Raw genomic sequence first — 115,343 nt, 5'->3', positions numbered from 1 at the left:
AGTTTTGCTCTTTCCACCATTTCTTTCTGGATGACAGGAACCATGGCATAGCCCCCCCCAAAGGTAAAGGCTCCTACACGGAAAAAAGTATAAAATAATTTCAAGCGTTCTTTAGACATAGAAATCCTCCTGATCCTCTTGATAATGAATATGTACCTTCCTATTCGATTTCCATTATAACATATTCGGGAAGGGAACTAAGGGGGAAATCCGATTTTCCCTATGAAGGAGGGGCAGTTTTTATGAATTCCATGAAATGAGCAGCTTTGTATCCATATCAAGGGAAGGATTATTTGCAAAAGTGTGAGGTTACTGTTAATCTATAGAAGAAAAGGGTATGCATCTTGAAAAAGAAAGTTTGAAAAGATATAATAGAAAGCGATATTCAGTCTATAATTTTAGGCTACAGAGACGAGGAGGATTCAAATGAAACATAAAACCATGGAACTACCACTGATTCCCTTACGAGGAATGTCTATTTTTCCATATATGGTACTGCATTTCGATGTGGGACGGGAGCAGTCGATTAAAGCCTTAGAGGAAGCCATGATCCACGATCAAATGATTTTCTTGGTTTCTCAGATCGAGGCGGAGATCAGCATGCCCTCCACCGATGATTTTTACCATGTGGGGACCATAGCGAAAATCAAGCAAATGTTAAAACTTCCCGGAGACACTATTCGGGTTCTGGTCGAAGGAATCTCCCGGGGGGGAATCAAGGAATTTATGCAAGAGGATCCCTACTTCGTTGTGGAAGTGGAGGAAAGTATGGAGGAGGGAGAGATCACCCCTCAAGGAAAAGCCTTGATGAAAAGCGTGATGAACGCCTTTGAAGATTATGTGGAGAACAATAGCAAAATTTCCCCGGAAATACTGGTGACCTTAGCGGAGATCGAAGAACCCGGTCGACTGGCGGATACCGTTGCAGCGAATATTACTTTAAGTCCGAAGGAAAATCAGGAACTCCTTAGTGCTTTTGATCCCGATGAACGGCTGGAGATTCTTTACAAACTGTTATTGGAACACATTCAGGTCCTGGAGATAGAAAACACCATTAACAGCCGGGTAAAGGATCAGGTAAACAAAGTACAGAAAGATTATTATTTACGAGAACAGTTAAAGGCCATACAAAAAGAATTAGGGGAAGATGAAGGCGTCGTAGAGGAAGTGGAGGAGTATAAGGAAAAGCTTGAAAAACTTAAATTATCCGAGGAAACCAAGGAGAAGGTTTTACGAGAGATCGATCGACTGTTAAAGCTATCTCCGGGATCCCAGGAAACCGGAGTAATTCGAAACTATGTGGATTGGATATTGAATTTGCCCTGGCAAAAAGAGACCAAGGATAAGCTGGATATCACCAAATCCGCAGAGATATTGGATGAGGACCATTACGGCCTGGAGAAAGTAAAGGAACGAATTTTAGAATACTTAGCCATACGGCAGCTTTCTCAAACCATTAAAGGACCCATTCTTTGCTTGGTTGGACCGCCCGGTGTAGGAAAAACTTCCATTGCAAAATCCATCGCCCGTTCCCTGAACCGACACTTTGTCAGAATGTCCTTAGGAGGCATACGGGATGAAGCGGAGATAAGAGGGCACCGAAGAACTTATGTGGGGGCCATTCCGGGAAGAATCATTTCTTCCATGCGGGAGGCGAAGAGCAAAAATCCCGTATTTTTATTTGATGAAATCGATAAAATTGCCAATGATTTTAGAGGAGACCCGGCTTCCGCTTTACTGGAAGTCCTGGACCCGGAACAGAATAAAGACTTTACGGATAATTATTTGGAAGTGCCCTTTGACCTTTCCAATGTGATGTTTGTCACCACGGCAAATACCACCCACAGTATACCCCGAGCTCTTTTGGACCGGATGGAAGTTATTCGTATTGCCGGTTATACCGAGGAGGAAAAGGTAAATATCGGAGAAAAATACTTGATTCCGAAACAGGTCAAAGAACACGGGCTGAAAAAGAGTAATCTGCGAATTGAGGAGAAAGGCCTCCGGGATCTGATCAACTATTACACCCGGGAAGCGGGAGTTCGGAACTTAGAGCGCCAAATTGCCAATGTCTGCCGGAAGGTTGCGAAACGCATCGTAGAGGAAAATATCAAAAGCGTCCGATTGACCTCGAAAAACATCGAGAAATATTTGGGGAAACCCTTGTACCGATATGATCTGATCAATCAAAAAGATGAAGTGGGAATTGTTCGAGGCCTTGCCTGGACGAGCGTAGGGGGAGATACCCTCTCCATTGAAGTGACCCTGATGAAAGGCAACGGAAAACTGGTTTTAACGGGACAATTAGGAGACGTAATGAAGGAGTCGGCGAAGGCAGGAATCAGCTACATCCGTTCTGTGGCGGAAAGTCACGGTATTGATCCCGAGTTCCATTCCAAAAAAGATATTCATATTCATATCCCGGAAGGAGCCACTCCGAAGGATGGTCCGTCCGCAGGCCTGGCCATGGCCACCGCGGTGATTTCCGCCTTGACGGATATTCCGGTGTATAAAAATGTAGCTATGACCGGAGAGATCACCCTGCGGGGACGGGCCCTACCCGTCGGAGGTGTTAAGGAAAAAGTATTAGCGGCAAAAAGAGCAGGGATCGACAAGGTACTGCTTCCCTTGGAGAACAAACGGGACCTGGAGGACATTCCGAAAAATGTTCGGGACAGTTTAGAGTTTGTATTGGTGGAAGACATGGACACGGTTATCAAACATGCCTTGGCAAAGGATGATCCCCATGAAGATTAAAACTGCAGAAATCGTCATGAGTGCCGTAAAGCCGGAGCAGTATCCGGAAGGGGATTTACCGGAAATTGCCATGGTGGGACGATCCAATGTGGGAAAGTCCTCGGCGATCAATACCCTGCTGGGCAGGAAAAAATTAGCCCGGGTCAGTTCCAGTCCCGGGAAAACACGAACCATCAATTTCTACCTGATCAACAATGCCTTTTACCTGGTGGATCTTCCCGGATACGGCTATGCGAAGACGTCGAAGCCGGAACGGGCGGCATGGGGGAAGATGATCGAAACCTATCTTTCCACCCGGGAAAATCTGCAGGAAGTCATCCAGCTGGTGGATATTCGACACAATCCCTCCCAGGATGATCAATTAATGTATAACTGGTTAAAGCACTTCGGTTACGGATCCTTAGTGCTGGCCACAAAGCTTGATAAAATCAAACGAAGCCAGTATCAAAAACATATTAAAAACATTCGAGAAATCTTGGAAATGCCCCCGGAAAGCAAGGTGATGGCCCTTTCAGCCCTTAAAAAAACCGGGGTGGAAGATGCCTGGGAAAAGATGGGTTCCTTAGTGGAAAGACCGGAACCTAAAGAGGAGACCCAACAGGAAGTCACCGACGGGACTCAATGATCCCGATGAAAATTGAATTGTTAAGGTAAAAAAAGAACTTAGACTGGAATCGGTCTAAGTTCTTTTCTTGACAAAAAAGATCAAAAGCTATACAATTATTTATACTTAAGTATAGAAATGAGTATAGAAATGAGTATAGAAATGATCATAGAAATCACCAGTGAAGGGGCGTTAAGATATGAAAAATAACAAGTTACTGACCCAGCGGGAATATAAATTTGCCAAAACCCGAGATAAAACCCTGCAGGTATTTTTGCAATACATCCAAGAGGAGCGGGAAGAGGATCTTACCGTGGATGTTATTTGTGAGGAAGTGGAAATATCCCGGGGAACCTTCTTCAACTATTTTCCCTCGAAGGAACACTTATTTACTTATTATGGTTACGATTTTTGCGGGAAGCTCTGGTTGCAGCTGGAGGAAAAAAAACAAAGAGGTGTTTCCGTAAAAGAAAGAATTGAACATATCTTTCGCTTCACCGCGGAGGAAGATGAAAAGTACGCCAATAGTTTTACGAAATTTGTTCAGCATATCCTCCGACGGGGGGAGAAAATGATTGAGGAACTTCCCTATACCCGGGCGGATTTGTTGCTTGTCTTCCCTGAGGATTACGAAAGGATTTTACAGGATCCCCAATTGCACCATCAGGTCTCCGAAAAAGGGCGCTTGGCATCTCAGGATTTCATTCATATTCCCACGGTGGGGGAGATGCTCCATTTATTAATCGTAGAAGGGGTACAGGAAAAAGCTTTCACCAAGGAAATCCCCATGGATAAGATGTTGATTCATTTGTTGAATTTGTATTTTGCCCCGGCGATTACACCAAAATTTTTAGGGGATAAACAGAACCTGAAAAGTTTTTATGGATATCTATTACCGGATTTGTTGGAAGAAATGGCAGTTCCCCGACATAAGAGGGAATAAGCAAATCAGTATAAGAAGGGAAGGGGAAGATGATGAGAAAGATAAACATAACGTTGTTAATGGGGACAGTGATCGCCGCTTTCTTGGTAATGATGGCCTTTTTCCCCCAGTGGTTTACGGATCAGGATCCCAATACTCAGCAGCCTCGAATCCAAGTGGAGGAACAGGAGGTGGACGGGGAAATGGTCAAGGTGTATAACCAACCGCCTCATGCCCCGAATCCGGAAGCCTGGATGGGCACCGACGGCGTGGGAAGAGACCTGTGGACACGACTGGTTTATGGAACCCATACAACCCTGAAGGCGGTTATTTTGGCGGTGTTTTTTCGATTTTTGGTGGCCATCCCCGTCGGCGTGTCCGCCGGCATGAAACTTCCCTTGTTTTCTAAGGGGCTAAAGGTATTTAATACACTGTTCACCGCAATTCCTGGTCTTATCTTCAGTTTTATTGTTCTGAATATTGAGTACATCCGAAACCTGCCCTTAAATCAAGCGATGCCCATCTTTGTAACGGTGCTTACTATTGTGGGATGGCCCAAATTGGCAAGGCAAATTGAAGAACGAACGGAAATAATAATGGAGGAAGACTTTATTGAAGGCGAGATTGCCCTGGGAAAGCATCAGGGACAAATCCTTAAAGAAAATGTTCTTCCTCATTTAACCCCCTCTCTGATTAGCTGGAGCTTTCTGGAAATGGGATTGGTACTGTTTTTACTGGCCCAGTTAAGTATTTTGGGAATTTTTATCGGACCCAGTCAGGGGGCGATGGTTATAGATGGAAATCCTCAGTGGTTCACCGCGGTCAATGCAGAGTGGTCCAATCTATTGGCAAGAGCTCCGGTGGATATCCGGGCAGGACATTATTGGTTGGTTTTATTTCCCGGGCTGTTTTTCTTCCTGGGGATCACCGGCTTTAACCTTATTGGAGAGGGCTTGAAGGAGGAGTTTCAAAAAAGAGAATCCCGGATCGTATCCTGGATTCAACAGGGGATTCATCAGCTGTCCCCGGCACTTTATCTAAAGCAGATTACCCGGTTTAAGAAATATCGGTTCCCGATTGTGATAAAGACCACGGCGGTCTTATTGCTTTTAGGCTTTATTATCTATCCCGGAGCCCAGAGTCTGTATTCCTTTGACGGGGAACAGTCCCGGCAGCATTTGGAAAATCTATTAGACAGAAAAGAGGGACAACAAGGGGTACAGGACTATATTACTGAAAAAATGGAGGAGGCGGGGTTGGTAAAATCGGGAGAGGACTCCTATGTTTTTTCTTCGGAGGATGGAAATCACGGGGAGACCCTGATCGGTATTTTGCCCGGAGAGAACTGGGAAAAAATCAAGGATCCCGATGGCTGGAGAGAAAAGCAGAACCTCGTGATTATCGGAACCCGTTATGACGGGATTTACCAGGGAGAGGAACGGATCTCTCCTACACGGGCCACCGGGGCTGCCAATGCCATAACCTTAGCAGAAATCATGGCAGGAGCCTCGGAAGGGTTGGAGCAAACCCTGATGTTTGTTTTTTGGGATGGACAAGGTTCCCAGGTGAACATTGAAGAGCCCAACCGGTATATGCGAAATCCTGTAATTCCTACGAATCGAGTGAATTATCGGTATTTGGATCTGGGCTATATTCCCCAGGATTCTCAACGCAGTTTACAAGTCAGCCTGTACACCTCCAAGGCTCAGCAAATTCAATTTCAACAATTGATGTTTGATGTACAAAATACCCTGGACCGCAATCAACTGCAATACCATTTAACCATGAACTTAAGAGGCAGTGGAGCCATTGCGGGACTGTCCTTGAGTTCCCTGTTCTCCATTGGCGTCGGGGAAGAATACTACTCCTTTATGGAAAAGGAAACTCCGGATCCCGGGGATAGCCATGAAACCTTCCTGGAGCAACAGGGCCAGTTTATTTTGGATATGCTTACCATGACGGAGCATTTTGACTAATGAGAATCCGGAAGTGAAAGGAGGCTCTTTCCATGGAAAGAGAGCTGCGACGGGAAGTTTTTAAAAAAGCTTTGAAAAAACTGTTGTTTTTGTTGTTGCTGGTCACGGCACTAGTGCTGATTACCAGTATTCCTGTGAATTTTAATTTGGACTATTATGACGGGGACTTTCAGATTAATACTACCTGGCAGGAAATCCGGGGGCATATGAGAGAAAATCTAACCCTGCTGTTCAGCGGAAGGATTTTTCAGGTTCCTCTGGACAATCAGAGCCTGGGAAATTTGCTTAGGGTCAGCGGCCTGAGAAGTTTTACGGTTTTTTTCTTCGGTATGCTCTTAGGACTCCTTTGGGGGGTGCCCAAGGGAATCCTGGACCGGAAAAAGGCCCATAAAAAAGGGACCTTTAAAACCCTTCAAAAAATTCTGCCCTTCTCCCTGCCGGAGATCCTGGTGGTGCTGGGGATTCAAGTACTGGGATCCTATCTGTATCGAAACCAGTTGTCTCCGATTCCCCATGCAGGTTACAGCGGCTGGTTAAATATGATCTATCCTATACTGGCGATTTCCGTTCTTCCCGGAGCCTATATGGCCAAGATCACAGCGGAGGCTATCCAGGAAATGGCAAAGGAGCCCTACATCCGTGTGGCAAAGGGAAAGGGATGCAGTCCCTATCGTCTTTTTCGGGTGCATTACTCCCGGGGAATTCTGTTGGAGATTTTAGGGGCTTTTCCCGCTATTTTGGTAATGATGTTTTCCAGTCTGGTGATTATTGAGCGGATGTTTTATTTTCCCGGTCTAACCTATTATTTAGTGGAGTTTTATGCCAATTCCACGGGGAATGTTCATCAGGCGGGGATTGGTTTTACTTTGTTTATTGTAACCCTGGGTGTGTTCTATTATATTCTTTTTCAAGGAGCGGAATTTCTCAAGTCCTGGGCCCTACCCGCCGGGGATAGAAATTAAGTCAACCCTAAAAAAACCTTCTAAGAAGCCAAGGCTCTCAGAAGGTTTTCTTTTGAATGGTTGGATAATCTTTTTTATTATTCCTCGGGCTCAAACATACTTTTGTCTACGCCGCAAACGGGACATACCCAATCCTCCGGTAAATCATCAAAGGATGTTCCCGGATCAATTCCGGAATCTGGGTCTCCGACCTCCGGATCATAAACGTAACCACATGGTACACATACATATTTCTGCATATTTCATTTCCCCTTTCAGTATAGTAAATGCTAACAATAGTAGGTATACCCAGGTGAACATCGGACTAAACAAAAAAAGATTAAATTATTATAAACTAATCCGGTGAAACCTTTTTATTCCTCGGGTTCAAACATGCTTTTGTCCACGCCGCAAACGGGGCATACCCAATCCTCCGGTAAATCAGCGAAGGACGTTCCCGGATCAATTCCCGAATCCGGATCGCCAACCGCCGGGTCGTAAACATAAGAACAGGCCATGCATTGATATCGTTGCATATTTCATTTCCCTCCTTTCATCAATAAAGTACAATTGATACTACGTATACCCCGGAAGTCCCTTCCTAAACAAAGATAAGGAGAGCTTTTATCGGAATTTTCCCATTAGAATGATTATCGGAGAGAACTTGAATTCCTAAGGAAACGTGATATAATGGGAGTAGATATTTCGGTGCTCTAAAGAAAAAGGGGCACTTTTGAAAAAGAACAGATTAAAACAAAAACAAGCAGGAATAAGGAGAAAGAAGGGAAGAAAATGACAAAAGCCGGAAAAATCACGATGAAAGAGATCCTAATCAAAAGTCCCAACCTGTTTTTAGGGTTTATATTTTTTGCTGTGGGAATTCTGCTTACCCGGGATGCAGGCTTAGGCATGGCGCCCTGGGGAGTTTTTCATGTGGGGCTGTCGAACTATTTTCCCATAACCATGGGACAGGCCACGCAGCTGATGGGTCTTTTGATCTTAACCGTGGCCTTTTTCCTGGGACAGATTCCGGGACTGGCCAGTATTATGAATATGGTTTTTATCGGTATGTTTATTGATATTTTAGACGCCTTGGTGAACATCCCCACGCCGGAGAATCCCTTGGTGGCGGTTGCAATGATTTTAATCGGCGTATTTTTTATCGGCTGGGGAACCTATTTTTATCTCAGGGTGGAACTGGGGGCCGGTCCCCGGGACGGACTTATGGAAGGGCTGGTGCGAAAAACCCGGCGGCCGGTCTGGATGATCCGGGGCGTGATCGAAGGATCCGCGCTGTTTCTCGGCTTCCTGATGGGGGGGCCTGTAGGCTTCGGGACCCTGCTGATCGCCTTGACCCTCGGATTTTCCGTGGAATTTGCCTTCAAAGTCGGAGGTTATCACTCCAACACCGCCCGTCACTTGAATTTAAAGGAGTTATGGGGTAGGTTTCAAGGATTGGATAACTCTGTGCAGTATCAGCGAAACCCGTAGTGAAACCCGAAGCGAAGTCCCTGGCGAAAATCCTTGGCAAACGACAGCCAAGCTTCAAATGCACAGCCAAGCTTCAAATGCACAGCCAAGCTTCAAATGCACAGCAAAAACTCAAATAAACAGTAAAATTTCAAATTCAACGTACAAAAAAGCCTGAGCATTACTTCTCAGGCTTTCTTGTATGTCTTTTTTTTGCCCTTTAAGGTTCTTCTTTAAGGTTCTTCTTTAGGGTTTTCAGGGCCTTTACTACAGCTTATATTCCGTCAGTTCTTCGCAGTAATGGCAGCGATACTGAATTTTACCGTTTTCCACCCGGGTAAACTTCGGTACTGCATAGTCGTCCACGGTGGTAACGCAGCGGGGATTTTTACACTGAAAAAGTCCGGTGACTTCTTTCGGGATTTCCAGACTTTTTTTCGAGATGATCTTTTCATCTTCGATGATGTTCACCGTAGCCTTGGGGTCAATCAGTCCGAGCATGGTAAAATCGATATCCACATTATCCTGGATTTTAATGATGTCCTTTTGGCCCAGTTTGTTACTGGAAACATTGATTAACAGCACCACGGGATAATTTACCTTTGCAAGATTCAGCTTTTCAAAAATCTTGATTCCGTTTCCTTTAGAAATATGATCTATTACAATGCCCTTTTGAATTCCCGTTACCTTAAGCATGATCCGCCACCTCCAATAAGAATGATATTAACGCCATTCGAACATAAACGCCGAAGGCCGCCTGTTCAAAATATTTTGCCCGGGGATCCTCATCCACATCATAGTGGATTTCATTGTTTCGAGGCAGAGGATGGAGCACCATCAAATTCGTCTTTGCCTCGGAGAGCTTATCCCGGGTAAGAATGTAGCTGTCCCTGAGACGGATGTATTCCTCTTCATTTAAAAAACGCTCTTTTTGAATTCGGGTCATATACAAAATATCCGCATCTTCAATGCAGTCTTCCAAATCCGTAAATTCGGAAATGGAAATATTATAGGAGTCCAGTAAATAATCCTTCAGGTGTCTGGGGATTTTCAGCTCCGGTGGAGAGATCAGATAAAAGGAAATGTTTTCAAAACGACTGAGGGTTTTCAATAAAGAGTGGACGGTACGACCGAATAACAGGTCTCCGCAAATGGCAATTTTCAGATTGCTGATTTGGCCTTTGTACTTTTTGATGGTGATCAAATCCGTTAAGGTCTGGGTAGGGTGTTGGTGTCCTCCGTCGCCGCCGTTGATTACCGGCACCGTAGCGTATTCCGAAGCCAATTTCGGGGCTCCTTCCATGGGATGGCGCATCACTAAAGCGTCGCAGTAATCATCCAATACACGGACGGTATCGGCAAGACTTTCTCCTTTTTTAACGGCAGAGGTATTGGCATCGGAAAAACCGAGAACTTTACCTCCAAGGCGTAACATGGCGGATTCAAAACTAAGACGGGTACGGGTACTGGGTTCATAAAAGAGGGTGCCAAGGATTTTTCCTTCGCAAAGACGGGCGTACTGTGAGGGGTTTTGCTGGATGTTCAGACCGAGGTCGATGACCCGGTTGATTTCCTCTAGGGTAAAATCATTGGGGTCTACTAAATGTTTGACAGTGTTATTCATTTTTATTCCTCCCTTGAAGTTGTTAGGGAGCTTGAACTCCCTTTTTAGTCTCACAGGACTAAATTAAAGGCTTACGTTTCTAAAAATATAACAGATCCTTAAAGATCTGTCAACGAAAGAATTCCCTGAAGAATAAAAATATGATAGTATAGCAGTAGATAAAAAATTCGAACTTTTTAATGGTCGCGACTATTAATACGTCATGGGAGAGAACGCTATGAACTTTCAAGAATTGGAAAGAAAATTTCTGAAAATCACCCGAATTCTTAATCGACAGCAGGATAAAGACCGGGGGATCGATCTGTTGGGGAGATTCATTAAGTCCCGCTTCGGCGGGGAGGTTTTGTTTTATGATTTCACCGCGGACAAAAGTCAGGCGGTGGTTAATAAAGTCTCCGAGGAACATCAAGGATCCGGAACGCCTCTTCCCATAGACCGGCCCATAGAGGACTACAATAAACCATTGTGGTTGAAGGGGAAAGAGGAAATCGATCCGTATTTCGGGGACAGCCGAAGAATTTTTTTCATGAACCGGGTGTTTGCCATGCCCATCATCACCCGGGGAGAATTTAACAATTTATTGGTGGTGTATGTAACCGGGGAAGAGGAGATTTCCCTGGAAACCCAAGCTTTTGTCAGGTTTGCGGTAAAGGAACTGGTAGCCTTTTTATCCCGGATAAAAAATAGCAACCGGTTTTTTGAAAAAATGCTTTTTCGGATGAATTATCTGGAAAATATTCTTCTCTTTCAAAATCAGGAGTCGGACCTAGAGAAGATTATGAAAGAAATCGTGGAAAATATTCCAAAAGCCATCGGCATGAAAAAATGTACCATCGCTTTGCTGGATAAAAAGAAGGAGTATTTACTTCCTTACTATTCCAACTTCATAGACGCTTCTAAGGCGGAAAAGTATCCCATGGATAAAGAATTGATACAGGACCATACGGGAATTCTCGCTTTGGAGAAAAAAGAGCCGATTATTGTCTACGATGCCCAAAAGGATTCAAGATGCGATCCGGAATTGGCAAGAAAACTTAAGGTCTACTCCAATGTGACGGTGCCTATTATAAGTCTCCGGGGGGAAGCTCTGGGGGTGATGTACGTGGATAACGGACAGTACGAAATTTTCACCGCGGAACAGATCCGGTTTTTGAAAATTATCGGGGGACACATCGGTTTGATCCTGTCCAATCTGAATTACATCGATCGACTTCAGTCCAAGGTTCGAACCGATGGACTTACGGGGCTGTATAACAAAGAAAGCTTTCAAATCCTTTATCAGGAATATGTCCGAAGCCGACAAAAGACCAAAGGCCGTTTTGCCTTATTGATGATGGATATCGATAATTTCAAGAGGATTAATGATACCCATGGTCATCCCCTGGGAGACCGGTTTCTGAAAAAAATCGCTAAAACCATGGAGGAAAGTGTGCGGGATGGGGATGTGGTAGGACGCTACGGCGGAGAGGAATTTATTATTCTACTGAAGGACACCGGCCGGGCGGGGGCCTGTCGCATCGCAGAACGGATACGAAAGAAGATCGAAGAAATCCGGATCCGGGAAATCTCCACAACCATTTCCGCAGGGCTGGCGGTTTTTCCCGAGGACAGCAAATACAGCGGGGAGCTTATAGAAGTTGCGGATCGGAATCTCTACCGGGCAAAAAAAGCGGGTAAAAATCAAATTTTCGCCGAGTATATTGACAAACTGTAATTTTCATAATACTATAAGAGTACCCCCTGAGGGTGGGGACAAGAAAGGATTGTGATGGCTATGTCAGAGCAGGAAACCAAAAGAGCGGTGATTAATCGTCTCAGAACCATAAAGGGTCATATTCAAGGGATCGAAAAAATGGTGGAAGAGGATAAGAATTGCAAAGATATCTTACTTCAGGTGGCAGCGGTAAAATCCTCCCTTCAAAAAACAGGAATTGTCATTATGGAGAACCATACGAAAAGCTGCTTAATGGATGAAGAATTAGACCGGGAAGAGTTGGAAAAAACCATCAAAATTATTGTGGACTTTATGAAATAAAGTGTTATAGTATCGAAACTACGGGTAAGTATTCCATAGGGAATAGTGTTTTCCTAATATGGAGTTATGAAATAAATAAAGGAGGATGGTTATGGCTAAAAAAGTGGTAATTTACACGAGTAACACTTGTCCCCACTGTCATACGGCAAAGGACTATTTAATTGAAAATAATGTGGAGTTTGAGGAACGGAATGTACAGAAAAGCCCCGATGCAAGAAAAGAACTAATGGATAAAGGTATTATGGCGGTTCCGGTTATACAAATCGAGGAAGAACTGATCACCGGATTTGATAAGGACCGGGTAGATGAGTTATTAGGACTGTAAAAAGCAATAGGATCTTTACTATTTCAACATAGGAAAAACAAAAGACCGGGAAGGGTATTCTTCCCGGTCTTTTGTTCTGAAATAAAACCCTGCAAAGTATAAAACCTTGTAAAAAACAGAACCCTCTATATTTTGAATTATATTTGATATTTCTTAAGCTCTTCTCTAAAGTTCCCCGTGAGCTTTTGAAGCATTTCAATATTAGAAGAAAGATCCTTAACCTTTTCCGCGTACTGGGTGACCCCGGAGCTCATTTCCTGGGAGGCGGCGGAGTTTTCCTCGGCAATGGCGGCCAAAGAGTGAATGTTTTCCACTACCCCGGTGAGTTTTTCCGTCTCATCGGATAACTGAGTAACCAGGGAAACAATACTTTGGGATACACCGGAGATTTTTTCGGTGTAGCTTTCATTATCTACGGTAACCCGCTCTAAGGTTTGGTTGGAAGCCTCCAGGTTCTCGAACTGGGTTTCAATCCGCTCCACAAAGGTAGAGATTTTGGAAATAAAGGAGTCCAGCTTGCTATTAATTTCCCCCACGGCCTCCTTGGAGTTTTCCGCCAGGGAACGAACTTCTTCCGCCACTACAGTAAAGCCCCGGCCATGTTCTCCGGCACTGGCGGCTTCGATGGCAGCGTTGAGGGCCAGGAGATTGGTCTGGTCCGCAATGCCCTCTACGGTACTGGAGATGTTCATGATTTCCCGGGCCTCGGAGGCCAGTTCCTTTCCTTCCCGGTTGACATGGGCAAAATTATTTTTCACCCCGTTGATTCGCTGATTGACCTCTTGGATCTCTCCGAAGGAAAGCTTCAAGCTTTTCACCGCATCCTCCAGCTCATTTTTCATCTTGGTCTCGTCTTTGACAATGTTATTGACGGTGGAAATATTGGTATCCAGGATACCCACCGCATGTTCCGTTTCCTCCGCCTGGCTGGAGGCGCTTTCCGCCACATCATTGACAATGCCGTCAATGGAGGTGGATAACTCCTTCATGTTTTGGGCTATTTCCGAGAAGCGTTCCACAAAATTATTCATATCATCGGTACCGCCTTTTAAAAACAGGAAATCCTTTTGCAGGCGGCCTTTGACTTCGATCAGATCCCGATTGATCTCCTCCACCAGATCATTGGTTTTAAGGTGGGTTTTGCTTCCGAAATCCAGGCCTTTCATTTTCTCCAACTCTTTTTTAAAGAGTTTGGTCGGTTCGGTTATGAAGTAGGCACTGAGGTATCCTGCAACAAAAGTGATCCCAGTGACCAGTAGTCCGTGGCTGTAGTGGAAACCTTCTATCTGATTTTGGAGGACCAGGGTACTGACAAGAACCAGCCCCGTGGGAAGCAAAGAAATTTTTAAGGGCAGGTCCCGAATAAAGCCCAGTCCAAAGGCTTTAGAAGTATTGCGATGGATTGTCTGATCCGGACTTTTTTCAAAACGAAGATGAACCCGCATAAAGTGCTTGCCCTCGTTATCCACTCCCGAATCCAACACATGGTACTGTAAGTTTTCTTTAAAAAACGAGGCGCTTCCCTCCAGCAGACCTAAAAAATAACTGCTGAGATTACGCTTGGAGCGGTAGTGAATTTCCACTTCCTTGTCGCTAAGCTCCTTCGCCACCAGGCGAGGAGGGTTGGAACCCTTAACAATCTTCGTAAGCTGACTATGTACATCATCCATCATGGTCAAAAAACCCTTCAGACTGTAACGTTCGAAATAGGAAGGGAACCACCGGTGAAAGGTTGAAATGTTTTGGCGCCCCACCTGCTTCCATAGGTCCTCGGAACTTGTTCCCGTCTTCTCGGATAAGTGATGGAAGACCCTGAAGATTTTTTCATCCTCAATATCATCCAGCGGTGATATGATCTGTTCCCGGTCCCACTGAAGGGCCTCCAGGGTATTGTGAAGGGTTTCCCTGTCGAAAATTTTCTCCAAGCTGTCAAGCCATGTGTTTACGATGGTGCCTTTCAAAATAACAACCTCCTTTAAGTATGAAACAAAATTCTGCATTGTTCAAATTATAGCATATAATTAAGAAAAACGAAGGGTTTATCGGTTTTTTATTTAAGAAAATATGGTATAATGATGAATAATTCATTCTTCGAAAATCATCAGTAAAGGAGCCCTGCAATGCCTACGTCGACGTTTCAATTCCTTAGTATTTTATTAGTCCTCTTTATGCTGATCACTCCGGTGATTGTGGTATACCTGGTACTAAATTATTTCGGGAAAAAAAAGGGAATCAAAAATGATTCCGTGGAAGAAGAATACTTAATCAACAAAGTTCTGGAGTTGGAAGAGCGAATCCAATACTTAGAAGAGTTGCAAACGCCTAAAAGCTTTGAAGAAACCTTTGAGGAGTATGAATCATAGAAAAATATCATAAGGCAGGTGGAAAAAATGAACAAGCAGAAACAAAAAGTGATCTTTAGCGGAGCCCAGCCCACGGGAAGTTTAACCTTGGGAAATTATATCGGAGCCGTGAGCAATTGGAAAAAGCTGCAGGAGGAATATGATTCTTTTTTTTCCATAGTGGACTTACATTCCTTAACGGTTCGTCAGGATCCCAAGGAATTTTACAAAACCTCCTTATCCTTTTTTGCTCAGTACCTAGCAGCGGGATTGGATCCGGAAAAAAACACCATATTTTTTCAATCCCAGGTGAAAGAACACTCGGAACTGGCCTGGATTTTAAGCTGCAACACCTATTTAGGTGAACTGAATCGAATGACCCAGTTTAAGGAAAAATCGGAAAAACATAAAAACAATATCAATGCCGGTTTGTTTACCTACCCCGTATTACAGGCGGCGGATATTTTATTATACGATACCCATCTGGTTCCCGTAGGGGAAGATCAAAAGCAGCATCTGGAACTGTCCCGGGATATTGCTCTGCGCTTTAACAATCACTACGGAGAGACCTTTGAAGTCCCCGAGGTATTTATTCCCAAGGCCGGGGCTAGAATTATGAGCTTGCAGGAACCGGAGAAAAAAATGTCCAAATCCGATGAAAATCAACAGGGAACCATCTTTTTAATGGATGAGGACAAGGTGATTGAGAAGAAAATTAAACGGGCAGTTACCGACAGTGAAAATGAAATCAACTACCGGGAGGAACAGCCCGGGGTGAAGAATCTGATCAACATCTATGCTACTATGGAAGGGATTTCCATCGAGGCCGCCATGGCTCACTTTGAGGGGGAAGGCTACGGCAAGCTGAAAAAGGATGTGGCGGAGGTTACCGTAGCCCATCTGCAGCCTTTTAAAGAAGAATACCGAAGATATATGGAAAACCCTGACCATTTGTTAAAGGTATCCAAACGGGGGGCAGAGAAGGCCCGGGAGCGTTCGGAGAAGACCATGGAGCGGGTAAAGGACCGTTTAGGATTGATTCGATAGCCGTTGATTCGGGAGAGTGAAAAGGAGGAGTGAGTACTGTGAAAGAATATAAATGGATTGTTATGATCATTTTTACCTTGACGGGACTTTCCATCGGCTTACTATTCTCCATTGAAGATCCCTCGGCTGCAGAAGTAACCCCGGAGGAAGTAGTTTATGAGCAGGAGATCGAAGAATTGGCATCGATTAATGAAAACCTTCGTCAGCGGATCCATAAGGTCCAGGAAGACGTGGAAACCCTGGAGGTGGATCTGCCGGCGGAGAACCCGGCCCTCACCACTTTAAGACAGGAAATCAAAACCTTTGAAATGCTGGCGGGAAGGCCGGACGTCAGAGGGCCGGGGGTTGAAATCATCCTCAGCAGCAGTAATGACGAAAATATCGCCATGATTGTGGATCACAAAAAATATTTGGTCAACCTGGTCAATGAGCTTCGGGTTTTCGGCGGAGAAGCCTTTGAAATTAACGGGCATCGCATTGTGGACCGGACAGAGATAACCCTGGCTGGAAATCACATCAATGTAAACAGCACTCCCATCGCCCCTCCCTATGAGGTGCAAAGCATAGGGAACCCGGGAGAATTAAAGCAGTATGTGGAGTACGGCACCTTTATTTTTGAGATGATGGAAGAAGACGGAGTAGTTGCGGAAATCAATTTTCATGATGAAATGGTTATTGAAGGATTCCGAGGAGAAAAGACCTTCCGATATTTTGAAGTGGTGGAGTAAGTTCCGGAGGTTTAATGCTTCAGAAATTTGTGGAAAATCAACTTGATGGGTAAATAGGAAATCACCACAACCAAAGACCAGAGAACAAAGGAGAAAAAACTTAAGGATCGGGCCCGGGCAACCAGTAAAAAGGCGGCAACCACCAGGGATAATAAATAGGTATCATGGGTTTTCAGGCTTTCTGTAAACTTTCGCTTAACCAGGATTCGGTCCATAAGGGAAAATATCAAAAATGTACGAACCCATTCAAATATTAAATATAGACCGGTGGTTAATAGGTCCATTATTGTCACCTCATTTAGAGAAATTTTGATATTACTAATGTACTACAGGGGAAAGGAGAAATCAAGATATGGAATCAGGCTGTCATTAATGTAAAAGAACTCCTCGGGATCTCTTATCCTCAGGAGTTTTTTTGTTGATATTTTCAGTTGATCTATTGTTTACTGTTGCTGTTACTATTAATAAAGATAGCAAAAGCCGATGGCTTTCGGACCCAAATGGGCCCCGATTACCGGGCCGATGATTTCAATCCCCACGGTTAGTTCCGGATGTTTTTCCTGAAGCTTTTGCCTAAGGCCCTCCGCCTCATCCTCCGCATTGATATGACAGATCGACAAATGAGTGGGTTGTTCAATGATCATAGAAACCATTTTATTCAAGGCCTTTTTCTTTCCCCGAACCTTATCAATGGAATACAGGATGCCATTTTCCAAGGTGATAATCGGTTTGATGTTTAAAACCGATCCCAGGGCGGCTTGAGAACCGGATAGGCGGCCGCCTTTTTTTAGGAAACTCAAGGAGCCTACGGTGACATAAACTTTCGCCCGTTTTTTTTGCGCTTCGATGGTTTTTACAATATCCTCCCGAGTATGCTCTTCCTCAATCAACTGTTTCGTAATTTTCACGAGATGATGAAGATTTGCCACGGCGGAGAGGGAATCAACCACGGAAATTTTGCCCGGCGCCACCATTTCCGCCGCGGAACAGGCACTGTTATAGGTGCCGCTAAGCTTTGAAGAAAGAGTCAGCACAATGATTTCTCTCTCGGGATTTTTCTCGAAGATCTTCTCAAAGATTTTGATAAAATCCCCGGTGGAGGGTTGGGAGGTGGAAGGGAAACTTTTGGAGTTTTCCAGCCGATTGTAAAAGTCATCAAATTCTCCTGGCAGGCCCTCAGGGTTCGTTTCCCCCTCGAAATTTATGTATAAGGGGACCCGGTGAATTTTCTCGTTTTCCAGGTAGGAAGAGGGGATATAGGCGGTACTGTCGGTCACTATCGTAATATTGCTCATCATCAACACTCCGTTCCTTAGGTTTATCCTTTACGTTAAGGTATAAGTATATCATAGCAGGAAATCCCTAAAAAGCAAAGAAATATTGATATATACGGTATAAAACCCTGGAGATTCCATTGCCAAACCCTGATAAAGAATGTTATAATTTTCTTAGAAATTGAATATCCTTGTTAGGTGAGGCTACTATATGAACACAGTCTACTGCTCAGAAATGTGGAGACACGCCAATGAGTATAACAGGCACTACCGGATTAAGGTTTTGCTTAATGTAGATGAGGGAGAACCTCTACGTTATATAGTGTCAAAGCTCAATGAATGCAGGAAGGCCATTTAAATGGATATTTAAAGACCTTCTTCTTCTGATGAAAGAAAAGAGGTCTTTTTTTAATATTGCCGAGGAAAACACCCAAAGGTACCCTTTTTAATACAGGGTAGAATAAGGAGGGAGAAGAATGAGCGCAGATAAATACCAAGACCTGCTGGAGGAGCTGATCGAGGCCCTGGATCGACAGGATAAGCCGAAGGTCAAAGAATTATTCGATGAGCTTCATACCTATGACAAAGCCCAGTTTTTAATGGATCTAACACCGGAGCAGCGGGAGATGTTTCGTCATTTTTCCGATGAAAATCTGGCAGAGATCCTGGAAGAACTGGAGTATGACGAACAAAGAATTTTAATTGAAGAGTTGGGACTTAAAAGAACCGCAGAGATTCTAGAGGAAATGTCCAGCGATGATGCGGCGGACTTACTGGGAGAATTAGAGGAAAAAGAAAGCGCGGAAATCTTTGCTCTAATGGATGACCAGGAGGAAGTGGACATCCGTAAACTGATGCAATATGAAGAGGACAGTGCCGGAGGCTTGATGACCGATGAGTTTATTACGATTCCGGATACCTACACCGCCGGGGATATATTGAATAAACTTCGCAATTTGGCACCAAAGGCGGAAACCGCCTATTACTTATACGTCACCGATGTACATTTAAATCTTCGAGGGGTGCTTTCCCTTCGGGAACTGATCGTGGCGGAGCCGGATACCAAAGTAGAGGATATTATGTCGGAGCGGGTGGTTTCCGTACCGGCGGAAATGGACCAGGAGGAAGTGGCGGAGATTATGGAAAAGTATGACTTTCTTGCTCTTCCTGTGGTCAAGGAAGAAAAGATCGTTGGAATTATCACCATTGACGATGTGGTGGATGTCCTGCAGGAAGAAACTTCAGAAGATATATACCGACTGGGTGGACTCTCCGGTAGTGAGGCGGAGCTTCGGGAAAGCAGCAGCAGCGCTTTTCAATCCGCCAAAAAACGTATTCCCTGGCTGGCAGGATTGTTATTTGTGGGCATTATGGCAGGAACGATCATTGAACAGTTTGAGGCAACCTTAGAAGCGGTAGCCGTGCTGGCGGTATTTATTCCCATGATGACCGGTATGGCTGGAAACACCGGAACTCAGTCCTTAACCGTAGTGGTTCGGGGACTGACTTTAGGAGAGTTTGAAGGAAAAGGAATTTTCCAAGTGATTCGCCGGGAAGCCGGTGTAGGGATTTTTATCGGTATTGCCAATGGAATCGTGATCACCATTATTGCTATGGTTTGGCAGGGAAATCCCATGCTTGGCGCTGTTATCGGAATGTCTTTGATGATTACCTTATTCGTTGCAACCTTAGCGGGAACGGTGATTCCCCTGATTATGGATAAGTTTAAGATCGATCCCGCCGTGGCATCGGGACCGTTTATTACCACGGTCAATGACTTGATCGGACTGACGATTTACTTTTCCATTGCCACCTACTTTATGGAACAACTAATGTAAAAACTTCCCCTCAATCATTGAGGAGACAAGGAGGGAGCAACATGACCGTAGAGCGATACGACAGTTTGTTGGAAGAACTGATCGAAGCCTTGGATGCCAAGGATAAAAATAAATTGAAGGAACTCTTTGATGAGCTGCACTCCTATGACAAGGCGCAGTTTTTAATGGATCTGACCCCGAAACAACGGGAGATGTTTCGTCATTTTTCCGATGAAGAACTGGCGGAAATACTAGAGGAACTGGATTATGAAGATCAAAAAGTGCTGATTGAGGAGTTGGGCTTTCAACGAACCGCCGGAATTTTGGAAGAAATGTCCTCCGATGATGCGGTGGATTTACTGGGGGAATTAGAGGAAGAGGAAAAACTGGAAATATTCCAGTTAATGGATGACAAAGAAGAGATTGATATCAAGAAGCTGATGCAGTATCCGGAGGATACCGCCGGGGGACTGATGACCAATGAGTTTATTACCATTCCTGATACCTTCACTACGGAGGATACCCTGAAAAGAATCCGTAAAATTGCACCCGATGCGGAGACGGCCTACTATATTTACGTGGTAGATGAAAAGAAAAATCTTCGAGGGGTACTGTCCCTTCGAGAACTGATCATTTCCCCACCGGATACTAAAGTGGAGGAGATCATGTTTGAACGGGTGGTTTCCGTGCCGGCGGAGATGGATCAGGAGGAAGTGGCGAGTATTATGGAAAAATACGACTTTCTCGCCCTTCCGGTGGTACAGGAAAACAAAGTGATGGGAATTATCACCATCGATGATGTGGTGGATGTACTCCAGGATGAAGCCTCGGAGGATATCTACAGGCTCGGTGGTTTCTCCGGTAGCGATCAGGATTTTAAAGAGGCCAGCACCAGTATTTTCAAATCCGCCCAACGACGGATTCCTTGGCTGGTATTACTGTTGTTTCTTGGATTGTTGGCGGGAAATATCATCGATCAGTTTGAGGATACCCTAGAGAGTGTTGCCATACTCGCGGTGTTCATTCCAATGATCGCCGATATGGCAGGGAATACGGGAACCCAGTCCCTAGCCGTCGTGGTACGGGGGCTGACCCTGGGAGAGTATGAAGAGGAAGGGGTATTCCCGGTAATACGAAGAGAAGCCGGAGCCGGGATCATCATCGGCATCGTAAACGGACTGTTAATCAGTGTCATCGCTACATTCTGGCAAGGCAACCCCATGTTAGGGGTGGTAATCGGACTGTCTTTGTTGATCACTTTATTTGTGGCTACCTTATCCGGTACCATTATCCCGTTGATTATGAACAAACTGAACATTGACCCTGCTGTAGCTTCGGGACCCTTTATCACCACCATCAATGATATGATCGGCCTGACAATTTACTTTAGCATCGCTACTTATTTTATGGAACATTTAGTATGATCTTACGAAACCTTTAACTTAGCAGGAAAGGGAGAAATACCTTGATGGACGTGAAAAATAGGACCCCCGAGATTTTTAGGGAGATTGAGGCGCCCAACGGAAAAGCCCCCGAAAAAAAGCTCATTTCCTAGGAAAGTCGGAAATGAGCTTTAATAAATTGTTGAAACTCCCGATCCAGGGGAGAAGAGGTGCGGTTTTTATGATATACAAAATAAAAGTGACGGAAGAGATTCACCTCTTTAATACGAATGGCTTTCAACAAACCATAGCGGAGTTCATCGGTGATGGCGTATTTTGATAAAAAGGATAGGCCCAGGCCCCGGCGAACGCATTGTTTAATCGCTTCCGTATTTTCGATGTAGGCAACGGTGTGCAGGGAAGTGAGTTGAATATCCTGTTTTTGCAACGCTTCCTCCACCAATTTCCGGCTACCGGAGCCTTCCTCCCGGAAAATATAGGGGTGTTCCAGGGCGGTTTCCAGGTTTATTTCCTCCGGCCAGGAGGTGAAGGGCTCGGTGTTGGGGGTTACCAGTAAAATTTCATCCTCCACAAGCTGCAGGTATTCCAACTGTTTATGAAAGCTCTTGGCTCCCACAAAACCAAAGTCGATGGATCCTTTCAGGATCCCTTCCACCACTTCCTTGGAATCGAAATGGGCCAGGTTATAGGTAATCTCCGGATATTCCCGGTGAAAGCCGTAGAGAATTTCCGGTAGCAGGTACTGCTCGGGGATGGTACTGCTGGCAATTTCAATATGGCCGATCATTTTCCCCTGGAACTTTGAGAGCTCCAGGGAGGCATCCTTTTTCAGGCTGATGATGGACCGGGCATAATCATAGAGGATTTCCCCCGAGGGGGTCAGGGAAATTTTTCGATTGGACCGATTGATTAAATTGGTATCCAGTTCCTTTTCCAAATTGGCAATATGATTGCTGACCGTGGGCTGGGTAAGGAATAGGGATTCCGCCGCCTTGGAAAAGCTTTTGTGTTTGGCAATGGCAATAAAGGTTTCAAGCTGTTTAATATCCATTAATAATCCTCCTAACGGGATAGTTCTTATCCTTTCAAGTATAATCAAAAATTTATCAGGTTGCAAATTGATGAAACTTATTTATTTTCATTTTATTATTTGAAATCGTGATTGATAACCCCTTGGAAATATGATACAAGTGAATTAGAGGAAAGAAGGTGAGGTTTTAATGAAAGAGTCAAAAAATGAAAACATTAAAGAAATGAATAAGGAAAAAGAGGAAATCCGTTTAACCCAATTAACCAAGAGTTCCGGGTGAGCGGGGAAAATCGGGCCGGATGTTCTGGCCGAGGTATTAAAGCATCTGCCGAAGGTGGAGGATCCCAGACTCCTGGTGGGACTGGACACCTCCGATGACGCGGCGGTGTATCAGTTAAACGACGAGCTGGCATTGATCCAAACCCTGGATTTTTTCACCCCCGTAGTGGACGATCCCTACACCTACGGACAAATCGCTGCAGCCAATGCGCTCAGTGATGTTTACGCCATGGGGGGAACGCCCACGGTGGCCATGAATATTGTTTGTTTCCCCAACTGCCTGGACCCTTCGGTGTTGAAGGATATTCTGTTGGGAGGAGCGGATAAAGTAAAGGAATCGGGAGCTCTGTTAGTCGGAGGACATTCCGTGGAGGATGAGGAGCCGAAGTACGGACTTTCCGTCAGCGGTATGGTTCATCCTACAAAAGTTTTGGCTAACAACACCGCAAAGCCCGGAGATATTCTGATTCTTACCAAACCCTTGGGGCTGGGGATTCTCAATACCGCCATCAAAGCGGAAATGACAACGAAGACCCAGTACCGGGACGCGGTTCATACCATGACCACGTTAAACAAATATGCGGTGGAAGCCCTGAAAGCCGTGGAAATTCATGCCTGCACCGATATCACGGGATTCGGCATCATCGGTCATGGAAAAGAATTAGCCGAGGGCAGCGGAGTATCCGTAGAGTTTTACAGTGACCAAATGCCGGTGATTGAAGGGGCAGAGGACTTGGCGAAAATGGGAATTATTCCCGGTGGTATGTATACCAATCGAAAATACATGGAAAATGCTGTGGAGAACCACAGTGAAAACGAGGCCATGCTGGATATTATGTACGACCCTCAAACCAGCGGCGGACTGTTAATTGCCATTTCCGAAGAAGATCGGGAAAAAGCTCTAAAAGCCCTGGCTACCATGGGAAAAACCGCCTTTTCGGAAGTGGGAAGGGTTGTGGAGAAAAAAGAAAAAGCGATCTATATTTATTAGTAAAGAAGAGAAAGGATTTCAGTCAATAAAATGAACGCCGGGAAGGACCTAGGTCCTTCCCGGCGTTCATTTTATTTTTTGATGGCAAGGGCTGAATGCTTTGGGGAATCACTTACTCCTCCGACGCCGTGTAAATCATACGGCTGTAGCAGTTTTCAAAGCCCATTTTCTCGTAGAGTTTGATGGCCCGCTTGTTGTAATTCTCCACATGGAGGGAAAGGTTCCCTTCGGTTAATTGAATCGCCTTATGAAGGATTTCCGTGGCGATGCCCCGGCCTTTGGTGTTTTTCCGGGTGGCAATGTAGGCCAGGTGGTATTTCGTCGCAAACTTATCAAATCCGAAATTGACGATGATGGAGATTCCTGCCACTTGTTTGTTATGGAAGGCGACTATCACAAAACCTTTGTCATAGGCATTATCCAGGGCGTTTTGTATCTCATCGGCGGGATCTCCGAACTCCATTAACCATTCCCCCACCAGGGATACGATTTTTTCATCGGATAATAATTTTTCCGATCGATTAATTTCCCGAACTTCTAAGTTCGCCCGGCCGTCGTTGAGAAGGATAACATGATTCCCTTCCTTGACGTTTCCGGCTTCCGCTTCCTTCATAAAGCCTGCCACGGCGTAGCCGTTGGCAACATCCAGCTTAATGTTTTCCAGTTTTCGGAATTTCTCCGTATAATGTAAGAGTTCTTCATCAGTGATGCCCGTGATCTTGCCTCCGGTATCATATACCGCATCTAAGGCTTCCTGGGCGGTAGAGCTTTGGAAGCCGATTAAGTGCTTATTGTACTTGGTGATTTTAAAGCCCTCTCTGCTTAAGGGAAGAATTTTGGAACTGTTTTTCTTGTAGGATTCATAAATCTGGTTTCCTTGATTGGTGGTGCAGCTGTAAAGCATGGGAAGTTTTTCAATCTGTTCCTTTACCCACAGTTGTCGAAAGCCTAAATGGATACCGGTCAGAAGGTATCCGTAACTCATTTGGGTAAAAATACTGGTAAGCTCTCCCTTAACCTGGGCGTCCAGTTCATCGGAAATATAGGAAAGGGCGGTCATATTCAGTACGTTGTTCTCCAGTCCCGGGTTTACGTTGTACCAATGGTTTTCTTTGGAAAGCTCCTCGCTTTTTTGAATGGATTCGTAGTGGTTTTTTCCATGGCGGATCACTTCGATATTGGGGTATTTTAACAGCTTACTTTCCTTGGTTTTGCTTCGCTGGGGAAGAACAAAAACACAGTTAACATCATAGTATTGGGATAAATAGGCCAGGGATTTTGCCAATACCCCGAAGACTCCCAGGCAAAGGGTGGTTTTTCCTACGGCCAGGGCATCCCGAATCAAAAGGTAGGCCAGGCGGTCCTCCCGATGTCCCGAAGGGTTGTTTCCTTCCAGCTTTAAGTATATTTTTGATAGGCCAAGTTCCTGTTCCAAGCGTTCCGCTCGAACCAAGGGGGTTTTCCCTACACGGCTTTTAATTAAATATTCCTCCATAAATACTCCTCCTTTTTTATATAGGTTGCAATTATTATACTATTATTACATAGAAAAATATAGTATAAAAAAGCCCGTATTTTATTATAATTAATCAAATACCCTAATTTACAGTTCTTACACAGTCTTACTTTATTTATTTTCTGTTCGGATTTTTTTAATTTCACTTCGAAAAGTAAGGGTTAGCCAGATCACCATAAAAACAAAGGCGATTCCCTCGGACAGGGGAAAGGCATACCAGACATTGTTTACTTCCCCGGTTAAAGACAGAAAGTAGGCGAAGGGCAACAACAGCAGAATTTGCCGCATGAAGGACAAGGTCAAACTGGGGAGTCCTTTTCCCAGGGCCTGAAAGGTAGTAGATCCGATGATGGCGGGACCGATTACCGGAAAGCCGATACTGATGGTGCGAAGGGCGGAAACCCCGATTTCCATCAGTTCGGGATCCGTGACGAAAACCCCCATTAACTGACGGGGAAAGAATTGAAACAGTAAAAATCCGCCGCCGGTGATAAAAAAGGTAATCAATACCCCGTATTTCAGGGTTTCGATCATCCGGGAAGGGTTCCGGTGTCCATAGTTATACCCCATAATGGGAATATAACCCTGGGTCACCCCAAAGACCGGCATAAAGACGAAGGACTGAAGGCGAAAGTACACCCCGTTTACCGCCAGGGCCAGCTCATTAATATTGGCGACGATCAGGTTCATGCCCGAAAGCATAACGGATGCCAGCATTTGCATGGTCATGGCGGGAAGTCCCACCTGGTAGATTTTTTTCAAAATATAGGGGTCAAAGGAGAAATTTTCGAATCGAGGCTGAACCTCATTGTTTCCCTTAAACATAATCCAAAGAATAAACAGTGCGCTGAGGGTTTTGGAAAAAACTGTGGCAAGGGCAGCCCCTAACACTTCCAGTCTGGGAAAAAAGCCGATGCCGAAGATCAAGAAGGGATCCAATAGAATATTGACCACAGCCCCCAGCAGCATGGCCATCATGGGAGCAAAGGTGTTTCCCTGTCCCCGAAGAATGTCACTGGTGATTAAGGAAAAAAACAGAGCCACGGAACCGATCAGAATCACTTGGACATACTCCGTGGCATAGGCCACGATTTCCGGATTGTCGGAGAAATTCCCTACTAAGGGGCCCGCAAGGAAAAACCCTGCCAAAGCCATGATGACGCCGTAAATACCGGAGATCACCAGTACATGTTCTGCGGTAAGAACCGCCCGCTTATGATCCCCGGAGCCTAAGAGTCTGGAAATCAACGAATTGGTACCAATACCCGTTCCCACAGCAATAGCGATCAGTATAATATGAAAGGGAAAAGCGATGGAAAGAGCAGCCAGGGCTTCTTCGCTGACTCTTGCCACGAAAAAGGAATCCACCACGTTGTAAAAGGCTTGTACGGACATAGAGATAATTCCCGGTATGGATAATTTAAAAATCAAAGGTAAAATGGGATCCGATCCCAGGTTATAGTTTCCGGTAAGGGCTTTTTTCATGATGATCCTCCTTTAAAATCCCTAAGGAATAATGAGATTCCTTAAAAAACCGTATTTCATTCAGTCAATCTTATGTTATAATAGAACAGAAATCTTTTCAATAGAGGTTTATTTAAATTAAGTAGAGAAGGGGAGAAATTATGGGTGAAAAACAACTGGTATACAAGCCGAAATTTGTAGGGATCCTGCGGGATGTTTTCCTGAGGGGGTTATTATTGGCCATCGCAATTATAATACTTAATTTTTTAAATACCTACCGGGAAGGAATTTATGAACGGCATGGGGTGGACTTTTTCGGATCCTTTACCTTGGAAATCGATTTTCTGGATTTGGGAATCCTGGCATTGATCTACATAGCCACTTTGGTGGTGTTATTTTTCATTGTTCGATTCTTTTTTCGATTTGTGGCGGTATGGTACCGCTTAGGAGGAGAGACCGTAATCGATTTGGAGCAGGGAAAAATTATGGCTACAAAAATGAAGTTTCCCTTAACCCGGGTAACCACGGAAAGCAAATGCCACGATATTATTGAAGTGGAAATCTATCAAAATATCTTTGATCAGGCTTTTAACACCGGTGCCTTGACGATTGAATACTTGGTACTGAGTGATGTGGATTCTCAAATGAAGGATATTCAGTTACTTCATTTGAAAAATCCGGAGCGAAAAAAACAGCAATTGCTGGAATAAATGGGATGGGATAATATGGAAAAAAGCGAAAAGCCTCAGGTCTTTCCGCTTTTTCTTTTTTTTGTCTTTTTTCGCCCTTTTTCTCATTGGATTTTGGTTGCTGTAAATTTGCTTGTTGTAATATATAAAATGATCATGTATAATATACCCTATAGGGGTATACAAAAAGAAAGTAAATGATCAAATTATAAACCTAAGGAGGTTTAACGATGGGAGAAAAAGTAAAAATGGATATCGGGGGCATGTCCTGTGCCACCTGTGCTGCGAATATTGAAAAATCCTTAAATAAAGAAAAAGGGGTTGTGGATGCAAATATTAATTTTGCTACGGAAAAAGCCCATGTGGAATACAATCCTAAAGAAATTTCCATGGAAAGGATCGAAGAAATTATCGAAAAAACCGGCTATGAGGTATTGGATAAGCCGGAGGAAAAAAAAGAACAGAAAAAAACCTTAAAAGTGGAGGGTATGAGCTGCACCGCCTGCGCCAAAAGAATTGAAACCGTTCTTGGGAAACAGGCGGGGGTTGAAAGCATCAATGTCAACTTTGCAGCGGAAAAGGTGAACATTGAATACCGGGAGGACCAGGTCAGTTTTAAAACCCTACAGGAAAAGGTTCAAAAAATGGGTTTTGATTTCCTAGTGGAAGAAGAGCAGGCCGAGGAAGAAATGGACCGGGACGAACAAAAAGTTCAGAAAGCTCAAAAGAAGATGATGTACTCGGCTCTGATCAGTGGTACCGTCATGCTGATGATGGTGATTCATATGTTTATCACAGCCATCCCCGGATATTTTTACATTACGGCGGTACTGGCCTTTCCGAATATTTTCATTTTAGGAAAACCGGTGCATAAAGGAAGCTTAAATGCCCTGAGAAATAAAAGCCCCAACATGGACGTATTAGTCTCGCTGGGTTCCGTCCCCCCCTATATTGTGGGATTGGCGGCGATTGTGCTTCCGATTCAAACCTTTATCGAGATGGCAACCAGTATTATGACTTTTCACTTAATCGGAAAATACCTGGAAGTTCGTGCCAAGGGCCGGGCTTCCCAAGCCATTAAAAAGCTCCTGCAAATGGGAGCCAAAACCGCCAAGGTACTAAAGGACGGAGAAGAAATCGAAGTTCCTGTTAAAGAACTGCAGGAAGGGGACGTGATGATCATTCGCCCCGGAGATAAAATTCCCACCGACGGGCTGGTTATTGAAGGGAAAAGTACCGTGGATGAGTCCATGGCCACGGGAGAGTCCATGCCGGTAAATCGGGAAAAAGGGGACGAGGTCATCGGAGCCACCATTAATAAACAGGGGATGTTAAAGGCGAAGGTGACCAAAGTTGGAAAGGATACCTTCCTGTCCCAGGTGATTAAAATGGTGGAAGAAGCCCAGGGTTCCAAGGTGCCGATTCAGGAATTCGCCGACCGGATCACCAGCTACTTTGTTCCGGTAATTATTGTGGTGGCCATCGGAACCTTTATCTCCTACAATGTGTTTCCCGAGTTTCATGTATCCATTGTGGAGTGGGGAGCCCAGTATTTACCTTGGGTGAATCCCGATTTAACGCCCCTGACCTTGTCTTTTATTACAGCGACAGCCGTATTTGTTATTGCCTGCCCTTGTGCCTTGGGTCTGGGAACACCCACGGCGCTTATGGTTGGCAGCGGCATGGGTGCGGAAAAAGGAATTCTGATCCGTAACGGTGAAGCGGTACAGACCTTTAAGGATGTGGATCTGATTGCTTTTGATAAAACCGGAACCATAACCAAAGGGAAGCCTGAAGTAACCGATATCATTGCTTCCAAAGGATTTGAAGATAAAGAAGTTATTTATTATGCGGCCACGATAGAGAAGGCCTCGGAACATTCATTGGCCCATGCGATTATTGAACGGGCAAAAGATAACAGTATTTCTCTTGGAGAGGTACAGGAATTTGAAGCCATTACCGGACGGGGAGTGGAAGGAACCGTTGATGGGGCCTGGATTTATGTCGGTAACCGGAAATTCATGGAGGAAAAAGGAATTACTTTTGAAGAGGTGGAAGAAAAACTGATCACCTTGGAGGAAGAAGCGAAAACCGCTATGTTGATCGCTAAAGATAAAGAACTCCTTGGTGTAATCGCCGTAGCGGACCCGATTAAGGAGGATTCCCAAAAAGCCATTCAAAAACTGGAGTCCATGGGGATTAAAACCGCCATGATAACCGGAGATAACCAGCGGACCGCCAAGGCCATCGGTAAAAAAGTGGGCATCTCCCACGTGATTTCTGAAGTGCTTCCCGACGGAAAAGTAGATGAAGTCAAGCGCCTGCAGAAAGAATACAACATTGTGGCCATGGTGGGAGACGGAATCAATGACGCTCCCGCTCTTAAACAGGCGAATATCGGGATTGCCATTGGAACCGGAACCGATGTGGCCATTGAGGCCGCCGACGTTACTTTGGTTCGTGGAGAGCTCAGCAGTATTATTACTGCCGTAAACTTATCAAGACTGACCTTTAAAAAGATCAAGGAAAATTATTTCTGGGCCTGGTTTTATAACGGAGTAGCAATTCCAATTGCAATCATGGGACTGCTGCACCCCATGATCGGGGCTGCAGCCATGTCCGTCAGCTCTTTAAACGTAGTATACAACTCCCTTAGAATGAAGCGAAAAAACATTGAACCGGAGTTTTAGAAAAACGGATACCAGGTACAGGATATTAATTGCTGGCTGAAATCTGGAAATTGCAGTCCATCTGAAAATGTTGACTCTAAGAACCTTAAATCCTGATATATCAGGATTTAAGGTTCATTTAATTTTTATGAAAATAATAAAATATTCTTAAGCTATGTTTAGAAGTAAGAGTTATGTTATAATTGATTTTTAAATATATTGCATGAAGATAATTCTCAATTGAACAATATTCATAATACAGTTTGAAAGGTGGGGGAAATATGCCGAAATCTATGACCTATATAAAGGGATATATGGGAAAGTGGCTTTTTTTTGCAACAATTATTGGAATCGCAGGAGGTTTGTCCGCACTGGCGTTAAATACAGGGATTACATGGATTTCTGCCATCGGCGAAAAATTCCCGATATTTTTAGCGCCGGTAATGGGTGGAGTATTGGTTATGTTCATCTTTCAAATTGATGACCAAATCCTGGGGTCAGGAACCAACAAATATATCCTCAGCGTAAATTTATATCAAGGAAAACTAAAAAGCAGAACTTGGGTATCTAAGCTCTTGGCCTCTGCGGCTACCATCGGTTTTCGAGGCAGTGGTGGAGTGGAAGGGCCTATGCTTCTTATGGGAGGAAGTATCGCTAATACCCTTACAAAACTTCCCTATATGAATCGCTGGATCGATAAGGAAGATCATCGTATCCTGACGGTTTGCGGGGCAGCGGGGGCTATTGGCGCCATATTTCGATCCCCCTTGGGGGGAGGGGTCTTTGCGGCGGAACTCTTATACCGGACATCACTTCATTATCATGATGTGTTCCCCGCTATTCTATCTTCTACTATGGGATTTGTAATCTACAGTACTTTAGGGAATACAGAGCCGATTTTTTCCATCCCTGCCTATATACCGAATCCTTCTAATGTTTTATATTTTGTGTTGGCAGGGGTTTTGGCTGGATATGCATCGCTGCTTTTTAAAATACTGTTTCACCAGGTAGAAAAGATGGGCAATTATTTAGAACAGAAAGTTTCAAGAAAATACCTTCCGATTTTAGGGGGAGTCTTGACCGGGACTGTTTTGATGTTTTTTCCCGATGCAGGCGGTACAGGGTCCGGATTTATTCAGGCCTTGATCGACGGTTCCTTTGCAACACAATTTTTATTTTTTTTACTGACAGCTAAAATTTTAGCTACGGCTTTTACGGTAGGTCTTGGTGGCAGCGCCGGTCTTGTTATTCCCGCCCTGTTTATAGGAGCGGTAACCGGTGGAATTCTCGGGAATTTTTTTGCAGTGGAAGGCTCCGGACTGGCCTCCTCTTTGGTAATCTCCGGAATGGCTGCAAGTTTGGCGAGTATCGCTAACGTTCCCATAGCCGCATCGGTTATGCTGATTGAAATGGTGGGATTTCAAGTAGGGGTACCGGCTGTCATCGGCAGTGTGTTGGGATATATTGTAGGGCAAAGAAAAATCGTTTACGGAACCATGCGAAGTCAGGATCCGAATTTTCGAACAGGAAAGGATTTTCGTAAGGTCGATCGGTACTTTGAGGAATAATAAAGGTCTGAGGTCTATATTTTCTTAAAAAGATTGATAATATAAAAGAAATTTGGGTAATACGTAACAGACCCTAATATTCTTTTGAGATATAAGGCATAACTTAGGAGGAAGTAGATGACTCGAAATCGAATATTCCGACAAATGGTTTTTAGTGTTATTGTCCTGCTGAGTACATTAAAATGGTTCTTTTTAGCATCGATTGCCGGGATTTTGGTGGGCCTGGCTTCTGCATTTTTTTTACTAACCCTTGATGCGGGAATCACCCGTGTATCTCAGTGGAATTATTATTTTCTTTTAATTCCCTTGGCCTTTTTCTTAAGTGTGTTATTGGTAAGAAGGTTTGCTCCTGAAGCCAAGGGCCACGGTACGGAAAAGGTAATCGAGGCCATTCATAAAAATTCCGGTGACATGAATGCAAAGGTCGTGCCGGTAAAACTGTTAGCCACATTGATTACCTTGATTTCCGGAGGTTCTGCGGGAAAAGAAGGACCCTGTGCCCAAATTGGTGCCGGAGTGGCTTCTGTATTTGCAAAAATTACAAGGATGAATACGATCGATCGGAAGAGATTTGTTTTATGCGGTATCAGTGCAGGTTTTTCTGCGGTGTTCGGAACTCCCATTGCGGGAGCTATTTTGCGGGAGAAGTTATTTTTGTAGGGAAATTTTCTTATCGGGAGTTTCTTCCTTCCCTGATTGCTTCTTATTTCAGTTTTTTTGTTACTCGGTATTTAGGGGTAAAACACCTAATTTATGAAATCGATTTTGTTATTGAAAGTGAACTGGCCCTGACATTTCATATGCTGGCCCTGGGAATCTTTATCGGGATTGTGGCCATTGTTTTTATTACGATATTAAACCTCATTGAAGGGGGAATCGACAGGATCCCCCTAAGTCCCTACCTAAAGGGAATTCTTGGAGGACTGGTATTGGTTATTGTGGTCTTAGCCAGCGGGTCCTTGGATTATATTGGACTTGGTACCCATGTGATTGACGACGCCTTGGCAGGAAACATTATCCGCCCCGGTTCTTCATTTATCAAGATGATTACCACCTCCGTAACCCTGGGTTCCGGCGGGAGCGGAGGCATACTTACGCCGATCTTTTATATCGGCTCTACCGCAGGGAATTTATGGGGACAGATTGTGGGGAAAGATTTAGCGCTGTTTTCCGCTGTGGGCATGACAGGGTTTTTAGCGGCAACGACCAATACCCCCCTAGCGGCAATATTGTTAGGCATCGAACTCTTCGGAGTAAGAGCCGGTTCTTTCGGAGCCATTGCCTGTGCCGTAAGTTATTTGATTGTAGGACACATGAGTGTTTATCCTTCCCAGGTACTATCGGAAAACAAAACATTTTTTACCGAAACAGAAACGAATTTGGAGATGGGAAAGGTGGATCGCAGTGATTACGTAATTCACGATCCCTTTCTTCGGAAAATTATCAATCGCATAAAATATTATCTGGATAATAAAAAAAGATGAGTAAAAAGTATATAAAGCAAGGAGGAGGATGGAGTGATCTTTGGCGAAAACTTGGGTTTTTGGATTGCCTATTTTATCATATACAGTTTTTTAGGTTGGCTTTTGGAAGTCATCCATGCCTATATAGAAAGAAGAGAGTGGGTAAACCGAGGTTTTATCAAAGGGCCCTTCTGTCCGATTTACGGTTTCGGAGTTCTGCTCCTGTTGGCTATGCTGTCTCCGATTCAGGAGAACGGGTTCGTACTCTTTTTAGGAGCGGTGATTTTAATCACTCTGCTGGAGTTTGTTACGGGATTGGTTTTAGAAACTCTTTTCGGGGCAAAGTGGTGGGAGTACCAGGATGAAAAATATCACATCAAGGGATACGTCTGTCCGAAATATTCTCTTCTTTTCGGAGCGGGGGCCCTGTTCACCATAAAATGGGTTCATCCTCTAGTGGTATCCGGGGTTGAAGGAATCCCGCCGATTTACTTACAGGCCGGTACGTTAATGATCCTTACTTATTTAGTGGTGGACTTCATTCAGACCGTTTTGGAAATCATCGGACTGAATCGACTGCTTAGGGACCTTCAGCAAAAAATGGAGGAACTACAGCAACTGGAAATACGGGAAACCCTGTTGAAGGAGCGAAAAGAAAAGCTGGGGAAAATGGAAAAGCAGGTAGAGGAAATAGAAGTTCGGATGAATATGATCAAAGAACATTTCAAGGAGTTGAGAATCGAATACGAAGCCATGCTCAGAGCAGGGATGGGCCGTTATCGAAGAATCTTAAAAGCCTTTCCGAAGTTCCGGTCCAAACGGTTTCAAAAAGGATATAAAAAGTTGAAAGAGCGCTTTCGGAGTTTTAGAAACGGAGAGCAGAAAAGCGGGAACAATAAATAAAGTTGAGAAATTGCGGAAAGCCGGGAAAATGTCAAAAAAAGAAAATGAAAAAAGTGTAAGGAGATCCTCTCCCTGCACTTTTTCCATTTTAAGCTTCCATAGGCAGGACGTAAAAATACATCAGGAAAAAATGGAATAGACTGCCCAGCATGACGAAGATATGAAAGATTTCGTGGAATCCGAAATGCTTTGTGGTGATATTCGGTCGTTTCAAACCGTAGATGATGGCGCCCACACTGTAAAAAATTCCTCCCAGAAGCAGATAAAAGAAGCCGCCGAAGGACAGGGCCTGATAAATCGGGATGATGGCCACCACCACCAGCCAGCCCATAATTAAATAGATGCCCGTGGAGAACCACCGGGGGGCATTAATCCAAAAGGCCTTTAGAAAAACCCCTCCCAGGGCAAAGGTCCAGATGCCCAACAGCATTCCCGTGCGCCACCAACCCTCCAGGGCCAGCAGGCAAACCGGGGTATAGGTGCCGGCAATCAAGATAAAGATCATCATATGGTCAATTTTTTTCAGGGTACGGATCCCTTTTTCCGATAAAGGAAGCAAATGATACAGGGTACTGGCGGTGTAGAGTAAAATCAAACTCAGTCCGAAAATGGTAAAGGCCAGAATATGCATAGGTTCCCCCTGCCGGATCGAATGAACCAGTAAAAAAATCATTCCGATCAGTGAAAGTACAGCTCCTGCCATATGGGTAAAACCACTGACCGGCTCTCGAAACACTTTTCCCAAAAAAATCCCTCCTAATCATTTCTTATCTAATCTATCTTTTAGTATAACATAAACGATCTAAGGAAAATCCCAGGAAAAAAGAAATTAATAAAATGTGATTTTTGCCACAGTATTCCCGGAGGGGGTCCCGTATACTGAGGATAGAAAATGAAATCCGAAGAAAAACCGGTTGGACAAAAAGGGCAATCCCCAAGGGAAAGGACCAGGGTTTTAAGGATTGAAAATAAAAATCAGGAGGAATCATAATGATAACGAGAGATATTGTACAGATTGATGAGGCCAAGTGTGTAGGGTGCGGACTGTGTATCCCGAAGTGTCAGGAAGGGGCCTTAAAGATTATCGACGGAAAAGCAAGACTCAGCAGTGAAGCTATGTGTGACGGGCTGGGGAAATGTCTGGGAAGCTGTCCCATGGACGCCATTACCATTGTGGAACGGGAAGCCCAAAGCTTTAAAGAAGACCACGAAAACCATGAAAGCAAGGAAAACCATGAAAGTCATGGAGGACATCAAGGTCATCACGGGCACAGCCATGGTCATCACCACGGGCACCAACATCATGATCACCAGGGCCATAGTCATAAAAAAGCCCATCCCGCCAAGGAAGCCACAGGATGCGGATGTCCCGGCAGTGCCATGCAAAACTTTGAAGAAGAAGTCCACGAGGAAAATATCCAAGGGGTATCCAGTGAGGATATGGAAGTACGTATCAAGCCCCAGCTAAAGCAGTGGCCGGTGCAGCTCAGTCTGGTTCCCGTGGCAGCGTCCTACTTTAAAAACTCGGATCTGTTGGTTACCGCGGATTGTGTACCCTATGCCTATCCCAACTATCATTTAGAGCTGTTAAAGGGAAAAAGTGTGGTCATCGGCTGTCCGAAGCTGGACAACAATCAAAGCTACGTAGCAAAACTTACGGAAATTTTTAGAGAAAACGATTTGAACAGCATCACCGTAGCTCATATGGAAGTCCCTTGTTGCAACGGGATTGTTTGGGCCGTGGAAGAGGCCTTGGAAAAATCCGGTAAGAACATTCCCTTAAACAAAGTGGAAATCAGTGTTCGTGGACAACGGAAAAATTAGGATTGTGACATACTCCTTAAATAGGGTATACTATATATAGTACAAAAAGATCAGGGCTTAGGATAAGCCCTTTTTCTTTGAGCAAAACCGAAGAGATAAAGGTAGGTGACCCTATGGCTTCAGCAAAAGAATATCTAGAACGGATTCCCATGTTTTCAGGACTGAAAAAGGAAGAACTGGAGCTGTTATCCAGGTATGAAGTGGAAAAGACGTATCAAAAAGGAGACGTCATTTTCATGGAAGGGGATCCCGGTAAAGCGGTATACTATATTAAGTCGGGAAAAATCAAACTCTACAAAACCTCCCTGGAGGGGAAGGAAGTTACGTTGAATATTTTAGGCCCCGGCAGTATTTTTGCGGAGGTAACCATGTTCAGTGAACGGGACTATCCCGCCACGGCCATGGTGTTGGAGAATGCTTTAGTGGGGATGATTCGAAACGATGATCTGGAAAGAATCGTACGGGAAAACGGGAACATCGCCCTCAGTTTAATCAAAGAGCTGAACCAAAGGCTTTATTATGCCCAGATGAAAATTAAAGATATGGCCCTCCATGATGTCAACGGTCGGGTGGCCAAGGTGCTGTTGGACCTGGCCTATCGTTACGGTAAAAAAAACAGCCGGGGAATTCAAATCGACTTGAAAATGACCAAAACGGAAATTGCCAATATTGTGGGAACCTCTCGGGAAACCGTCAGTCGATCCCTCAGTCAGTTAAAAAATGACGAAGTTATTGATATGAAGGGAAAACTGGTGTACATCAAATCCTTAGAGGACTTGGAGGAGCTGAGTTTATAGGGGCAACGGCATTTCCGTTGTCAGGATAAAAAGGAGGATCACTATGGGTTTTTATGAAGAGTTCAGTAAGTATTACGACTTGATTTTTCAGGCGAAGAAGCCCCAATTGGATTTTATTAAAAAACGGACCCCGAAGAAGGGAAAGATCCTGGACGTGGCGGCGGGGACCGGGAATCATGCCCTTGCCCTGGGGGAAGAAGGGTATGATCTTCGGGCGGTGGAATACGATGAGACCATGCTTGAGGAATTGGAAGAAAAGCTGGAAAAGCGAAACATAGAGAAGCGAAACCTAGAAAAAGAAAATCTCGATGTTATAGCCCGCCGGGGGGATATGAAAGAGATTCGAAGCTATTACCCTGAAAATTTTTTTGATACCCTTTACTGTATCGGAAACTCCCTGGTGCATCTGACCACGGTGGAAGAAATTGAACAATTCCTGGAAGGGGCCTATGCAGTATTGAAAACTGAAGGGACATTGATTATTCAAATCATCAATTATGACCGGATTCTAGACCGGGCTATCAAAGAACTTCCCACCATCATCAATGACCGGAATCCCGAGCTGAAGGCGGAGTTTATCCGGAAGTATGAAAAAATGGAGGCATCCAATCTCCTGGATTTTCATACCCGGCTGACCATTGAACAAAGAGGGGAGAAAAAAGTCTTTGAAAATCATACGCCTCTGCTGCCGATACGCCATCAAGAATTAAAAGATTTGTTTGAACAAGCAGGGTTTCGTAACATTGAATCCTATAGCAATTTCATGGAGGAAGACTATGATCCTCAGGGGCAGCCCTTGATTATGACGGGGAAAAAATTATAAATTGACAAGATTTCCGGAGTATGCTATGCTACATTAGAATATAAAGAAATCCCTTGCGGAAGAAAGCGGGATTCCTGATACCTTTAAAAAGGTCCCGAGAGGCCTAAAGGAGCGATATTAATGATGAATCACACAAAAAAGCGACAAGGCTTTGCCAATTGTGTTACCGGAAAATCCTATAGGATAGACATTCAAGACAATACAGGTTTTTTATAAACCTGCTATTGTCTTTTTATTTTTGTCTGAAACCCTAAAGTACCGAAGAATTTCAGTGAGGAGGCTGCTTATGAAAACCATATTTAAGGAAGTACGGGTGCTGGACCCGGAAAGTGGAAGGGATGAAGTGCTGGATGTGCTCGTTGAAGGGGAAAGAATAAAAGAAATCGGAAAGAGTGTAGAGGCAGGGGAAGGTAAAATCATCGAAGGAAAAGGAAAGTGGCTGGTTCCCGGACTGATCGATGTCCACGTGCACCTTAGGGAACCGGGTTTCGAGTATAAGGAAACCTTTGTAACCGGCAGTCGGAGCGGCGCCATGGGAGGCTTTACAACCATGGCCTATATGCCCAATACCAATCCCGTAATCGATAATCCCGGAATCATAAGAGCGCTTGTGGAGAAAGGAAAAGGGGAAGGCATCATCAATCTTCATCCTGTGGGTTCCATGACCCTGGGCCAGCAAGGAGAAACCCTGGGGGACTACGGAGAAATGAAAAAAGCCGGGGCCCTTGCCCTCAGCGAAGACGGAAAAAGCGTGCTGGACAGCTACGTAATGAAACAGGGCCTGTTAAAGGCCCAAAACGAAGACCTGCCGGTGCTGGTCCACTGCGAGGACCCTTCCTTAGTTGCGGGGGGAGCCATGAACGAAGGGAAAAAAAGCAGAGCTCTGGGGATTCAAGGCATCCCCAACAGTGCTGAAGATGTGATTACCGCCCGGGATCTGATTCTCAGTGGAGAAACCGGAGCCAGGGTGCACTTATGCCATATGAGTACCAAGGGCAGTGTGGAACTTCTACGGGAGGCAAAGGCTAAGAATTCCCGAGTTTCCGGGGAAGTATCCCCCCATCACTTAACCTTCACGGAAGAGATCATTGACGGTATCGATACCAATACGAAAATGAATCCTCCCCTTCGCCGGGAAGAGGACCGACGGGAACTGATTCAGGGTCTTCAGGAAGGGGTCATCGATATTATTGCCACGGATCACGCTCCTCACAGTGAAGAGGATAAAAAGCAACCTTATGAAAAGGCTCCCTTCGGGATTGTAGGGTTGGAAACCGCCCTGAGCATTGGTCTGACGGAGCTGGTCCACACCGGGATTCTCTCACCGGTAAAATTCTTTGAAAAGCTTACCATCAATCCGGCGAAGCTTTTAGGCATCTCCCGGGGGAAACTGCAAGCAGGAGAGATTGCGGACCTTACCCTGATCGATCCCGAGGCCTCTTATGAGATCCGAGTGGAAAACTTTCAGTCCAAAAGCCAAAACACTCCCTTTAAGGGAAGGAAGGTAAAGGGACGGGCGGTCCTCACCATGGTTTCAGGAAACATTGTAATGGAAAACAGTAGGCTAAAGGAGGCAAATAAATGATTGATCAATTAATCGATTCCATTGAAAAACTGCAAAACCCCACGGTGGTGGGACTGGATCCGAGACTGGGATTTATTCCCGGTCATATTAAGGAAGAGGCCTTTGATCATCACGGAAAGACCTTAAAAGGAGCCTCAAAAGCTTTTTATCAGTTCAATAGAGAAATCATCGATGAAATTAAGGATATTGTACCGGCGGTAAAGCCCCAGGTGGCCATGTATGAGCAGTACGGTTATGAAGGGATCAAGGCCTACATGGATACCATAGAGTACGCCAAGGACCGGGGACTGATCGTAATCGGGGATGTGAAACGGGGAGACATTGCCTCCACGGCAAAGGCCTACTCCGACGGCCATATCGGACTGGCGGATGTTGAAGGAGAGAAAATTGAGGTGTTTAAAGAGGACTTTATTACCCTCAGCCCCTATCTGGGCTACGATTCCATCGAACCCTATGTTACGGATTTAAATCAGCGAAACAAAGGATTATTTATTCTGGTGAAGACGTCGAACCCCAACAGCAAAGAGATTCAAAACCTCACCGTTGAAGGAGAACTCCTCTACGAACGGGTAGCAAAGCTTTTAAAGACCTGGGGGGAAGCCGCTATGGGAGACCTGGGTTACAGCCGCATGGGAGCCGTGGTGGGGGCCACCCATCCCGAGGATGCAAAACGGGTCCGAGGGATTTTGCCCAATACCTTTTTTCTTGTACCGGGATACGGAGCCCAAGGGGCCACGGCGGAGGACCTGATCCCCAACTTCAATAAGGGGGGAAAAGGGGCGATTATCAACTCCTCTAGAGGAATCATCGCCGCCTATAAAAATGAAAAGTATCAAAAGGACTTTGATTCCAGGGACTTTGCCAAGGCCGCAAGAGCCGCGGCCCTGGATATGAAGAAGGATTTGCAGCGGGTAATGGACTAAAAGGAGGCGGATATAATGGATAACAAGAGCATCGAGAAAGCCTTGATACTGAAGAATGAAGCCTTAACCCCGGAGATTTATGAAATGGTTTTAGGGGTAAAAAGCACATCGGAGGCGACTCCGGGACAATTTATCAATCTATACTGCAAAGACGGCTCCCGCTTACTGCCTCGACCCCTCAGTATCTCAGAGGTGGACCAAAAGGCCGGTACCCTTCGCTTAATTTACAAGGTACTGGGGAGCGGAACCCGGGAGTTCGCAAAACTCCAAAAATATGAAGAAATCGACTACCTCGGTCCCCTGGGAAAGGGATTCAGCCTGGAATTTGCTGACGAAAAATCAGAAGAACAGGAAATCCTGATTATCGGCGGCGGGGTAGGAGTGCCCCCGTTACTGGAGCTTGCCAAGCAATTACAGGGAAAAAAGCGGGTGTTGTTGGGTTTTGAAAAGGAAAGCATTTTGGTTGAAGATTTTAAAAAAGTTGCAAGGGAAGTGGCGGTTGCCACAACCACGGGAGATGAAGGCATCAAGGGTACGGTGATGGACCTGTTGGAACAGGGGGAGTATGCTCCTGTGAAAATTTACAGCTGTGGACCCAAGGGCATGTTACAGGCGGTACAGGCCTGGGGCCGGGAAGGAAACATCCCTATGGAGCTCTCTTTGGAAGAGCGCATGGCCTGCGGGATTGGGGCCTGTCTGGTATGCACCTGCAAAACCCAGGAAGGGCCCCATGAAGAGGACTGGAATTATAAGCGGGTTTGTAAGGACGGCCCGGTGTTTAAGGGAGAAGAGGTGGTGTTTGAATGAGCAGAAGTGAGAAAGGACCGAATCTAACAGTAAAGCTATCCGGGGTGGAGCTGAAAAATCCCATCATGCCGGCCTCGGGGACCTTCGGTTCGGGAAAGGAATTCGAGGAGTATCTGAATCTGAACCGACTGGGGATGGTGGTGACCAAAGGGGTTGCCGACGTGCCCTGGAAAGGGAATGCCACCCCCAGGGTGGCGGAGACCTACGGGGGGATGCTGAACAGTGTAGGCCTGCAAAATCCGGGGAGCGACCATTTTATCCGGGAGGATATTCCCTTCCTGGAAAGCTATGACACGAAAACCATGGTAAACATCGCCGGTCGAAGCATCGAAGAGTACGTAGGGGTGGTTACGGCCCTTCAGCATCAGCCGGTGGACTTTTTAGAGCTGAATATTTCCTGCCCCAATATTAAAGAGGGGGGGGTGGCCTTCGGTACCGATGTGGATATGGCCTATCAAGTAACGAAAAAGGTAAAGGAAGCGGCAAAACAGCCCTTGATCGTGAAGCTCAGCCCTAATGTAACGGATATCGTGGCGGTGGCTAAGGCCTGTGAAGCCGCAGGGGCCGACGGCATCAGCCTGATCAACACCCTGTTGGGGATGAAAATGGACATTAAGACCCGAAGCCCTCTCCTGGCCAATACCTTTGGCGGGCTGTCGGGACCGGCGATCAAGCCTGTGGCCCTGAGAATGGTCTATCAAGTGGCCAGGGAAATCAATATTCCCATTATCGGCATCGGGGGAATCAGTACCTGGGAAGACGCCTTAGAGTTTATCTTAGCAGGAGCCACGGCAGTACAAGTGGGGACCGCAAACTTTCGAAATCCAAGGGCAATGATGGAAATTATTGAAGGCCTGGAAAACTATTTAAAAGAAGAAAACATCGACGGCATTGAGGAACTCATCGGCGCCGGTCATAAATAAAAGGAGGAAAAATTATGCTAAGTAGAGAGCGAATGATTGAAATTCTGGAGGAAACAGAAGTATTGCTTCGAGGTCATTTTTTACTGACTTCGGGGAAACACAGCAAAGAGTACATGCAATGCGCCAAGCTTTTACAGTACCCGAATTATGCCAAGGAAATCATCGGAGATTTGGCCAAGCGTTTTAAAGACCGGGACATTGACATGGTCATCGGTCCCGCGGTGGGGGGCATTATCGTGGCCTATGAAATGGCCGGACAGCTGGGGGTAAAAAATGTATTTGCGGAAAGAGAACAGGGAAAAATGACCCTTCGAAGAAACTTCTCCATACCCAAAGGGGCGAAAGTTCTGGTGGCGGAAGATGTGGTAACCACGGGAGGTTCCGTTCGGGAAGTCATGGATGTGGTACGGGAGCAAGGCGCAGAAGTAGCGGGGGTTGCAGTTATTGTAGACCGAAGCAACGGAAAAGAGGAATTCGGGGTACCCTTCGAGTCCGCGCTATCCGTAGAGGTCGTGGCGTATGAAGAAAAGGACTGTCCCTTATGTAAAGAAGGAGGGTCCAAGGCCTATAAACCGGGAAGTCGAAATATCTAAAGAAAAAACCGCCGGAAAAACCATGGTTTACCGAAAAGCATCAAATATCAAAGACCTGTGGGAAAAAAGGAGCCTGTCTCCTTTTGCCTCCCCCGGGTCTTTTTTTTATATTATCCGGGGCGGAGGGGATCAAGGATTCGGTGTTTTTTCTGTGGTCTTTGGAATAAAACAGGGTATAAAACTAATTATAAAAGTCTAATAAAAGGAGGGATGCCCTTGGATCCCTATATCAAAGCCTTCACAGGGAAAATCCATTTTCACCGGCACCGGGTTTTTTACGGCTCCAAAAGAAAGGTTATGACCTATGAAAAATGCCTAAAGAATTTTATTATTTACCGGGGGATAGGATTCGCCCGAGGGAAAATCAACCTGGGAACCCTGGACGTTTTGGAACTTCAAGGAAGTCTCCGGGGGAAGGAGGAAGCGGTGAATCGAAAGCTTATTGATAAGAAAATTGCTACGATCAATGAGCGAAATGAGTTCCGGAGTTTCTTTTTCTTTTTAAAAAAGGAGTTTCCGGAATCCTATCATCGCATTCCCTTTGTAAAAAGCGAACGACCGGATTTCATTCTTCGATACAACAATCAAATCCTGGGAATAGAGATTACGGAAGCCATCGACGGAGAAGATGCAAAGCAACGGGCAAAGGTTTATGAAAGTGATCTACGGGGAAGGAAACCGGGAGCCATTGAGCAGTATGTAGACAGTATCCCGAACCCCCCCTTGGATAAATCAAAGATCCCCATAGAAAGATTGATTGATAAGCGGGTGAAGGATAAACGGGAGAAGTTTGAAGAGTTTCAAAGGGTGGATCGAGAGATTCTTGTGATCCTTGCAAATCATGATGAGTTCCAGGATTCCAGGGATGAGGAAAAAGTACGAAGATTTCTGGAGCGAAAAGGCTCTTTGGAGAAGGCGCCCTTTACCCTGGTGGTGCTGAACTTGACCCGGGGGCTGTATGTACACTATCGATGGGATAAGGGCAAGGTAGTCCCGAATAAAAGTGTTGGGAGCCGAAAAAAAGCTTCCCGACCTATGGAAAGAAAGCTTGAAAAAAACCAAGGGAAAAATAAAAGGGAGTAGTTGCTGTTATTATTGCTATGAATGGTATAAATAGGGTATAATTATTAAACGGAAAAGTTGTTGGAATTTTTCCAAAACTACCGAAAAATTGCAAAGGAAGATGCATATGAAAATTGCCATTGTCTACAATCGAGAGAGCCAAGCGGTGATCAATCTTTTTGGAATTCCCAACAAAGAAAAATATGGGCTGAACACCATTTCCATGGTGGAATCCGCCTTAGTGGAACACGGTCATCAGGTGGAAACCTTTGAAGGGGATAAAAACATTATTCGGAAACTGGAAGAGTTCATGCCCCGGGTGGTTTCGGGAGAAAGACCGGGACTGGTGTTTAATTTAAGCTATGGAATACAAGGCAAAGGACGGTATATGCACATTCCCGGGATTCTGGAGATGCTGGGGATACCCTATGTAGGCTCCAATCCCGAGACCCATGCCATCGCCCTGGATAAGGTAATTACAAAAATGATTCTTTTGCAAAGGGGGATCCCTACACCGAAATTTGCGGTTTTGGAAAACCCCAAGGATGAACTCCGGGAAAAATTAACCTACCCCTTAATTGTAAAACCCAAAAGTGAAGCGGTGTCCTTCGGCTTGAAAATCGTTCGAAATCCCGAAGAATTACAGGCGGGGGTGGAAAATATCTACAATGAGTTTAAAGCCCCGACCTTAGTGGAAGAATACATTGAAGGGCGGGAGATCAATATCGGTCTTCTGGGAAATGAAGAAGTGGAAGCCCTGCCTCCCGTGGAGCTGATTTTTGGAGAAGGGGAGAAAATTTTCACCTTTGAGGATAAAACCCAGAAAAGCGGAAGAAGCGTGGGACGGGAATGTCCGGCGAAGTTGACTCCGGAACTGGAAGAAAAGGTAAAGACATTGGCCATTCGAACCTTTAAAGCCTTGGACTGTTATGACAGCGCCCGGGTGGATTTTCGAATCGATGAACAGGGCAATCCCTATGTGCTGGAAGTAAACTCCATGGCAAGCCTGGCCCCCACCGCCTCCTATGTTTATGCGGCGGAAAAAATGGGCCTTCCTTATAATAAATTGGTGCAACGATTAATAGAAGTGGCCTCCCAGCGGTACTTCGGTTCTATTCTGGAGGGACCGGGAGACGGGGTACAGGACTATGAAAGCACGGCTTTTTCCTATATCACTCAAAATCGTGACAGCATGGAAAGTGAACTTCGTTCCTGGACCAATATGTACACCGCCACCGACGATCCCGTAAGCAAGCAGGCTTTTATACGAAAACTGGATTATCGACTGAGAAAGTTAAAGTTGAAAAAGAACGCCCACTACACCGATGGAAAAGCCGCATGGTTTTGGACCGGTAAAAAGGGATTCCAAGAGGGAACTGTATTTGTGATCCCCATGGATATCCCGGGAAACCGGGGAGCCTATCCCATACCCTTTAGGAAAGAGCCGGAAAATCTTTACGGCGAGGGGATTGCCTCTAGCCGGGCAGGGCTGATCTCGGTGCTGAAAGCCTTGGATGCACTGAAACACCTAGGTCGGATGGAGGATGGCAATTTTGGAGTGTTTGTTTATGGGGATGAAGGCTTAGGGATGCGCTACAGTTCCGAGGTTTTAAAAAAAATAAGCAAGAGAGCGAGAAACATCATTGTCATGCATCCCGGCTATAATGATAATAAAGTGGTGAACCAGCGAAGGGGAACCATAAAATTAAAAGTGGTGGTGGAGGGAAGCTCCCTGAGGATCGGAAGCCAAACCACCGCGTCCAATGCCCTGGACTTTTTGTTGGATAAGTCCGTGGATATTAAAAAGATCGATAAAGAAAACAAATACCTGACCGTAGCGATCCAGGATATTCAGTCCAGCCGATACAGCATGCTGATTCCCCACCGGGTGGGGGCCAATATTTTCATCACCTATATTGATGAGGAACAGGCGAAAAAAGTGGAATCCCGGGTACGAAAACTTTTTCAAACGAAGAAAAAAGGCATTAAAACCTTTATCGAGAAACTGGAAGAACGGCCGCCGATGCTGAAGACCAAAGAAAGTGAAGGGCTGATAAGGGAGTTCCAGGAAATTAGTGAAAAGTGGAAGATTCCCTTTGAAGCGGAATCCACCTTGCTTCCTTCCGCCGCGGGGGTGGTCAGCAAGGACTGTGCCGTGGTTTGCGGCATGGCTCCAAGTTCGAAAAACCTGTACACACCGGAGGAATCCATCAGTCGAACGGAACTGGTGCAAAAGACCTTATTGATCAGTCAGTTTTTACTCAAAGAATAGGTTGAATCAAATCCATACCGGCAGTAAAACGTCTACCTATAAGGGGTAGGCGTTCTTAGTCTACAATAATTTATGGAAAAGAAGAATAGACCTTGGAAGAGGAGAAAACTAAGAAAGAGGGATGGTTATGGAGAAAAAACAGGCGCCGGTTTATCGTAGTAAAAACGGAATGGTTTCATCGGCTTCAAAGCAGGCGACGGAAGTGGGAGCAGAAATTTTGGCTAAGGGGGGAAATGCCTTCGATGCCGCCACGGCGGTATCCTATTGCTTAGGAGTTACGGAGCCCCAAGCATCGGGCATCGGGGGACAGTCCATGGCGGTGGTGTATCTCGCGGCAGAAAAACGGTATTTTGCCCTGGACGGTTCGTCTATCGCTCCCTATCATTTTCAACCGAAGGATATGCCGAAAAAACCGCTGAAACTGGGACTTAAAGCCACCACCCTTCCGTCCACACCGGCGTTTTACGGCTATTTGTCGGATAACTACGGTACCCTGCCCTTAAAGGAACTGTTGGCTCCCGCAATCAAAATGGCAACCAAGGGCTTTCCCGTCACCCCCTTGATTCACTCGTTAATTGAACGGAGCAAAGAGGAGTTGAAGAAGGATCCCCAAGCCAAGGAAAATTTTCTTCCCCAGGGAAAACCCCTGAAAGCCGGAGAGATTCTTATCCAGCCGGAACTAGGGAAGATGATGGGACGCATGGGGGAAAAGGGTTGGCAGGACTTTTACACCGGGGAGATCGGAAAGGAAATCATTAGGGATATGGAGGCCCGGGGAGGACTGCTTACCGCCGAGGATTTAAGTCAAATACCGATACCTATCGAGCGCCCGGTTTTGGAAGGCAAATACCGGAAATACGGTATCATTACTTTCCCGCCTCCGGGAGCAGGACGGGTATTGATGCAGATCCTGAATATTTTAGAAAATTTCACGGAAGAGGACATTGACTTGGACAGCCCTTACGGAAGCCTTATTTTAGCCCTGGCTTTTCAGCTGACTCTCAGAGACCGAAAACAGATGCCTCAAAATCCCGATATTTACTTTCAACAGTCGGCTCGCAAAATGACCAACAAAAAGTACAGTCGGGAGGTCACGGAGAATATTCGCAGAATCATTGATAAATATTCCGAGACGGTCAGTCATCTTCCGCCGGATACTTCCGGAGAGACCACTCACTTTTCCGTGGCGGACGGGGAAGGGAATATCGTGGCGGTAACCCAATCCATTGAATTGGTTTTCGGTGCCAAACGAACGGCTCAGGGGTTAGGCTTTTTTTATAATAATTACATGAGCGCCTTTGAGTACAAGGACCGAACCCATCCCTATTATCTGCTTCCGGGAAACAAACCCTGGAGCAGCGTGGCCCCCACCATTGTCACTTCCAGAAAAAAGCCTTTGCTGGTACTGGGCAGTCCGGGAAGTGAGCGGATCTCCACGGCCCTCAGTCAAGTCCTTCTTCGGTATCTCGATGGAAAACAGGATCTCTCCCGGGCTATTGAAGAGCCCCGGTTTCATACCTCGGACCTGAAAAAAATGCAGCTGGAGAAAAAGCGGTTTTCCAGGGAAATTGAAAGCACCTTTGAGGAAACGGGATTCGATATCCGCCGCCGGGGATCCTACAGCTTTTATCTCGGTTGTGTCCAGGGAATTGAACTGCCTCATAAAAAGAACGGATACCAATTTTATGGGGTGGCAGACCCGAGAAGGGACGGAGCGGCGAAGGGACCGGAGTGAAAAAAGGACGTCTCATAAGCGGTAGGGGATAAGGCGTAGAGGAGAAACCCTTAGGAAACAGGCAGGTTTGTAAAATGGGAACCGGACAGGCTGAGAGGAGAGAAAAAATTGAATAAGGAAAGATTACCGGTTATAATATCCATACCCCATGGGGGAAGTGTTGTGCCGAAGGAGGCCCGGGAAAGCTTTCAGCTGGAGGAACAGGAAGTTTTACGGGACGGGGATACCTGGACCCGGGACATTTTTGATTACAAAAAGAAGGTCTTGGCCTTGGTGGATACGGAAATCCCCCGGGTGGTGATCGATTTAAATCGAGAAAAGGAGGATCTGCCTCCGAAAAATTTTGACGGTGTGGTAAAGAGCAAATCCGTGTTTTTGAATCCCGTATGGAAAAATCCCCGGGGACCGGAGGAAAACCTGCGCAGGACCTTGATTGAAAAATACTACGATCCTTATTACCAAAAGGTTTTAAAAGCTCTGGAGAATCCGGAAATAAAGCTTGGGATAGATTGTCACAGTATGCTCCCCGAGGATCCCTTTGATAAAAGGGCGAAAAAAAGACCCCTGTTTTGCATCAGCAATCGGGGAGGTCTCAAAGGGGAGTGGGTAAAGGCCCCCCTGAGTGCACCGCCGGAAATGCTGTTGGCCTTTAAAGAATTGCTAGAGGGGGAGTTCGGAAAGGAAAGCGTACAGATCAACAATCCCTTTACCGGGGGCTATATCACCCGCTATTTTGGAATGAAAAAGGGGGTGCCCTGGATTCAACTGGAGGTAAACCGGAGTCTTTATCTTCCCCCCAAAGGACCGATAACTTCCACTCCCCGAGGGGAGCACCGGGAACGGGTAGATATGCTGAGTCATGGGATTTTCAACGGAATCAAAGGACTGAAGCTGTAACGAAAAATAAGCTGAAGATGACAAAAACTCCGTCCCGCTGTCATCCTGACAGCGGGACAGCGGATGACAGCGGGACGGAGTTTTTGTCATCTTTTAAAATGAACTTTTTGCCGGCAGGCACGTTATATTTAGGGAGAGGGTAATATGACGGAACGGGAATTGATAAAAAAAGCCCAGGCGGGCCATAATTCGGCGTTGAATCAGCTTCTTCTGGACAATTATTCAATACTGAAGGGCTATTTAATCAAGCTCACCCTACAGAAGGAACTGGCGGAGGACCTTACCCAGGAGACCCTGTTAAAAGCGGTGACCAAAATTCAGGACTATGAGCCCCGGGGAAAGTTCAGCACCTGGTTGATTGTTATCGGAAAAAATCTCTACTTTGATTATTTGCGTAAAAACAAAAATCTTCGAAACTATGAAGAATATGATTCCGTGGAAAAAAACAGGGTGGGAAACCAAGAGGCCAGTGCGGAAGACCATGTGATCAGTGGTTTAACCTTTGAGAAAATGCGAGAGACCTTAGGAACGCTCAGTCGGGAAAAACGCAGTGTGTTTATTTTGAAGCATTATTACGGATACTCCTACAAGGAGATTGCAGAAATCGAACAGTGCCCCATCGGCACTATACGTTCAAGGTTACATAACAGCATAGAGGATATCCGAAGGGTCATGGAAGAGGAGGGGTTGGATGGATTCTAAATGTAGAAAAAACCAGGAGAAAATGCTGGACTGGTTTTATGAAGAACAAGAAGAAAAGAACTGGGATTTTGATCATGTCCGGCAGTGCAGGGCATGTCAGGGGTATTATGAGAAACTGGGGACAATAGAGCAGGAACTGCCGAGGGAGCCCCTGGAGTTTCAAGCATCGGAGGCTTTCATCCGGACCCTGGAGGATAAGGTTCGGGAAGAAGGGGTCCGGAGAGGGGAAAGCCGGGATAAAAGACGGATGTTAAAAGAACTGGGAGCTTTTCCCGCGGTGGCTCTTTTCCTTTTGCTTGCCATGGGCAGCCTCTTTTACTACGGCATCGGCCCCTCCTTTATCCAGGTGCAATTGACTGGGCTGATATTGTTTCCATTGATCATTCCTATTCTGGGAGCCCTTGAAAAGAATCGACAGCGGGGACGTGATATTTATGGCTCATGATTTATCCGAGGTACCGGTGATCCTTTGGGTATTACTGGGGAGTGTTTTGCTCCTCCAAGGCTCCTGGATGTTTTACGACGCAAAAAAACGAAGGGAATATCCCTGGATCTGGGGAATTTTCGGACTGCTGAACACCCCCACAAATTTGCTGATTTACCTGGTGGTCACAAGAATCATCAAAAAGAAAAAAACCTGCCCCCACTGCGAAGGGATGGTGGAGGAAAAGGCGGTGTACTGCAGTTACTGCGGTGAAGAAATTCCCGGGAATCGAATGGAGGAAAAAGGAAAATAAAAAGATACCCATAGCATCAATGAAAATTGATTATATGGGTATCAATGTTTATAAATAGAAACTAAATAGCTAAAAACTAAATAGAGCTTAAATGGAGTCTCAGAGCTTTGCAACAGGCCTCAGGTAACCGGGGGAAAACCCCGGTAAAGAACTTCAAAAAGAAGGTGAGAACAGTGAAGATTGAAATAACGGAAAAAGCTAAAGAGTACGCCCTAGAAGTGAATAAACCCGTTATCATCCGATACGATAAAAAAGGCTGATGCCACAGCGGCTTTCGCTATGTCCCGGTGATTGACTTTAGCGAGGGCAAGGATAATCTGGAAGATTATCAAAAGTATGAAATTCAGGGAATTACGATGTATATCAGCAAAAAAGCGGAATTGGATAAGGCGTTGGAGGATGAAAAAATCCACATCGATGTAGCACAGTTATTGAAATGGAAAAAGCTTACCGTAGAGGGGTTGAAGGTGGTATAAGCCCGAAGACCCCCCCGGTATGAATGAAAAGGATCCTTTGAGTGTTGTCAAAGGTTCCTTTTTTGATTTCTTCTGTCAAACCGTATAGCGCTTTCCCCGTATAAACGGGATCCAGGAGAATTCCCTCGGACCGGGCAATATGTTGCAGGAAATGCCACTCTACCTTTCGACTCTTTCCGTAACCCTCGCCCACATAGCCGTCAATGATTTGAATGTTCTCCGGTGCGAACAAAGGGTGGTCAGCCTCCGGGATATGGGTATCCGGGATATGGGTATCCGGGATATGGGTATCAATGTAAGGGATCGCTTCTTGAAGTATAAGAGATATCCGATGTTGAAAGGTTTTGGCGTCGGCGGCGATATTAAAGCCGATGATTTCCCCCGGGTAGTCATACATCGCCTTTCCTAAAATCAGCCCTCCCAAGGTGGAACCGGAGCCCGTAGGCACAACCACGGTGTCAAAGGAAAAGCCCAGGGCCTTTTCCTGCTGTTGAATTTCCTCAATCACATCCCGGTAGCCGAAGCAACCGAGACCGTTAGAGGCTCCTTCGGGAATGATGTAGGGGGTTTTGCCTTCCTGTTTTAATTGGGTGGCCAGCTCCTCCAGGATTTCCCCCCGGCGATGCTGATAGTCGGCTTCGCTGATCCGCTGAATATCCGCTCCGAATAGATGATCCAGCAAATAATTGCCGATCATTTCCGGTTCCCGGTTTTCTTTGAGCACCAAATATACGGGAATCCCCAGTTTAGCCCCAAGAGCGGCGGTGGCCCGACAGTGGTTGGACTGGATGGCGCCGCAGGTAATCAGGGCATCGGCCCCTTCCTGTAAGGCTTCTTCCATTAAGTATTCCAGCTTTCGAATTTTATTTCCGGAAAACTCCAGTCCCGTTTGATCATCTCTTTTGATATAGATTTCGGGACCCTCTAAGGACTTGCTTAATCGATCAAGCTTTTCAATTTTTGTAGGCAACGTGGCATAGGATCGTTTGGTTGGCATAATGACCTCCTTACAATTTCGGTTTACAGAATTTCCATGGTCTTGATCCGTCGAATGGTTCCCAACAGGCAGAGGGCGGTTAAGACAAGCGTACTTACCAACACCGGAGCCAGGGAAGACCAGTCAAAGAAAAATTTCGCGCTCTCCTCTATTAAACCGTAGGGAAGGAAATTTTGCAAGGCACTGAAATTATTCAACAGAGGAAAAACCAAAAAGGAAACAAACAGGGTCAACAGTACAGAGGGGATGCCTTTTTGGATGAGACTGATGAAAAAAAACAATAGGGATAACAGAAAAATAAAGTACAGAGCAAAAAGCAAGGCCCCTTGCAGCACTCCCGGGAGATCGAGGCCGGTGTATTCAAAGAGCATCCGGCCGTAAAAATTATTAACCATAAAACCCACCAGGGTGGCAATCCCAAGGCCGGTTCCGTAGAGGAGAAATTTTGATAAAACCAGGGTTGTGGCACTTCCCCCTTTGCTTCGGGGAAGAATCCAGTATTTTCGTTGTAGCTCCTGGGAAAGGGTTCCCATAATCGTCAGGGTTACCACAATCAGTCCGATCTGGGAAAGATTGGCCATATAGCTCCGGAGAAGTCCCTGCTGGGAGGTATCCATCATCCCCATCATGGCAGGATCAAAGCCTTCACTTTCAAGAATCATGGGAAGCATGCGGTACAGTATCGGCTCCATCAGCCCGAAGAGGATGTAGGCGATGAAAAGGATTAATAATCGATAGGTTCTTAGATTTTCAAGCATCTCTTTTTTAAAATAAGCGGAAAAGTTTTTCATTTTCCATTCACCACCTTCACAAAAATATCTTCCAGACTGGAGCGTTTCAGGGACAGGGAAATCATCGGCAGGGAAAATTCACTGAGGACTTCCAACAGCTTTCCCTGAGCTTTTTTTCGATCATGAACATAAAGGGTCATATGATTGTTATTGATATTGATTTTATCCACCCAGGACTGCTGCAGGAGGGGCTCCTTAAGGGCGCTGCAATTGCCCTCCCATTGAATCTCATAGACCGGCTGCAGGTATCTTTCCTGGAGGACTTCCAGACGTTCTTCCAAATGGATGGTGCCTTCGTGGAGAATGGCAATGCGGTCACAGATTTTTTCCACATCGCTTAGAATGTGGGTGGACAGAAAAATCGTGGTCTTTTCATCCTTGAGGCCCAGGATGATGTCCAAAAGCTCCCGTCTACCCTGGGGATCCAGGGCCGAGGATGGTTCGTCAAGAAATAAAATCTTCGGACGGTTGTAAACCGATACCGCAAGCCCCAGCCGTTGCCGCATCCCCCGGGAATAACCGCCGATTTTTCTTGAGGCGGCTTCCGTTAAGTCCACCAGTTGTAAGAGTTCCCGGTTTCTCTGGTCAATGTCTTCCCTAGGATAGCCGCTGATCTTTCCGATGTATTCCAGGTACTCGATCCCCTTCATATAAGGGTAGAACTGAGGGTCCTCGGGAAGATAGCCGATGATTTTTTGCAGTTTTTCGATGTTGCTCTGTAGGGGGAGTCCGTCAATGATGATTTCTCCCTCTCTATAGGAGGTAAGACCTGTAAGAATGTTCATGGTGGTGGTTTTCCCCGCACCGTTCTGGCCCAGGAATCCGTAGATTTCTCCGGGCTGAATGGAAAAATCGATGCCCTTCAGAACCTCATGTTTTCCGAATTGTTTTTGTAAGTTTTTCACCTGTATCATGTTAGTGCTCCTTTCGTCCGAATAGTAAAAAGGCGATAGGCCCCAGGGTGTTTATCAAAAGCACGATGGCAACCCACCATAGTTCGGAGAGGTTACGTACCCCCCGATTGCCGATGATGGAAAAGCATAAAATCTTCAAACCCAGCTCCAATAGCACTAAGGGGACAATCATTAAAACAATTTCCATGGTTTCCAGATTTCCGAAAAATTCCTGCATCACTGAATCAACCTCCGATTTCTTTATTAATAAAACGAAAAAAAGTGGAAAGAAGTTCATTTTTTTAAAAAGAAATATAAAACCCGGAAGAAAAAAAAGCATCCCCGGAAAGTAAGGGATGCTTGTGGGAAGCAAAGGGTATGAAGCTATTCTTTCTTTTTCGTATCCACCGGGATCTTTTCCGCTTCGCCAACCCAGGCGCCGGCATTTAAATCAATTTTGTTATTCCACTTGGCAACCACACTGGTTACGGATAAGTCTCCGGCAATGTTGTTCATGGTTCTAAAAGCATCCAGAATCGGATCCACTCCGGCGACAAAGGCCACAACACCCAGAGGCAGTCCGAGCTGTGTAAGAACCATAGAGAGCATGATCAGACCCGCTCCCGGCACACCGGCAGTTCCGATACTGGCCAGTACCGTGGTGGTTACAATGGTCAGTTGTTGAGCAAGGCTTAGACTCTCGCCGATCAGGTTGGCGGCGAAAATCGCGGCAACCCCTTGGTACATGGCGGTACCGTCCATGTTAATGGTAGCCCCTAGGGGTAAGGTGAAGGAATAAATACTCTCGTCAATCTTTAAATTATCCTCCGCAGTTTTCATGGTAATCGGTAGCACGCCTGCACTGGAACGGGTTGCAAAGGCCATGAGTAATGCTTCCTTGGCACCGCTGAGAAATCGCAGGGGGGATTTTTTCAAAATCAGGGTGTTCAGTATCAAGCCGTATACTAAGAAAATATGAAGGGCCACACCGATGACAAAGGCGGCGATTAATATGCCGAAATCCACTAAAGCTTCCGGGCCCGCATTTCCAAAAGTTGTAGCAAGGAGGGCGAAAACTCCGATAACACCATACTCCATAACCCCCCGAACGATTTTAAACATAACTTCGGAACCGGTTTCTGTGATGCTGAAAATGGTATCCACGCCTTTTTGTATTTCCGGAGTGGCGGTCTCTCGAAGGAAGGCCATACCGATGCCAAAGATAATAGCAAAGACCAGTACCTGAAGAATTTCCGCATCCGCCATGGCTCGGAATACATTACTGGGCACAAGGTTTAAGAATACATCAATCATTCCCGGTGCTTCCGAGGGATCCATGGTAAAGTCTCCCGGTAAGGTAAGACCGGTTCCCGGGCTGAAAAGGTTGGCCATAGTCAGTCCGATAACGATGGCTATCGCCGTGGTTAAGATATACAGCACTAAAGTTTGTCCACCTACACGACCCAGTTGATTGGGGGTAAGCTTTTTCATAGCGGTAATCAGGGTAAAGATGACGATGGGGATAACCACCATTTGAAGCAGTCTTAGGAATAAGGTTCCCAGGGGCTCGATCACGGTAATGGGTTCCCCCACAATAAGACCTACAATGATACCTAATACGAAGGCGATTCCCATTCTCTGAATAAAAGGTATAGATAAGTAACGTTTGAAAAAACCTTGTTGATTTGCCATAAACAACCTCCTTTAAAGTAAAATATTTGAATATTCAATTAATTATATCAAACTCCAGACCTAAGTACAATAAACTTTCGTTTTTCTTTAAAAGAATTTTCATGATATAATCAAGGGAACTAAAAAAAGTTTTGCAGGAATACTTTGTCAAGGTCCCCTTGGGGGCTTCGGTAATCATGAAAGGAGGGGGGAAAGCCCATGTTTTATTATCCGATTGACCGGGAAGTTGAAATGAGGTTGCTGGAACTAAAAGATGCGCCGAAGCTGTACCGGCTGATTCAGGAAAATCGGGGACACCTGAAAACCTGGCTCGGGTGGGTGGACAGTGTGAACAGCCTTCAGGATACCAAGCATTATATCAAAGTGGTGCAGAGTAAAATGATTGAAGGCCACGGATTTCAAAGCAGCATCCGGGTGAAGGATGAACTGGCGGGACTGGTGGGATTTCATAACTTCAGTAGCCAGAACCGTTCGGTAGCCATCGGCTACTGGTTGGGGAAGAAATATCAGAAAAAGGGTTTGGCTATTCGCAGCACCAAAGCCTTGGTGGAATATGCCTTTATGGAGTGGGATATTCACCGGATTGAAATACGATGTGCCGCGGAGAACTTCTCCAGTCAGCAGATTCCCGAGAAACTGGGGTTTCAAAAAGAAGGGGTGCTGCGTGAGGTGGAGTGGCTGTATGATCATTATGTGGATCATCAGGTCTATAGTATGATTAAGCGGGAATGGGAAGAAAAAAACAGGTAATGGAGTGAAAATATGAAGATTGAGTATATTGAGCGAAAAACCGGAGAAGTCAAAGAGGAAAAGGTTCCGGGAAAGGTATTTTTGCAGTGGATTTATGGGAATCGACTGGGAAAACTTACCCTGGGGACCCTGGTCAAACGAAAATGGTTTTCCAAGCTTTACGGGATAAGCCAGGACTGGTCCTTTAGCAAAAGAAAAATCAAAAGCTTTGTTGAGAATCAGGGGATTAATCTTAAGGAGGCGGAGCGGGAAAAACCCGGGGATTACCATAGTTTCAATGATTTTTTCACCCGGAAATTGAAAAAAGAGGCAAGACCCGTAGAGCAGGACGCCAAAACCCTGGTATCTCCGGCGGACGGGAAACTCTTCGCCTACGAGAACATTGATCGGGAACAGGTGGTTCAAATCAAGGGGCTAAGCTACAGCCTGGCAGAACTGATCGGAGATAAAACCCTGGCAGAGGTTTACCAGGGGGGAAGCAAGATCATTATCCGCCTCGCCCCCAGTGATTATCATCGTTTCCATTTTCCCGACAGCGGAGTTATGGGGCATACAAAGGAGATTAAAGGGCAGTACAGTTCCGTAAATCCCATGGCTTTAGAGAAAATCATCCGACTGTATGTACAGAATAAACGGGCGGTGACTAAGTTTCGATCCCAGAATTTTGGAGAGATGCTATACATAGAAATCGGGGCTACCTGTGTAGGCACCATTGTGCAGACCGCAACAGAAAATCAACCGGTAAAAAAGGGGGAGGAAAAGGGATACTTTGCCTTCGGAGGTTCCACGGTGATCCTGTTTTTCAAACCGGGGGAAGTGAAAATCCATAAAGATTTACTGGAGCATACCCAACAGGGTATGGAAACAAAGGTTTATATGGGGCAAGGGATCGGAGAGAAACCGGAGTGAGCCGTAAAAAAGACGAAGATCCCAGTGAGGTCTTCGTCTTTCATTGAATTTTATTGAATGTTACGATTTACTGCAAAGCCGGAAAAAATTAATTCTTTGTGGCAAAGGTGGTGAACATTTCGGTTCGGGCTTTGCAGATGGGACAGTCATCTTCCAGGGCACCGGTTATGGTGTAACCACAGACGTCACAAACATGAACCGTACTTTGGTCGAAGTCCTTATTGGCGTCCACCGCTTCCTTGGCTTTACCGAAAAGCTCGGCGTGGGTCTTTTCCGCTTCTAAGGCAAACTCAAAGGATCGAATGCTTCCCTTTTCATCTTGCATATTGGCCACGGAAATAAAGGCGGGATACATTTGCTCCACTTCGTGGTTTTCCCCGTCAATGGCTCCTTGAAGATTTTCCGAGGTGTTGGTAAGGCCAAAACCGGCTCCCGCAGTTACGGAAGCGTCTCCTACTTCCTTGCGAAGCTCCCGGAAATGATTGCCTGCATGTACCTGTTCGGCGTAAGCTACGGCATCAAAAAGGTTTCCTACATTGGGATAGCCTTCTTTTACGGCGGCCTTTCCCCAGTAGATATAACGCATGTGAGCCATGGACTCTCCACCAAAGGCGGATTTTAAATTTTCAGCAGTCATTGGATTCATAAAACATCTCTCCTTCATTATTAGTTGATTTTGCATACAATTTCGCACACAAGTTACCTATACCCCAAGGCCGGTATAATAATCAAATTAAGTTGGAAAATCCGGCAGTGAAGATATAAGTAAAAAAAGTATACCATAGAATCCCTTCTAGTCAAGGAGGGAAAAAACCGATATAATAATTATTCAAGGGATATAACGGTTCCGAAAGAACACCCTACATATAATGGGAGGAGGAAGGGTATGGGCAGCAGCAAAAATAACAGGAATAAGAAGGGGAACACAAAAAAAACGGGGAAAAGCAAAAAGCAAAGCCAGGGAGAGAACTTCTGGTCCATTACCGGAAGAACCCTTCGGGAGGCCACCATCTGGATTTTTTCCGTAGTTATCATCACGGGACTGTACGCCTTGATAATGGGGAACCCTCTGCTTTTTACCATACATCGAAGTTTATATATGATTGGAATGGCCCTGGGGATTTATGCAATACTGGAAAGCATTATCAAAAAAAACCGGAATTTAAAAGAGGAAAAAGCAAAAAAAGAAGAGGCGGAACGAGTGCGTAAGCAGCGAAATATCGGAATTTATCGAGGATTTATGGTAATGGGAGCGGCTTTCATTTTGGAAATAATTGATTATGTTATACAGTAAGAAGGCGGCAAAAAAATAAAGAATACCAATCGATCACAGAAGGAGGGAGTTTATTGCAATTAAAAGAAATTACCAAGGAGCATCTCAATGAGGTGCTGGAGTTTGTGGTACTGATTTCCGATGTTCGGTTAAAGAAAACCAAAACCGATAAAGTCTATGCGGATCTTACGGTACAGGACGCATCAAAAATCATGGAGGTAAAATGCTGGGATTATGAGAAATACCAGCATATTTTTGAGGAAATCGAAGCCAACGATCCCGTGGAAATCAAAGGGGCCGTGGGAGAATACAACGGTCAGCTCCAGTTGACGGTAAAAGAAGTCCGAAAACTGCCAAAGGGGGAATACCAAGTTCAAAACCTGATTCCCACCAGCACCTGGGATTATGAGGATATGGAAAAGGGCCTCCGGGTGTTTTATGAAAAAATTGAAACCCCGGAATTTCAGCAGCTCTTGGATGCCTTGGTTTTCTCCGAGGCCTATTATGAAAAATTCATGACCTATCCAGCGGCGAAGAAGGTGCATCATAACTTTTATCACGGCATCCTGCAACATACCCTGGAAGTGCTGAAATACAGCTTGACCGTAGCCAAGACGAAAAAGCTGAGCCAGCGGCAGATTGACCGCCTCATGGTCATAGCCTTCCTCCATGATTGGGCAAAGATTAAGGAATACGCCCCCCTTCCGAAAAATGATTTAACCGATGAGGGGATCATGCTGGGACATATTTTCCTCGGCAGTCATGAAGTGTTGAATACCATCAACACTATTGACGGATTTAGGGAAGAGGATAAACTGATTATTTTAAACGGTCTGTTGGGCCATCACGGCGCCCTGGAATGGGGGTCCCCCGTCCTTCCCAAAACCATTGAAGCCCAGATCCTTCACCAGGCGGATAAACTCTCCGGGGACATTGAAAGCATCTTATCCTTCGTGGATGAAAACCAGGATGAAGAATCCTTTACCCCGAAGCTTTGGAATATGGGTACGGGGTATTATAAAAAGTAGGGGGCCCCTGCTAGAATTAAGGATATCAAAGAAGTTGACTAAAGGAGCAGTCTGTAAAGGACTGTTCTTTTTTTAGTGCTGCACTTTTTCTTTGAAGTTTGGCATTGAGTTCCTCTTCGGACATGTTCTTGTACCGGCTTTCTTTCAGATGATAGCTAGGTTGAGTCTTGTGGGAAGGGGAGGGAACCCTCGGGACATTTGCCGCAGCTTTATAAAGCCCTTGGCTTTCCCGTCGTCCCGACAGGTCTTCAAGGACCTTGGTAAGGTACTTCCCGTAACCGAAGGTGGATACCGGTTTGGTCTCGATAATGGCAATCCCCTCCCTTAGCAGTTCTTTCCCGTAGGTTTCCATTAAGGCTTGATGGACTTCCTCCGGGGATTTATGTAGATGGCTTTGGGGGTGTTCTTTTTCTTTCCTGCGCTCTTCAGTAGATCGATAGATATCATTAAAATCAGTATCACTTAAATCAGTATTACTAAGATCAGTATTATTAGGGGGTAATTTACGGCCCTTCTGAGGGGAAATAATCTCTTCTCTAAGGAGTACCTTTTGGGTCTTCTGAGAAGGCAAAATATCACCTTCGGGGTGTAAACGTTGGGTAGTCTGAGGAGGCATATCGCCCTCACTGAGGTGTAAACTTTGGGTTGTTTGAGGAGACATATTGCCCTCTCCGGTGTGTTCACTTATGGTTTGCGGAGATGACATATTGTCCTCTAGGAGAGGTGTATTAGCTTCCGGGGCAGCGGGAGCCAGCTCCTCTGTTTCCGGTTTTGCCAAGTACAGACGACTAACTCTTCCAAGCCCCTCTTTAACTTCCATCAAGAGCTCCGCATCTTTCAGTTCTTTTTTGTATTTTCCTACGGTTTTCGAATTGGCATTCATAACTTCCGTTAAGCTCCGCTCCGATTGCGGCTTTTCATGGAAGGCTCGAAGATCTCCCTGGGTGGGTTTTACCTTATATTGAAGGTAGTACCGCCCCTGGTTATCCCGCCAGTTGTTTATCATGGACAATTGAAGGCGATCAAAAAAAATGGCATAAAGCACCTTCGCCCCGAAGGAAAGCTCCCGATACTTTTCATGGTTGATGATCTCTTTGGAAAGCTGATAAAACTGGATGGAACTTCGGTCCTCCACACTGTAAAGCCGACTTTCGATAGAATTTTTACCCTTTGACATAGCATCACTCCTTGTATTTTTTTACCTTCGATAATAAAAGGCAGTATCTTATACCAAAAATATTTGAAAATACAATAGGTAATTTGGAAAATTCAAAAAAATCTTCTTAGAACTTAATTGTAAAAGTAAATTAGACCCTTAGTGAAAAATAGAGGTATTTTTTTGTAATAATTACAGAGTATTTACTAAGCATTCAGGAGAAGGAAGAGGTATAGTTGTTATATAAGTCTAAGGAACTAGAAATTTATAATTTTTTTAAAATTTAGAAGGTATATTTGTAAGAGATGTAGAAGTAATAACTAAGCGATTTAATATTTTCCAATTAAGTAAAATATTAAATAAAGGGAGGGAGACTATGCTGGAACATGTAAAAAATATTGGGGGTTACATTTTAAGTGCGAATGCTGAAGAGTCTGTTGTGGATCATATGGTTAATACGATTAATTCCGATACTATGGAAACCATTGTGGAGGTATTAATTGAAGACGGTAAAATCAGCTTGGAACCGAGAGAGTTTGAAAGAAATATTGCCTCTAAAGCTCTATTCTATCAAAAGGGTAATGGTGTTTTAGGAGGGGGAGTGCGATTAGATTATTATTTTCAAGAAGATAATAAAGGCGAGTATAAAGGGAGGAGTAAACTGAAAAAAGCCTGTGAGTTTTGTGAAGTTGGTCAGTATTATGAAGAAATTCAAGAAGCGGTGGAAGCTTATTTAAAAGAAAGAAGTTCCGAAGCTTTTTTGATTCTATTGGTCGATGGATTGACACCCCGGGAAAAATTAACTGAAAAGTTTTTGAAGAAGATGTACGAAACTATGTTTAATCAACTAGATGGAGAGCACGTATGCCACTTATGCGGTGAGGAAGGCATAGGATATAACACCGGAGTATATCGATTTTACACGAATGACAAAGAAGTATATGGAAATATTGATGTGAAGGAAAAGTCCGGTTTAGTTTTAGGCAAAGACTGTCTGGAAAAAGTATTATTGGGTAAGCGTTATGTAGAAAAAGAGCTATCGGTATATTGGAAATCATTTGGGAAGAATGTCATGTTTCTACCCCATGGTTTTGATGATGAAATGGAAGGAATTTTTCAACTGGACGGAAGTTTACGAGAGGAAGAAAAAAAAGAATCCACCCATTTATTAGAACGATTGAACACTGCTGAAGAACTAGTGTTAGAGGATCTTGCTAAGGGAAATGCTGCCATTGATATCCTGTTTTATGAAGATGATGGCAAAGCCTTTAAGCTGGACTATCAGATTCAAAGTATTATGCCCAGTCGTTTCGGTTATCTGGCTGAGCGTTTAAAGCATTACAATCAATTAAAACTGTTTATGGTATTAAGAACCATGTCTGCGGTGAAAGTAACATTAGATAGTATTGAAAACACTTCAGGAGAAAAACTAAAATGTTTGGATGCGGTTTTTTCCGGTAGACCAATGGAAAGAAACACTTTTTTTAAACGAGCCATGGCGGTATATAAACACCATGAAATGAAAGGAGAGAAGAAATTTCGAGTAATGGAACAAAACCATAAAATCTACAATTTCCTATGCGATTGTGGAGTATTGGAAAAGGGGTGGAATACTATGAAAACATATCATAATTATGAAGAACTGTTTGAAGAAAATCCAACATATTTTGACAGTGATGAGAAAAAGGCCTGGTTTATTTTAGGTAGATGCTTTAACTATATGATCTATCAAATGAAAAAAGGGAAAAATGCTGAAGAGGGAGAAGATAACCGAGTTTCTTTGGAAAAAGGATTTTTCTTTTCTCGAAAGTTTGACTTTAAAGATTTTATATATTTTTCCAATCAGATTAGCGACAAGGCGGAAAAATATAAAGTGCACAACTCTTATTTGAAAAACATGCAAACCCAAGCCAAGGAATTAATGGCTGAAAGAGAAAGGAAACTCTCTAACGATGAGGCGAAATACTTATTCTTCTGGGGAAAAGATGCATATTTTGATAAGCAAAATAAAAACGTGGTAGAGGAGGAACAGTAATGGCGAAAACAAGGGAGTATGTATTATATTCCGATACGAAAATGGCAAATCCTAATGGTGACTTAATTAACGACAACCGCCCAAGACAGGATGAACGAACAGGAAGATTGGAAATGTCCGATGTAAGAATTAAGCGTTATGTTCGGGATGAAATGGCGGATCAAGGTCATAATGTGTTTGTTATGCCAACGAAAAGCAAGAAAAAAGGATTCCTGGATTGTAAGGGAATTGCAAAAAAAGTTGGGGAAGAACATAATGTTAAAGAAGATGAGTTAGAAGGATTGCTCAAAAAAGATTTTGCCGATGTGAAATTATTTGGTGCCGTGGTTACAAAGCCAAAGTTTAATATTACCGGTCCACTGCAAATTATTTGGAGCCAAAGTATACATGAGGCGGAAGTGAAATTTGCTCAAGGAACCTCGGTTATGGCCTCAAATGAAGGCGCTGAGCAAGGGACCATATGGTCAAAGTACTTGACGCCCTTTAGTCTGTTTCGTACCTACATGATTTACAATGATCAAGTTGCAAAACGACAAAACATTCCCGTTGAAGAAGAGGATCTGGAAATTTTTAAAAGTGCATTAATCGATGGGATGAAAAACTATAAAAGTACTTCGAAAAATCATATGCCCCGATTGTTAATCGAAGTGATATATAAAAACCAATACATTGATGGAGAACTCGACTTCGTTGAAACGAAAGCGGAAAAAGAAGACTTGGATATCCGGGACATTTCCGACTTTACTTTTGACTTGAGTCCTTTGGTAAATTACGTGGAACGGAAAAAAGAAGTAATTGAGAAAGTAAATATTTATTCTCATCCCAAAGTCCAATTAATAAATAGTGGTGAACGGTTTGAACAATACACCATTTAGAGGTGATACAATGAAAATTTTAAGTTTCACGGCTTCAGGATCTTATGCTAGGTTTAGATGTTCCCACACAACCACGTCAGCACTGACATATTCCAGCATTCACCCTGTGGCCGTAAGAGGACTTATCGGAGCCATGCTAGGGATTGAATATCATGAGCTTTATGAGAAGACTAAGGATTTACAAATTGGAATAAAACTGTTAAATCCGGTAATTAAAGATACCCAGGCCTTTAATTTAATCCCTCAAACGAAGAATAATAGTGCAGCGAACTTTCAGTCCCGTATTCAGTTTTTACGAGACCCTGCCTATCAAATTTATGTCCAAGGGGAAAGCGCAATACTTTCAGAGTTACAAGAGGTACTGACGAATAGAAATTTTGTGTTTACCCCTTACCTTGGAAATAGTGAGCATATTGCAAAAGTGGATTTTGTAGGATTATATGATCCCAAGACAATAAAAAGCAAGTTTTCCGATACGATTATGGTAAAAGAATTGGTTGACTTGGAAAAATTGGATATGGACCAAATATGCTTCGATCGAATACCTATAATGAATAATGCCACCAGGGAATATAAAGAATACCAAAATGTTGTGATGACTCCTCAAAACAGAACTCCCTTAAGGAAAGAACAAGAAGTCTTTAAAGTAGGTGAGGATCATGTGTGCTTCTTATAAACTATATTCTCACCGAGACCCTTCTAAATCAACAGGTGATCAGCTATTAGCTGATCATCTGAAAGGAGTGGCGGCGGTTGGAAGAACCATCGTTAAGCGACATGGTTTTGAAAAGGCCCCAGAAGAAGAACTCCTCAAAGTAGTAGATATCATGTCTCTTTGTCATGATTTTGGAAAAGGGAGCGAGTATTTTCAAGACTATCTTCAGGAAAAGTATTATGGGGATTATAAAAATCATGGTGAAATATCTGCATACCTCGCATACGATTTATTACCCCAAAAGTGGAAATTATTAGGTTTTATGGCAGTCAAACGACACCATGGAGATATGACACCTGGTTCGGTATTTTTTAATCAGTTTAATCAAGAATCCTTGATAAAAATCTGTGACTCTCTAAAACGAAATCAAAAAGAGTTAGAAAAGCTTTATGGACGATCATTAAATGATTTCTTTCAAAAAATACAAGATCGAAAGTTCCTAAGAAAGCCTTTAAAGGAGTTCCTTGTTTTTCATAAGAGCAAGGAAATAGAATCGTTCTTATGGCTTCATTACTTTTGGTCTATTTTACTAACTGCTGATAAGACCCAAGTTATTCGACGAGGGAACTTGCCGGGTATTGATCAACAATTGGATGACCGGAAGGTGGAGTATTACTTAGATATTTTGCGTAAAGATTTGGTTTTAAAAAATCCTGCTGTAGAAAATAGCTTGTTATATCAAATGCGGCAAAAAATTTATCTTGAAGGGCTAGAAGGGATCAAGGCCCTGGATATAGAAAAGGAACGAATTTTATCGATTAATGTTCCTACGGGTACGGGGAAAACGCTAACGGCTTACGGTGTTGCTTTTCGATTAGCTCATCGTCTTAGAAAAGAAAAAGATATTCAACCGAAAATAATTTACACATTACCCTTTACCAGTGTGATTGATCAGAATTACGGGGTTTTAGAAGATGTGCTCATCAAAAATAATATTGCGGTAGATCATACTTTGCTGTTAAAACATCACTCCTTCACAGAAATCGACTACCACTCTAAAGAGGAGGGACGACATTACCGTGAATATGACGGGAAGTTCTTTGTGGAAAACTGGCAAAGCACAGTAATTACCACGACATTTGTCCAACTCTTCAATACCATTTTTCAACCGGGACGGAATAAAATTTCCCATCGGTTTCATAATTTAGCGGGTGCAATTATTATACTAGATGAAGTCCAGGCCATTGATCCGAAGTTCTATGATGTGATTGAAGCTGTATTTAAAACTTTTAGCAAACTGTTTAACTGCTATATTATCACGGTGACCGCAACTAAACCATTGTTTTTAGAAGGAAAAGAACTGATAAATCAGTCTGAAGAACATTTCAAAGCTTTGGACCGTATTGAAATCCATAATCATATGGATCAGAAGCGATCCATTGAGGAGTTTTTGGAAATTTTACAAGAAGATATAGCAAAAGAGCCAAACAAAAGCTTTTTGATAGTCATGAACACTGTAAAATCGGCTAAAGAAGTTTATAAAACGCTACAAGATGTTTTGAACAACGAAAGGAGTCAACGGGATATTAAGTTTTTAAGCACAGAAATATATCCTAAAAGACGATTAGAGTTAATTGAAGAAATACGAACGGGAAATAACGATAATCAGATTCTTGTATCCACCCAATTGATTGAAGCCGGGGTAGACATCGACTTTGACCGGGTATACCGTGACTTTGCCCCTATGGACTCGATTAATCAAACCGCAGGTCGTTGCAACCGAAGCGGGGTCAAAGGCAAAGGTATAGTTCGTCTGTACAAATTAAAAAATATTGAACATAACGATAAGATTTTTGCAGGATATATATACTCCGAAGTCTTACTGTCCATAACGGAAAAAATACTAAAGGACCGCAAGATTATTCAAGAAAGAGAAATCTACGATATCAACCAACAGTATTTTAAAAAAACCAATGAAAAGCGAGGGAAAGACACTTCCCAAGATTTACTAAAAGCGATTTATGATTTTCGATTTGATACTATCCGTGATAAATTCCAATTAATCGAAGATCAAAGTCGCATTAAAGAAGACTTGATTATCAATATCGATGACAATACCCAAAATGACATTGCTCTAATTCTATCCCAGGAAGGTAGCTATGGAGAAACAATGAATGCTTGGATACGACTGAATCAATATAAAGTATCGGTGCCTAGAAAGGATCTCGATCAAATCAATGACCATAAATATTTTGAACATTTAAGAGTAGTCGATAAGGAAGATTATGATGAATTAGGGGTTAAGCGAAAAGAGGCCATGATTTTTTAAAGGGAGGGGTAAGATCATGAAGGTTGACTTTTGTGTGGTGCGTTTTGAAAACAAGGAACTAAATCCCAGGATGGCGGAGAAACTGCGAGGGTATTTTGCGGAGCAGTATCGAGAAGAAGAGATTTTTCATAATCATAAAGATGAAAAGTTTATGTTTCGTTATCCCTTGGTACAGTATAAAGTTGTTAAAGAGATACCAATGATTATTGGTATCAATGAAGGGGCAAAGCGCGTTCAGAGTCTTGGGATGGTTACCGATGAGTTGGTACTTGAGGGGAAAAAGCACGAAGTGTTTCAAAAAACTGTGGAAACTAAAAGGAAGGAAATAACAACGTTAGAAGAGTATCGACATTATAAGTTTGAAACCCCTTGGATTGCTCTTAACCAAAAGAATATTAGGAAGTACAGGAATGCTTCGCCCTGGGAAAAGGAAGAAATCTTAAAGAAAATTCTGATCGGAAATATTCTCTCCTTGGCAAAAGGATTAAATTATGAAGTGAAAGAGGAAATTCATTGCTGGCTGAATATAAAAGCCTGTGAAGTGAATATGAAAAATATTGCAATGCAAGGATTTAAGGGCACTTTTAAGACGAATGTTGTCCTGCCGGATTATCTAGGGATCGGAAAATCGGTAGCTAAAGGTTTTGGAACGATTAAAGAGGTGAGCTGATTGAAATTGGTTATTAATACACCAGGTATTTATTTATGTAAAAGAGGCGAATGTTTTTCCATACAAAAAGATCAGGAAAAACAAGAGATATCCGCAAAAAAAGTAGAGCAAATATTAATTACTACCCGGGCGGCCCTTTCCACGGATGCCATCGAATTGGCCGTGGAGAATAATGTTGATATCGTATTTTTAAAGTATTCGGGTCAACCCCTGGGAAGGGTTTGGCATTCAAGACTGGGTAGCATTTCCACCATTCGACGAAAGCAATTGTTTTTACAGGACCATTCATTAGGGTTAAAACTGGTAAAGTCCTGGATTGCGAAAAAACTGGAGAACCAGATCAATCACTTGGAAAAACTAAGTGTGAATCGTCGGGATGAACGACAGGAGGAAATTATAACTGCTATTGATAAAATTAATATGCAGCGAGAAAAAATTGGAAAGCTTGATTCCCGTAAGACTGTGGAGGAGTTAAGAGGGACTCTTCTCGGCAGTGAAGGCACCGCCGGGAGAGTATATTTTGAAACACTGGGAAAAATATTACCGAAGAAATATCAATTCAGTGGGAGAAGTAAAAATCCTGCGAAGGATCCCTTTAACTGTTTACTCAATTACAGCTACGGAATTCTTTATTCCAATGTGGAAAAAGCTTGTATTCTAGCGGGTTTAGACCCATATATTGGGATTATGCATACGGATAATTACAACAAAAAAGCTTTGGTATTTGATATTATTGAAATGTATCGGATACAAATGGAAGAACTGGTAGTACAACTTTTTGCAAAACGAAAGATTAAGGTGGAATTTTTTGATGAGATTGAAGGCGGATATTATCTTAATAAAAAGGGGAAGCAAGCACTTTTAGAGGTATATCATAAGGATATGGAGAAAAAAGTGCGTTATCATGGTAGAAATATTGAAAAACAAAATATTATCCAGTTTGAATGCCATCGCATTGCAAATCTTATTTTGGAGGAGGGGCCCACATGTTAGTATGGGTAATTTATGATATTGTTGAGGATAAAACCAGAAACCAAATAGCAAAGCAATGTAAAAACAACGGTTTGTATCGAGTGCAAAAAAGTGTTTTTCTTGGTGATGTGGATCGAAATGATTTGGACGATTTAAAGTTAATCATTGAAGATATGATCGACGAAGAAGAAGACTCGGTTTATGTTTTTCCTATGAGTGAAGGAGATTTTAAGAAAATAGGTTTATTCGGACAGGCCTTTGATAAGGAGATGGTCAGTGATGAAATCATATCCAAGTTCTTTTAAAGAATTTGAGTACTTCATTACCCCTTCGGATATGATAGAGTATCTGTATTGTCCAAGGTTCATATATTATATGAAAGTACTTGGAATAAAACAGTATGAAGACAAACGTTATAAAGTTCAAAAAGGGAGAACTTTGCATGATAAGAAAGAGGAAGAAAATAGAAAATATTTACGTAAGAAAATCGGAGCAATAAATAAGGAAACTGCCGTGAGTCTGATAAGTAATGAAATGAAAGTCCGGGGAATTGTAGATGAAGTGTTAACATTAAAAGACGGTACCATGGCCCCTCTGGATTATAAATTCGCAAAATACGAAGAAAAAATATATAAAACCCTTCGAACACAAACCATTCTTTACAGCATTATGATTGAGGAAGTTTATAATAAAAAAGTGGATCGTGGGTATATTGTCTATTGTAGGGGTGGGGATAGACTTGTGGAAGTATCTATGAAAATGAAAGATAAAGAGAATGTGAAAAAGGATATTATGTCCTTGCATAAGGTTCTTGCAGGATATTTTCCTAAAGCTACGACGGTTAAAGCACGTTGCACTGATTGTACATATAAAAATATATGTATACAATAAATCGTTTAGCAAATGGTTTCAAATATTTGTAAATGTAAATTGTTTGCGTTATAATGAAAATTGAAACATTAGGAAAGGAATCCACAACCTTTGCATGGGTTTTTATAAAACTGCCTAGTAAAAATGCGGGTTGTAGCGATTGTGGTTGCAAAATTATTGAGAAAATTCCATGTAATCTCTGTAATTAAGTATTAAGAAAGAGTGTGGCCTATGTTTATATGTCAAAAACAACTGTTAATATTAATAAAACTATTGAGTTTTACTTGTTTTATACTCATCAAAAAAACACTACAATCAGGTGGCATCAATATATAGCTGTGTTTTTGCTGTTCCAATGTAAGATCCACTAAAACAAGGATTGAAACTTTTCTGCTAAAATTTTCATCGAAACCATGGGAGGTGTTCCAATGTAAGATCCACTAAAACAAGGATTGAAACACGTTAACGGTCCCTAGTATCAAGGGCGATGATCTCGTTCCAATGTAAGATCCACTAAAACAAGGATTGAAACTGGAATACTCATAGACATGAAATAGTTGATTTTTCTGTTCCAATGTAAGATCCACTAAAACAAGGATTGAAACATGAGGTCAATCATTCTGAATATCTGGCTTTCACCCGTTCCAATGTAAGATCCACTAAAACAAGGATTGAAACATGTCGCAATTACTAGCTGATATGGGTGAAGTTTTTTGTTCCAATGTAAGATCCACTAAAACAAGGATTGAAACATTTCTGGACAGTTAACCGTAATGATTGTTTTACTTTGTTCCAATGTAAGATCCACTAAAACAAGGATTGAAACTGTACGAAAGATTTGAAAACGTAAGACAGCAATATTGTTCCAATGTAAGATCCACTAAAACAAGGATTGAAACGACAAACTATCTAAGTATTATTATTTTGAGCAAAAGTTCCAATGTAAGATCCACTAAAACAAGGATTGAAACTGTTACTGCCTTCTTTCGCATGAACAGCGATCCCTGTGTTCCAATGTAAGATCCACTAAAACAAGGATTGAAACTTAGTTAGCGCCACTTTCAAATTCAGAGGCGGTTTCAGTTCCAATGTAAGATCCACTAAAACAAGGATTGAAACTACACCAATCCTGCATCAATAATTATCGGTTCAATCGGTTCCAATGTAAGATCCACTAAAACAAGGATTGAAACTGAGTGATAATATCATTTGCCTGCATTTCTCCGATGTTCCAATGTAAGATCCACTAAAACAAGGATTGAAACATTTTTCTTCTGCTGTCATTGGTAACAACTCCTTTTTGTTCCAATGTAAGATCCACTAAAACAAGGATTGAAACCTCTGTCCATCAACATAAAGTCCATTTCATCTTCAAGTTCCAATGTAAGATCCACTAAAACAAGGATTGAAACATAGTACAGTTGAGTCTAGTCCACTTCATATTTCTTGTTCCAATGTAAGATCCACTAAAACAAGGATTGAAACATCCGATCTCGGAACTTCATTGGATTAAGAGGTTATGTTCCAATGTAAGATCCACTAAAACAAGGATTGAAACACAGGTGCGGGAGTTGCTACGGGATGCGCTACCATGGTTCCAATGTAAGATCCACTAAAACAAGGATTGAAACATTATAGTTAACAATTCGCTTGTTTTTTCTAATACTTGTTCCAATGTAAGATCCACTAAAACAAGGATTGAAACCAGAGATATCATAAAATCAGCGACAAAAAAAATATTGTTCCAATGTAAGATCCACTAAAACAAGGATTGAAACATATGTTCTTCTGCTAACTTGCGAAAATGTCTGATAGTTCCAATGTAAGATCCACTAAAACAAGGATTGAAACTTAAGTAGCCGCCTCGTTTCCATATCAATATAATCGTTCCAATGTAAGATCCACTAAAACAAGGATTGAAACAGGTCGGCTTTCTTTGCTCTCTCGTTGTATTCAATTGTTCCAATGTAAGATCCACTAAAACAAGGATTGAAACAGATAGAAAAATGATTAAAATTGATAGGATAACCGGGTTCCAATGTAAGATCCACTAAAACAAGGATTGAAACATCAAGAAAGAGTTGCAAACAAAAAAGCAGGACAAGGTTCCAATGTAAGATCCACTAAAACAAGGATTGAAACAATATGAATCACTAGGAATCACAGAATTGTATCATCGTTCCAATGTAAGATCCACTAAAACAAGGATTGAAACTGAAGAAATACAACCGGAAATCTACGACGCATTAGGTTCCAATGTAAGATCCACTAAAACAAGGATTGAAACAATCACTATGAACTACTAAACAATGAAGACTTAAAGTTCCAATGTAAGATCCACTAAAACAAGGATTGAAACCCCATGATATCCTAGTAACATGGGACAGAAGTAAATTGTTCCAATGTAAGATCCACTAAAACAAGGATTGAAACATAACACGAAGTCGGATTTCGAAGCATGGTGCCGAGTTCCAATGTAAGATCCACTAAAACAAGGATTGAAACTGGGATCGGGCAGCATGATGGTTAGTGCTAAGAATGGTTCCAATGTAAGATCCACTAAAACAAGGATTGAAACCGACAGCTATATAATCTAAAGGAGGCGCAACATGGGTTCCAATGTAAGATCCACTAAAACAAGGATTGAAACATTAAGAATCTCTGAGGAATAATTTGCTTCGATCAGGTTCCAATGTAAGATCCACTAAAACAAGGATTGAAACAACGTCCGCAATGGCCCTTCTACGAAAAATAAGGTGTTCCAATGTAAGATCCACTAAAACAAGGATTGAAACATCATCATCGGAGGCGACACAACAAAAGTAGGCATGTTCCAATGTAAGATCCACTAAAACAAGGATTGAAACAGCTCTTTTAAATTCTTGTGAACATAAACCTCAGCGTTCCAATGTAAGATCCACTAAAACAAGGATTGAAACCCGAGCTTTGTTTCCCGTGTTGGCAAGGACTACTTTGTTCCAATGTAAGATCCACTAAAACAAGGATTGAAACTACAAACGCAAATGTGGAAAACCGATAACCTAGGTGGTTCCAATGTAAGATCCACTAAAACAAGGATTGAAACTAGATGATTCGATCGTGCTTCTTAGCGAACCGATCAAGTTCCAATGTAAGATCCACTAAAACAAGGATTGAAACCAAACAGGCAGGGAACAGCGTAACCGTGCCGGTAATTGTTCCAATGTAAGATCCACTAAAACAAGGATTGAAACAACGCTCCTTGCGAATAATCAAAATGTGTAAAACACGTTCCAATGTAAGATCCACTAAAACAAGGATTGAAACTGGCCGTTTGAATCTCTTCCTCGGTTGCGGAAATGTTCCAATGTAAGATCCACTAAAACAAGGATTGAAACTACTTATTCCGGAGCGAGTGAGCGTCGACGTTCTTTTGTTCCAATGTAAGATCCACTAAAACAAGGATTGAAACTACTTTACCTTGGTGCCAGGCTTCATCTGACATTTCGTTCCAATGTAAGATCCACTAAAACAAGGATTGAAACTCCCTCCTTCTCCTCCATATACCAGCCGATTAGTTCGTTCCAATGTAAGATCCACTAAAACAAGGATTGAAACAACCTTCCCTTGTCCGGAATTTGCGTGGCCGATAAGTTCCAATGTAAGATCCACTAAAACAAGGATTGAAACACACATGCTTCCCTTTTGCTACACAAGTATCAATCAGTTCCAATGTAAGATCCACTAAAACAAGGATTGAAACCCTTATCCAGTCGAAAATCCAACGCTTTTTTTACTTGTTCCAATGTAAGATCCACTAAAACAAGGATTGAAACTCCACCATGCTCGGTATATCGTGCTTGTATATACTTGTTCCAATGTAAGATCCACTAAAACAAGGATTGAAACCTCCATACCTATCGATAATTATTGTTGCGTGTGGGGTTCCAATGTAAGATCCACTAAAACAAGGATTGAAACAAAAACAACAGCCGACTTTTGAGCGTGACGACGAAAGTTCCAATGTAAGATCCACTAAAACAAGGATTGAAACAACTACCTCCTTTGTTTTCATGGTCTTTCCCAAGAGGTTCCAATGTAAGATCCACTAAAACAAGGATTGAAACTTATGTAGTCCTTTTCGATAAGGACCCTTTTGCCTGTTCCAATGTAAGATCCACTAAAACAAGGATTGAAACACCATAGCAGCGCTTCCTCTACATGATCCAGGGCCTTGTTCCAATGTAAGATCCACTAAAACAAGGATTGAAACTTTTCGAGAACCTCGGAACAAACTTCCCGAACGACGTTCCAATGTAAGATCCACTAAAACAAGGATTGAAACTGACCGGGTCCATGAGGTCGACGTCGTGGATCACGGTTCCAATGTAAGATCCACTAAAACAAGGATTGAAACCCTTCAATATTGCTTATCCATCTGTCCATTCCTATCGTTCCAATGTAAGATCCACTAAAACAAGGATTGAAACAAGTCAGAGGAGGCGGAGTAGGTGACCAAAGAAGGTTCCAATGTAAGATCCACTAAAACAAGGATTGAATCTCATTCAATATAGCAGTATAAGAGAACATAAGCGTAATTATTATGAAACGATACTAACATTTCTTTAAGAGGCAGTATTTGAGAGACATTATAATGAAGAGCTTATAGGATAAAAGAAAAAAAGGCCAAGCATTTAGCTGGCCTTTCTTTCTTTTTCCCTATGGTCTCCCACATCAATTTTCGGTGCGGGAATGTTACTGGTATCCCCTTGCTCTACCGTATCGTAGGAGAGTATTTTTGTAGGGCAGGTATAGACACAAGTGGAGCATTTTATACACTCGGGATGGGTGAACTGCTTTCCATCTTTAAAGGCTTCATGGGGAGAAAGCTGGGCGGGACAAGCTTTAGAGCATAGTCCGCAGGCTTTGCACTTATCGGCTTCGGGAGTTACCACTTTGTTGGTTTTTTTATTGATTCCGGTTTTGGTACCGAAATAATGCATGATTCGCTGGATGGTCCCCATGGGGCAAAAGGTGCACCAGGTCCGGGGGGCAAAGAAAATCCCTAAAATACTTCCCACGACGGTAACCACCAGGTAGGTACCCACAAAGATCATCCCCAACTGATCCCAAAAGGAAGCGCTTCCCCAAAAGTCCTGAAGGGCCAGGATTCGTCGGGATATATTGAATCCGAAAAACAGGAAGATAAAACCGATAAGATAGGGGTTTTTTGTAATCTTCGGGAAGGCCTTGTTTTTACTGTAGGGCAGTAGTAGGGCATCGAATAGACTGCCGTGGGCGCAGACATTTCCGCACCAGTATTTTCCCATAAACAGGGAAGAAACCGTAAGACCGATGATAATCAGCGGTACGGTTAGGCCTAGTTTCGGAAACCATAATCCTCCGAAGGCAACGAGAAGCGTATAAATCCAAGCATATTTTCTAAGGGTGGTAAAAGTTCGATTTTTTTTAATAAAGGGTTGTTTCATCAAAACACCTCCTGAAATTGACCCCCATACGGAGGGGGTGCATTTACAAATTATAAAGGCTGAAACAGCAAATGTCAACCGCTGTTTCAGCCTTTATAATTTGTTGGAAAGCATGGAAATTTCAGATTTTTTCCGTTGTCGGATTACCGTTTCTTGATGATCAGAAAAAGCCCGGCCAGGATCAATATAACCGGTACCGCCAATTGAAAATCAAAGGCATAATAACTTTGAAGAATGTTGGAAAGCCCCAATACGGTGAGTAGAAAGGTGGGAAGTAATAAGGACCGATCCTGATAACCGAAGACATAAAGCTGAAACAGACCGAAGGCCACCCCCAATAATAAATAGGGCCATACCGGCGATAGGAAAGCCCATCCGTAGTAGGCCTCCAGGAAAAACACCAAGCCGTAAACCGTCAGGATGCCTCCCGGTACCAACAGGGAATTATTTTTCCGGCGACTGAAAAAATAGCTGAACTCAAAAATCAGTCCCGGGATTAATAAAAACAGGGGCCAAACCAGGGCAAATCGTAATTCGATGAACTGTAAATGGTTTAATAACATAAAGATTCCTAAAAATAATAGTACAATACCGACAAATATTCGTCCCTTCGATGCTTTCATGGGATCATCCTTTCTTTGGGTCAAATTTCTTATCCTAATCCATTATACATTATTCGAGAAAGATTTAAAAAATCCTTTTAAAAAATGATATAATATTTAGATAACCGAGGAAAAAGGAGGAACCTTCTATGCCACTGCGCTATTTAATGGGAAGAGCCCATAGTAATCTTCAAGAAACTCTGTTTCAAGAAATCAGCCGCCGGGAACGGGAAAATCCCGAAGGCCGTTTTTTTTTAATCGTCCCGGAGCAGTTCACTCTGCAAACCGAGAGAGCCTTAATTGAATCCCAGGAACTCCGGGGAATACTAAACGTGGAAGTATTAAGTTTTACCCGTTTGGGATACCGGGTGTTTAACGAAGTGGGGGGCATCACCTCCGTGGTCATTGACGAGCTGGGAAAAAATATGATGATCAAAAAAATCCTTCAGGAGCATCGAGAGAAGCTGTTGATGTATGAGAAGATTTCTGACCAATTGGGCTTTGCAAAGAAAATGGGGGAGATGATCACGGAGCTGAAAAGACACCGGATCACCCCGGTGGAGCTGAATCAAACCATCCGGGAACTGGAGGAGGAGGGTCGGGAAGACAGCCCGATTAACTATAAACTCTGGGACATCAGCATGATTTATGAAAAGTTGAATCAGACCTTTGAAGACCGGTACTTAGACAGTGAAGACCGAATGGATCAGATGATTGATTATCTTCCCCGGGCATCCTTTATGAAAGGCACCGAGGTTTGGATCCACGGATTTTATCAGTATACCCCTCAAATGGAGTCGTTGATTGAAACCCTGGAAAAAGAGGCGGATAATATCACCCTTACCTTTGTGATGGAACAAAACCCCAGGGAGGAGGAACGGGAACTTTTCTCGGTACCGGAAAAGGCCCTGCTGAAGTTTAGGGCCATAGCCAAAGCCTCAGGGATCCAAGAGCGCTTTGTGTATCCGAAAAAAGAGGAGGCCCCGGAAATCCCCCGGGCCCTGCAGCATATCGAAAGGGAGTTTTACGCCTATCCCTATGAAAAATTCACCGAAGCACCGGAAGGTATTGAACTTTTTGCCGGGGCCAATCCCTACGGGGAAGTAGAGGAAATGGCGAGACGAATTATGACTTTGGTGCGGGAAAAGAACTATCGCTTTCGGGATATCGCCATTGTATCCGGAGATATTCAAGGGTATACCATGCTGATTCGAAGAGCCTTTGAAGAATACGGCATTCCTTTTTTTCTGGATGAAAAACGAAGCTCCATGGACCGTCCCGTGATGGAATGGATCCTTTCCGCATTGAAAACCGTGGAATCCAACTACCGATATGACCAGGTGTTTCGGTTCTTAAAAACCGGATTTCATGATTTAACCCTGGAGGAGGTGGAAAGCCTGGAGAACTACGCTCTGGCCTATGGGGTTCGGGGGAAGTCCTGGAAAGAGGACTTCCGGTACGGAAAAGAAGAAACCCTGGAAGAGCTGAACCACATTCGAAAACGTTTTATCGACCCCTTTCTTTCCCTGGAAAAACCCTTAAAAGGGAAAAAAACCGTAGAGGAAAAGACCAAATCCCTCTTCCGGTTTATGGATAAACAGGGGCTCAAGGAAAAACTGAATCACTGGCTACAGCAGCTGAAACAACAGGGCCACTTCGAGAGTCACAGTGAAAATACCCAGGTTTGGAACCAAACCATGGAGATTTTCGATCAACTGGTGGAGATTTTGGGGGAGCAGAAACTGTCTCTAAAAGAGTACATCAAGGTACTGGAATCCGGGTTTGAAGCCGGGGAAGTGGGGGTAATCCCCTCCACCATTGATCAGGTGTTGGTAGGGAACCTGGAACGTTCCCGAGCCCAGGACATCAAGGCCATGTTTTTAATCGGCGGAAACGACGGGGTAATTCCCTATACGGAGGAAAAGGAAGAGTTGTTTTTGGACCATGAGCGGGTCCTGTTAAAGAAAAAAGGGCTGGAAATGGAAGAGGACGGGGAGACCAAGCTCTTTGAGCAAAACTACGGGATTTATTTGGCCTTAACGAAACCCCGAAATTATCTCTGGTTCAGTTACGCGGTTTCCGATAATGAAGGTCGTGCTCTTCGTCCTTCGATTTTAGTGGAGCGGTTTTTAAGCCTGTTTCCAAAGTTGGAGATTCGAGACGAACGGTTTGACCTGGAAGGGGACATTGAAAAGGTATCCACAGCCTCGGGAACCTTTAACGAACTGACGGATAAAATGCGGGAATATGTGGAAGGAAAAGACATTGCCCCCCTATGGTGGGATGTGTATAGCTTCTATTTGGGGAAAGAGGACTGGCAGCAGCGAAGAGAGGCCATGATTCAGGGACTTTTTTATCAAAATCAAAAGGAGAGCATTGATCCGGCCTTGGCCAGGGAGCTCTATGAAACCCCGGTACGAGCCAGTGCATCAAGATTTGAGAAGTTTCATAACTGTCCCTTCGCTCATTTTGTCAGCTACGGCCTCCGTCCCAGGGAACGGAAAAAATATGAAGTGCAGACCGTGGATATGGGGGACCTTTTCCATCAATCCATTGATTCCTTTGCCAAGCGCTCCGAGGAGCAGAAACTGGACTGGAAAACCATGGATCCCCGACAGGGGGAGGCCTTAGTGGAGGCGGTAATCGATGAACTGGCGCCGAGCTTTGGCAACGGGGTGCTGACCAGCAGTTACCGTTATCAATACCTGACCCGGCGGCTGAAGCGGATCAGTAAAAAAACCGTAAAAACCCTGATTGAGCAGGTGCAGCAAGGGGATTTCGAACCCTATAAACATGAATTCGCGTTTGGGGAGGGGATGGTGGATAAGCTGCCCTTTGTCATTGAACTTTCCGGCGGGGAGAAAATTTACCTGGAAGGGCGGATTGACCGTTTGGACCGCCTGGTAGAGGATGGGGAGAGTTTTATAAAAGTAATGGACTACAAGTCCGGTTATGCGGAGTTTGATTTGAACGCATTGTATCACGGCCTGAAAATTCAGCTACTTTTGTATCTGGATGCGGCCCTGTCCTATGAAAGCTTAGGGGAAGGAAAACCCCTTCGTCCCGCCGGGGTATTCTACTTTAAAATAGAGGATCCCATGGTCAAGGATCCCGGTGCCGAAGATCCTTCGGAGGCGGAGCGGGAAGCCTATGAAAAAGCCGTGGAAAAGGAAATCAATAAACAGTTGAAAATGAAAGGATTGGCCCTGAAGGATGTGGAGGTGCTGAAGAAGATGGATAAGAACCTGGAGGCGGGCTCCGAGGTGCTACCCGTGGGGATCAAAAAGGACGGGGACTTTAAAAAGGCCTCTTCCGTTGCCTCGGAGGAAGAATTTCAAGGGATGATCCAATATGTCCGCAGCCTCCTGAGAGAATCCGGGGAAGATATCCTTCGGGGAAAGACCCGGGTGTCCCCCTGCAAGGTGGGCGACCGTACCCCCTGTGATTACTGTGAATATGGAGGGATCTGTCAGTTTGATCTGCAGCTGAAGGACAATCAGTTCCGGCACTTAAAGGACCGGAAACCGGAGGAAGTTCTGGGGGAAATTATGAAAAAAACCGGCATTCCTTCCGAGGATCAATCTACGGATCCGGGGGAAAAGAGCCGGAAAATAAAAGGAAAGGAGGGGAAGCATCATGCCTAAATGGACAAGGGAACAAAAACAAGCCATTGAATCCCGAGGGGAAAATTTGCTGCTGTCGGCGGCGGCGGGTTCAGGAAAAACCGCGGTACTGGTGGAACGAATTATTCAGATGATTACCGAAGATGAGTTGGACATCGACCGGCTGCTGATCGTAACCTTTACCAAGGCGGCGGCGGGGGAGATGCGGGAGCGAATCGGAAATGCGGTGGTGAAGGCCTTAGAGGAAAAAACCGGAAATCCCAATCATCTTCGACGACAGATGACCCTTCTCAACCGGGCGAAGATCACCACCCTTCACTCTTTTTGTATTGATGTGATTCAAAAAAACTTTCATTTAATTCATTTGGATCCTTCCTTTCGCATAGGAGACCAGACGGAAAACAGTCTACTAAGCAACGAGGCTTTAGGGGAGGTCTTCGAGGAACATTACGAAAAGCAACATCCCATTTTCCATCAGCTGGTGGAAAGCTTCGGAGGCAGTAAGGAGGACGACCCTCTAAAAGATATGGTGCTGAAAGCCTACCGCTTCACCCAAAGTCAGCCGGAGCCCATGGAGTGGCTGGAAAAACAAATGGAACACTTTCACCTGGACAAAGAGGCGGACCTGGAAAACCATCCCTGGACCCTGGAGCTGAAAAAAGGGATTGAACGGAGACTGAAGGGGGCTAAGGATCTGTTTCAACGGGCCCTGGAGGTCGCTGAAAGTCCGGGCGGGCCGGAAGCCTACATTGCCGCCCTGGAGGAAGATTTGAGGATGACGGAGGAGCTGGAAGCCCAGTTGGATAAAAGCTTAAACGGATTTTATCAGGTCTTAAAGGAATTGAAGCATCCCCGGCTGAAGAAGGTGAATAAAGAGGTCTGTGATCCCGCTTTAAAAGAGGAGGGGAAAGCCCTTCGGGACGACGGAAAAGATATGATCGGGAAAATTAAAAAGGACCAGCTACAGCAGAGTCCTTCCCGGTATTTTAAAGATTTACAGCGAATTGCGCCGCTGATGGATTATTTCTACGGTCTGGTGCGGGCCTATGATCAGCGCTACGGAGAGAAAAAACGGGAACAGGGACTGATGGACTTTAATGATCTGGAGCATTTCGCCCTGGAAATATTAAAGGATCCCAAGGCCCAACAGATGTACCGGGAACAGTTCGAGTATATTTTCATCGATGAGTATCAGGACAGCAATATCGTACAGGAAACTTTGATTCAGCGAATTTGCCGGGAGGACAATCTTTTTATGGTGGGGGATGTGAAGCAGAGTATTTATCGTTTCCGCCTGGGGGATCCCACCCTGTTTCTGGAAAAGTATGAAACCTTCGATAAAAAGCAGGAGGGGGAAGACCGGTCCCTGCTGAACCGACGAATCGATTTATCGAAAAACTTCCGTAGTCGAAGCTCCGTCATCGACGGGGTGAATTTTCTCTTTCGCCATTTGATGTCGAAGGATCTGGGGGAAATTCACTACGATGAGAGTGCGTATTTATACCGGGGAAGGGAGCATCACCCCATTGAAGACTCGGACCTGGAACTGCACCTGATTGAAAAAAAGGAAGAGGATCTTGAAGGGGTGGAAGAGGAGCTGCAAGAGCTGAAGGCCCTGGAGTTTGAAGCAAGGGTTGTGGTCAAACGGATCAAGGAACTGACCGGGGATATGGAAATTTACGATGAAAAGTTACAAGCCCTCCGGCGGGTTACTTACCGGGACATGGTGATTCTCCTGCGTTCCACGAAGAATTCCACGGATATTTTTCAGGAGGAACTGGCCCGGGAGGGGATCCCCGCCTATGCGGATTCCCACAGCGGATACTTTGAAGCCCTGGAAGTGCAAATGTTTCTGGATCTCCTACGGGTGGTGGACAACAAAGCTCAGGATATCCCCTTGATCAGTGTGATGCGCTCCCCCATGGGAGGGTTTACCACGGAGGAGCTGATCAAAATCCGTTTGGAAAACAAACAGGGATCCTATTACGAAGCCTTGAAAAACGCCGGGATCCACCGGCAGGATGCACTGGGAAAAAAAGCGGGAAGCTTCCTGGAAAACCTGAAAAAGTGGAAGGAAGATGCCCGGCTGTATAAAATCGATGAGTTCATCTGGAAGCTCCTGCGGGAGACCGGGTATTACTACTTTCTCGGGGCCATGCCCGGAGGAAAACAGCGCCAGGCCAATCTTCGAATCCTGCTGGACCGGGCCTCGGAGTTTCAGCAAACCTCGATTAAAGGACTGTTTCAATTTATCGAATTTATGGAGAAAATCAAACAGGGCAGCGATGATTTCGGAGCGGCAAAAATCCTGGGGGAAAAGGAAAATGTGGTTCGGCTGATGAGTATCCACAAGAGCAAAGGCCTGGAGTTTCCGGTGGTGTTTTTAGCCGGCCTGGGAAAGCAGTTTAACAAAATGGATATTCGAAGCCCTATGCTGATGCATAAGGATTTAGGCCTGGGACCGAAGTTTGTAGACTTACAAACCCGAACCTATCGGGATACTTTGGGAAAGGTGGCCATGAAGGAAGTGATCGAAGGGGAGAACCTTTCGGAAGAGATGCGCATTCTATATGTGGCCATGACAAGAGCCGAGGACAAGCTGGTGCTCTCCGCTTCGGTTCCGGGGATTGAAAAACAGCTGGAAAAATGGGAGCAGTCCCAGGGCAGTTATGCCCTCCGGTCGGCTAAAAGTCCCATGGACTGGATCGGTCCCCTGCTGATGAAGCATCAAGGGGTTTCCACCCTGAGGGAGGCCGGGGGCTTTGAACCTTCCCGGGAGGAGCTGATCAAGGACGAAAGCCCCTGGCGTATCGATTTAGTAGACCGAAAAGGGTTCTCCCAGAACCTTGTTGAAATCCGGGATAAAGAGGAGCAGGACCGACAGCGGTTTAAGGAACTGGAAAACCGGAAGGAAGAGGCCTTCAGTCCTTACCGAGAAACCATTCATCAAAGACTGGACTGGGTATACCCTTATAAAGGCAGTGAGAGCATTCCTTCCAAACTCACGGTGACGGATTTGAAAGCCTTTGACCGGGAATCCATGGAAAGGGTAAAGTACAAGGTGCCCAGCCTAAAGGAAGGCCCCCGTTTTCTGGAAGAGCAAAGGGCCTTTGAGGGAAAAGAGTTGGGAACCATCCTGCACTTTTTTATGCAGCATTTGGATTTTCATCAGGCGGAAGATCTATCCGCCCTGGAGAAGCAAAGAGAGGAAATGGTTCGCCGTGACCTGCTTCGGGAAGAGGAGGCCGAGGCCCTGGAGCTTGAAAAAGTCCAGCGCTTTCTCCAAAGCCCTCTGGGGCGACGGATGAAAAAGGCGAAAAAAATTCACCGGGAGGAACCCTTTAATATTTGGAAAAAGGCCGGGGATTTGTCTAAGGAGCTGGCAGGCTGTGAGGATAAGGTGCTGATCCAAGGGATGATCGACTGTTATTTTGAAGAGGCAGGCCAGTGGGTGCTGGTGGATTATAAGAGTGATTATCTCTGGGAAGGCAATCGCAGGGAAAAAATCGAAACCTACAGGCCCCAGCTAAGGCTTTACCGGGAAGCCTTGGAGTCCATTACCGGTACCGGAGTCAAAGAAACCATTATTCACTTTTTCTATACCGGAGAATCCATCGAAATCTAATCATTAATTGGAGGGATCTTTATGAAAGAGACAGGAATACCCCTGGATCAATTGGAAAAAGCCCGGGAGCGCTTGAAAAACCGGGGGAAAATCACCCCCCTTCTCCGGGGCGAAACCCTGGATCATCGGGTGGGGGCCCAAGTTTATGTAAAACCGGAAAATCTCCAGGTAACCGGATCCTTTAAAATCCGGGGAGCCACCAACAAAATGCTGACCCTGGGGAAAGAGGCCCTGGAAAAAGGGGTGATCGCCGCCTCCTCGGGGAATCACGCCCTGGGGGTCAGCTACGCGGCAAAAATGCTGAACACCAAAGCGGTAATCGTGATGCCCACCAATGCTCCGAAAATCAAACGGGAAAAGGCGAAAGCCCTGGGGGCCGAGGTAATCCTTCACGGGACCACCTCCAGGGAGCGTTACGATAAGGTGGAGGAACTGATCCGGGCCCATGGATATACTCTGATCCACTCCTATGCCGACGAAGATTTAATGGCGGGCCAGGGAACCGTGGGATTGGAAATCCTGGAAGCCCTCCCCGAGGTAGACCGGGTGGTGGTACCCTTAGGGGGCGGCGGCTTGCTCTCCGGTGTGGTTAGCGCCATTAAAGGGACCAATCCCAACATCCAGGTGGTGGGGGTGGAAACCGAAGCGGTGCCCCGTTATACTGTAAGCCTGGAAAATCGACGGCCGACCACGGTGGAAATTCAGGACACCTTTGCCGACGGTCTCCGGGTGGTGGAGCCGGGAAAACGGAATTTTGAAATCATTCAAGCCCTGGTGGACCAGGTGATCACCGTGGGGGAATCCGACCTCCGTCAAGCCACAAAAGCCCTCTATATGGAAACGAAGCTTGTGGTGGAGCCTTCCGCAGCGGTGGGGATTGCCGCGGCCCTGGGAGGAAAATTGCAACTGAAAAAAAAGGAGAAGGTCTGTTTTCTTCTCAGCGGGGGCAATGTGGATGAAGAGACCATGATCGAAATATTGAAAGGGGGATCCTATGAAGGTAATTGATTTTCACTGTGATACCATGCTCAGAATTATGGACAGTGGAGAGGGGGCAGAACTGAAAGCCAACGATTTTCAGGTGGATATCGGGAAGCTGAAACAAGGAAAGGTCCTGGCCCAGTTCTTCGCCCTGTTCTTTGATCTGAAGGTTGTGAGCAGAAAAAAGAAAAGCCCCTTTGACCATACCATGGAAATGCTTCAGCGCTTTGAGGAGGAACTGAAGAAAAATCCCGGGGATATCGCCTTGGCTAAAGGATCGAAGGATCTTTTAAAAAATGAAGGGAAAGGAAAGATCTCCGCCTTTTTGACCATCGAAGAAGGGGAAGCCATCGAGGGCAGTTTGGACAAATTATCCGCTTTTCACCAACGGGGGGTTCGATTGATCACCCTTACCTGGAATCATGAAAATCAAATCGGCTTTCCCAATATTCACTACCAAAACCGGGATCGGGGACTAAAGCCCTTCGGCAAAGAAGTCATTGAGGCCATGAATCACTTAGGGATGCTGATTGATGTTTCCCATCTCTCCGACGGAGGTTTTTGGGATGTGGCGGAGGGATCGAAACAGCCTTTTATCGCTTCCCACTCCAATGCCAGGACGGTGAAAACACATCCCAGGAATCTATCCGATGAAATGCTAAGAGCCTTAGGCAACGGCGGAGGGGTTACGGGTCTGAACTTCGCCCATTATTTTTTAAGTGATGATCCCATAAGCAAAATCGAAGCCATGCTTAAGCATATGCGACACATCATTAACGTAGCGGGAATCGAGGCTCTGGTTCTTGGCAGCGACTTTGACGGGATCAGCAGTACACTGGAAATCCAAGATATGGGAGAAATTCAAGGGTTGATTGCAGCCATGGAAAAGGAAGGGTTTTCATCGAAGGAAATCGAGTATATCACCCATAAAAACGGACGTCGGATGATTCACGAAGTTTTGGGGTAACTGTTTAATTATAGGGACTGGGCTGTTGTGAAAACCGCTTTCCTGTAATACAATAGTAAATAATCAAGAAATACAATTATATAGAACAGGGAGTGATGAATTGTGGAAAAAGTCATAGACATCAAAGAAGCGATTTCCTATATGGAAGACGGCATGACCATTATGATCGGAGGGTTTTTAGGCAATGGATCCCCGGACCGATTAATTGAAGGTCTCCTGGAAAAAGGGGTTAAGGACTTGACCTTGATCTGTAACGATACCGGTTTTCCTGATCGGGGGATCGGAAAGCTTGTGGTGAACAAACAGGTAAAAAAAGTGATAACCTCCCATATCGGCACCAACAAGGAGTCGGGAAAACAGATGCACAGCAACGAGATGGATGTTCGCCTGGTTCCCCAGGGAACCCTGGCGGAACAGATCCGATCCGCCGGAGCAGGCCTGGGGGGCTTCTTAACCCCTACAGGGGTCGGCACCGTGGTGGAAGAGGGAAAAGAAGTGGTGGAAGTTGACGGAAAGGACTATTTATTGGAGATGCCCATAAAGGCGGATCTGGCCCTTATTCGAGGCAGTATCGTGGATGGAAAAGGGAATATCTGGTATAGGAACTCCACTAGGAATTTTAACCCCATCATGGCGATGGCGGCGGACCGGGTGATCGTGGAAGCGGAACAGGTGGTCAATGTCGGGGAGATCGATCCCAACAATGTGGCAACACCCCATATTTTTGTCGATCATATTGTAAGGGGGACGGTATAATGGAAGCGAGAGAACGAATTGTTAAACGGGTAGCAAAAGAGTTAAAAGACGGGGATATCGTCAACCTTGGCATCGGTATGCCCACCAAGGTGGCTAATTATATTGAAGAGGATGTGGAAGTGATTCTTCAATCGGAAAACGGATACATCGGTATGGGGGGCGCTCCGGAACCGGGGAAGGAAGATCCGGACCTGGTCAATGCGGGAGGCATGCATGTCACTGTGAAAAAAGGCGCCGCATTTTTCGACAGCGCCACTTCCTTTGCCATTATTCGGGGAGGCCATGTGGATGCTACGGTACTAGGAGCTCTTCAAGTGGATCAGGAAGGAAATCTGGCTAATTGGATGATTCCCGGGAAGATGGTTCCCGGTATGGGAGGAGCCATGGACCTGGTAGTGGGAGCCAAAAGAGTGATAGTTGCCATGGAACATACCAGCAAGGGCAGTCCCAAAATCCTGAAGCAATGCAACTTGCCCTTAACCGCGGAAAAGGAAGTGGACCTGATAGTAACGGAAATGGGTGTGTTTGAAGTTGCGAAGAAAGGGCTGGTCCTAAAGGAGCGGGCCAAGGAAGTCACTGTGGAAGAAATAAAAGAAGCAACCGAAGCGGACTTTACGGTAGCGACTCCCTTGGAGATTATGAATCCTTAGAAAAGTAATCGTTGTAACGATAATCGAGTGAACCACTTCTCATCATCAATACCGGGAGAAGTGGTTTTTTTATGGAAATTTGGCTAAAAGTATTGAAAAACCTTGCGTCGAAACAAATGTTCGTTATATAATGGGGGTATAACCCAGTATTGGAGTGGACTGTCATGATGGGAAGAACCCATGCCGCCTTTGGCGTATTCACCGTACTATTTACAGCGACAATCATCGGATTATCCTTTTATGACCATGAACTGAATGTAGTTTCCATAGGGGTGGCCCTGCTTGGGGCCCTGCTTCCCGATATGGATATGGGAGGTTCTAGCCTATCTAAAGGCTTCGGGGTTGTAAAAGCGGACTTAATCGAAAAGATCTGGTTTTTACTCCTGGGGATCTTATTGGTGGCAGGGTACCTTGCCTTTGAGAATACCCCGATCTTCCATGGGATCCTATTCATGATATTTATGGGCTTTGTCATGTCGAAATCCTTTGCGAAAAAAGGGTTCCGCACCTTGAGAAATATCACCCATGGTCTGGTGGCCCTTCTCAGTATTTTTGCTGCTTATTATTATCATCATTATCCCTTAGCGTGGGTGGGGTTTTTGTTGCTGCTTTTGCTTATCAGCAATCATCGGGGACTGTCCCATTCTTTGTTATTTTTAGCCTTAGTGATTTTTGCAACCCATCAAATTACAACCTTTTACGGTTATCCAAATTACAGCGTGATTCTGGGGATCGGAATGGGCTCCCATATTTTTTCCGATATGTTTACGAAACAGGGGCTCAGATTGTTTTGGCCTCTGGATAAAAAAGTGCGTTTCCCTTTTTATATTAAAACCGGAGGAAAGCTGGAAAACTTCATTTTTCTGCTAATCAGCGTATTAGTTATTCGCCTGGGGTTGATGCTTTAAGAGTTTATTTACAAAAAACCTTTTAAAATCCTTAAAAAGAGGTATAAATACATAAACTTATAAAAAGGATGTGAAGGTATGATTGATAATTTAAAAGTGAAACCGGAGAAGCTTACCAGTTCATGTAAAATCGAAGACTTGGATTTTGAAACCACCGCAGACTTAAAGCCCCTTAGGGGGATTATCGGACAGGAACGGGCGACGAAAGCCCTGGAGTTCTCACTGAATGTAAAGAAAAAAGGCTATAACGTTTATATTTCCGGCTTAAGCGGTACCGGAAGAAATAGCTATGCCCGGTCCATTACTGAAGAACATGCCAAAGAAATGAAGGCACCGGATGATTGGGTCTATGTATATAATTTTTCCACCCCGGATAAACCGAAGGCTCTTTCCATGGATAAAGGTACCGGAAAGGAATTTAAAAAAGATTTGGAACAGGTTATCGATAAGCTGTTGGAAGAAATTCCGAATGCTTTTTCCGGTACGGATTATGAAACCCAAAAGAGTGAAATTCATCAACAATATCAGCAAAAGCATAAAGAAGTCATTCAAAAACTCAACGAAATTGCGAAGAAGCATGGCTTTGTTTTTCGGGAAACGGAGCAGGGGCTGGTCACCGCACCCTTAAGCGACGGAAAACCCATGAGTCAGGAAGAGTATGAAGAGCTGAGCACCGAAGAAATTCAAGAGCTGCGGGAAAAGTCGGAAAAATTGAATCTGGAAACCATCGATCTATTCAATGAGCTTCGCAGTATTGAAGAAAAGGCCCGGGAGGAGATTAAAAAACTGGAAAAACGGGTCAGCTACTATGTTCTAAACGAACACCTGAAGGATCTGTTTAAAGCCTACGGTAAACGGCAAAAAGTTGTGGATTATCTACACGAGCTGGAACAGGATATTCTTGAAAATATCAAGCAGTTTAAAAACGGTAAATCCAAAGGGGCCCAGAGCCCTCAGGAAATGCTGATGATGCAGATGAAACCCAAAGGAAATTTTATGAACCGCTATCAGGTTAATTTATTTATTGATAACAGTAAAAAAGAATATGCGCCCATGATTCAAGAAACCAACCCCAGTTACTATAATCTTTTAGGAAGTATAGAATATAAAAACGAAATGGGGGCTTTGAAAACCGACTTTACCCAGATCAAGCCGGGAGCATTGCACCAGGCCAACGGAGGATTTCTAATTATTCAGGCAAGGGAAGTGTTGACAGAACCCTTTGCATGGCAAATTCTAAAAAGATCCTTAAAGACCGGAGAGATTAACATCGAAAACATGGGTAAGCAGTGGGGCCAGGTGGTAACCTCCAGCATTAAACCGGAGCCCATCCCCTTGGATATCAAAGTGATTTTAATCGGAGACCCTTACATTTATCGACTACTGTTTTCCTATGATGAGGACTTTAAAAAATTATTTAAGGTTATGTCGGATTTTGACGTGGAAATGGATAAGAATAAAGATCATATGATGAAAATGGCCGGCTTCATCTCCGCCCACTGTGAAGAACAGGAACTATTGGATTTTGATAAATATGCGGTAAAGCGGGTTATTGACTACAGCTCAAGGATTGCAGATCATCAAAAGAAGCTCAGCTCCCGCTTTAATCAGATTGTGGAGATTCTATATGAAGCAGATGCCTGGGCGTCCACAGAGAATGCTACTCACGTGGGAACGGAACATGTGGAAAAAGCCATCCAGGAAAAAATCTATCGAAACAGTAAGTATGAGGAAAAATTAAATGAGATGTTTGACGAGGGAACCCTTTTAATTGATGTTGAAGGAGAAAAAATCGGACAGATCAACGGATTAGCGGTTATGGGTACCGGGGAACATTCCTTTGGAAGACCCAGCCGGATCACTGTATCCACCTATAAAGGAAAAGCCGGAATCATCAATGTAGAGCGGGAAGTAAAACAGAGTGGAAATATCCACGATAAAGGGGTATTAATCCTCAGCGGGTATTTAGGAGCGAAATTTGCTCAAAAAAATCCCATGGCACTTTCGGTAAGCATCAGTTTTGAACAAACCTATTCCATGATTGATGGAGACAGTGCCTCCAGTACGGAGCTTTATGCAATCCTTTCAAGCATTGCGGATATTCCCCTGAAACAGGGAATCGCCGTAACGGGATCCGTAAATCAAAAGGGAGAAATTCAACCCATCGGCGGCGCAAACGAAAAAATCGAAGGATTTTATGATGTTTGTAAAATCAAAGGCTTAACCGGTGAGCAAGGGGTTATGATCCCGGAGAAAAATTTAAAAAATCTGATGCTTAAAGAAGAGGTCATAGAATCGGTAAAAGCCGGAGAGTTTCATATATATGCCATTAGTCATGTGGATCAAGGCATCGAAATCTTAACAGGAATCCCCGCAGGGAAGTGCGATGAGGAAGCCGGCTACCCGGAAGGCACAATTTATCATAAAGTAGCGGAGAAGCTTAAGCGGGTTCATGAAGAGGAAAAGAAAGACCATAAAAAAGAAGAAAACAAGTAATTTAACCGCAATGCCGAGAAGTCTCCCTCCTCTTAGCCTTCCTTACTCAAAAAGTGAGCGCGTAGGTGGGAGATGAATCGGTGGTTTTGTTCTTGCAAAAAGGGGTATACTAAATATGTCAGCTCGGTGTATTCTGAATGCGACAACCAAGCGATGATTACACTCCTTCTCTGTGTAAAATATTCAAGGTAATGAGTTAGCTTATTTGCTGACACATGAACCGTGGGACACGCGGGGATAGCTCGCTTATGCTGTAGTCGGTAGACTACTCGAACGAGAAGCCCCCACTTCTATAAGTGGTGGGAGTATGTCACAAGTCTGACAAGGGGTTTTTCCTTAGAACCTCTGTAGAACCATGGCAAGAACAATACGGAAAAAAATAAAAAAACACGGGAAGAGAAAAAATCTCTCCCGTGTTTTTTTATTCTTTTATTCTTTTATTTTTTATTAAGTGGATGGATTTGGAAAACGGTTTTTGGATCATCCAGGAAGCCTTAGCGATGTTTTTGACAATCAATGACTCGGCTCTCGGTAACAATCATATCGACGGGCACGTCGTAGCGGTCAATGGGCAGGGAATCCACAATTTGAAAGTCTAGGGCTAAGGCAATGGTAACCGGATTTTGCTCCAACGTGGGAAGAAATCGGTCATAGTACCCTCCGCCATAGCCGATGCGGTAACCACTCGTGGTAAAGGCCAAACCGGGAACAATGACCAGATCAATAATTTTGGGATCCTTCGGACGAAAAGCAAAGGGTTTCGGTTCCATTACACCGAAATGCCCGGTTTCCAGATCTTTCTCCAAATCCAGAAGCTCAGAAATGATAATCTTTTTTTCCTTCGGTTGAGTAACGGGAATAAACACTTGTCGATTTTTTGCAAGAAAATCCCGAATTAATAAAGTGGTGTGAATTTCCTCCCGGAAGGGAACATAAGTCATAAGTTTCCTTGCGTTTTCATAGGCCGATAAGCCCTGTAATCGATGAAAAATTTCCAAGCTCTTTTCCTTGATTTCCAGGGGGGAAAGGGATTTTCGTTGCTGGATCATCTCTTGGCGCAGCTCTTTCTTGTTAAAAGACATTTTAAACTCCTCCTTTGGTCTTATTTTAACATTCATTCAGGAATTATTGTTAATTCGATTGGAATTTATAAAAAAAGGCTGTTATAATAAATAAGAAGCTTATGTCAATCAAACAAAGCATTTGGACAACTGATATTTGTTAAAACTTTATAAAATTATATAAATTTCGTTGGAAAAGAAGGGAATGGTCGTTTTTTGTCGAATAACTATATAGTAGGAGATGATTCAGCTTGATCGAATTTCAAAATGTGGGAAAAACCTATCGCCATGATGTCGTGGCTTTAAAAGATATCAATATAAAAATTGATAAAGGAGAGTTTGTGTTTTTAGTAGGACCCAGCGGGGCCGGAAAATCCACTTTTATAAAATTACTGCTCCATGAGGAACAAGCAACTTCAGGAAAAATCATGATGAATGAAGACGATATCACCAAGGTATCCAATCGAAACATTCCTCTGCTCCGAAGGAGTATTGGTGTGATTTTTCAGGATTTCCGGTTATTGCCGAATAAAACCGTATATGAGAACGTAGCCTTTGCCATGGAAATTGTGGAGGCAAAGAGTCGGGAGATCCGACGGCAGGTTCCGATGGTATTAGGTTTGGTAGGACTGAGCGATAAAGCAAAGAAATATCCCAATGAACTCTCAGGAGGAGAAATGCAACGGGTGTCCATAGCAAGAAGTATTATTAACAATCCAAGTATTGTCATTGCCGACGAACCCACGGGGAACCTTGACCCCGATACCGCTTGGGAAATCATGCGGGTACTGCGCCACATCAATCAGCGGGGAACCACGATCATCATGGCCACCCATGCCAAGGATATTGTTGATGTGATGGAGCAGCGGGTAATAGCCATAGAAAAGGGCACAGTGATTCGGGACGACAAGAAAGGAGTATATGGCTATGAAGATTAAAACCATGGGATATATGACAAAGCAAGGATTACTGGGATTATGGAGGAACCGGGGCATGTCCATTGCTTCCATCGGTTCCGTAACTGCCTCACTGTTGGTTCTAGGGGTTATTATCACCCTGGTGATCAATATGAACAATATTGCCTTAATGGGGCAAAGTCAGTTCGACAATATTCAGGTCTACCTGGAAGAGGAACTGGAAAATGAAAAAATCGACAGCATCGGCACAGAGCTGGAAAGCATTCAAGGGGTCGCCAATGTGGAATACGAGTCCCAGGATGATGCTTTGGATAAAATGAAGGAAAGCTGGGGAGAACAGGGATATCTGCTGGATACCTTGGAGAACAATCCCTTACCGAATTCCTACATTGTGTACTTTCAAGAGTTAGAGGCTTCCCAAGCGGTGGTACGAAACATCCAGGGAATTTCCGGTGTGGATGAAGTAAGATATTACCAGGATGTTATCGATAACCTTGTAAACATTGCGGATTTTGTTCAAGTGGCAGGCCTGTTTTTAATTGTCATTTTAGGATTGATTGCAGTGTTTATCATTTCCAACACCATAAAGCTCACCTTAAATGCAAGAAGACAGGAAATCACCATTATGAAATATGTGGGAGCCACCAACTGGTTTATTCGATGGCCCTTTGTCATTGAAGGGATATTTTTAGGATTGATCGGATCCTTAATTGCCCTGACCGTGGTGTACTTCGGATATGAATATATTTACAACTTGGTTTACACTCGATTCTATGCCTTGTTTGCTGAATACATTGTCTCGGCGGACGCCATGCTGCAACAAATTTCCTTAGTGTTTGTGGTGCTTGGAATCGGGGTTGGAATACTGGGTAGTTTAATCTCCATGCGAAAACACTTAAAAGTGTAATCACAAATTGAAAGGATGGGATGTATAGTGAAAAGAAGCAGCAAGTTTATCATGATTATTGCATCGTTTTTACTGGTAACTTCCGGGATGTATGTATTTGCCAATGAAATTGATGAAAAAAAAGATAGCTTAAAGGAAGTGGAAGAACGACAAAAAGCCGTGGAAAGCCAAATTCAAGACAAATCCATGGAAGAAGCGGAAATTATTGAGAAAATCGAAACCTTGGAAATGGAAATTATCGAGACGGAAGATGAAATCGACCGTCTCGAAGGGCAAATATCTGAAACCACAGAAAAAATTGAAGACACCAAGGAAGAATTGGTGGAAGCGGAAGAGACCATTGTAGAGAAAAATGACACCCTGGAATCCCGTCTAGACACCATGTACCGCCGGGGAAATATTGGGTACATAGAAGTATTATTAGGATCAGGGGACTTTACCGAACTGTTAACGAATGTGGACATGATTCGAAAGATTGCCAATCAAGACGTGGAACTAATCGAAGAGTTGGAAGAACAGAGAAACCTTATTGCCAGTAAGAAAAAGATGTTGGAAGACCAAGAGGCTAAACTGGTGAGTTACCAGGAGGACGCAAAGGATCAAAAAGAGCAGTTGCAAGTTTCCAGAGGCACTCAAGTAAGCCTGCGTCGAGAAGTTCAAAGCGCCATTGGTCAGATGGAAGAGGAACTGAACCAAAAGGAACAGGAATCCCAAAATCTTCAGGCGGAGATCCAAGAGCTTCAAGAAGCGGAACGAGCCCGTTTAGAAGCGGAGCGACGTAGAAAGGAAGAGGAAAGAAAAGCCCAGGAGCAGGCTGCCAAGGAAGAGGCTACCAAGGACCAGGGTAGCCAGGAGCAAGTAGACACCAGCCGACCATCGGTCTGGCCGGTACCGGGATATACCCGAATCTCTTCTCCCTACGGAAATCGAACCCATCCTGTATTGGGAGGAACAAGATTCCACGCGGGAATTGATATCCCTGCACCCTCAGGCACGCCGGTTGTGGCCGCTGCATCAGGGACTGTAATCATGTCTCAGTACAGCGGAAGCTATGGCAATGTTGTGGTTATTGATCATGGAAACGGCATCTCCACGCTCTATGCTCACAATTCCAGGAATCAAGTGAGTAGAGGACAACAGGTCCAAGGCGGCGAAACCATTGCTCGGATCGGAACCACGGGGATGTCCACAGGGCCACACCTACACTTTGAAGTGCAACGGAACGGAAATACCACCAATCCCATGGACTGGTTACGTAATTGATAGAGAAAAAAATAAAAAAATACAAACAAAAAAAGTGACCCATAGCAAACAAATGTTGAAATAGATAGATTAAAGTGAATAGGGCTGGGTAAATTAGTACTCAAAGACCATTTTCCATATAAAGGGGAGAAAGAGCATGAAAAAAAGAAAGTTTTTATGTCTGATGATGGTATTTTTGTTGCTGATTAGCCCAGCCCTATTTTCTTTTGCTGAAGAAGTCGATGAAGTTCAGGATCAGTTAAAGGAAGTGGAGGAAGAGCAACGGGAAATCGAAGCAAAAATTGAAGAGAATGAAATGGAAGAATCGGAGATTATTGAGAAGCTTGAAGAGATTGAAATGGAAATCATCGAAGCGGAAAGAGAAATTGATGACATTGAATCTAATATCTCCCGGGTTACAGAGGACATTGAAGTAACCGAGGAGGAGCTTTTGGAGGCCAAGGCGGGTTTAGGCGATAAAAATGAGTTGCTGGGCACTCGAGTCGCGGCCATGTACCGAAAAGGAAGTATCAGTTACATAGAAATACTTTTTGGTTCCCGGGACTTTACGGAACTTCTTTCCAACATGGATATGATTCGAAAAATTGCGGACCATGATGTACAATTGATTGAGGAACTGGAAGAACAGGCCGCTCTGGTGGCAGCAAAGCAGGATATTCTGGAGGATCAAAAGAGTCAACTGTTAAGCTACCAACAGGATGTGGAAAACAAGGTGGAAACCCTGCAAGTATCCAGGGGAACCCAAAAGCGTCTCAGGGTGGAAATCCAAAGTACCATCGCGGAGATGGAACAGGAACTCTCAGAACGGGAAGAAGAGTCGGAGTATCTTGAAGGAGAAATCCAGCGAATAGAAAGAGAAATCCAGGAACGAATGGAAGCGGAAAAACGGGCGGCTGAGGAACAGGCCCGCAAAGAAGCGGAAGAACAGGCAAGACGGGAAGCGGAAAGAAAGGCGGAGGAAGAAGCGGAACGGGAAGCATCGGAGGAAGAGGATGCTGCTGAAGAAAGGGAACCGGAGCCGGAAGAATCGGAAGAAGAAGAGGAACCCTCCACTCCTGCTGAGGCCAATCGGTCCTGGCCGGTGCCGGGCTATCGTAGAATTTCTTCCGCCTACGGTTACCGGACCCATCCCATCTTCGGTGAATGGAGACCCCACTGGGGAATTGACATTCCTGCCCCCATGGGGACACCGATTGTGGCCAGTTTGTCCGGGGAAGTGATGCTCTCCACCTATGGACCAAGCTACGGTAACTATGTTGTGATTTACCATGGTGAAGGAATCTCTACTTTATACGCACATAATTCCCAAAATCATGTATCGGTAGGAGACCGAGTGGAACAGGGGGAAGTCATTGCATCTATTGGCAGTACAGGATACTCCACGGGGCCTCATCTGCACTATGAAGTACGAGTGAATGGAGACCCGAAAGTCATTAATCCCTATCATTGGTTAAATGAATAATGTGTGGTAGAATATAAGGATGATACAAAGGCAATGAAAGATAAAGCTGAGATAAACGACAGAGAATAAAGAGGAGCGCGTTGAATGATAAGTAAAAAGAAAGCATTAATCGGCGCTGTAGTGTTGGTGCTGCTAACCACAATCGTGAATATGACATTAGGCAATTACATTGCCCTTCAAGTGGGAGAGAACTACTTAATATCCGATGATCATATGGAGCATTATCAGGAATTGGAAGAGGATTTTTCAAAGCTGACCTATATGAGAGATTTTTTGTTGGAGAATTACTATGAGGATCTGGATGAGTCCACTCTGATGGAAGGGGCGGTACGGGGAATGTTTGAAGCTACGGGAGACCCTTATACCACCTATATGAGCTCCGACGAATATGAGGATTTCATGACGGAAACCGAAGGCTCTTTTGGAGGGATCGGAATTATCGTGACCCCGGGAGAAGACGGATATGTTACCGTTGTATCCCCTATAGAAAGCACCCCGGGATATCGAGCGGGGATTCAAACCGGAGACCGTATTATAGAGGTTGACGGAGAAGAAGTCCAAGGCCCGAATCTTAATAAAGCCGTGGACCTGATGCGGGGAGAACCGGGAACGGAAGTGGATGTTGCCATTCGAAGAGAAGGAGAACGGGAACTGATCGAACTTACCATTGAGCGGGAAACCATTAAGATTGAAACCGTTCAATATGAAATGCTGGAAGAGGATATCGGCTATATCCGAATTACCAACTTTAATCAACAAACCGCCGGGGACTTTAACGAAGCCCTGGATGCTTTGGTAGAAGATAATATGGAGGCTTTGGTGCTGGATCTTCGAAACAATCCGGGGGGACTATTAAGCCAAACCATTGAAATTGCCGATATGATTCTGGATGAACAGGTGATTGTTTATACCGAGGACCGGGAAGGAAATCAACAGCAAGAAACCGCTTCAAGTGATCATGTGGATGTTCCCTTGACCGTACTGGTAAATAAAGGAAGTGCCAGTGCTTCGGAAATTTTAGCCGGAGCGGTGCAAGACGGTAACCGTGGGACGGTTATTGGAGAAACCACCTTTGGAAAAGCTTTGGTTCAAGGTATTCGAAGCTATGAAGAAGACGGCTCCGGTTTTCGATATACCGTATCCCAGTACTTTACTCCCGAGGGAAACTACATTCAGGATGAAGGCATTGAGCCGGACATCATCGTGGAAATGGAACAAACCGTCAGCGTAGACCTGATTGAAGAAGGGGAAGACAAGCAGTTGGAAAAGGCCATTGAGGTTTTAAAAGAAGAACTGGGCCTTGAATAGGAAGCAATCATCCTTTCAAGAACAAAGGACAAGTTAATTGAATATGGATTTTCAATGTGCTATAATAATAGTGTGGTAGTGAGATTATGTCAACTGCCACATTATTTTTGCTTTATCAATAATAATGATTATTAATTAGGAAACCCCGAAGGAGGATCCCATGAAAAACAAAGTCAGGGTACTGGGCTATATGATGTTTTTGGATTTCTTATTGACCTATTTCGGGGTGGTGGATTTAAACGTCATTGAAGAGGCAAACCCTTTGATGGTATGGCTCTTTGAGCTCCCCTTGTTAAAAGCGGCTATTTTAAGAGTTCTGATGATCCTCGGGGTCATGTTTCTTATTCGACGAACGAAAAAATATAAAGATCCCATTGCTAAATTCGGCCTGGTGGTCTATGCCATGGTGCTGTTTCTTCATATGGCATGGCTATGGCACTATAATGTGGGGGTCTAGTTATTGGGTAAAGCGGTGACGGCAAAATCACGAGGGCATCGGTTGACAAGCCCGGTAAAAAAACATACAATAATACGAACTAATATACGAACTAAAGTTCTCAACAAATCAAAAAAAGTACAGTCAACAAGGAAGATGAAACCATAATAAAGGATGAGATTTAATGGAGGAACGTTTTGAAATTCAATCGTCTTTTCAACCCACGGGGGATCAGCCCCAGGCCATTGGGGACTTGGTCAGCAGTCTGAATCAAGGGCATCGGGATCAAACCCTTTTAGGGGTTACCGGGTCGGGAAAGACCTTCACCATGGCTAACGTGATTCAGCAGGTGCAACGGCCCACCTTGGTATTGGCCCATAACAAAACCCTGGCGGCCCAACTGGCCAGCGAGTTCCGGGAGTTTTTTCCCCACAATGCGGTGGAATATTTTGTAAGCTATTACGATTATTATCAGCCCGAGGCCTATGTGGCCCATAATGATATGTTCATCGAAAAGGATGCCTCCATCAATGATGAAATTGATAAACTGCGACACTCCGCCACTTCCGCTCTTTTTGAACGACGGGATGTGATTATCGTAGCCAGTGTATCCTGTATCTACGGTCTGGGAAATCCGGAAGAGTATAAGGAATTGGGGCTGTCCTTGAGACCGGGGATGGAACGGGATCGAGATGAGATTCTTCGGAAACTGGTGGATATTCAATATGAACGGAATGATATAAATTTTGTACGGGGGACCTTTCGGGTACGGGGGGATATCCTGGAAATTTTTCCTGCAAATTCATCGGAGCAGGCGATCCGCGTGGAATTTTTCGGAGATGAAATTGAGCGGATTACGGAAGTGAACGCCCTTACCGGGGAAATTGTAGGGGAACGGGTCCATGTATCCATTTTCCCGGCGTCCCACTATGCTACGGGATCGGAAAAGCTGGAAGATGCCATTAAGGCCATTGAAGAGGAGTTGGAAGAACGGGAAGCCTATTTTAAACAGGAGGAAAAACTTTTGGAAGCCCAGCGGATTCGACAGCGGACCATGTATGATATCGAAATGCTTCGGGAAACCGGATTCTGCCAGGGAATTGAGAACTACTCCCGTCATTTATCCGGTAGAGAACCGGGAAGTCGTCCCTTTACCCTGCTGGACTATTTTCCTGATGACTATTTAATGATCGCCGATGAATCCCATGTCAGTATCCCTCAGGTACGGGGAATGTTCGGCGGGGACCGCTCCCGAAAGGAAAATCTGGTGGAGTACGGATTTCGTCTCCCTTCGGCTTATGATAATCGACCGTTGAATTTTGAGGAATTTGAATCCTTAATCAATCAGATTGTGTACGTTTCCGCAACACCGGGGCCCTATGAAAGTGAGCGGAGTCAGATGATTACGGAACAGTTGATTCGTCCCACGGGAATTATTGATCCCAAGGTGGATGTCCGTCCGGTAAAAGGGCAGATTGATGATCTGGTCGGAGAAATTTATAAAGAAGTAGAGAAAAAATTCCGGGTACTGGTGACCACCTTAACGAAAAAAATGTCGGAAGACTTGACCAACTATTTGGAAGAACTGGGGATTAAAGTGCGCTATCTCCACTCGGATATTGACACCATGGAACGGATGGAAATTATCCGGGACCTTCGCCTGGGAAAATTTGATGTATTAATCGGCATCAACCTCCTTCGAGAAGGACTGGATTTACCGGAAGTATCCCTGGTGGCCATTCTCGATGCGGACAAGGAAGGCTTTCTTCGTTCGGAAACCTCCATGGTCCAAACCATCGGTCGCGCCGCCAGAAATACGGAAGGCCGGGTAGTGATGTATGCGGATAAAATCACGGGGTCTATGAAACGGGCCATTGATGAGACGGAAAGACGGCGAGGGGTGCAAATCGCCTATAATGAGAAACATAACATTCAACCGATTACTATTAAGAAAGACATCAGCGAGATCATTGAAGCCACAAAAGTGGCGGAGGATGAAGTGGAATATACCCTGGAACTGGCGAAAAAGAAGCCGAAGAAAGAGCAGTTAACCGAGAGCCAGCGGGAAAAACGAATCACCCTGCTGGAAAAAGAAATGAAAGCCGCGGCAAAAGCCTTGGAATTCGAAAAGGCAGCGGAACTTCGGGATGAAATTGAACAATTAAAAGAGGTGTAGAGATGACAAGAGATAAAATTGTAGTAAAGGGTGGCAAAGAGCATAATTTGCAGAATATTAACGTGGAAATTCCCCGGGATCAGTTTGTGGTCATTACCGGAATTTCCGGGTCGGGGAAATCCTCCCTGGCTTTTGATACCATCTACGCGGAAGGACAACGACGCTATATTGAGAGTCTGTCCGCCTATGCAAGACAGTTTCTCGGTCAAATGGAAAAACCCGATGTGGAGTCCATTGAAGGGCTGTCCCCGGCGATATCCATTGATCAAAAGACCACGAATAAAAATCCCCGGTCTACTGTGGGGACGGTAACGGAAATCTATGATTACCTGCGACTGTTATTTGCCCGGGTGGGGACGCCTCACTGTCCCGTCTGCGGCATAGAAATACGGCAACAGACCATTGGAGAAATCACCGACAAAATCATGGAACTGGGAGAAAAAACCAAGATTCAATTATTGGCTCCCATTATCAGCGGGAAAAAAGGGATGCATAAAAAGATTCTGGAAGAGATGAAAAAGGAAGGCTTCGTCCGGCTGCGGGTGGACGGAGAAATGCGGGAAATCAGCGAGGACATTGAACTGGAGAAAAATAAAAAGCATGACATTGATGTGGTGGTGGACCGAATCGTAGTAAAGGAAGGGGTGGAGCGAAGACTCAGCGACTCCCTGGAGACCGTGATTAAACTCTCCGACGGCCTGGTGAAAGTGGACGTCATCGATGGAGAGGAAATGCTGCTTTCCACAAAGTTTTCCTGCCCGGAACATGAAATCGGTCTGGAAGAACTGTCCCCCCGAATGTTTTCCTTCAACAGCCCCTATGGCGCCTGTGAAACCTGCGGAGGCATCGGCCATAAGAAGGTGGTGGATCCGAAGTTAGTGATTCCCAACCGGGAGTTGAGTATCAAAGAAGGAGGGGTTGCTCCCTGGGGAAAAGCCAATGGCAACGGGGAAGAAACCTATTACTTCAAAATGGGAAAGGCGCTGACGAAAAAGTACGGCGGAAATCTTACCACACCGCTGAAAGATTTTCCCGAAGAATTTATTGAGGATCTTCTTTACGGCAGTGGAGGCACTCTTGTGGAGTTTGAGTACGACTCCAAATACGGGGGACGAAGAACCCATTCCGTGGTTTTTGAAGGAGTGGTATATAATTTGGAACGACGCTACCTGGAAACCCACTCGGATTACATGCGGGAGAAAATCGAAGGGTTTATGAGTGAGAAAACCTGCAAAACCTGCAACGGAGGAAGGCTGAAGGATGTGGCCCTGGCCGTAACCTTTGATAATAAAAATATTCAACAGATCACGGACTACTCGGTAAAAAATGCCTTGAAATTCTTTGAAGAAGTGGAGCTGGATGACCGAAAAACCTTTATTGCCCATCAGATCATTAAAGAAATCCGGGCAAGGCTCAGCTTTTTGTTTGATGTGGGTCTCGGATACCTGACGTTGTCCCGGAATGCGGGTACCCTGTCCGGGGGAGAATCCCAACGGATTCGACTGGCCACCCAAATCGGCTCGAAACTGGTAGGGGTGCTCTATGTACTGGACGAACCCAGCATCGGTCTTCATCAACGGGACAATGATCAACTGTTGAAGACCTTAAAAAACCTGGCGGAGATCGGAAACACCGTAATCGTGGTGGAACACGATGAAGACACCATTCGTAAGGCGGATCACGTCATTGACGTAGGTCCCGGTGCCGGGAATCTGGGGGGCTATATCGTTGCCCAAGGGACAGCGAAAGAAATTGAGAAGGTTCCGGAGTCTATTACAGGTCAGTACCTCAGCGGAAAGAAAGCCATCCCGATTCCAAGGGAACGGAGAAAACCCAATGGAAAAGCCTTGGAAATTTACGGAGCCCGGGAAAACAACTTAAAAGATATTAATGTCAGCGTACCCTTGGGATTGTTCACCTGTGTAACCGGGGTTTCCGGTTCCGGAAAGAGTACACTCATTAATGAAATTTTATATAAACAACTGGCCTACACCTTAAATCGGGCCAAGGCCATACCGGGGGACCATGACCGGGTAATGGGGATGGAACACATCGATAAAGTCATCGAAATTGATCAGTCCCCCATCGGGAGAACCCCACGGTCCAATCCCGCCACCTATACCGGCGTGTTTGACGAAATCCGGGATGCCTTTGCGAAAACTCAAATGGCCAAAACCCGGGGATACAAAAAAGGACGATTCAGCTTTAACGTCAAAGGAGGCCGATGCGAAGCCTGCAACGGTGACGGAATTATCAAGATCGAAATGCACTTTCTTCCCGATGTCTATGTGCCCTGTGAAGTATGTAAAGGAAAGCGTTACAACCGGGAGACCCTGGACATTTTATACAAAGGAAAAACCATTGCCGACGTACTGGATATGACCGTGGAAAACGCTTTGGAATTCTTTGAGAACATTCCGAAAATCAAACGCAAGATCCAGACACTACAGGATGTAGGCCTTAGTTATATTAAATTAGGACAACCCTCCACCCAGCTCTCCGGAGGAGAAGCCCAACGGATTAAACTGGCCACGGAGCTAAGCAAGCGAAGCACAGGGAAAACGTTATACATTCTGGACGAACCTACCACCGGTCTTCACACCGCCGATGTGCATAAACTCACCGGGGTGCTGCAGCGTCTGGTAGAGGGCGGTAACTCCGTATTGGTCATTGAGCATAATCTGGACGTTATTAAAATTGCGGATCATATCATTGATCTAGGACCCGAGGGGGGCCAGGAAGGCGGCGGGATTTTAGCCACGGGAACCCCGGAGGAAATTGCAAAGGTGAAAAAGTCCTATACCGGAAGATATTTAAAACCCTTGCTTTTCTCGACGGAAACTAAAGAATGTTCATCCTGAGGAGGCCAATAGATGAATGAGGAGATCTCAGAACGGATTCAAAAACTATTAGAGCATCTGCCGAAAAGCCCCGGGGTTTATCTGATGAAAAACGCCAACGACCACATTATTTATGTGGGTAAGGCCATTAATCTCAGAAGCCGGGTGCGTCAATATTTTCAGTCTTCCAGAAACCAGCCTCCCAAGGTGCAGGCCATGGTTCCCAATATTCATCACTTCGAGTACATCGTCACGGACTCGGAGATTGAAGCCTTGATTCTGGAGAACAACTTAATTAAGGAAAATAAACCGAAATACAATGTACTGCTGCGGGATGATAAAACCTATCCCTATATTAAGGTAACCCTGCAGGAAGAGTTCCCAAGGCTATTGAAAACCCGGAAAATTCGAAAGGACGGGGCTAAGTATTTCGGCCCCTACACCAATATCTGGGCCTTAAACGAGACCTTGAATATTCTTCGAAGTCTCTATCCTATTCGCCAGTGCAATAAGGATATTAACAAACTGATCGAAAAAAAGGTCCGCCCATGCCTTAATTATCACATCAAAAAATGCATCGGCCCCTGTACCGGTCGGGTAAATAAAGAGGCCTATCAGGAAATGATCCAGGGGATTCTCTTATTTTTGGAGGGACGGGAGGATGAACTGATCAAAAAAATAGAGGGGCAAATGCATCAGGCGGCGGAGGCCATGGATTTTGAAAATGCGGCGAAATACCGGGACCAGGTGGAAGCCCTCAGAGAAATCCTTCAGCGTCAAAAGGTGGTGTCCACTAAGGAATACGATCAGGATATTATCGCCATGGCCAAGCGAGATAATAAAAGTTCCGTACAGGTTTTCTTTATTCGAAAGGGGAAATTGGTGCAGCGGGAAAATTTCATTTTGGAAAATGATGCGGAGGAGAAGGAAGAGGAGATCCTGTCTTCTTTTATCAAGCAGTTTTACAGCGGTATGAACTTTATTCCCAAGGAAGTATTACTGGAACAGGAGTTTGAAGATCGGGAAATTATTGAAAGCTGGCTCTCTTCGAGAAAAAATGAGAAGGTCACATTGCAGATTCCCAAAATCGGGGAAAAGAAAAAGCTGTTAACCATGGTAAAGGAAAATGCCAAACTGTTTCTTGACCAAAAAGTGGAAGTGGAAAAGAAAAAGGAAGAAAAGGTGGAGCAGGTCCTTACCGGTTTACAGGAGCGTCTAACATTAGATGGAATTCCCCATCGCATTGAAGCCTATGATATCTCCAATATCCAGGGAGTGGAGTCCGTGGGATCCATGGTGGTCTTTACCGACACCAAACCCGACCGAAAGGAATATCGGCGCTTCAAAATACAAAAGGTCAAGGGCCCCGATGATTACAAGAGCATGGAAGAGGTGCTGGAACGACGGTTTAGAAGAGGATTAAGAGAAATTCAGGACCTCCAAAGTCTCGAAGATTTTTCCGAAGTGGAGACCTTGGGAAAATTTGCTACCTTTCCGGAACTGATCTTAATCGATGGAGGCAAGGGCCAGGTGGCCATTGTAGAAAGGGTGCTGGAAAAACTCGGGGTGAGGGTTCCCGTGTGCGGTATGGTTAAGGACGATAAGCACCGTACCCGGGGGCTTGTTTACCGGGGAGAGGAAATACCCTTGAAAAAGGGCAGCCCCTTAATGCTTTTTATCAGTCAGGTGCAGGAAGAGGTGCATCGTTTTGCCATCACTCATCATCGCAGTCTGATGAAAAAGCACCAGGAGAAATCCGCATTGGACGATGTGCCGGGAATCGGTCGGGTGAAAAAGCTGGCCCTGTATAATCATTTTAAAACCTTGGATCATATTAAAAAAGCCACGGAGGAAGAACTTTTAGCCGTGGAACGGGTTACAAAAAAAGATGCGGAAAATATTCGAAAATATTTAGCTTAGGCAAACACTCCACGGGAAAAGGGTAGTAGGAAAGAACAGTAAATATTTGAAATAGAGAAGAACTTAAATCCGGTTAAAACGGAGGAGCGTTCAAAAGCTATAGGCCGAGTTTCTAGCCTATAGCTTTCTTTTTTTGCATATATAATTTTAAAAAGGATTGTTGGAATAAGTGTTAAAAAAGCACTGGGAAACATCAAAAAAGTTAGCAACTGCTTATTGATTTTACCTCGTTTTTATTATATACTAAAGTAGTTAAAAATTTAACATTAATAGATACCCGAAGACCATGGAAATATTCAAAAAAAAATAATAAAATTTGAATTTTTACACAGGGTAAAGTAAAATGGAGAAGAGTACGTGTTAACAAGTTTTCAATCATTATAAAGTACCAAGTATAATGAATATATAGCTAAGGAGGGACATTATGGAAGAATTGGTAAGTAAAGTGTTAACGGAAGAGAATTTTCAGAAGCTGGATCAACTCATTGAAAAAGTAGAAGGAACGAAAGGGCCCCTTATGCCCGTGTTGACTCAAGCCCAAAAGATTTTCGGGTGCGTACCCTATGAGGTGCAAAAGCATGTATCGGAAGCCTTAAAAGTACCGATGAGTGATATCTACGGGGTAGTAACCTTCTACTCCCAATTTTCCCTGGTACCCAAGGGAGAGTATGTTGTTTCGGTGTGTATGGGAACGGCCTGTTACGTAAAAAATGCCCAGCCGATTTTAGACAAGATCAGTGAAATCATTGATACCAAAACCGGGGAAACCTCTGAGGACGGAAGGTTCACCTTAGAAGCCACCCGATGTATCGGTGCCTGTGGACTGGCTCCGATTATCACCATCAATGAAGATGTGTATGGAAAGCTGGAAGTCCAAGATATACCGGGAATAATGGAGAAATATCAAGGCTAAAGGAACCTATTGGAAAAAAATTATGAATTTAGGGAGGTTCGGTCATGAAAAGTTTAGAAGAACTGAGAAAACTTCGAAAAGAATCCTTAGACAAAGTGGATATGCGAAGAAGCGGACAGGGAACACGAATTGTGGTGGGAATGGCAACCTGTGGGATTTCCGCCGGTGCAAGACCGGTGATGATGGCCTTAGTGGAAGAAGTTAAGAAAAGAAACCTGCAGGACGTTACCGTAACCCAAACCGGATGTATCGGCGCCTGTCGATTGGAGCCGATGTTTGAAGTCTATAAGCAGGGGGAAGAAAAGGTCACCTATGTGCATATGGACGCGGAAAAAGCGAAAAAAGTAATTACCGATCATGTTGTGAACGGAAAGGTTGTCCAGGAATATACGATTGGAGCCTATGAAAAGTAAGGGACTAAACTAAGCGCAAGGAGGTTTGAAAATGGAATTATATCGATCCCATATACTTGTATGTGGAGGAACCGGGTGTGTGTCTTCCGATTCCTTGAAAATTGAAGAACGGTTTAAAGAGTTGATTGAAAAGAATGATTTAAAAGATGAGGCAAAGGTAGTGAAAACCGGATGTTTCGGACTTTGTGAAGCGGGCCCTATCGTCATTGTTTACCCTGAGGGAGCTTTTTACAGCCAGCTGAAGGTGGAAGATGTGGATACCATTGTTTCAGAACACCTGGTAAAGGGAAGAATCGTTACGGATTTACTGTATAAAGAATCCTATCAAGAAGGAGAAATGCAGTCCATTAACGATGTGGGCTTCTATAAAAAACAAGAGAGGGTAGCCCTTGGAAACTGTGGGGTGATCAACCCTGAAGTGATCGAAGAGTATATTGCCTATGACGGATACGAAGCCTTAGGGCGAGTACTTTCCGATATGAAACCGGAAGAGGTTATTCAACTTCTAAAAGATTCCGGACTTCGTGGTCGAGGCGGCGGAGGTTTCCCGGCCGGTTTAAAGTGGGACTTTACCGCAAAGGCGGAAGGGGATCAAAAGTATGTGGCCTGTAACGCCGATGAAGGAGACCCGGGAGCTTTTATGGACCGTTCCGTATTAGAGGGGGACCCTCATGTAGTGATTGAAGCTATGGCCATTGCCGGTTATGCCGTAGGAGCGGATAAAGGGTATGTCTATGTTCGAGCCGAGTATCCTATTGCGGTAAATCGATTGCAAATTGCCATTGATCAGGCAAAAGAGATGGGTCTTCTAGGAGAGAACATCTTTGGAACGGACTTCAGCTTTGATATGGAAATCCGTCTTGGAGCCGGAGCTTTTGTATGCGGTGAGGAAACCGCATTAATCAAATCCATTGAAGGAAAACGGGGAATGCCCGTACCACGACCGCCATTCCCGGCAGTAAAGGGGATTTTTGACAAACCCACCCTGTTAAACAATGTAGAAACCTACGCCAACATTCCTCAGATTATCCTCCGAGGCCCCGAGTGGTTTGCCAGTATCGGAACGGAAAAGTCCAAAGGAACCAAGGTATTTGCCCTAGGCGGAAAAATAAACAATACGGGACTCTTAGAGATCCCCATGGGAACCACCCTGCGAGAAGCGATTTATGATGTCGGAGGCGGGATTCCCGGAGGAAAAGAATTTAAAGCGGTACAAACCGGCGGACCTTCCGGAGGATGTATTCCGGCGGCACACATCGACACGCCGATTGATTACGACAACTTAATAGAGCTTGGATCCATGATGGGTTCCGGTGGAATGATCGTCATGGATGAAGATAACTGTATGGTGGATATCGCCCGGTTCTTCTTAGACTTTACCGTGGAAGAATCCTGTGGTAAATGTACCCCTTGTCGAGACGGCACAAAGAGAATGTTGGAGATGCTGGATAAAATCGCCGAAGGGAAAGGAACCCCGGCGGATCTGGACAAGCTGAAGACCTTAGCGAAAACCATTAAGAATGCATCTCTTTGCGGTCTGGGTCAAACGGCACCGAATCCGGTACTTTCCACCCTGGATTACTTTATGGATGAATATGAAGCCCATGTGCATGATAAGCGATGTCCGGCCGGGGTTTGCAAGGCCTTATTGAACTACATGGTAATCGAAGATAAATGTAAGAAATGCGGAATCTGTGCAGCGAAGTGTCCGGTGGATTGTATCAGTGGTACAAAAGGCAAAACCGTATACCATATTGATACGGAAAAATGTATCAAATGTAATGCTTGCTTAGAAGCCTGTCCTTTTGACGCAATCAAAAAAGGGTAAGGATCGGTTAAGGAAATATCTTTAGAGATTCGATAATTCTTTAAAATAGATAATGAGCGAAATGATTTTACGAAGGAGGCGAAAGTAAATGGTGACCTTATCAATTAACGGTCAAAAGGTGGAAGTGGAAAAAGACACCACCGTATTAGAAGCGGCGAAAAAAATAGGCATTAAAATCCCCACCTTTTGTCACGATCCAAGATTAAAGCCCCATGGTTCCTGTAGAATTTGTGTGGTGGAAGTAAATGGTGGCAACAACCTTCCCACGGCCTGTGTAACGCCGGTTTATGAGGGAATGGAAGTAGAGACGGAAAGTGAAGATGTGGTAACCGCCCGGAAAGAAATTCTGGATCTTCTTTTAGCGGACCATCCCCTGGAATGCTTAACCTGTGAAAAAGCCGGGGAGTGTACCTTGCAGGATCTTTGTTATGAGTACGGTGTGGAAGAAACCTCTTACGACGGAGCAAGAAACCACTATGAAATCGATCAGTCCAATGATTTTTATTACAGCGATCAGAACAAATGCATCCGATGCGGAAAATGTGTAATGGTTTGTGATCAGCTTCAGGAAACCCACGCCATCGGTTTTGCAGAGAGAGGATTTGAGACCCATGTAGCAACACCTTTAGAGCGGGGTCTTTCCGAATCCACCTGTGTATCCTGTGGAAACTGTGTATCCGTATGTCCCGTAGATGCTCTGGGATCCAAAAAGAAAACCAAATTCCGATACTGGGAAGTGGATAAAGTCCGAACCACCTGTTCCTATTGTGGCGTCGGGTGTCAAATGGATTTACTGATAAAGGATAATAAAGTAGTGGAAGTGCAACCGGCGGAGGGTGTGAATGATCGAATGCTCTGTGCAAAGGGTAAATTCGCCTTTGACTTCTTAAGCCATCCCGATCGGCTGAAGATGCCTTTGGTTCGAAAAGACGGAAGACTTCAGGAAGCCAGCTGGGAAGAAGCTTATGATACCATCATCGGAAAAATAAAAGAAATTCAAGAGGAAAACGGTCCCGGGGCTTTTGCAGGACTGACCTCAGCGAGGTGTAGTACGGAAGATAACTACATGATGCAAAAGTTTATGCGGGCAACCCTTGGAACCAACAGTGTGGACCACTGCGCCCGGCTCTGACATTCCTCTACCGTTGCAGGTCTTGCAACCACGTTAGGAAGCGGAGCGATGACAAACAGTGTAAACGAAGTATTAGCATCCGACGTTTTATTTGTAACAGGATCCAATACCACGGAGAATCATCCGGTGATCGGATCCAAGATGAAACAAGCGGTGAAAAATGGAGCGAAGCTTATTGTAGCCGATCCCCGGGAAATTGAGCTGGCCTATTACGCTGATGTATTCCTACAAATCAAACCGGGAACCAGCCTGGCCCTTTCCAACGGACTGATGCATGTGATTTTGGAAGAGGGACTTCAGGATGATCAATTCATTGAAGAACGAACGGAAAACTTTGAAGCGTTAAAGGAGCTTGTGAAAGAGTACACGCCTGAAAAAGTTGCGGAAATCTGTGAAGTGGACGCTAAGGACATTATTAAAGCAGGGAAAATTTACGGCGAAGCCAAACGGGCAGCGATTTATTACTGTATGGGAATCACCCAGCACAGTACCGGTACGGAAAGTGTAATGAGCATTGCAAACCTTGCCATGCTTACGGGAAATATCGGAAGAGAAGGTACCGGCGTGAACCCTCTACGAGGCCAAAACAATGTGCAGGGAGCCTGTGATATGGGAGGTCTTCCCAACGTCTATCCGGGTTACCAACCGGTGGCGAACCCCGACATGAAGAAGAAATTCGATCAAGCTTGGGGTGCCGACCTTTCCGACGAAAACGGACTTACCCTTCCCGAGATGATGGATAACGCCATCCGTAAAAGTTTAAAGATGCTTTATGTTATGGGGGAGAACCCTATGGTTTCCGACCCGGACACCAAGCATATTCGTAAAGCCATGGAGAGTTTAGACTTCTTAGTGGTACAGGACATCTTCTTGACGGAAACGGCGGAATTGGCAGATGTGGTACTTCCTGCAACCGCCTATGCAGAAAAGGATGGAACCTTTGTTAATACCGAAAGAAGAGTGCAGCGGATTCGAAAAGCCATCGATGCCCCCGGTGAGGCGAAAAATGACTGGGAGGTCTTTATGACCCTGATGAACCGACTGGGTGATGAGAAAACCTATGAAAGTGCATCGGAGATCATGGATGAGATTGCAATGGTAACCCCTCAATATGCAGGGATCGATTATAGTCGACTGGAAGGCAGCGGTCTACAGTGGCCATGTCCAACCAAAACCCATGAAGGCACCAAATTCTTACATGGGGAGCGATTTGCTCGAGGGCTGGGTCTCTTTAAACCGGCACAGTACAAACCTTCTGCAGAAATCACTGATGACGAATATCCAATGATTATGACCACCGGCCGGGTGCTTTATCAGTATCATACAAGAACCATGACCGGAAAAACGGAAGGTCTGAATAACTTAGCACCGGAGAGTTTTATTGAAATCAGTCCTGAAGTTGCCCGTGCAAAGAATATTGAAACCGGTGACAAGATTAAAGTTTCCTCCCGAAGAGGATCCATCACCGTGAAAGCCAAGGTTACCGACAAAATTACGGGAAATACCGTGTTCATTCCATTCCACTGGGCACAGGGAGCAGCCAATGTTCTGACCAATGGCAGTGTGTTGGATGAGTATTCGAAGATTCCGGAACTGAAGGTAAGTGCAGTAAATATCGAAAAAGCGTCTTAAACCGATAAGCTCGATATTTTTAACATTACTAGTTGTTAAGCCCCACAGGGAGTCCATCCTTGTGGGGTTTTTCATTGAATGAGGGTATAATTAAGTAAAAAGTGGAGGTGAGGGGAATGGAGAAAATGAGAAAAGAAGTGCCTTGGAAAAGCTCTCTTCCCGGGGGTTCTTCTTTATATCAGCAGGCCTTAAGTCTTTGGGAAGACTCTTCTTTAGGAAAAAGGGAAAAAGAAATTCCCGTGGTGGGTTTCAAAGAAAAACAGGAAACGGAAAAGGCGATTCTGAATTTCTCAGAGGAAATGGAAAAGTCCAAATCGAAAGAGCAGCTGGAAAGGGGGCTAAAAGAATTTTTGATAAAGGGTCCGATCTTTGCTTCCCCTGGGAAAACAATTTTACAGGATCCCGCTTTTTTCAGAAGCTCCGAAGAATTTCTTGAAAAAGTACAAAAATATGAGCCGGATTTCCCCCGGGAAGATACGGGACAGGCCCTGCGGAATGTATGGATCATGAACCTGCTTCAAAAGGCTTTTGGGGTGACTGTGTCCTGTACCGACGGGGTTTTCGGATACAGTATGCTGTACCCTTATACAGACAACTTTATGGATGATCCGAAGATCAGCAAAGGGGAAAAATATCTGGCCTGTGATCGTTTAAACCGGCGCTTGGCAGGGGAAAAAGATACGCCCCGGGGAAGGAAAGAGGAAAAAATTTTTCATATGATTGAAAAAATTGAAAAAACCTTTCCCAGAGCATCCTATCCCCGGGTTTTTCAAAGTCTGCTGTATATTCATCACAGCCAGCGAGAAAGTTTAAGACAGCAAACACTGATTGTTAAAAGCGAGGAACGGAAGAAAGCACAAAGGGAAGAAGAGGTGCTGCAAATCAGTTTTCATAAAGGGGGGGCTTCCGTACTGGCGGATGGGTATTTGGTGAAAGGGAACCTTCTGCCCGAGGAAGAAAAGTTTTGTTATAATTACGGGGTGCTTTTACAAATGGCGGACGATCTGCAGGACTGTAAAGAGGATTATGAAAACCAACACCATACCCTTTTTTCCATGGATTATGCCAGGGAACCCTTAGACGGGAAAGCCCGTCAATTAATCGTATTTTCAGAAAAAGTTTTTGGAGATGCCCAGGGCATTATGAAGGCAGTGGAAATGCCCCTTTTTCTCTTTGAACACACCCTGTGGCTGATTTTAGGATCGGTACTGATGACCCCCTCCGGTTTCACCCCGGATTTTCTGCAATGGGCAGAGGACCGTCTCCCTGTGTCCCGAAGATTTTTAGAAACCCAAAGGGAGATTATCATGAAGAAAGTTAAAAATTCCCGGTTCATGACCGGTGAAAAATTTGGGGAAACTGTGGTAAAATAAAGAAAAGCAAAAGAATTGGAGAGATCAATGATGAACTATGAAGGTCAAATTTATCGGCCTCCCAGTGAGGCCTACAGTTTAATCCTGCAAGTAAGCATCGGCTGTTCCCATAATCAGTGCAGCTTTTGCGGGATGTATAAAGATAAAAGCTTTCGCCTACGGAAGGTTGAAGACATACTTCGGGACCTGGAAAGGGTACGGGAAGTGCACCCTGTTGTGGAAAAAATATTTTTAGCCGATGGAAATGCTTTAGGAATCCCCACAGAGGCTTTGGAAAAAATCCTGGGGGAAATCCGACGACTTTTTCCCGAGTGTAAAAAGGTATCCGCATACAGTGCGCCCAAGGACATTTTACGAAAAAGCCCGGAAGATCTGAAAAAACTTAACAGCTTAGGCTTATCCATGCTTTACTTAGGAGTGGAGTCCGGCAGTGATAAGATCCTGCGACAGGTCAACAAAGGGGTTACACCCGGGGAAATGATGGAAGCCGGGGAAAGAGCAAAGGAGGCAGGCTTCACCCTGTCGGTTACAGTGGTCTCGGGACTGGGGGGCAAGGATTTATGGCAGGAACACGCATGGGAATCGGCGAAGGTCATAAATCGTATTCAGCCCGATTACTTTGCGCTTTTGACCCTGTTGGTCCAGGAGGGGACGCCCTTATATGATGAGGTGAAAAAAGGAACCTTCCAGTTGTTAAATCCAAGGGAAGTGCTACTGGAGACCCAGAAGATGATCGAGGGATTGGATTTAGAGCATACCATTTTCCGAAGCAATCATGCATCGAATTATGTGGCCTTGGAGGGAACCCTGCCCCGGGATAAAGATTCCTTGCTGAATAAAATTGAAGAGGCCATGGAAGAGGCCCAGGATTATTCCTTCAAGGAGTCCTACCGAAGGCTGTAAAACGCAGCTTGGTAGGGGTGCTTACAGGCATAACCAACTATTATGAACTATAAGACTTTTGCATAAGACGGAAAAATAGAATCATTCCTATCCACGATATGTTATAATTTTATCAAGATGAGAACAGCACGTAGAAAGGATTATAAGGTAAGACTGTGCTGGGAATATACTTTAGGAGGAATAAATATGTTTGGTGGAAGATTAGGTATAGTAGAATTGATACTGATTTTAGTTGTAGCCCTGGTGATTTTCGGTCCCTCAAAACTTCCGGAGATCGGAAAAGCCGTGGGGAAAAGTCTGAAGGAATTTAAGAAGGAAACCAGCAATCTTATGGGAGACGGAGACACTTCGGAGTCGAAAAAAGCGAAGGAAAAGAAAGAAGAGGAAACAAAAGAAACAAAGACCGCTCAGACAAAGGAAAACGAAACGGCGGAAAACAATGAGAAAGAATCAAAAGAATAGTAATGAGCAGTAACCCTACCATGGTTAAGGAAATAGGCATCCAAAATAGACAGTACGATAAGTGCTTAAGGAGGGTCCTTCCTTGAATGAAGAAGGATTAACACTGGTTGAACATTTAACCGAGTTAAGAAAACGGATTATAATAGTGATTATTACCTTGTTGGCAGCAACGGGGGTGGCTTTTTATTTCGTTGATGAAATTCAAAACCTGATGATCCGACCCGGCGGAGAGGTGGATTTTATTTACCTAAGTCCTCCGGAATTGTTAATGGCCCATATTAAGCTGGCTTTGATGGCCGGACTTGTAGGGGCATTGCCCATTATATTTTATCAGGTTTGGGCTTTCGTGATTCCCGGCATTCAAAAAAAACAGAAGATATTCTTGTTTTTATCCGTATTTTTCGGCACCTTCTTTTTTGTCGGAGGGATTATTTTCGCCTATCTGCTGATTCTCCCCTTAAGCATTGAATTTTTTGCAGGGATGGCCAGTGAACAGGTACAGCCGCTGTTTTCCTTTACCAGCTACATCGGCTTTGTCACCTCCATTTTATTCGCCTTCGGGGTGGCTTTCGAACTGCCGATGCTGGTACTGCTTTTGACAAAGTTTAACCTGGTACGGCCGAGAACTCTGCGACGGGCTCGTAAGTTTGTATTCCTGGTTGTTGTGGTATTATCGGCGCTGATTACACCGCCGGATATTATTTCCCAAGCACTATTAGCGGGACCCATGATGATTCTATTTGAAGTGAGTATTATAATCTCCTCTGTGATTTATCGTAAAAAAGAAAAGGAAACCCAGTAAGAAAAAAGCAAAAGATAATCGTTATAAAAGCGCTCTATACTGTATAGGGGGCTTTTTTTCAAAAGATCGGGTATATAAATAAGAATAATGATAAAATAAAGTCGGACCGAAAATATTATTCAAGGAGGGGGACAATGACTTCTGAACGAATTGAAGCTTTGAAAAAAAGACGGCAACAAGAAATGAAGAGGGTTCAGAGGAATAATCAGAAACCTTATGCCTGGATACTGTTTCTAATAATCCTTGGTACGGGGACGGTTTTGTTTCTAAGGGAATCTTCCTATATGTGGGTTTTTCCTGTGGGAATTTTTCTGGGCTTTACCTTGGAGCGTTCACGCTTTTGCTTTGCGGCCAGTATTCGAAATCCCTTGACCATTGGAACTACCAAACTTTTACAAGCTGTGATCCTAGCATTGATGATATCAACAATAGGTTTTTTTGTTCTTCAAATCCAGTCCATTGATACGAGCAGTTTTCAGCTTAACGAAGTGCCGGGGAATCTTAGACCGGTGGGGTGGCATACTGTGATCGGAGGCATTCTTTTTGGTATTGGAATGGTCATTGCCGGAGGATGTGCTTCGGGAACCCTAATGAGAATCGGAGAAGGTTTTACCCTGCAGATCATTGTATTGATTGCCTTTATCGGAGGATCTGTGCTTGCGGGGATTTTTCACTATTCCTTTTGGTACAGCACATTGATAGAAGACGCAGAAATCATTTACCTGCCGGATATATTCGGATTTATTCCCGCATTATTGCTGCAGCTTGCGGTTTTAGGGATTTTGTATATGGGAGCACGAAATTTCTCAAAGAAAAAAGAAGCATCGGATTTATAAAGTGAGGGGGGAAAAGTTATGAAGGAAGAATTTTTGGACTGTATGTATGAACCTTGTCCGATTCCACTAATAAAAGCATTGAAAAAGCTGGAGAAAATGAAGGCCGGAGATCTGCTGATTATGAAGACGGATCATAACTGTTCGATTACGAACGTGATCGAATGGGTGGATAAGCAGGGTCATAAAATGGATTATATAGAAATCGGAGAGGGAGAATGGGAGATTTACATTGAGAAGGTGGTTTCCGATGAGTAAATTCTATGAAAAGGTGCTAAAGACCCCCTGGCCCTACTGGGTAGCAGCAATTGTGTTAAGCTTTTTAAATGTGCTGCTATTATGGACTACCGGCGCTCCATGGCGGGTTACTTCCGGTTTTCTGTATTGGGGAATATGGGTCTTGAATAAGGTTGGTTATAGTGATTTTCCCGGAAGCTATGTTGCGTACTATGGGGAACTGACCGGAGGAGAGACCTTTTTATTAAATACCGTCAGCATTTTAAATGTCGCCGTGATTGTTGGGGCGTTGTTATCCGTGCTGATCAGCAACGAATTTAAATGGCGAAAAATCAAAAACTTTAAACAGATTGGTTTTGGAATTATGGGCGGTCTGTTAATGGGATATGGGGCACGAATCGCCTTCGGATGTAATATCGGCGCTTTCTTCAGCGGAATCCCCTCTTTTTCATTACATGGTTGGGTTTTTGCCCTTTTTATGGGAGTGGGAGGGGTTATCGGTTCGAAAATACTGATGCGTTACATGATTTAGGGATGGATTAACATTCTCGTAAAGCATCATTAAGGAAAGTGATGTTATATAAGAAAAGTTGATATACATTACTAATCAATAACTTCTATGTTTAATATTTAACTAAGCTGTGCTATAATAGGATGGATTAAAAATTTAAGGTTCAAATAATAAGCAGATCCCAGAAAGGGATGAAGCAGATGGATAGGAAGCAAATAATTGCTGCACTGGTAATGACCATCATCGCCCTAGGTTCACTTTTGGGGTATGATGCGTTACGTGATGATGTTACCGCCGGAGCACAAAGTTATGTGGTTACGGCTGAAGGCTATGGTGGAGAAGTTCGTTTGGAAGTTTTTATCAATCAAGAAGATATCGTAGAGATTCAAGTAGTGGAACAAAATGAAACTGAGGGTCTTGGAGACGATGCAATCTACGAAGTACTAGAAGAAATCATTGAGAATAATACTACGGATGTTGAAGCGGTAACCGGCGCAACAATATCCTCAAACGCGGTGATCACTGCAGTGGAGGAAGCATTGGCAGAGGCCGGATTAGTCACCGGTGAGGTTTATAGCGTTGTTGCTCAAGGGTATGGCGGTGATGTGGAGCTAGACGTGATCATAAATGATGGTGAAATCATGGCTATTAATATTATAGAACATAGTGAGACGGAAGGTTTGGGAGATGAGGCGATGGAAGAAACTATTGCTGCAATCCGAGAAGCCCAGTCTGTGGACGTGGATACCGTATCCGGGGCTACATTGTCCAGCGAAGCCATTATCAACGGCGTTATTCAAGCCTTGGAAGATGGAGGCGTTGAACTTGAAGCAGGATCCCGACAGCAAGAAGGCGTCCTAGGTACCGGTAACGGTTATGGCGGAGATATTGTACTGGATGTAGTGGTGGACAACGGAGAAATATCCGGAATTTTCGTTATGGAAGAAAGTGAAACTGCGGGCTTGGGAGATGAAGCCATCGATGAAATGATTGAAAAGATTTTGACGGCTCAATCAACGGATGTGGATACGGTATCCAGTGCCACGGTATCCAGTGAAGGTACGATTGAAGCGGTGGAGGATGCGTTAAGCAATGTGGATGCCGAGGATATGGAAGCCTATGAACCGAGAGGGTATGTAGGAAGCGCTTTGGGCTTTTATGAAAGCAGTGAAATTGTTCTTGATGTAATCCTGGAAAACGGTGATATTATTGAAATCGTTGTGATGGAACAGGAGGAGACTCCAGGTATCGGAGACGGAGCGATTAATGCGGTCATTGACCGGATTATTGAGAACCAAAGTACCGACGTAGACGTACAGACCGGAGCGACGGTATCCTCTACGGCTACCATGGCAGCCGTGGAAATGGCACTGGCAAAAGCTGATGGAACCTATGAAGGAGAGGAAGACTCTTTGGAATATGAAGCAGAAGGTTTTCTAGGAAGAGCCTTAGGCTTTTATGAAAGTAGTGAAATTGTCCTTGATGTGATTCTAGACGGGAATGAAATTGTGGAAATTCATATCCTTGCAGAACAGGAAACTCCGGGGATCGGTGATGCAGCCATCAACGGTATTATTGAAAAAATCATCGCGCAACAAAGTACCGATGTGGATGTACAGACCGGCGCTACGGTTTCCTCAAAAGCTACGATGCAAGCGGTTGAATCCGCATTGGATCAAGAGGGAATTATCTTAGAGGAGCGGGAAGTTACCCTGGACTATGATCCTAAAGGGACCCTAGGTACCGGCAGCGGTTACGGCGGAGGGATTACCCTGGATGTAATAACCGAGGGAGACGAAATTTTGGAGATCATTATTGTTAAGGAAAGCGAAACCGGAGGTCTTGGGGATGAAGCCATTGAAGAAATCATTGAAGCGGTGATCGCCTCCCAGTCCACGGATGTAGATACGGTATCCGGTGCCACGGTATCCAGTAAAGGTGCGATTGAAGCGATAGAGGATGCATTGGATCAGTAACAAAAAGAATATCGGAGTTAATGTTAATGACAATGAAGGAATGTGGAAAATGACGATTTAGAATAAAAAGCCGA

General features: G+C 44.5%; 98 protein-coding genes, 1 pseudogene, 1 CRISPR repeat array and 1 riboswitch (1 of these 101 cut by a window edge). Of the genes and pseudogenes, 77 read left to right on the top strand and 22 right to left on the bottom strand.

Annotation, left to right across the window (positions count from 1 at the left end; translation table 11 throughout):
• Nucleotides 1–119, bottom strand: the 5' end (the start) of a protein-coding gene (locus ISALK_RS02840; RefSeq protein ID WP_160718824.1) for a chromate transporter. It extends 433 nt beyond the left edge of the window; 119 of the gene's 552 nt are visible here — the first part of the coding sequence; the start codon lies at nucleotides 117–119; its stop codon lies beyond the left edge, outside the window.
• 307 nt (nucleotides 120–426) lie between these two features.
• Here ISALK_RS02840 and lon point away from each other — a divergent pair, with 307 nt between their 5' ends.
• From lon to ISALK_RS02815, 5 genes are all read left to right on the top strand, one after another.
• Entirely contained in the window at nucleotides 427–2,757 is a 2,331-nt protein-coding gene (gene lon / locus ISALK_RS02835; RefSeq protein ID WP_160718822.1) for an endopeptidase La, read from the top strand.
• Nucleotides 2,747–3,382 carry a ribosome biogenesis GTP-binding protein YihA/YsxC gene (gene yihA, locus ISALK_RS02830; protein ID WP_160718820.1) on the top strand — a complete coding sequence of 212 codons (636 nt, stop codon included), beginning with the start codon at nucleotides 2,747–2,749 and terminating at the stop codon, nucleotides 3,380–3,382. Before lon ends, yihA begins: the two co-directional genes overlap by 11 nt.
• Before the next feature lie 178 nt (nucleotides 3,383–3,560).
• The gene (locus ISALK_RS02825; RefSeq protein WP_160718818.1) at nucleotides 3,561–4,304 is read left to right on the top strand and encodes a TetR/AcrR family transcriptional regulator; all 744 of its coding nucleotides are present in this window, start codon (nucleotides 3,561–3,563) and stop codon (nucleotides 4,302–4,304) included.
• Between the two features lie 32 nt (nucleotides 4,305–4,336).
• Nucleotides 4,337–6,259: an ABC transporter permease subunit gene (locus tag ISALK_RS02820; protein WP_160718816.1), complete on the top strand. Its 1,923-nt coding sequence runs from the start codon at nucleotides 4,337–4,339 to the stop codon at nucleotides 6,257–6,259.
• A gap of 32 nt (nucleotides 6,260–6,291) precedes the next feature.
• Nucleotides 6,292–7,221 carry an ABC transporter permease subunit gene (locus tag ISALK_RS02815; RefSeq protein WP_160718814.1) on the top strand — a complete coding sequence of 310 codons (930 nt, stop codon included), beginning with the start codon at nucleotides 6,292–6,294 and terminating at the stop codon, nucleotides 7,219–7,221.
• Between the two features lie 77 nt (nucleotides 7,222–7,298).
• Here the strand turns inward: ISALK_RS02815 and rd (ISALK_RS02810) are convergent, their stop codons facing one another.
• Both rd (ISALK_RS02810) and rd (ISALK_RS02805) read right to left on the bottom strand, forming a co-directional pair.
• The gene (gene rd, locus ISALK_RS02810) at nucleotides 7,299–7,460 is read right to left on the bottom strand and encodes a rubredoxin (RefSeq protein ID WP_160718812.1); all 162 of its coding nucleotides are present in this window, start codon (nucleotides 7,458–7,460) and stop codon (nucleotides 7,299–7,301) included.
• Nucleotides 7,461–7,574: 114 nt separating this feature from the next.
• On the bottom strand, nucleotides 7,575–7,736 hold the full coding sequence (gene rd, locus ISALK_RS02805) for a rubredoxin (protein ID WP_160718810.1): 162 nt from the start codon (nucleotides 7,734–7,736) through the stop codon (nucleotides 7,575–7,577).
• A 256-nt stretch (nucleotides 7,737–7,992) separates the two neighbouring features.
• Here rd (ISALK_RS02805) and ISALK_RS02800 point away from each other — a divergent pair, with 256 nt between their 5' ends.
• Complete coding sequence (locus tag ISALK_RS02800; RefSeq protein ID WP_160718808.1) at nucleotides 7,993–8,691, top strand: YczE/YyaS/YitT family protein; 699 nt, start codon at nucleotides 7,993–7,995, stop codon at nucleotides 8,689–8,691.
• Between the two features lie 246 nt (nucleotides 8,692–8,937).
• On the opposite strand, the gene ISALK_RS02795 is transcribed toward ISALK_RS02800, so the two are convergent.
• Together ISALK_RS02795 and pyrB are read right to left on the bottom strand one after the other, a co-directional pair.
• Nucleotides 8,938–9,366 (bottom strand): aspartate carbamoyltransferase regulatory subunit, encoded by a 429-nt coding sequence (locus tag ISALK_RS02795; RefSeq protein WP_160718806.1) that lies wholly within the window; start codon nucleotides 9,364–9,366, stop codon nucleotides 8,938–8,940.
• Nucleotides 9,359–10,294 (bottom strand): aspartate carbamoyltransferase, encoded by a 936-nt coding sequence (gene pyrB, locus ISALK_RS02790; RefSeq protein ID WP_160718804.1) that lies wholly within the window; start codon nucleotides 10,292–10,294, stop codon nucleotides 9,359–9,361. The genes ISALK_RS02795 and pyrB overlap by 8 nt, the downstream gene beginning before the upstream one ends.
• 217 nt (nucleotides 10,295–10,511) lie before the next feature.
• On the opposite strand from pyrB, the gene ISALK_RS02785 reads away from it, so the two are divergent.
• The 3 genes from ISALK_RS02785 to ISALK_RS02775 all read left to right on the top strand — a co-directional run bounded on the left by ISALK_RS02785 (nucleotide 10,512) and on the right by ISALK_RS02775 (nucleotide 12,654).
• Nucleotides 10,512–12,008: a sensor domain-containing diguanylate cyclase gene (locus ISALK_RS02785; RefSeq protein WP_160718802.1), complete on the top strand. Its 1,497-nt coding sequence runs from the start codon at nucleotides 10,512–10,514 to the stop codon at nucleotides 12,006–12,008.
• Between the two features lie 54 nt (nucleotides 12,009–12,062).
• Entirely contained in the window at nucleotides 12,063–12,329 is a 267-nt protein-coding gene (locus ISALK_RS02780; protein WP_245394403.1) for a metal-sensitive transcriptional regulator, read from the top strand.
• Between the two features lie 91 nt (nucleotides 12,330–12,420).
• On the top strand, nucleotides 12,421–12,654 hold the full coding sequence (locus tag ISALK_RS02775) for a glutaredoxin family protein (protein WP_160718800.1): 234 nt from the start codon (nucleotides 12,421–12,423) through the stop codon (nucleotides 12,652–12,654).
• Nucleotides 12,655–12,791: 137 nt separating this feature from the next.
• Here the strand turns inward: ISALK_RS02775 and ISALK_RS02770 are convergent, their stop codons facing one another.
• On the bottom strand, nucleotides 12,792–14,615 hold the full coding sequence (locus ISALK_RS02770; RefSeq protein WP_160718798.1) for a heme NO-binding domain-containing protein: 1,824 nt from the start codon (nucleotides 14,613–14,615) through the stop codon (nucleotides 12,792–12,794).
• 159 nt (nucleotides 14,616–14,774) lie between these two features.
• On the opposite strand from ISALK_RS02770, the gene ISALK_RS02765 reads away from it, so the two are divergent.
• The 3 genes from ISALK_RS02765 to ISALK_RS15295 are packed head-to-tail and all read left to right on the top strand — an operon-like array spanning nucleotide 14,775 to nucleotide 16,771.
• Complete coding sequence (locus ISALK_RS02765; protein ID WP_160718796.1) at nucleotides 14,775–15,017, top strand: phage shock protein B; 243 nt, start codon at nucleotides 14,775–14,777, stop codon at nucleotides 15,015–15,017.
• 27 nt (nucleotides 15,018–15,044) lie between these two features.
• Nucleotides 15,045–16,043 carry a tryptophan--tRNA ligase gene (gene trpS, locus ISALK_RS02760; protein ID WP_160718794.1) on the top strand — a complete coding sequence of 333 codons (999 nt, stop codon included), beginning with the start codon at nucleotides 15,045–15,047 and terminating at the stop codon, nucleotides 16,041–16,043.
• Between the two features lie 38 nt (nucleotides 16,044–16,081).
• Nucleotides 16,082–16,771, top strand: coding sequence for a DUF881 domain-containing protein (locus ISALK_RS15295; protein ID WP_160718792.1), 690 nt, complete (start codon nucleotides 16,082–16,084; stop codon nucleotides 16,769–16,771).
• A gap of 11 nt (nucleotides 16,772–16,782) precedes the next feature.
• On the opposite strand, the gene ISALK_RS02750 is transcribed toward ISALK_RS15295, so the two are convergent.
• Both ISALK_RS02750 and ISALK_RS02745 read right to left on the bottom strand, forming a co-directional pair.
• Nucleotides 16,783–17,055, bottom strand: coding sequence for a hypothetical protein (locus ISALK_RS02750; RefSeq protein ID WP_160718790.1), 273 nt, complete (start codon nucleotides 17,053–17,055; stop codon nucleotides 16,783–16,785).
• Between the two features lie 177 nt (nucleotides 17,056–17,232).
• The gene (locus tag ISALK_RS02745; RefSeq protein WP_160718788.1) at nucleotides 17,233–18,066 is read right to left on the bottom strand and encodes a DegV family protein; all 834 of its coding nucleotides are present in this window, start codon (nucleotides 18,064–18,066) and stop codon (nucleotides 17,233–17,235) included.
• 162 nt (nucleotides 18,067–18,228) lie between these two features.
• A riboswitch (M-box (ykoK) riboswitch) is annotated at nucleotides 18,229–18,397 on the top strand.
• A gap of 124 nt (nucleotides 18,398–18,521) precedes the next feature.
• On the opposite strand from ISALK_RS02745, the gene mgtE (ISALK_RS02740) reads away from it, so the two are divergent.
• Both mgtE (ISALK_RS02740) and mgtE (ISALK_RS02735) read left to right on the top strand, forming a co-directional pair.
• Entirely contained in the window at nucleotides 18,522–19,883 is a 1,362-nt protein-coding gene (gene mgtE, locus ISALK_RS02740; RefSeq protein ID WP_160718786.1) for a magnesium transporter, read from the top strand.
• A gap of 41 nt (nucleotides 19,884–19,924) precedes the next feature.
• Entirely contained in the window at nucleotides 19,925–21,286 is a 1,362-nt protein-coding gene (gene mgtE / locus ISALK_RS02735; protein WP_160718784.1) for a magnesium transporter, read from the top strand.
• A gap of 127 nt (nucleotides 21,287–21,413) precedes the next feature.
• On the opposite strand, the gene ISALK_RS02730 is transcribed toward mgtE (ISALK_RS02735), so the two are convergent.
• Nucleotides 21,414–22,316, bottom strand: a complete 903-nt coding sequence (locus ISALK_RS02730; RefSeq protein ID WP_160718782.1) for a selenium metabolism-associated LysR family transcriptional regulator — start codon at nucleotides 22,314–22,316, stop codon at nucleotides 21,414–21,416.
• Between the two features lie 202 nt (nucleotides 22,317–22,518).
• Between ISALK_RS02730 and selD the strand changes: the two genes are divergently transcribed.
• Nucleotides 22,519–23,565: a selenide, water dikinase SelD gene (selD, locus tag ISALK_RS02725; RefSeq protein WP_160719045.1), complete on the top strand. Its 1,047-nt coding sequence runs from the start codon at nucleotides 22,519–22,521 to the stop codon at nucleotides 23,563–23,565.
• 112 nt (nucleotides 23,566–23,677) lie between these two features.
• Here the strand turns inward: selD and ISALK_RS02720 are convergent, their stop codons facing one another.
• Together ISALK_RS02720 and ISALK_RS02715 are read right to left on the bottom strand one after the other, a co-directional pair.
• Nucleotides 23,678–25,060, bottom strand: a complete 1,383-nt coding sequence (locus ISALK_RS02720) for a pyridoxal-phosphate dependent enzyme (RefSeq protein WP_160718780.1) — start codon at nucleotides 25,058–25,060, stop codon at nucleotides 23,678–23,680.
• A 132-nt stretch (nucleotides 25,061–25,192) separates the two neighbouring features.
• Nucleotides 25,193–26,566, bottom strand: coding sequence for an MATE family efflux transporter (locus tag ISALK_RS02715; RefSeq protein WP_160718778.1), 1,374 nt, complete (start codon nucleotides 26,564–26,566; stop codon nucleotides 25,193–25,195).
• 140 nt (nucleotides 26,567–26,706) lie between these two features.
• On the opposite strand from ISALK_RS02715, the gene ISALK_RS02710 reads away from it, so the two are divergent.
• The 5 genes and pseudogenes from ISALK_RS02710 to ISALK_RS02685 all read left to right on the top strand — a co-directional run bounded on the left by ISALK_RS02710 (nucleotide 26,707) and on the right by ISALK_RS02685 (nucleotide 33,837).
• On the top strand, nucleotides 26,707–27,255 hold the full coding sequence (locus ISALK_RS02710) for a hypothetical protein (RefSeq protein WP_160718776.1): 549 nt from the start codon (nucleotides 26,707–26,709) through the stop codon (nucleotides 27,253–27,255).
• Nucleotides 27,256–27,464: 209 nt separating this feature from the next.
• A complete protein-coding gene (locus tag ISALK_RS02705) occupies nucleotides 27,465–29,924 on the top strand; it encodes a heavy metal translocating P-type ATPase (RefSeq protein WP_160718774.1) in 2,460 nt (819 codons plus the stop codon).
• 260 nt (nucleotides 29,925–30,184) lie between these two features.
• Nucleotides 30,185–31,471 carry a chloride channel protein gene (locus ISALK_RS02700; protein WP_160718772.1) on the top strand — a complete coding sequence of 429 codons (1,287 nt, stop codon included), beginning with the start codon at nucleotides 30,185–30,187 and terminating at the stop codon, nucleotides 31,469–31,471.
• Nucleotides 31,472–31,588: 117 nt separating this feature from the next.
• Nucleotides 31,589–32,955 (top strand): annotated as a pseudogene (locus ISALK_RS02690) (chloride channel protein).
• A gap of 33 nt (nucleotides 32,956–32,988) precedes the next feature.
• Nucleotides 32,989–33,837 carry a putative ABC transporter permease gene (locus ISALK_RS02685; RefSeq protein WP_160718766.1) on the top strand — a complete coding sequence of 283 codons (849 nt, stop codon included), beginning with the start codon at nucleotides 32,989–32,991 and terminating at the stop codon, nucleotides 33,835–33,837.
• 88 nt (nucleotides 33,838–33,925) lie between these two features.
• Here the strand turns inward: ISALK_RS02685 and trhA are convergent, their stop codons facing one another.
• Nucleotides 33,926–34,582: a PAQR family membrane homeostasis protein TrhA gene (gene trhA / locus ISALK_RS02680; RefSeq protein ID WP_160718764.1), complete on the bottom strand. Its 657-nt coding sequence runs from the start codon at nucleotides 34,580–34,582 to the stop codon at nucleotides 33,926–33,928.
• 245 nt (nucleotides 34,583–34,827) lie between these two features.
• Here trhA and ISALK_RS02675 point away from each other — a divergent pair, with 245 nt between their 5' ends.
• The 16 genes from ISALK_RS02675 to ISALK_RS02600 all read left to right on the top strand — a co-directional run bounded on the left by ISALK_RS02675 (nucleotide 34,828) and on the right by ISALK_RS02600 (nucleotide 49,993).
• Entirely contained in the window at nucleotides 34,828–35,661 is an 834-nt protein-coding gene (locus ISALK_RS02675) for an ATP-binding protein (RefSeq protein WP_160718762.1), read from the top strand.
• 113 nt (nucleotides 35,662–35,774) lie between these two features.
• Entirely contained in the window at nucleotides 35,775–36,458 is a 684-nt protein-coding gene (locus ISALK_RS02670; protein ID WP_160718760.1) for a Crp/Fnr family transcriptional regulator, read from the top strand.
• Between the two features lie 43 nt (nucleotides 36,459–36,501).
• The gene (locus ISALK_RS02665; protein ID WP_160718758.1) at nucleotides 36,502–37,281 is read left to right on the top strand and encodes a class I SAM-dependent methyltransferase; all 780 of its coding nucleotides are present in this window, start codon (nucleotides 36,502–36,504) and stop codon (nucleotides 37,279–37,281) included.
• Between the two features lie 286 nt (nucleotides 37,282–37,567).
• Nucleotides 37,568–38,866 (top strand): dihydroorotase, encoded by a 1,299-nt coding sequence (locus tag ISALK_RS02660; RefSeq protein WP_160718756.1) that lies wholly within the window; start codon nucleotides 37,568–37,570, stop codon nucleotides 38,864–38,866.
• Nucleotides 38,863–39,789: an orotidine-5'-phosphate decarboxylase gene (gene pyrF, locus ISALK_RS02655; protein WP_160718754.1), complete on the top strand. Its 927-nt coding sequence runs from the start codon at nucleotides 38,863–38,865 to the stop codon at nucleotides 39,787–39,789. Before ISALK_RS02660 ends, pyrF begins: the two co-directional genes overlap by 4 nt.
• 15 nt (nucleotides 39,790–39,804) lie before the next feature.
• A complete protein-coding gene (locus ISALK_RS02650; RefSeq protein WP_160718752.1) occupies nucleotides 39,805–40,596 on the top strand; it encodes a dihydroorotate dehydrogenase electron transfer subunit in 792 nt (263 codons plus the stop codon).
• Nucleotides 40,593–41,519: a dihydroorotate dehydrogenase gene (locus ISALK_RS02645; RefSeq protein ID WP_160718750.1), complete on the top strand. Its 927-nt coding sequence runs from the start codon at nucleotides 40,593–40,595 to the stop codon at nucleotides 41,517–41,519. Before ISALK_RS02650 ends, ISALK_RS02645 begins: the two co-directional genes overlap by 4 nt.
• Before the next feature lie 14 nt (nucleotides 41,520–41,533).
• Nucleotides 41,534–42,112, top strand: coding sequence for an orotate phosphoribosyltransferase (gene pyrE / locus ISALK_RS02640; protein WP_160718748.1), 579 nt, complete (start codon nucleotides 41,534–41,536; stop codon nucleotides 42,110–42,112).
• Between the two features lie 216 nt (nucleotides 42,113–42,328).
• Nucleotides 42,329–43,195 carry a hypothetical protein gene (locus ISALK_RS02635; protein WP_160718746.1) on the top strand — a complete coding sequence of 289 codons (867 nt, stop codon included), beginning with the start codon at nucleotides 42,329–42,331 and terminating at the stop codon, nucleotides 43,193–43,195.
• 106 nt (nucleotides 43,196–43,301) lie between these two features.
• Nucleotides 43,302–45,446, top strand: coding sequence for a M20/M25/M40 family metallo-hydrolase (locus ISALK_RS02630; RefSeq protein ID WP_160718744.1), 2,145 nt, complete (start codon nucleotides 43,302–43,304; stop codon nucleotides 45,444–45,446).
• Between the two features lie 127 nt (nucleotides 45,447–45,573).
• Nucleotides 45,574–47,181 carry a gamma-glutamyltransferase gene (gene ggt / locus ISALK_RS02625; RefSeq protein WP_236660234.1) on the top strand — a complete coding sequence of 536 codons (1,608 nt, stop codon included), beginning with the start codon at nucleotides 45,574–45,576 and terminating at the stop codon, nucleotides 47,179–47,181.
• A gap of 108 nt (nucleotides 47,182–47,289) precedes the next feature.
• Nucleotides 47,290–48,078, top strand: a complete 789-nt coding sequence (locus ISALK_RS02620) for an N-formylglutamate amidohydrolase (RefSeq protein WP_160718740.1) — start codon at nucleotides 47,290–47,292, stop codon at nucleotides 48,076–48,078.
• A gap of 144 nt (nucleotides 48,079–48,222) precedes the next feature.
• Nucleotides 48,223–48,780, top strand: coding sequence for an RNA polymerase sigma factor SigY (gene sigY, locus ISALK_RS02615; RefSeq protein ID WP_160718738.1), 558 nt, complete (start codon nucleotides 48,223–48,225; stop codon nucleotides 48,778–48,780).
• A complete protein-coding gene (locus ISALK_RS02610; protein WP_160718736.1) occupies nucleotides 48,770–49,225 on the top strand; it encodes a hypothetical protein in 456 nt (151 codons plus the stop codon). The genes sigY and ISALK_RS02610 overlap by 11 nt, the downstream gene beginning before the upstream one ends.
• Nucleotides 49,215–49,517, top strand: coding sequence for a zinc ribbon domain-containing protein (locus tag ISALK_RS14910; protein WP_201756825.1), 303 nt, complete (start codon nucleotides 49,215–49,217; stop codon nucleotides 49,515–49,517). Before ISALK_RS02610 ends, ISALK_RS14910 begins: the two co-directional genes overlap by 11 nt.
• Nucleotides 49,518–49,804: 287 nt before the next feature.
• Nucleotides 49,805–49,993, top strand: a complete 189-nt coding sequence (locus ISALK_RS02600) for a CC/Se motif containing family (protein ID WP_160718734.1) — start codon at nucleotides 49,805–49,807, stop codon at nucleotides 49,991–49,993.
• On the opposite strand, the gene ISALK_RS02595 is transcribed toward ISALK_RS02600, so the two are convergent.
• From ISALK_RS02595 to ISALK_RS02575, 5 genes are all read right to left on the bottom strand, one after another.
• Nucleotides 49,965–50,990, bottom strand: a complete 1,026-nt coding sequence (locus tag ISALK_RS02595) for a D-cysteine desulfhydrase family protein (RefSeq protein ID WP_160718732.1) — start codon at nucleotides 50,988–50,990, stop codon at nucleotides 49,965–49,967. The two genes, ISALK_RS02600 and ISALK_RS02595, sit on opposite strands and share 29 nt — an antisense overlap.
• A gap of 23 nt (nucleotides 50,991–51,013) precedes the next feature.
• On the bottom strand, nucleotides 51,014–51,781 hold the full coding sequence (locus ISALK_RS02590) for a hypothetical protein (RefSeq protein ID WP_160718730.1): 768 nt from the start codon (nucleotides 51,779–51,781) through the stop codon (nucleotides 51,014–51,016).
• Nucleotides 51,778–52,695: an ABC transporter ATP-binding protein gene (locus ISALK_RS02585; RefSeq protein ID WP_160718728.1), complete on the bottom strand. Its 918-nt coding sequence runs from the start codon at nucleotides 52,693–52,695 to the stop codon at nucleotides 51,778–51,780. Before ISALK_RS02585 ends, ISALK_RS02590 begins: the two co-directional genes overlap by 4 nt.
• A gap of 1 nt (nucleotide 52,696) precedes the next feature.
• Nucleotides 52,697–52,912, bottom strand: a complete 216-nt coding sequence (locus ISALK_RS02580; protein WP_236660244.1) for a PLDc N-terminal domain-containing protein — start codon at nucleotides 52,910–52,912, stop codon at nucleotides 52,697–52,699.
• Nucleotides 52,913–53,058: 146 nt separating this feature from the next.
• The gene (locus ISALK_RS02575; RefSeq protein ID WP_201756824.1) at nucleotides 53,059–54,366 is read right to left on the bottom strand and encodes a dicarboxylate/amino acid:cation symporter; all 1,308 of its coding nucleotides are present in this window, start codon (nucleotides 54,364–54,366) and stop codon (nucleotides 53,059–53,061) included.
• 198 nt (nucleotides 54,367–54,564) lie between these two features.
• Between ISALK_RS02575 and ISALK_RS02570 the strand changes: the two genes are divergently transcribed.
• Both ISALK_RS02570 and ISALK_RS02565 read left to right on the top strand, forming a co-directional pair.
• Nucleotides 54,565–55,116: a GNAT family N-acetyltransferase gene (locus ISALK_RS02570; RefSeq protein WP_160718722.1), complete on the top strand. Its 552-nt coding sequence runs from the start codon at nucleotides 54,565–54,567 to the stop codon at nucleotides 55,114–55,116.
• A gap of 12 nt (nucleotides 55,117–55,128) precedes the next feature.
• The gene (locus ISALK_RS02565; RefSeq protein ID WP_160718720.1) at nucleotides 55,129–56,025 is read left to right on the top strand and encodes a phosphatidylserine decarboxylase; all 897 of its coding nucleotides are present in this window, start codon (nucleotides 55,129–55,131) and stop codon (nucleotides 56,023–56,025) included.
• An 88-nt stretch (nucleotides 56,026–56,113) separates the two neighbouring features.
• Here the strand turns inward: ISALK_RS02565 and ISALK_RS02560 are convergent, their stop codons facing one another.
• Nucleotides 56,114–56,671 carry a rubrerythrin family protein gene (locus ISALK_RS02560; protein WP_160718718.1) on the bottom strand — a complete coding sequence of 186 codons (558 nt, stop codon included), beginning with the start codon at nucleotides 56,669–56,671 and terminating at the stop codon, nucleotides 56,114–56,116.
• Nucleotides 56,672–56,911: 240 nt separating this feature from the next.
• Here ISALK_RS02560 and ISALK_RS02555 point away from each other — a divergent pair, with 240 nt between their 5' ends.
• Nucleotides 56,912–57,319, top strand: coding sequence for a hypothetical protein (locus ISALK_RS02555; protein ID WP_160718716.1), 408 nt, complete (start codon nucleotides 56,912–56,914; stop codon nucleotides 57,317–57,319).
• 53 nt (nucleotides 57,320–57,372) lie between these two features.
• Complete coding sequence (locus ISALK_RS02550; RefSeq protein WP_201756823.1) at nucleotides 57,373–58,326, top strand: 3'-5' exoribonuclease YhaM family protein; 954 nt, start codon at nucleotides 57,373–57,375, stop codon at nucleotides 58,324–58,326.
• A 25-nt stretch (nucleotides 58,327–58,351) separates the two neighbouring features.
• Here ISALK_RS02550 and ISALK_RS02545 read toward each other — a convergent pair whose 3' ends face one another.
• Nucleotides 58,352–59,503, bottom strand: coding sequence for a replication initiator protein A (locus ISALK_RS02545; protein ID WP_160718714.1), 1,152 nt, complete (start codon nucleotides 59,501–59,503; stop codon nucleotides 58,352–58,354).
• Between the two features lie 355 nt (nucleotides 59,504–59,858).
• Here ISALK_RS02545 and ISALK_RS02540 point away from each other — a divergent pair, with 355 nt between their 5' ends.
• From ISALK_RS02540 to cas4, 8 genes are read left to right on the top strand one after another with little or no spacing between them, the layout of a single operon-like run.
• Nucleotides 59,859–61,517 carry a TIGR02556 family CRISPR-associated protein gene (locus ISALK_RS02540; protein WP_160718712.1) on the top strand — a complete coding sequence of 553 codons (1,659 nt, stop codon included), beginning with the start codon at nucleotides 59,859–59,861 and terminating at the stop codon, nucleotides 61,515–61,517.
• Nucleotides 61,517–62,392 (top strand): type I-B CRISPR-associated protein Cas7/Csh2, encoded by an 876-nt coding sequence (cas7b, locus tag ISALK_RS02535; protein ID WP_160718710.1) that lies wholly within the window; start codon nucleotides 61,517–61,519, stop codon nucleotides 62,390–62,392. Before ISALK_RS02540 ends, cas7b begins: the two co-directional genes overlap by 1 nt.
• Nucleotides 62,393–62,402: 10 nt before the next feature.
• A complete protein-coding gene (gene cas5b, locus ISALK_RS02530) occupies nucleotides 62,403–63,068 on the top strand; it encodes a type I-B CRISPR-associated protein Cas5b (protein WP_160718708.1) in 666 nt (221 codons plus the stop codon).
• A complete protein-coding gene (cas3, locus tag ISALK_RS02525) occupies nucleotides 63,052–65,376 on the top strand; it encodes a CRISPR-associated helicase Cas3' (protein WP_160718706.1) in 2,325 nt (774 codons plus the stop codon). The genes cas5b and cas3 overlap by 17 nt, the downstream gene beginning before the upstream one ends.
• A 16-nt stretch (nucleotides 65,377–65,392) precedes the next feature.
• Entirely contained in the window at nucleotides 65,393–66,046 is a 654-nt protein-coding gene (locus tag ISALK_RS02520) for a CRISPR-associated endonuclease Cas6 (protein WP_160718704.1), read from the top strand.
• Nucleotides 66,047–67,039, top strand: coding sequence for a CRISPR-associated endonuclease Cas1 (gene cas1 / locus ISALK_RS02515; protein WP_160718702.1), 993 nt, complete (start codon nucleotides 66,047–66,049; stop codon nucleotides 67,037–67,039). It abuts the gene before it with no gap.
• Nucleotides 67,033–67,323, top strand: coding sequence for a CRISPR-associated endonuclease Cas2 (gene cas2 / locus ISALK_RS02510; protein ID WP_160718700.1), 291 nt, complete (start codon nucleotides 67,033–67,035; stop codon nucleotides 67,321–67,323). The genes cas1 and cas2 overlap by 7 nt, the downstream gene beginning before the upstream one ends.
• Nucleotides 67,298–67,909, top strand: a complete 612-nt coding sequence (cas4, locus tag ISALK_RS02505; RefSeq protein WP_160718698.1) for a CRISPR-associated protein Cas4 — start codon at nucleotides 67,298–67,300, stop codon at nucleotides 67,907–67,909. The genes cas2 and cas4 overlap by 26 nt, the downstream gene beginning before the upstream one ends.
• A gap of 328 nt (nucleotides 67,910–68,237) precedes the next feature.
• Nucleotides 68,238–72,428: direct repeats of the CRISPR family, unit length 37 nt; unit sequence GTTCCAATGTAAGATCCACTAAAACAAGGATTGAAAC.
• 133 nt (nucleotides 72,429–72,561) lie between these two features.
• Here cas4 and ISALK_RS02500 read toward each other — a convergent pair.
• Both ISALK_RS02500 and ISALK_RS02495 read right to left on the bottom strand, forming a co-directional pair.
• Nucleotides 72,562–73,356 (bottom strand): 4Fe-4S binding protein, encoded by a 795-nt coding sequence (locus tag ISALK_RS02500; protein ID WP_160718696.1) that lies wholly within the window; start codon nucleotides 73,354–73,356, stop codon nucleotides 72,562–72,564.
• 143 nt (nucleotides 73,357–73,499) lie between these two features.
• Nucleotides 73,500–73,979, bottom strand: coding sequence for a LiaI-LiaF-like domain-containing protein (locus ISALK_RS02495; RefSeq protein WP_160718694.1), 480 nt, complete (start codon nucleotides 73,977–73,979; stop codon nucleotides 73,500–73,502).
• Between the two features lie 128 nt (nucleotides 73,980–74,107).
• Between ISALK_RS02495 and addB the strand changes: the two genes are divergently transcribed.
• From addB to ISALK_RS02455, 8 genes are all read left to right on the top strand, one after another.
• Nucleotides 74,108–77,602, top strand: coding sequence for a helicase-exonuclease AddAB subunit AddB (gene addB / locus ISALK_RS02490; RefSeq protein ID WP_160718692.1), 3,495 nt, complete (start codon nucleotides 74,108–74,110; stop codon nucleotides 77,600–77,602).
• On the top strand, nucleotides 77,595–81,206 hold the full coding sequence (gene addA / locus ISALK_RS02485) for a helicase-exonuclease AddAB subunit AddA (RefSeq protein WP_160718690.1): 3,612 nt from the start codon (nucleotides 77,595–77,597) through the stop codon (nucleotides 81,204–81,206). Before addB ends, addA begins: the two co-directional genes overlap by 8 nt.
• Nucleotides 81,207–81,227: 21 nt before the next feature.
• Nucleotides 81,228–82,214, top strand: coding sequence for a threonine ammonia-lyase (locus tag ISALK_RS02480; protein ID WP_160718688.1), 987 nt, complete (start codon nucleotides 81,228–81,230; stop codon nucleotides 82,212–82,214).
• Nucleotides 82,201–83,154, top strand: a complete 954-nt coding sequence (locus ISALK_RS02475) for a dipeptidase (protein WP_160718686.1) — start codon at nucleotides 82,201–82,203, stop codon at nucleotides 83,152–83,154. The genes ISALK_RS02480 and ISALK_RS02475 overlap by 14 nt, the downstream gene beginning before the upstream one ends.
• A gap of 102 nt (nucleotides 83,155–83,256) precedes the next feature.
• Nucleotides 83,257–83,910, top strand: coding sequence for an acetate CoA-transferase subunit alpha (gene atoD / locus ISALK_RS02470; protein ID WP_160718684.1), 654 nt, complete (start codon nucleotides 83,257–83,259; stop codon nucleotides 83,908–83,910).
• Nucleotides 83,910–84,560: a CoA transferase subunit B gene (locus ISALK_RS02465; RefSeq protein WP_160718682.1), complete on the top strand. Its 651-nt coding sequence runs from the start codon at nucleotides 83,910–83,912 to the stop codon at nucleotides 84,558–84,560. Before atoD ends, ISALK_RS02465 begins: the two co-directional genes overlap by 1 nt.
• A gap of 164 nt (nucleotides 84,561–84,724) precedes the next feature.
• A complete protein-coding gene (locus tag ISALK_RS02460; RefSeq protein WP_160718680.1) occupies nucleotides 84,725–85,468 on the top strand; it encodes a metal-dependent hydrolase in 744 nt (247 codons plus the stop codon).
• A 78-nt stretch (nucleotides 85,469–85,546) separates the two neighbouring features.
• Nucleotides 85,547–87,964 (top strand): Lon protease family protein, encoded by a 2,418-nt coding sequence (locus tag ISALK_RS02455; RefSeq protein ID WP_160718678.1) that lies wholly within the window; start codon nucleotides 85,547–85,549, stop codon nucleotides 87,962–87,964.
• Between the two features lie 494 nt (nucleotides 87,965–88,458).
• On the opposite strand, the gene ISALK_RS02450 is transcribed toward ISALK_RS02455, so the two are convergent.
• The gene (locus ISALK_RS02450; protein WP_160718676.1) at nucleotides 88,459–89,046 is read right to left on the bottom strand and encodes a 5-formyltetrahydrofolate cyclo-ligase; all 588 of its coding nucleotides are present in this window, start codon (nucleotides 89,044–89,046) and stop codon (nucleotides 88,459–88,461) included.
• 230 nt (nucleotides 89,047–89,276) lie between these two features.
• Between ISALK_RS02450 and ftsE the strand changes: the two genes are divergently transcribed.
• From ftsE to ISALK_RS02345, 21 genes are all read left to right on the top strand, one after another.
• On the top strand, nucleotides 89,277–89,963 hold the full coding sequence (ftsE, locus tag ISALK_RS02445; RefSeq protein ID WP_160718674.1) for a cell division ATP-binding protein FtsE: 687 nt from the start codon (nucleotides 89,277–89,279) through the stop codon (nucleotides 89,961–89,963).
• Entirely contained in the window at nucleotides 89,953–90,849 is an 897-nt protein-coding gene (ftsX, locus tag ISALK_RS02440) for a permease-like cell division protein FtsX (protein WP_160718672.1), read from the top strand. Before ftsE ends, ftsX begins: the two co-directional genes overlap by 11 nt.
• Before the next feature lie 27 nt (nucleotides 90,850–90,876).
• The gene (locus ISALK_RS02435) at nucleotides 90,877–92,112 is read left to right on the top strand and encodes a murein hydrolase activator EnvC family protein (RefSeq protein WP_371723405.1); all 1,236 of its coding nucleotides are present in this window, start codon (nucleotides 90,877–90,879) and stop codon (nucleotides 92,110–92,112) included.
• A 136-nt stretch (nucleotides 92,113–92,248) separates the two neighbouring features.
• Complete coding sequence (locus tag ISALK_RS02430; protein WP_160718670.1) at nucleotides 92,249–93,574, top strand: peptidoglycan DD-metalloendopeptidase family protein; 1,326 nt, start codon at nucleotides 92,249–92,251, stop codon at nucleotides 93,572–93,574.
• A gap of 84 nt (nucleotides 93,575–93,658) precedes the next feature.
• The gene (locus ISALK_RS02425; protein WP_160718668.1) at nucleotides 93,659–94,882 is read left to right on the top strand and encodes a S41 family peptidase; all 1,224 of its coding nucleotides are present in this window, start codon (nucleotides 93,659–93,661) and stop codon (nucleotides 94,880–94,882) included.
• 160 nt (nucleotides 94,883–95,042) lie between these two features.
• A complete protein-coding gene (locus ISALK_RS02420; RefSeq protein ID WP_160718666.1) occupies nucleotides 95,043–95,339 on the top strand; it encodes a DUF5658 family protein in 297 nt (98 codons plus the stop codon).
• A gap of 163 nt (nucleotides 95,340–95,502) precedes the next feature.
• On the top strand, nucleotides 95,503–97,494 hold the full coding sequence (gene uvrB / locus ISALK_RS02415; RefSeq protein WP_160718664.1) for an excinuclease ABC subunit UvrB: 1,992 nt from the start codon (nucleotides 95,503–95,505) through the stop codon (nucleotides 97,492–97,494).
• 2 nt (nucleotides 97,495–97,496) lie between these two features.
• On the top strand, nucleotides 97,497–100,355 hold the full coding sequence (gene uvrA / locus ISALK_RS02410; protein ID WP_160718662.1) for an excinuclease ABC subunit UvrA: 2,859 nt from the start codon (nucleotides 97,497–97,499) through the stop codon (nucleotides 100,353–100,355).
• A gap of 12 nt (nucleotides 100,356–100,367) precedes the next feature.
• Nucleotides 100,368–102,254, top strand: coding sequence for an excinuclease ABC subunit UvrC (gene uvrC, locus ISALK_RS02405; protein ID WP_160718660.1), 1,887 nt, complete (start codon nucleotides 100,368–100,370; stop codon nucleotides 102,252–102,254).
• A gap of 424 nt (nucleotides 102,255–102,678) precedes the next feature.
• A complete protein-coding gene (locus ISALK_RS02400) occupies nucleotides 102,679–103,167 on the top strand; it encodes an NADH-quinone oxidoreductase subunit NuoE family protein (RefSeq protein WP_160718658.1) in 489 nt (162 codons plus the stop codon).
• Between the two features lie 44 nt (nucleotides 103,168–103,211).
• A complete protein-coding gene (locus ISALK_RS02395) occupies nucleotides 103,212–103,580 on the top strand; it encodes a (2Fe-2S) ferredoxin domain-containing protein (protein ID WP_160718656.1) in 369 nt (122 codons plus the stop codon).
• Nucleotides 103,581–103,611: 31 nt separating this feature from the next.
• The gene (gene nuoF / locus ISALK_RS02390) at nucleotides 103,612–105,408 is read left to right on the top strand and encodes an NADH-quinone oxidoreductase subunit NuoF (protein WP_160718654.1); all 1,797 of its coding nucleotides are present in this window, start codon (nucleotides 103,612–103,614) and stop codon (nucleotides 105,406–105,408) included.
• An 88-nt stretch (nucleotides 105,409–105,496) separates the two neighbouring features.
• On the top strand, nucleotides 105,497–108,172 hold the full coding sequence (fdhF, locus tag ISALK_RS02385) for a formate dehydrogenase subunit alpha (protein ID WP_160718652.1): 2,676 nt from the start codon (nucleotides 105,497–105,499) through the stop codon (nucleotides 108,170–108,172).
• A 116-nt stretch (nucleotides 108,173–108,288) separates the two neighbouring features.
• Nucleotides 108,289–109,545, top strand: a complete 1,257-nt coding sequence (locus ISALK_RS02380) for a class 1 isoprenoid biosynthesis enzyme (protein WP_160718650.1) — start codon at nucleotides 108,289–108,291, stop codon at nucleotides 109,543–109,545.
• A 30-nt stretch (nucleotides 109,546–109,575) separates the two neighbouring features.
• The gene (locus tag ISALK_RS02375; protein WP_160719039.1) at nucleotides 109,576–110,448 is read left to right on the top strand and encodes a radical SAM protein; all 873 of its coding nucleotides are present in this window, start codon (nucleotides 109,576–109,578) and stop codon (nucleotides 110,446–110,448) included.
• 186 nt (nucleotides 110,449–110,634) lie between these two features.
• Nucleotides 110,635–110,910, top strand: coding sequence for a twin-arginine translocase TatA/TatE family subunit (locus tag ISALK_RS02370; protein WP_160718648.1), 276 nt, complete (start codon nucleotides 110,635–110,637; stop codon nucleotides 110,908–110,910).
• 82 nt (nucleotides 110,911–110,992) lie between these two features.
• Complete coding sequence (tatC, locus tag ISALK_RS02365) at nucleotides 110,993–111,712, top strand: twin-arginine translocase subunit TatC (RefSeq protein WP_160718646.1); 720 nt, start codon at nucleotides 110,993–110,995, stop codon at nucleotides 111,710–111,712.
• Between the two features lie 134 nt (nucleotides 111,713–111,846).
• The gene (locus tag ISALK_RS02360) at nucleotides 111,847–112,548 is read left to right on the top strand and encodes a YeeE/YedE thiosulfate transporter family protein (RefSeq protein ID WP_160718644.1); all 702 of its coding nucleotides are present in this window, start codon (nucleotides 111,847–111,849) and stop codon (nucleotides 112,546–112,548) included.
• A gap of 18 nt (nucleotides 112,549–112,566) precedes the next feature.
• On the top strand, nucleotides 112,567–112,803 hold the full coding sequence (locus ISALK_RS02355) for a sulfurtransferase TusA family protein (protein ID WP_160718643.1): 237 nt from the start codon (nucleotides 112,567–112,569) through the stop codon (nucleotides 112,801–112,803).
• A complete protein-coding gene (locus tag ISALK_RS02350; protein WP_160718642.1) occupies nucleotides 112,796–113,314 on the top strand; it encodes a YeeE/YedE thiosulfate transporter family protein in 519 nt (172 codons plus the stop codon). The genes ISALK_RS02355 and ISALK_RS02350 overlap by 8 nt, the downstream gene beginning before the upstream one ends.
• Nucleotides 113,315–113,493: 179 nt before the next feature.
• The gene (locus ISALK_RS02345; RefSeq protein WP_160718641.1) at nucleotides 113,494–115,269 is read left to right on the top strand and encodes an FMN-binding protein; all 1,776 of its coding nucleotides are present in this window, start codon (nucleotides 113,494–113,496) and stop codon (nucleotides 115,267–115,269) included.
• Nucleotides 115,270–115,343: the final 74 nt, after the last annotated feature.

Origin of the sequence: Isachenkonia alkalipeptolytica (genome assembly GCF_009910325.1) — a bacterium.
GTDB lineage: Bacteria > Bacillota > Clostridia > Peptostreptococcales > T1SED10-28 > Isachenkonia > Isachenkonia alkalipeptolytica.
This window is presented reverse-complemented; position numbering and strand designations above follow the sequence as displayed.

Bases quoted from the DNA above. Each gene is read 5' to 3' on its own strand.
- lon (WP_160718822.1), top strand. From the start codon at position 427: ATGAAACATAAAACCATGGAACTACCACTGATTCCCTTACGAGGAATG.
- yihA (WP_160718820.1), top strand. From the start codon at position 2,747: ATGAAGATTAAAACTGCAGAAATCGTCATGAGTGCCGTAAAGCCGGAG.
- ISALK_RS02825 (WP_160718818.1), top strand. From the start codon at position 3,561: ATGAAAAATAACAAGTTACTGACCCAGCGGGAATATAAATTTGCCAAA.
- ISALK_RS02820 (WP_160718816.1), top strand. From the start codon at position 4,337: ATGAGAAAGATAAACATAACGTTGTTAATGGGGACAGTGATCGCCGCT.
- ISALK_RS02815 (WP_160718814.1), top strand. From the start codon at position 6,292: ATGGAAAGAGAGCTGCGACGGGAAGTTTTTAAAAAAGCTTTGAAAAAA.
- rd (WP_160718812.1), bottom strand. From the start codon at position 7,460: ATGCAGAAATATGTATGTGTACCATGTGGTTACGTTTATGATCCGGAG.
- rd (WP_160718810.1), bottom strand. From the start codon at position 7,736: ATGCAACGATATCAATGCATGGCCTGTTCTTATGTTTACGACCCGGCG.
- ISALK_RS02800 (WP_160718808.1), top strand. From the start codon at position 7,993: ATGACAAAAGCCGGAAAAATCACGATGAAAGAGATCCTAATCAAAAGT.
- ISALK_RS02795 (WP_160718806.1), bottom strand. From the start codon at position 9,366: ATGCTTAAGGTAACGGGAATTCAAAAGGGCATTGTAATAGATCATATT.
- pyrB (WP_160718804.1), bottom strand. From the start codon at position 10,294: ATGAATAACACTGTCAAACATTTAGTAGACCCCAATGATTTTACCCTA.
- ISALK_RS02785 (WP_160718802.1), top strand. From the start codon at position 10,512: ATGAACTTTCAAGAATTGGAAAGAAAATTTCTGAAAATCACCCGAATT.
- ISALK_RS02780 (WP_245394403.1), top strand. From the start codon at position 12,063: ATGGCTATGTCAGAGCAGGAAACCAAAAGAGCGGTGATTAATCGTCTC.
- ISALK_RS02775 (WP_160718800.1), top strand. From the start codon at position 12,421: ATGGCTAAAAAAGTGGTAATTTACACGAGTAACACTTGTCCCCACTGT.
- ISALK_RS02765 (WP_160718796.1), top strand. From the start codon at position 14,775: ATGCCTACGTCGACGTTTCAATTCCTTAGTATTTTATTAGTCCTCTTT.
- trpS (WP_160718794.1), top strand. From the start codon at position 15,045: ATGAACAAGCAGAAACAAAAAGTGATCTTTAGCGGAGCCCAGCCCACG.
- ISALK_RS02750 (WP_160718790.1), bottom strand. From the start codon at position 17,055: ATGGACCTATTAACCACCGGTCTATATTTAATATTTGAATGGGTTCGT.
- ISALK_RS02745 (WP_160718788.1), bottom strand. From the start codon at position 18,066: ATGAGCAATATTACGATAGTGACCGACAGTACCGCCTATATCCCCTCT.
- mgtE (WP_160718786.1), top strand. From the start codon at position 18,522: ATGAGCGCAGATAAATACCAAGACCTGCTGGAGGAGCTGATCGAGGCC.
- mgtE (WP_160718784.1), top strand. From the start codon at position 19,925: ATGACCGTAGAGCGATACGACAGTTTGTTGGAAGAACTGATCGAAGCC.
- ISALK_RS02730 (WP_160718782.1), bottom strand. From the start codon at position 22,316: ATGGATATTAAACAGCTTGAAACCTTTATTGCCATTGCCAAACACAAA.
- ISALK_RS02720 (WP_160718780.1), bottom strand. From the start codon at position 25,060: ATGGAGGAATATTTAATTAAAAGCCGTGTAGGGAAAACCCCCTTGGTT.
- ISALK_RS02715 (WP_160718778.1), bottom strand. From the start codon at position 26,566: ATGAAAAAAGCCCTTACCGGAAACTATAACCTGGGATCGGATCCCATT.
- ISALK_RS02710 (WP_160718776.1), top strand. From the start codon at position 26,707: ATGGGTGAAAAACAACTGGTATACAAGCCGAAATTTGTAGGGATCCTG.
- ISALK_RS02705 (WP_160718774.1), top strand. From the start codon at position 27,465: ATGGGAGAAAAAGTAAAAATGGATATCGGGGGCATGTCCTGTGCCACC.
- ISALK_RS02700 (WP_160718772.1), top strand. From the start codon at position 30,185: ATGCCGAAATCTATGACCTATATAAAGGGATATATGGGAAAGTGGCTT.
- ISALK_RS02675 (WP_160718762.1), top strand. From the start codon at position 34,828: ATGATAACGAGAGATATTGTACAGATTGATGAGGCCAAGTGTGTAGGG.
- ISALK_RS02670 (WP_160718760.1), top strand. From the start codon at position 35,775: ATGGCTTCAGCAAAAGAATATCTAGAACGGATTCCCATGTTTTCAGGA.
- ISALK_RS02665 (WP_160718758.1), top strand. From the start codon at position 36,502: ATGGGTTTTTATGAAGAGTTCAGTAAGTATTACGACTTGATTTTTCAG.
- ISALK_RS02660 (WP_160718756.1), top strand. From the start codon at position 37,568: ATGAAAACCATATTTAAGGAAGTACGGGTGCTGGACCCGGAAAGTGGA.
- pyrF (WP_160718754.1), top strand. From the start codon at position 38,863: ATGATTGATCAATTAATCGATTCCATTGAAAAACTGCAAAACCCCACG.
- ISALK_RS02650 (WP_160718752.1), top strand. From the start codon at position 39,805: ATGGATAACAAGAGCATCGAGAAAGCCTTGATACTGAAGAATGAAGCC.
- ISALK_RS02645 (WP_160718750.1), top strand. From the start codon at position 40,593: ATGAGCAGAAGTGAGAAAGGACCGAATCTAACAGTAAAGCTATCCGGG.
- pyrE (WP_160718748.1), top strand. From the start codon at position 41,534: ATGCTAAGTAGAGAGCGAATGATTGAAATTCTGGAGGAAACAGAAGTA.
- ISALK_RS02630 (WP_160718744.1), top strand. From the start codon at position 43,302: ATGAAAATTGCCATTGTCTACAATCGAGAGAGCCAAGCGGTGATCAAT.
- ggt (WP_236660234.1), top strand. From the start codon at position 45,574: ATGGAGAAAAAACAGGCGCCGGTTTATCGTAGTAAAAACGGAATGGTT.
- sigY (WP_160718738.1), top strand. From the start codon at position 48,223: ATGACGGAACGGGAATTGATAAAAAAAGCCCAGGCGGGCCATAATTCG.
- ISALK_RS02610 (WP_160718736.1), top strand. From the start codon at position 48,770: ATGGATTCTAAATGTAGAAAAAACCAGGAGAAAATGCTGGACTGGTTT.
- ISALK_RS14910 (WP_201756825.1), top strand. From the start codon at position 49,215: ATGGCTCATGATTTATCCGAGGTACCGGTGATCCTTTGGGTATTACTG.
- ISALK_RS02595 (WP_160718732.1), bottom strand. From the start codon at position 50,990: ATGCCAACCAAACGATCCTATGCCACGTTGCCTACAAAAATTGAAAAG.
- ISALK_RS02590 (WP_160718730.1), bottom strand. From the start codon at position 51,781: ATGAAAAACTTTTCCGCTTATTTTAAAAAAGAGATGCTTGAAAATCTA.
- ISALK_RS02585 (WP_160718728.1), bottom strand. From the start codon at position 52,695: ATGATACAGGTGAAAAACTTACAAAAACAATTCGGAAAACATGAGGTT.
- ISALK_RS02580 (WP_236660244.1), bottom strand. From the start codon at position 52,912: ATGCAGGAATTTTTCGGAAATCTGGAAACCATGGAAATTGTTTTAATG.
- ISALK_RS02575 (WP_201756824.1), bottom strand. From the start codon at position 54,366: ATGGCAAATCAACAAGGTTTTTTCAAACGTTACTTATCTATACCTTTT.
- ISALK_RS02570 (WP_160718722.1), top strand. From the start codon at position 54,565: ATGTTTTATTATCCGATTGACCGGGAAGTTGAAATGAGGTTGCTGGAA.
- ISALK_RS02565 (WP_160718720.1), top strand. From the start codon at position 55,129: ATGAAGATTGAGTATATTGAGCGAAAAACCGGAGAAGTCAAAGAGGAA.
- ISALK_RS02560 (WP_160718718.1), bottom strand. From the start codon at position 56,671: ATGAATCCAATGACTGCTGAAAATTTAAAATCCGCCTTTGGTGGAGAG.
- ISALK_RS02555 (WP_160718716.1), top strand. From the start codon at position 56,912: ATGGGCAGCAGCAAAAATAACAGGAATAAGAAGGGGAACACAAAAAAA.
- ISALK_RS02545 (WP_160718714.1), bottom strand. From the start codon at position 59,503: ATGTCAAAGGGTAAAAATTCTATCGAAAGTCGGCTTTACAGTGTGGAG.
- ISALK_RS02540 (WP_160718712.1), top strand. From the start codon at position 59,859: ATGCTGGAACATGTAAAAAATATTGGGGGTTACATTTTAAGTGCGAAT.
- cas7b (WP_160718710.1), top strand. From the start codon at position 61,517: ATGGCGAAAACAAGGGAGTATGTATTATATTCCGATACGAAAATGGCA.
- cas5b (WP_160718708.1), top strand. From the start codon at position 62,403: ATGAAAATTTTAAGTTTCACGGCTTCAGGATCTTATGCTAGGTTTAGA.
- cas3 (WP_160718706.1), top strand. From the start codon at position 63,052: ATGTGTGCTTCTTATAAACTATATTCTCACCGAGACCCTTCTAAATCA.
- ISALK_RS02520 (WP_160718704.1), top strand. From the start codon at position 65,393: ATGAAGGTTGACTTTTGTGTGGTGCGTTTTGAAAACAAGGAACTAAAT.
- cas2 (WP_160718700.1), top strand. From the start codon at position 67,033: ATGTTAGTATGGGTAATTTATGATATTGTTGAGGATAAAACCAGAAAC.
- cas4 (WP_160718698.1), top strand. From the start codon at position 67,298: ATGAAATCATATCCAAGTTCTTTTAAAGAATTTGAGTACTTCATTACC.
- ISALK_RS02500 (WP_160718696.1), bottom strand. From the start codon at position 73,356: ATGAAACAACCCTTTATTAAAAAAAATCGAACTTTTACCACCCTTAGA.
- ISALK_RS02495 (WP_160718694.1), bottom strand. From the start codon at position 73,979: ATGAAAGCATCGAAGGGACGAATATTTGTCGGTATTGTACTATTATTT.
- addB (WP_160718692.1), top strand. From the start codon at position 74,108: ATGCCACTGCGCTATTTAATGGGAAGAGCCCATAGTAATCTTCAAGAA.
- addA (WP_160718690.1), top strand. From the start codon at position 77,595: ATGCCTAAATGGACAAGGGAACAAAAACAAGCCATTGAATCCCGAGGG.
- ISALK_RS02480 (WP_160718688.1), top strand. From the start codon at position 81,228: ATGAAAGAGACAGGAATACCCCTGGATCAATTGGAAAAAGCCCGGGAG.
- ISALK_RS02475 (WP_160718686.1), top strand. From the start codon at position 82,201: ATGAAGGTAATTGATTTTCACTGTGATACCATGCTCAGAATTATGGAC.
- ISALK_RS02465 (WP_160718682.1), top strand. From the start codon at position 83,910: ATGGAAGCGAGAGAACGAATTGTTAAACGGGTAGCAAAAGAGTTAAAA.
- ISALK_RS02460 (WP_160718680.1), top strand. From the start codon at position 84,725: ATGATGGGAAGAACCCATGCCGCCTTTGGCGTATTCACCGTACTATTT.
- ISALK_RS02455 (WP_160718678.1), top strand. From the start codon at position 85,547: ATGATTGATAATTTAAAAGTGAAACCGGAGAAGCTTACCAGTTCATGT.
- ISALK_RS02450 (WP_160718676.1), bottom strand. From the start codon at position 89,046: ATGTCTTTTAACAAGAAAGAGCTGCGCCAAGAGATGATCCAGCAACGA.
- ftsX (WP_160718672.1), top strand. From the start codon at position 89,953: ATGAAGATTAAAACCATGGGATATATGACAAAGCAAGGATTACTGGGA.
- ISALK_RS02430 (WP_160718670.1), top strand. From the start codon at position 92,249: ATGAAAAAAAGAAAGTTTTTATGTCTGATGATGGTATTTTTGTTGCTG.
- ISALK_RS02425 (WP_160718668.1), top strand. From the start codon at position 93,659: ATGATAAGTAAAAAGAAAGCATTAATCGGCGCTGTAGTGTTGGTGCTG.
- ISALK_RS02420 (WP_160718666.1), top strand. From the start codon at position 95,043: ATGAAAAACAAAGTCAGGGTACTGGGCTATATGATGTTTTTGGATTTC.
- uvrB (WP_160718664.1), top strand. From the start codon at position 95,503: ATGGAGGAACGTTTTGAAATTCAATCGTCTTTTCAACCCACGGGGGAT.
- uvrA (WP_160718662.1), top strand. From the start codon at position 97,497: ATGACAAGAGATAAAATTGTAGTAAAGGGTGGCAAAGAGCATAATTTG.
- uvrC (WP_160718660.1), top strand. From the start codon at position 100,368: ATGAATGAGGAGATCTCAGAACGGATTCAAAAACTATTAGAGCATCTG.
- ISALK_RS02400 (WP_160718658.1), top strand. From the start codon at position 102,679: ATGGAAGAATTGGTAAGTAAAGTGTTAACGGAAGAGAATTTTCAGAAG.
- ISALK_RS02395 (WP_160718656.1), top strand. From the start codon at position 103,212: ATGAAAAGTTTAGAAGAACTGAGAAAACTTCGAAAAGAATCCTTAGAC.
- nuoF (WP_160718654.1), top strand. From the start codon at position 103,612: ATGGAATTATATCGATCCCATATACTTGTATGTGGAGGAACCGGGTGT.
- ISALK_RS02380 (WP_160718650.1), top strand. From the start codon at position 108,289: ATGGAGAAAATGAGAAAAGAAGTGCCTTGGAAAAGCTCTCTTCCCGGG.
- ISALK_RS02375 (WP_160719039.1), top strand. From the start codon at position 109,576: ATGAACTATGAAGGTCAAATTTATCGGCCTCCCAGTGAGGCCTACAGT.
- ISALK_RS02370 (WP_160718648.1), top strand. From the start codon at position 110,635: ATGTTTGGTGGAAGATTAGGTATAGTAGAATTGATACTGATTTTAGTT.
- ISALK_RS02360 (WP_160718644.1), top strand. From the start codon at position 111,847: ATGACTTCTGAACGAATTGAAGCTTTGAAAAAAAGACGGCAACAAGAA.
- ISALK_RS02355 (WP_160718643.1), top strand. From the start codon at position 112,567: ATGAAGGAAGAATTTTTGGACTGTATGTATGAACCTTGTCCGATTCCA.
- ISALK_RS02350 (WP_160718642.1), top strand. From the start codon at position 112,796: ATGAGTAAATTCTATGAAAAGGTGCTAAAGACCCCCTGGCCCTACTGG.
- ISALK_RS02345 (WP_160718641.1), top strand. From the start codon at position 113,494: ATGGATAGGAAGCAAATAATTGCTGCACTGGTAATGACCATCATCGCC.